The following is a 114,167-nucleotide window of genomic DNA, read 5'->3' as shown; positions in this document are numbered from 1 at the left end:
GCGGCGGCCGCGCGCGACCCGGACAGGTGGATGCCGCGGGCGTCGTCGCGCCCGTCGACGAAGGCGGAGTCGAGCAGCGCGAGGTCGGCGCCGGCGAGCAGCCGGTCCAGGCCCGGGCAGTCGTCGGTGTCGCCGCTGAACGCGAGCACCGCACCGTCGGCCTCGACCCGGTAGCCGTAGGCCTCGACCGGGTGCTCGACGGCCGTCGGGGTGACCCGGAACGGGCCGACCTCGAACGCCTCACCGTCGCGCACCGGCGCGACCGCGAACTCGCCGTCCATCCCGCCCGGCTCGAGCCCGTGGTACATCATCGCCAGGCGCTCGCCGGTGGCCGCGGGCCCGTGGACCGGCAGCCGGGCGGGCAGGGGACCCTCGGGGCGGTAGCGCCGGACGACGTAGAGGCCGAGCAGGTCGGCGCAGTGGTCCGGGTGGAGGTGGCTGACGAGGACGGCGTCGAGCGACGTCGGGTCGGCGTGGCGCTGGAGCGGCCCGAGCGCGCCGCTGCCGAGGTCGAGCAGGATGCGCCACGTGCGCCCCTCGTGCTCGGCCTCGACGAGGTAGCAGGAGGCCGCGGACTCGGGGCCGGGGAACGAGCCGGAGCACCCGATGACGGTGAGCCTCACGCGAACACCGCCCGGCGGACCAGGGGCGGCGACGGGAAGACCGGCTCGACGCTCGACCCGACGCCAAGGAAGCGCACCGCCAGCCGGCGGAACTCCTCGGGGTCACCCGTCGTCGTGAAGCCGTGGCTCGGCGGCGGCAGGTCGTCCGGGCGCAGGAGGCCGCGGTCGGCGAGAACGCGGTAGACGTCCTTGGCGGTCTCCTCGGCGGAGGACACGAGCGTCACGTCATCCCCCATGACGTAGGAGATGACGCCGGTCAGCAGCGGGTAGTGCGTGCAGCCAAGGACGACCGTGTCGACGCCCTCCTCGCGCAGCGGGTCGAGGTACTCGTGCGCGACACCGACGAGCTCGGGACCGCCGGTGACGCCGGCCTCGACGAACTCGACGAAGCGCGGGCACGGCGTGCTCGTGACCCGCAGGTGGGGCGCCGCGGCGAACGCGTCGAGGTAGGCGCCCGACTGGTGCGTGCCGAGGGTCGAGATGACGGCGACGCGGCCGCTGCGGGTGCCGGCGGCGGCGCGGCGCACCGCGGGCCGGATGACCTCGACGACCGGCACGTCGTACCGCTCGCGGGCGTCGTGGAGGACCGCGGCCGACGCGGTGTTGCACGCGATGACGAGGACCTTGACGCCGTGGTCGACGAGCCGGTCGAGGCACTGGAGGGCGTACTCGCGCGTCTCGGCGATGGGGCGCGGACCGTACGGCGCGCGGGCGGTGTCGCCGAAGTACGCCACCGACTCGTGGGGCAGCTGGTCGAGGATCGCCCGCATGACGGTCAGGCCGCCGTAGCCGGAGTCGAACACCCCGATCGGTGAGTCGGTCACCCGACCCAGCGTAGGTGGCGACGCCGACGCGGTCTCCCCCGGCGGGCGGTCGGGCGCGTCACACCGTCGAGGCCCGCGTCGCCTGGCAGACGCTGTGGAGCACCGGGCTCAGCGGCGCAGCAGCGCCTCGGCGAGGGTCTCCTGGAGCCACGTGAGGAAGTCGTAGAGCGCGAGCGCGTGCAGCAGCGGGTCGTCCTCGTCGAGCGAGGTCGCCATCTGCTCCATCACCTCGAGGTCCTCGTCGGTGCGCAGCCCGAGGCGCTCACCGAGGACGAGCCGGACGTCGGTCAGCGCGGTGAGGAACGCGCGGGCCTGCGGGGCGTCGAGCTCGACCCGGTCGGTGCCGCGCAGCAGCTCGGCGGAGGCCGCGAGCGCGCTCGCCTTGCGGTGGCGCAGGCCGCCCTCGGTGAGCCGGCGGAACTCGGCGGCGGCCTCGGGGTCCTCGCGGTTCGCCGCGGGCAGCAGGCGGTCGAGGGCGGGGTCGCGCGGGCCCTCGTCGACGGTGGAAGAGGCGGGCTCGGCGCCGAGGTCGAGGCCGGCGACGAGGTCGTCGAAGGCGGCGTCCCCGGTGTCCGGCGGCGCCGGCGGCTCGAGGAGGTCGTGCACCTGGTCCATGACGGTCGCGACGACGTCGCGCTCCCCCACGCCGAGGGTCGCCACGTAGCGCCGGTCCGCGCCGCGACCGGTGCGGCGGAACGCCTTCGCCATCAGCTGTCCTTCTGGAAGGTGGCCCACAGCCCGTAGCCGTGGAGGGCCTCGGTGTCGGCCTCCATCGCCTCGCGGGTGCCGTTGGCGACGACCGCGCGGCCCTCGGTGTGGACGAGCATCATCAGCTTCTCGGCCTTGGCCCGGCCGTACCCGAAGTGCTCCTGGAGCACGTAGGTGACGTACGACATGAGGTTGACCGGGTCGTTCCAGACGATGGTCACCCAGGGGACGTCGGCCGCGAGGTCCTCCGCCGGGCGGACGACCTCCTCGGTGACGGGTGACAGCGACACGGCCCCAAGGATAGGGACCGCCGCGCGGTCAGCCGCGACCGCGGTCCCAGGACCCCGCGTAGACCCCGTCGTCGACGGCGAGGCCGCCCTCGCCGAGGTCGAGCGGGCGGAAGGTGTCGACCATGACGGCGAGCTCGTCGAAGTACTCCGCGCCGATGGACGCCTCGGAGGCGCCGGGCTGCGGGCCGTGGGCGTGGCCGCCGGGGTGCACCGACACCGAGCCCTTGCCGATGCCCGATCCCTTGCGCGCCTCGTAGTCGCCGTCGACGTAGAACATGATCTCGTCGCTGTCGACGTTCGAGTGGTAGTACGGCACGGGGATGGCGAGCGGGTGGTAGTCGACCTTGCGCGGCACGAAGTTGCAGATGACGAAGTTCCAGCCCTCGAACACCTGGTGCACGGGCGGTGGCTGGTGGACGCGGCCGGTGATGGGCTCGTAGTCGCGGATGTTGAACGCGTACGGGTAGAGGCAGCCGTCCCAGCCGACGACGTCGAGCGGGTGGAAGGGCAGCTCGTGCACCGTGCCGACGATGCCGCCCGGGCCGGTGCCGCGGTGCTTGATGTAGACCTCGGCGGGGTCGGTGGCCTTCGCGCCCACGTCCTCGGCGAGCAGCGGGCCCTGCGGGCCGCGCAGGTCGCGCTCGCAGTACGGGGCGTGCTCGAGGAGCTGGCCGTAGCGGCTGAGGTAGCGCTTCGGCGGGGCGATGTGGCTGTTGGCCTCGATGCAGTACAGCCGCAGCGGGTTCTTCGTCGAGCGCTTGGGCAGCCACCGGTGCGTGGTCGCCCGCGGGATGACGAGGTAGTCACCCTCGGCGACGTCGAACGCCCCGAAGACCGTCTCGACGCGGCCCGACCCGCGCTCGACGTAGACGCACTCGTCACCGACGCCGTTGCGGTACCAGGGGCTGTCGGCCCCGGCGACGACGTACGAGATGCGCACGTCGCCGTTGCCGAGCACGAGGCGCCGTCCGGTGACCGCGTCGGTCTCCTTGACGTCCTTCGGGGCGAAGAGGTCGTGCAGGCGCAGGTGGCGCGGGGTCAGCGGGTGGTTGGGCGTCGTCGACTGGTCGGGCAGGTCCCAGACGCGGGCGCCCGACACCGTCGAGGGGATGTTGCGGTGGTAGAGCAGGCTCGAGTCCGAGCTGAAGCCCTCCTCCCCCATGAGCTCCTCGTAGTACAGCTCACCCTTCCGGCCGCGCCCGGCCGGGCGGCGGTGCTGCGTGTGCCGCTTCGGGGGGATGCTGCCCATCGCCTGGTAGTGCGCCACGGTTGTCGTCCACCTCACTGTGGTTCGGGTCGCTGTGGTTCGGGGCCGGTCCGGCCTGCTCCGCCCACCCTAGGGCCCGTCACCGGCCACCGGCACGTCTGCCCGGTCGGTGCGGGGCACAGTGGCCACATCTGCCCAGCGCTCAGCGGGAGGGCCCGGACACGTTGTGCAGTCCGTCGGCGGTCTCCTCCCGCCGTAGTCGAAGCACGACGCGGACGACGACCAGGTGGACGACGACGCCGCAGGCGGTGCCGACGGTGTTCGCCACGACGTCGGTGGGCGTGCAGTCGTGCCCTCCCTGCAGTGCTTGGGCGAGCTCGATGAGCACGGAGAGCGCAGCTCCCCCGGCGACCACCCACCACGCCGATCCCACGAGACGGTGGACGAAGACACCCAGCGGGACGAACAGCAGCACGTTGGCGAGCCCCTGGGTCGAGACCAGGTCACGCCCGATCGACGTCAGGGGCGTCGTGCTCCAGCACACGTCGAGGGAGCGGACTGGGGCCGGCGGCCCGACCGGGGCCTGCGTGAGGGCGACGACGACGCCGACCGCGGCGACCGTCCCGGTCCACGCGACGACGTCCCGCCCGGCACGGCGCGCGAGCAGACCCGCCGCCACCGAGGCGACCAGGGCGAGGAGCAGCAGGGCCTGGATCGCCTCCTGGCGAAGGACGATGCGCAGGAGGGTCACCCCAGGATGCTGGCGCGCTCCGGTCGGCGAGGGCCGCACCCGGTCCGGCGCGTCGGGCGGGGCGTCGGTGGCGGCCCTCATGATGGGGCGATGACCTGGCTCGTCCCGCTGCTCTCCTTCGCCGGCGCCCTCGTCGGCGCGGCCGGCGCGGCGTGGGTCGCGCTGCGCGGGCAGCGCCAGGACGCCCGCGGCGAGTGGCGCCAGCGGCTCGACCAGGCCATCGCGCTGGTCACGGCCGAGACCGAGGCCGAGCAGCAGATCGGCGACGAGCTGCTCGCCGACCTCATCGAGTCCGACCTCGGCAGCGACGAGGACCGCGAGCTCGCCCGCCGGATCGCGCGCATCCGGCTCGGCCAGCAGATCGACGAGGGAACCACCGGGTCCGAGGAGGTGGACCTCGCCCTCCCGGCGAGGGATGATGGGGGCACCGAGCAGGAGGAGGCGTGATGACCGCGACGACCGGCCCGAGCAACATGGCCCGGCTGCCGTCCTCGACGGTGCGGCTCGCCCGTGCGCTCGTCAAGGACGCCCGCCGCCGCGGCACCCGCGAGGACACGCGCGTCGAGGACGCCGCCCGCACCCCGCTGCCCGAGGACACCGGCCGCTGAGCGCCGCCACGGCACCGAGGGGGCGGTGACCACGGCTCGCGCCTTCCCCTTCGTGCTGCACGTCGACCTCGACCAGTTCATCGCCGCGGTCGAGGTCCTGCGCCGGCCCGAGCTCGCCGGGCGCGAGGTCGTCGTCGGCGGCCGCGGCGACCCCACCGAGCGGGCCGTCGTCTCCACGGCCTCGTACGAGGCGCGCGAGCGCGGAGTGCGCTCGGGGATGCCGCTGCGCGTCGCCGCCCGCAAGGCGCCGGACGCGGTCTTCCTGCCGGTCGACGGCCCGCACTACCTCGCCGCGTCGGAGGAGGTCTTCGCCGCGGTGCGCGACCTCGGGCTCGTCGTCGAGGTGCTCGGCTGGGACGAGGGCTTCGTCGGCGGTGACACCGACGACCCCGAGGCGCTGGCCCGCGACATCCAGGCAGCTGTGCTCGGGCGGACCTCGCTGCACTGCTCGGTCGGCATCGGCGACACCCGGGTCCGCGCGAAGATCGCGACCGACTTCGGCAAGCCGCAGGGGGTCTTCCGCCTGACCGCCGCGAACTGGGTCGAGGTGATGGGCCATCGTCCAACGGCCGACCTCTGGGGCGTCGGCGCGCGTGTCTCGGCCCGGCTGGCGACGCACGGCATCCGCACCGTGTCCGAGCTGGCCGCCGCGTCCCCCGAGGTGCTGGTCGGTGAGTTCGGGCCAAGGATGGGCGCCTGGTACGGCTCGCTCGGACGCGGCGAGGGCTCGGCCGAGGTCGACGACACCCCGTGGGTCGCCCGTGGCCACAGCCGCGAGACGACCTACCAGTCGAACCTCGTGACGGGCGACGAGGTGCGTGAGGCCGTGCGGGTGCTGACCGACCAGGTGCTGAAAGACGTCGGGCGGGAGGGCCGACCGGTCGTGCGCATCGGGCTGAAGATCCGCTACGCGCCGTTCTTCACGGTCAACCGCAGCCGCAAGCTGCCGACGACGACGTCCGAGCCGGGGCCGGTGCACGCGGCGGTGCAGGGGCTGCTGGCCGACCACCTCGAGGAGGATCGGGAGGTCCGGCTGCTGGGGGTCCGCGCGGAGATGACGATGCCCGAGGAGGGTGGCGACGTCGAGCGCACGCCGGTCCGCGGCCGCGTCTGACTCCCGCGCCCCCGCTCATCCCGCACGTGCGGGGTTATCGCTGTCCGAACAGCCCCGCGACCACGAAAAGCCCGCACGTGCGGGGTTGTCGCTGTCCGAGTGGCCCGACGACCACGAAAAGCCCGCACGTGCGGGGTTGTCGCTGTCCGATCCACGTCGCGTGGGCTCCGGAACGTCCGCGTCACCACGGTGACGGCGCGGAACTTCCTCGTGGTCGGGGATGCATCCGCGTCATCAGGGAGCATCCGGGTCATCGCCGTGATGACGCGGAACCTCCGGCCCGCCGGGCGGCGACTCAGGTCGGCGCGCGGACCGGGGAGGTCAGTTGCCGTGCGCCGGCTCGGTGCCGTCGTCGCCGGGGACCCAGGCGTTGGGGCCGGCCGGGCCCTCCTGGACCTCGCCCGACTCGCCGTCGGGCTGGGCGTTGACCGACTGGTCGTCGCTGATCGGCGTGCCGGCGTCCTCGCCGTCCATCTTCTGCACCTCGGACACCTGGCCGTCGCTCTGCTCGTCGTCTCGTCCCATGGGTCGACGCTAACCGCCACTGCCCCACCGGAGGCGCGGAGGCTCCCGATGTCCGCGATAGGTTGGACAGCATGTCGACGACGCCGGAGGTCCTGCGCGCCCTCGTCGACGACGCCGCGGTCTTCCCGCCCGGCAACAGCCCTCTGCCCGAGGCGGTCTCGGCCCACGCCACGCACCGAGCCGCGCCCTACGGCGGATGCGTCGGGCCGCTGCTCGTGCCGGCGTCGTCCGCCCCCGAGCTGCTCGACGCGCTCGACGCCGGCCGGTGGACCGGGCGCGGCCCCCTCGACCTCGGCGTCGTCGCCCGGCCCGGCACCGACCCGGCTGCGCTGCGCGAGGGTCTCGCCGTCCTCGGCGCCGACCCCCGCGTCGACGTGCGCGGCGCCGAGCTGGGCTGGACCGACCGATGGCGCCGCCTCGACCTGCCCGGCGACCTGCCGCTCGCGCTCGAGGTGCCGCGCGAGCCCGACGCCCGCGACGCGGCGCTGGCCGACGTCCGGGCAGCCGTCGCCGAGGGTGACGCGGTCGTCGCGAAGTTCCGCTCCGGCCCGACGCCGACGTGGCCCTGGCCGGACGAGCACGAGCTGGCAGGCTTCCTCGTCGCCGCCACCTCCGTGCGGGTGCCGTTCAAGCTGACCGGCGGCCTGCACCACGCCGTCCGCGGGACCTACGCGGTCGGCGGGACCGACGAGGAGAACCACGGCGTCCTCGACGTCCTCGTGGCCACCGCCGCGGCGCTCGAGGGCGCACCGGTCGCCGAGGTCGCCGCCCTGCTCGACGTGCGCGACGGCCACGCCCTCGCCGACCTGGTCCTCGCCTGGCCGGGCTCGACCACCCGTCGGGTCCGCGCCGCGTTCACCGCCTACGGCTGCTGCACCGTCACCGACCCCCTCGGCGAGCTCGCCACGCTCGGCCTCGCCGCGACCGACCACCCCACCCCCGGAGAGGACCCCGCGCCATGACCTGGCTCGACCTGCCCGCCGACCACCCCTTCGGCCTGCACAACCTGCCCTACGGCGTCTTCTCCACCGGCCCCGACGGCGAGCGCCGCGTCGGGGTCCGCGTCGGCGAGCAGGTGCTCGACCTCGTCGCCTGCGCCGAGCAGGCCGGGATGGAGTCCGCCGCCGTGTGGCGCGGCGGGTCCCTCGACGCCTTCCTCGCCGAGGGCCGGCCGGCGTGGACCGCGGCCCGTGAGTGGCTGACCGAGCAGCTGACCAACGACGAGTACCGCGACACCGTCGAGCCCCACCTCCTCCCCGTGTCCGACGTGACGATGCACCTGCCGTTCGCGGTCGCCGACTACGTCGACTTCTACGCCAGCGAGCACCACGCGACGAACGTCGGACGCATCTTCCGGCCGGACTCGGCTCCGCTGACGCCCAACTGGAAGCACCTGCCGATCGGGTACCACGGGCGCGCCGGCACCGTCGTCGTCTCCGGGACCGACGTCGTGCGGCCCACCGGGCAGCGCAAGGCCCCGGCCGACGACGCCCCGACCTTCGGCCCGAGCGTCCGCCTCGACATCGAGGCCGAGCTCGGCTTCGTCGTCGGCGGCTCGACCGCCCTCGGCGACCGCGTCGACCTCCCGGACGCCGACGAGCACCTGTTCGGGGTCGTGCTCCTCAACGACTGGTCGGCGCGGGACCTCCAGGCCTGGGAGTACGTGCCCCTCGGCCCGTTCCTCGGCAAGTCCTTCGCGACGAGCATCAGCCCGTGGGTCGTGACCACCGACGCCCTGCGCGCCGCGCGCGTGCCGCTGCCCGGGCAGGACCCGCAGCCGCTGCCCTACCTCGCGGGTGACGGCGCGTACGGTCTCGACGTCCACGTCGAGGTCGACTGGAACGGCACGGTCGTCTCGCGGCCCGAGTTCCGCGACATGTACTGGTCGCCGGCCCAGATGCTCGCGCACCTGAGCGTCAACGGCGCGAGCGTCCGTCCGGGCGACCTCTTCGGCTCCGGCACGATCTCGGGTCCGGCAAAGGAGACCCGCGGGTGCTTCCTCGAGCTGACCTGGAGCGGGCAGGAGCCGGTCACCCTCGACGACGGCAGTGAGCGCACCTTCCTCGAGGACGGCGACACGGTGACGCTGCGGGCCACCGCGCCCGGTCCCGACGGGACGGTCATCGGGTTCGGTGAGTGCACCGGGACGGTGCGGCCCGCCCGCTGACCCGCGGAGGTCAGCGCTTCCGGAGCACGACGACGGTGTCGGCGACCTTGTCGTGCAGGGCCTGGCGGCGCGGGTCGCGGATCAACCACCCCGGGTCGACGACCGACAGGACGATGCCCGCGACGTTGACGAGCGGGTTGAGCTGGAGCAGGTCGCTGACGACGCCCAGGGACTGACGGCGCAGGGCGACCCCCACGCCGATCCGCGCACGCCCTGCCGTGGGGCGGACGATGGTGCCGAGCAGCATCTTGCCCGGTGTCGCGGAGCGCCAGACGAGGAAGAGGGTCGAGTACACCAGGCCGACGCCGATCTGGATGAGCCCGATCGGCAGCGCGATCTCGGCGAACGCGTTGAGCGGCACGGAGAAGTCGGGGTTCTCGCCGTTGGCGGACGCCTGGAGCCAGTCGCGCACGGCGTCGAGGTAGGAGCCCATGAGCGGGAGGGACGCGAGACCCGCGAGGAGGCCGGTCAGCAGCGAGTCGACGACCCAGGCCAGCAGGCGGCGCCACCACTCGGCGACGACGTCGCCGTCGGGCATCCGCAGCGCGCGGTCGACCGGGGCCTGCTGCCAGTGGGGGTGCTGCGCCGGGGGCTGCCCCCACGGCTGCTGCGGGGCGCCGCCCCACGGGGTGCCCTGGGTCCGGGGGTCGGCGGGACCGGCCGGCGCGCCCGGCGCGGCGGTGGATGCCGGGTCAACGGGAGCGTTCACGGCGGGGGCGGCGGGCTGGGCGTGGCGCGGGGTGGTGTGGCTGCTCCACACGATGCCGTCGAAGTACCGCAGGCGGGTCGCGTCGTCGGGGTCCTCGTACCAGCCGGGGGCGCTCGGCGTCGTCATGCGCCCAAGGATCGCACGCGGCCCCGGACGCCCTCGTGCGCGGCCCTCCCGGGACGGGCTCGCAACGTCCGTGGACGCATCGCGCCGCCGCTCCCCTACCGGTCGTAGGGTCGCCGGATGAGCGACGACCACTCCGTCCTGCGCACCAAGCCCGTCGAGGACGTCCTGGCGCAGGCCGGTGGCCCGGAGGGCGAGGGCGGCGGCGACACCCAGGGCCCGGGCCGGCTGAACCGACGCCTCGGCCCGTTCAGCCTCATGGGCTTCGGCATCGGCATCGTCATCGGCACGGGGATCTTCACCCTGACCGGGATCGAGGCCAAGAACCACGCGGGCCCGGGCGTCGTCATCTCGTTCGTCATCGCCGGGGCCGTCAGCCTGCTCGCGGCCCTCTGCTACTCCGAGCTCGCCTCCGCCGTCCCCACGGCCGGCTCCGCCTACACGTACGCCTACGCGACGATCGGCGAGGTGTTCGCGTGGATCATCGGCTGGGACCTCATCCTCGAGTTCGCCCTCGGCGCAGCCGTGGTCGCGCGCGGATGGTCCGGCTACGCGCAGGAGCTGTTCGACCTGCCGACCTCGATCTTCGGCGAGGAGTCGGTCGCCAACCTCGGCGCCATCGCCATCGTCCTGCTCCTCGGCGTCGTCGCCGTCGTCGGCATCCGCGAGAGCGCCCGCGTGACCAACACGCTCGTCGTCGTCAAGGTCGCCGTCTGCGTCTTCGTCATCATCGCCGGCGCGTTCTACGTCAAGGCCGCAAACCTCACGCCGTTCATCCCGCCGGCTCAGCCGGTGAAGGAGGGCACCTCGGGGCTCAAGCAGCCGGTCAGCCAGGCGCTCTTCGGCATCGAGCCGACGGCCTTCGGCTTCGCCGGCGTCCTCACCGCAGCGGCCGTGGTCTTCTTCGCGTACACCGGGTTCGAGGCCGTCGCCAACCTCGGCGAGGAGACGAAGAAGCCGAGCCGCGACCTGCCGCTCGGCCTGCTCGGGACGCTCGGCATCTGCACGCTGCTCTACGTCGGCGTCTCCTTCGTCATCACCGGGATGGTCCCCTTCTCGCAGCTCAACGAGGGCGCGCCCATCGCCAGCGCGTTCGAGGCGGTGGGAGCCGGATGGGCGTCCGTCCTCGTCTCGATCGCCGCCGTGGCGGGCCTGACGTCGGTCATCCTCGTCGACATCGTCGCGATGGGCCGGATCGGCTTCTCGATGGGCCGCGACGGCCTCATCCCCCGCTCGGTCGCCGAGGTCCACCCGAAGTGGGGCACGCCGTGGAAGATCACGATGATGACGATCGTCCTCGTCGCGGTGCTCGCCGGGTTCGTGCCGCTCACCGCCCTCGCCGACCTCGTCTCGATCGGCACCCTGTTCGCGTTCGTCATCGTCTCGATCGCCGTGCCGGTGCTGCGCCGGACCAAGCCGGACCTCCCCAGGCCCTTCCGCACGCCGTTCTCGCCGGTCGTGCCGGCCCTGTCGGCCCTGGCCTGCGTCTACCTCATGACGAACCTGTCGGTCGAGACCTGGCTGCGCTTCGCGGTCTGGATGGTGCTCGGGTTCCTCGTGTACTTCCTCTACGGCCGCAAGCACGCCCGGCTCAACGCACGCGCCGACTCCGCGGCCTGATCGAGCGGGCGTCGCGCCGTTGACCGATGACGTGCCCCGGCGCACCATCGGGGGATGGCGCTCCGGCTCGGCACCCACCTGATGTCCCTGCACTCCGGGCTGCTGTGGGAGCCGGTCGACCGACGCGTGCGCGCGACCCTCGACGGCGTCCCCGTGCTCGACAGCGTCGACGCCGCGCTCGTCTGGGAGCCGCGCCGCGTCGTGCCGATGTACGCCGTCCCGCCCGAGGACCTCATGGCCACGCTCGACCCGCGGCCCCCGACCCCCGTGCCCGACCCGCTCCCCCCGGTGCTCGGCCCGGTGAACTTCGGCCGGCACACGACACCGGGGCGCTCCTTCGACCTCGTCGTGGGGCGGACGCGGCTCGCGGACAGCGCCTTCGCCCCCGATGACCCCGACCTCGGCGGGCGGGTCGTCGTCGAGTGGGCGCCCTTCGACTGGGTCGAGGAGGCCACCGCGGTCACCGGCCACCCGCACGACCCCTTCAAGCGCATCGACCTCCTCGCGGCCGACCGGCACGTCGTCGTCGCCGTCGACGGTGTCGTCCTCGCCGACACCCACCGCGCGACGGCCGTGCACGAGACCCACATCCCCGCGCGCTGGTACGTCCCGGCGGAGGACGTGCGGCTCGACCTGCTCGTGCCGAGCGCGTCGACGACGACCTGCGCGTACAAGGGGGACGCTTGTTACTGGTCGCTCCCGGCGCGCGAGGGGCGGCCCGAGGTCGAGGACGTCGCCTGGTCCTACCCCGACCCGCTGCCCGAGGTCGCGGCGCTGCGCGACCTCGTCTGCTTCTACGCCGAGCGCACCGACCTCGTCGTCGACGGCGTGCCCGTCCCGCGGCCCGTCACCCCCTGGTCCTCCCCCGCGGACCAGGAGCGCTCCTGACACGGCGACGCCGCCGGACCCCCTCGGAATCCGGCGGCGTCGAGCGTGCCCCAGTGGTCGCGCGTCAGAGGTTGCCGCGCTTGTCCTGCTCGCGCTCGATGGACTCGAAGAGCGCCTTGAAGTTGCCCTTGCCGAAGCCGAGCGAGCCGTGGCGCTCGATGATCTCGAAGAAGACGGTCGGCCGGTCGCCGAGCGGCTTGGTGAAGATCTGGAGGAGGTAGCCGTCCTCGTCGCGGTCGACGAGGATCTTGCGGGACTTCAGCTCCTCGATCGGCACGCGGACCTCACCGATGCGCTCGCGCATCTCGGGGTCGTCGTAGTAGGCGTCCGGGGTGTCGAGGAACTCGACGCCCTCCTTGCGCAGCTCGTCGACGGTGCGCAGGATGTCGTTCGTCGCGAGCGCGAGGTGCTGCGCACCGGGGCCGGCGTAGAACTCGAGGTACTCGTCGATCTGGCTCTTCTTCTTCGCGATCGCCGGCTCGTTGAGCGGGAACTTCACGCGGTGGTTGCCGTTGGCGACGACCTTGGACATGAGCGCCGAGTAGTCGGTGGCGATGTCGTCACCGATGAACTCGGCCATGTTCACGAAGCCCATGACCTTGTTGTAGAAGCCGACCCACTCGTCCATCTTGCCGAGCTCGACGTTGCCGACGATGTGGTCGAGGGCCTGGAAGAGGCGCTTCGGGGCGCCGTCGCGCTTGACGAAGGTGGAGGAGGCGGCGACGTAACCGGGCAGGTACGGGCCGGCGTAGGTCGTGCCGTCGACGACTCGCTGGACGAGGCTGTGCCGCGTCTCGCCGTAGGTCGCGATGGCCGCGACGCGCACGGTGCCGTGCTCGTCGGTGAGGTCCTCGGGCTCCTGGAGGACGGTCGCGCCGGCGCGACGGGCCTGCTCGACGCACTTGTCGACGTCCGGCACCTCGAGGGAGATGTCGACGACGCCGTCGCCGTGCTTCGCGTGGTGCTCGATGAGCGGGCTGTCGGGGGTGACCGCGCCCTTGACGACGAAGCGGATCGAGCCGGACTTGAGGACGAACGCCTTGTGGTCGCGGGTGCCGTTCTCGGGGCCGGTGTAGCCGACGAGCTCCATGCCCCACGCGCTCTGGTAGTAGTGCGCGGTCTGCGTCGCGTTGCCGACGACGAAGACGATGGCGTCCCAGCCGGTGACCGGGAACGGGTCGGTGCTCTCGTCGTAGTCGACCAGGCCCACGAGCTGCTTGAGCTGCTCGAGGTCGAGCTCGGCCGCGCGCTCCTGGTCGGTGCGGTCGAGGCGGCTGGCGGACGTCGTCGTCGTGTCAGTCATCCCGCCACTGTCGGGGCGCTGGTCGGGATGTGCAACCTCTCGCCGACACGGTGCACACGATGTGCATGCTGTTGCCTCGGCACCCCTTCCTGCTGGACGATGTGACCATGGCCAACAAGGACGGGGTGGACGCCCTCGACGCCCGGATCATCGCCCTCTTCACCGAGGACCCGCACGTCGGCGTGCTCGGCGCCTCCCGCCGGCTCGGGGTGGCGCGCGGCACGGTGCAGGCGCGCCTGGACCGGCTGCAGGAGCGCGGGGTGATCCGCAGCTTCGCCCCGCAGGTCGACCCCGACGCCCTCGGGTACCCGGTCACCGCGTTCTGTACGCTCGAGATCAGCCAGCGGCAGGGCCACGAGCCGGTCGTCGCGCACCTCGCGGCCATCCCCGAGGTGCTCGAGATCCACTCGATCACCGGCGTCGGCGACCTCGTGGTGCGGGTGGCGGCCCGCGACAACGCCGACCTCGGCCGGGTCATCGACGAGATCATCGACGACGTCCACGTGCTGCGGGCCAACACGGCCATCTGCCTCGTGACCCACCTCCCCCACCGCACCGGCCCGCTCGTCGCGACGGCGGCCACCCGCTCGACCGTCGAGTGAACAGGACACGCCGTGCCCGAGGGGTCGGGCACGGCGTGTTCTGTTCACTCGACGGGGTGGAGGCCCCGCCCGGGGTGCGGGGCGGAGCTCAGGCAGTGATGACCACCGGCGTGCCGTTCGCGACGAGGCGCCAGTCGGTGGAGGCGAAGCTCGGCGGGTCGATCTGCTGGTTGGCGGTCACCCAGTCGATGAGCAGCTGCCGGATCTCGACCTGCCGGTTGTCGACGACCGGGGCCGTCGTGACGCCGGGGAAGCCACCACCGCCGGACTGGCGGTAGTTGTTGATCGCGATGACGAACTCCTGCGCCGGGTCGATCGGGGCGCCGGCGTACTGGAGGTTCGTGATCCGCGAGCCCGGGTCCTTGGCGATGTCGATCTCGTAGGTCAGGGGTGCGTCGAGGCCGCCCATGATGTCGTAGTTGTAGTCGGGCGTGCCGTTCGGCGCGGTCGGCGTCTTCGCGTTCGTCACCTGCTCCGGGGTGAACGGGCCGGCCGAGGTGACCTGCTGGAAGTACGCCGCCGACTGCTCGAGGTAGGCCTTGACCTGCGCACCGGTCAGCGTGATGCCGAGCAGCGTGTTGTCGAAGATGTACAGCCCCGCGACGTCGCGCACGGTCACCTCGCCCGCCGGGATGGCGGCGTCCTTGTTGAACGGCGCGGCGATCGAGAGCACCGGAAGGTCGGCCTGCGGGGTGCCGACGAGGGCATCCTTGACGGCCTGCCCCTGGACGAGGTTGATGAAGTCCATCGCGGCGGTGTCCTCGTAGCGGGACGTCGCGGCCGACATCGCCTCGGTGCAGGTGCCGATGACGCCGTTGACGTACGCGAGGACCTTCTCGTGCGCGGGACGGACGAGGGCCGCGATCTTGGCGTCCTCGGGGACGGTGTTCGCGTTGAGCAGCGTCGCCGAGGACGAGCGCACCGACCAGCGGCCGCGCTCGAAGCAGAGGTCGAGGTCCATGACCGAGACGCGCATGCCCCAGTAGTACGGCTCGCTGAGGAGCACGTCCCGCCCGGTGACCTTGTTCTTCACGAGCTTCTGCGGGACCTCGAGGTGGGCGTGGCCGACGAGGACCGCGTCGATGCCGGGGACCTCCTCGGCCAGCTGGGTGCTCGCGTTCTCGGGGTAGGGCAGGGCGTCGCCGTAGCTCGAGCCGGGGACCGGGCCGGAGTGGCAGGACACGACGACGACGTCGGCGCCCATCCGCTTCAGGCGCGGGACCATCACCTTCGCCTGCTCGACGATGCCGGGGAACTTCACCTTGCCCTCGACGTTGGCCTTGTCCCAGATCGCGACGCCGGGCGTGACGAGGCCGAGGATGCCGACCGTGATGTCCTTGCCGCCCTTGACCTTGACCCGCTTGAGGACGTACGGCGGGAAGACCGGCCGGCCGGTGTTCCAGTCGACCGAGTTCGCCGACAGGAGCGGGAAGCGGCACTGCTTCTGGAAGGCCCTCAGCGTGTCGAGGCCGTAGTTGTACTCGTGGTTGCCGAGGGCGGCCGCGTCGTAGCCGACGGCGTTCATCGCGAGGGCCATCGGGTGCTTGGAGCCGCCGGTGATCGGGTCGATCTTCGCGTAGTAGTACGCGAGCGGCGTGCCCTGGATGGTGTCGCCCGCGTCGAGCGTCAGGCAGGTGCTCGCGCCGCGCTCGGCGCGCATCGCCTTGATGAGCGTCGCGGCCTTCGCGATGCCGATCTGGTTGCCGGCCTTGTCGGAGTAGGCCGCGTTGGCGAAGTAGTTCCAGTTGAAGACGTTGCCGTGCAGGTCGGTCGTGCCGAGCACGGTGAGGCGGAAGGTCTTGCCGCCGTGGTGGTGGTCGTGGTCGTGGCCGTGCCCGTGGTGGGGGTCGGCGGAGGCCGATGGGGCCGCCCAGAGGCCGGCGCCACCGACGACGGCCATGGTGAGCAGCTGACGGCGGGATGCAGAAGTGTTGTCGGTCACGGGGCGGCACGTTAGCCCGTCCGGGCGGCCGGTGCGCGACGAGGGCGTGGCCGTTCTCTCAGGATGCGCCGAGCATCCGGTGAACGCCCGGTGTCGTCCTCAGGTGGCGTTGCCGACCACTGCCGCCACGAAGGGCGTCGCCCCGACGCAGAGGCCGCCGAGCGCGATGAGCCAGGTACCACGCTCGCCTGCCGACGCGGCTCGTCGCCGGCCTCCCACCACGAGGAGGACGACCGCCAGGACGGCGAGCGCCACTCCGGCGAACCACCCGTGCTCCGGCACCGCGACGGCCCCCCACATGAGGAAACCGGCCTCGGCGACGGCACCGAGGACCAACCCCACCCGCAGCAGGGCGATGCGCAGCTCGAGGTCGGCCGCGGCCATCGTCAGCGGCGGCCGACGAACCAGTTGCGGATCTTCGCGATCCGCTCGGTGACCTGCTCGCTCGTCGCGGACGCGAGCTCCGGACCACCGCAGGCCCGGCGCAGCTCCATGTGGACGTTGGCGTGCGGGGCCCCGGTCTTGCTCGAGTACGCCGCGACGAGCTTGTTGAGCTCCTTGCGCTGCGCGGCGAGGGCGCGGTGCTGGGCCACCGGCGTCGGCCCCTGCGCGGGCTGCGGCCGGGCCGAGCTCCCCTTGGCCTGCTTGGCCTGGCGCTCGTGGAGGAGCATCGCCACCTGGTCCGGCTCGAGCAGCCCCGGGAGGCCGAGGTAGTCCTGCTCCTCCTCGGAGCCGACCTCGGCGTGCAGGCCGAACTGCTTGGCGTCGAAGAGCACGTGGTCGAAGTGCGCGTCGGACTCCAGCGCCTCGAAGCGGGACTCGTCGAGGCCGAGGGTCTTCTCGGTCCGGTTGGCGGCGGCGAGCATCCCCTCCTCCTCGGCCCACAGCGACGCCTCGTCCTCGTCGCTGCTCGGGCGGTTGAGGGCGTGGTCGCGCTCCTCCTCCATCGTCGCGGCGAGCTGGAGGATGATCGGCACCGACGGCAGGAACACCGACGCCGTCTCACCGCGACGACGGGCCCGGACGAAGCGACCGACGGCCTGGGCGAAGAACAGCGGGGTCGAGGTCGAGGTGGCGTAGACGCCGACGGCCAGGCGCGGGACGTCGACGCCCTCGGAGACCATCCGGACCGCGACCATCCAGCGCGCCTCGCTCTGGCTGAACTCCTCGATCCGTGAGCTCGCGCCCGCGTCGTCGGAGAGCACGACGGTGGTCTTCTCGCCGGTGATGTCCGTGAGGATGCGTGCGTACGCGCGAGCCGCGTTCTGGTTGGAGGCGATGACGAGGCCGCCGGCGTCCGGCACGTGCCGGCGCACCTCGGACAGGCGCTTGTCGGCGGCGCTGAGCACCGCCGGGATCCACTCGCCCTTGGGGTCGAGCGCGGTGCGCCACGCGTGCGCGGTGATGTCCTTGGTCAGGGGCTCCCCGAGCCGGGCCGCGACCTCGTCGCCGGCCTTGGTGCGCCAGCGCATCGCGCCGCCGTAGGCGAGGAAGAGGACCGGGCGCACGACACCGTCGCGGAGCGCGGCCGCGTAGCCGTAGGTGTAGTCCGACCCCGAGCGCAGGATGCCCGCGGCGTCCATCTCGTAGCGCACGAACGGGATCGGGTTGGTGTCGGAGCGGAACGGCGTCCCGGTCAGCGAGAGGCGCCGCGTGGCCGGCGTGAACGCCTCGCGGATGCCGTCGCCCCACGAGCGGGCGTCGCCGCCGTGGTGGATCTCGTCGAGGATGACGAGCGTCGGCTCGGCCTCCGTGCGCCGCTTGTGCAGCCCCGGGTTGGCCGCGACCTGCGCGTACGTCAGAGCCACGCCGTGGTACTCGCTCGACTGCACGCCGGCGCCGTTGGAGAACGACGGGTTGAGCTGGATGCCGACCCGGCCCGCGGCATCGGCCCACTGCGTCTTGAGGTGCTCGGTCGGGGCGACGACGGTGACCGCCCGGATGACGCCGCGGTCGAGCAGCTCGGTGGCGATCCGCAGCGCGTACGTCGTCTTGCCGGCGCCGGGCGTCGCGACCGCGAGGAAGTCCTTCTCCTGGCGGGCCAGGTAGGCGGCCAGGGCCTCCTCCTGCCACGCGCGGAGCTTCGACGCGGTACCCCACGCGGCCCGCTCGGGATAGGCGGGGGGCAGGTGTCCGGCAGCAGAGGTACTCATGGGCGACGGCCACGATAACCGGCCGCCGGACGACACACCGAAGGCCCCGGCGGATTGCGCCGGGGCCCTCGGTCTGTGCTAGCCGAGATGGCCGGTCAGACGTTGCGGTAGGCGAGCCACGCGTTCTGCATCCGGGTGGCCTGGCCGGTCGTGAAGGTGTTCATGCACGCGTCGTCCGAGTAGTCCATGAAGTTGGTGATCGGGTCGAGGCCGGCGGTGCCGCAGGTGTCGCGGCCGGTGGGGCAGCCATAGGCGGGCGAGGCCTCGGCCGGGGTGTCGGAGACCGAGTCACCGCTGCCCGAGCAGCCGCCCTGGAAGGTGTGGTAGAGGTTCATCCAGTGGCCGACCTCGTGCGTGCCGGTGTCGCCCTGGTTGTACGGCGCGGCCGTGCCGCCGGGCACCGACTGGTCGAGGATGACGACGCCGTCCATGACGTCCTGGCTCGCCTTCGGGAAGGTCGCCCAGCCGAGCAGGCCGCCGCCGAGGTTCGCGGTGTAGAGGTTGAGGTCGCCCATGTTGCCCTTGCGCAGGGCGGTCTTCATCTGGCGCTCCTGCGTGGTGCCGTCGGTCAGGCCCTGGTACCAGGAGGCGTTGGTCGTCGTGTCCGTGCCGGCCAGGCGGAAGGAGAACCCGGCCGAGGAGTAGGCGTTGTTGAGGACCGAGATCTGGTTGTTGATCTGGGTGCTCGTCAGCCTGCCGTTCGTGCCGTCGGTGATGACGTGGACGTAGACGTCGACGACGCCGCCGGCGAAGGCCGCGACGGGCTTCTTGTTCGAGGCGGCGGCGGAGCGCTGCGCCGACTGCGTGACGGCCTTGCCGTCGGTGCGGGTGTCGTAGCCCTTGGCCGCGAGCGCCTTGGCCATCGCGGCGTCGTTCGCCTTCGTCTGGGCCGGGGTCAGCTCGTGCGGGTCGGCCCGGTTCGGCCCCGCGGCGTGCCGACCGCCCACGACGTCGCTGTGCACGGTGCACTCGGCCGACTGGGCGGTGTCCGCCGCCATCGGGCGGGCCTGGGCCGAGGACAGGGGCACGAGGGAGCCGGCCACGCCGAGGGTGAGGGCGGCGAGGGCCGTGAGGGAACGAGTACGCATGGGCGTCCTTCCGGGAGTCAGCCCGGTCGGTCGACCGGGGCACCCGCAGGACGCTAGGGGCGCGTCCGGACCGACGGGGTCAGCCCGCGGTCAGGGTTGCGTAAGACCTCGGCCTCCCGCGATACGCGCCCGACGACTGCTGCGGGTCAGGCCCGCGTAAGAACTCGGTCAACTCCGGCGGGAGACCCTCAGCCCCGTCTCAGTCGCCGTCCTCCGGCGGTCGCAGGCCCTCGTAGATCTCTTTGCAGGTCGGGCAGACCGGGAAGCGGTCGGGGTTGCGCCCGGGGATCCAGACCTTGCCGCACAGGGCCGTCACCGGCTCCCCCGACAGCGCGCTCTCGAGGATCTTCTCCTTGCGGACGTAGTGCGCGAAGCGCTCGTGGTCGCCGGGCTCGGCGACCTCGGGGACGGTCTCGGTGCGCTCGAGGACGGCCGTCTGCGTCTGCGGGCCGTCGGGCTGCCCCTGCGGCGCGTTCGGGTCGCTGGGCGGCGGCATCGTCTCGCTCATGGGCAGCAGGGTACGCGCTCGTCCTGCGGGGCCTCCCGGACGCCGGCGGGCCCACGGCGTCAGTTGAGCGAGGGGTCCGGCGGGTAGAGCGCCATCCAGCGCAGCGGCTCGGGCTGGCGGCGCAGCACCCGCTGCCACAGGTCGGCCGGGTGGTCGGTGAAGGCGTCGGCGCTCTCGGTGTCGACGACGAACCACGACCCCGTCGCGATCTCCTCCTCGAGCTGGCCCGGGGACCACCCGGCGTAGCCCGCGAAGATGCGCAGGCCCGACAGCTCGGGGACGACGAGCGGGGGCGGGGTGTCGAGGTCGACGAGGGCGACGGCGCCGAACAGTCGGCGCACCCCGGTCGGCTCGGGCGAGTCGCCGGGGACGGCGACCAGCCCGAGCGCGGAGTCCAGCTGGACCGGCCCGCCCTGGAAGAGGGTGGCCGGCCGGCTGGCGTGCTCCTCCCAGCCGGGCAGGACCGAGTCGATGCCGGCGTCGACGGGGCGGTTGAGCACGACGCCCTGCGCCCCGTCGTCGCCGTGGTGCAGCACGAGGACGACGCTGCGGTGGAAGACGCCCTCCTCGATCTGCGGGGTGGCGACGAGGAGGCGCCCGGTGGTGGTGGCGCTCACGCGCCCATTCTGCCCCCGCGACCCTGCGGACGACCGCCGCTGCGGCCACCCTGCGGGCGACCGCCGCGCGGACCACCCCGGTGCGGGCCACCGCGGCGCGGGCCGCCCCGGCCCTGCGGCTTGGCCTCGAGCAGCGGGCGCCAGACCTCGTCGGGCACGGGGACGCCGCTCGGGGCGACGCCACCGAGCGCGGAGACGGTCGCGTCGCCCGGGGCCACCTTGGCGACCTGCGCCTCGGCGCCGGCCCCCTCGATGATCCGGGTGACCATCTTGCGCTGGTGCGGGAGGGCGAGCATGACGACGGCGCCCTCCTCCCCGGCGCGGGCCGTGCGGCCGGCGCGGTGCAGGTAGTCCTTGTGGTCGGTCGGCGGGTCGACCTGGACGACCATCCCGATGTCGTCGACGTGGATGCCGCGCGCGGCGACGTCGGTGGCGACGAGCACGGGGACGCGGCCGTCGCGGAAGGCGCCGAGGACGCGGTTGCGCACGCCCTGCGAGAGCCCGCCGTGCAGCGCCGCGGCGAGGACACCGCGCTCGCGCAGCTCACGGGCGATGCGCTCGGCCCCGAGCTGGGTGCGGGCGAAGACCACCGTGCGGCCGGCACGCGAGCACAGCTCGGCGGTGAGGGTCTTCTTGTCCTGCGGGTCGATGAGGAGCACGTGGTGGCTCATCGTCGTCACCGCGGCCTGCGCGTCGTCGGTCGAGTGGGTCACCGGGTCGACGAGGTACTTCTCGACGAGGGTGTCGACGCCGCGGTCGAGCGTGGCCGAGAAGAGCAGGCGCTGCCCGCCCTCGGGCACGGCGTCGAGGATCGCGGTGACCTCGGGGACGAAGCCCATGTCGGCCATGTGGTCGGCCTCGTCGAGGATGGCGACCTCGACCCCGCCGAGCTCGACGGCGCCGCGCTCCATCAGGTCGACGAGGCGGCCCGGCGTCGCGACGAGGAGGTGCACGCCGCGGTTGAGCGCCGAGATCTGGCCCTCGTAGGACAGGCCGCCGGCGACGAGCCGGTGCTTGAGGCCGATCACGTGGACGAACGGCTCGAGCGCATCGCTGACCTGCATCGCGAGCTCGCGGGTCGGCACGAGGACGAGCGCCCGCGGGCGGCGCGGCTCGGGGCGCACACCGTCGGCGAGGCGCGCGATGGTCGGCAGACCGAAGGCGAGGGTCTTGCCGGAGCCGGTGCGGCCCCGGCCGAGGACGTCGCGGCCCGCGAGCGCGTCGGGGATCGTCGCGGCCTGGATCGGGAACGGCTCGGTGATGCCGTCGCGGGCGAGGCGCTCGACGAGGCGCTCGGGCAGGCCGAGGGCGGCGAAGCCGTTGTCCTCGGTCACCTCACGCGGGCCACCGGCCGCGACCGAGCGGTACGCGGTCCAGGTGTCGGCCTCGGCGCGCTCGGCCTCGGCCTCCTCGAAGCTGCGCGGCGCCTCGTAGCCACGCTGCTCGACGTGGCGGCCCTCGTGGCGGTCGCGCCGCACGGGGTCGGCGACGCGCGGCGAGCGCTCGCGGAAGGGACGGTCGCCGCGCTCGCGGCGGGGGCGCTCGTCGTGGGGACGGTGGACGCGGCGCTCCTCGCCGTCGCCGGAGACCCAGCGGCGGGGACGGTCGTCGCGCTCGAAGCGCTGCGGGCGGTCCTCGCGCTGGGCGCGCGCCGGACGCTCGTCCCGCTGGAAGCGGTCGTCACGACGCGGACGGTCCTCGCGCTCGAACCGCTGCGGACGGTCCTCGCGCTGGAAGCGCGCCGGACGCTCGTCCCGCTGGAAGCGGTCGTCACGACGCGGACGGTCGTCCCGCGCGAAGCGCGCCGGACGGTCCTCGCGCTGGAAGCGGTCGTCCCGACGCGGACGGTCGTCCCGCTGGACGCGCTGCGGACGGTCCTCGCGCTGGAAGCGCGCCGGACGCTCGTCCCGCTGGAAGCGGTCGTCACGACGCGGACGGTCCTCGCGCTGGAGCCCCTCGCGACGCTCGCTGCGGGCGGGGCGGTCACCGCGGCGCGGGTCCTCGCGGTCCCAGCGCGGCGAGCGCTCGGCCCGGGGGCGCTTGGTGCGCTCGGTGGTCTCGGTGCTGCGGGCGGACTGGCCGCGGTGCGGCTTCTTGGGGCTCTTCTGGGCCTCCGCCTTCTGGGCAGCGGTCCAACGGGCCTTGGGCCCGGATGCCTTCTTGGGCATGGGTGATTCACCTTCGTGGTTCGTCGTTCGGTTGACAGACACGTCGTCAACCGGTGGCGAACCAGCACGGACAACGAGCCTCGGGGCCGTCTGTGGCCCTGGGTGGCCGGTTCGACCTCGCGGTGTCACCGGCGGACCGGGTGGGAGTGGTGTGGAGCGGCCCGCACTCTGCGGGCATCGGCGCGGCCAGGCGCCGGGCCACCTCGGTCAAGGGGTCCAGTCTACCAGCGCGCGGGGGTGCTCCCGGCCACGCGCCGACGGGCGAGGGTCACGCCGAGGAGCACCCCGATCGCGACACCGGTGAGGTCGGCGACCGCGTCGAGGGGGTCACCGCTGCGCGCCGGCAGGAGCGTGGCCTGCACGACCTCGCTGAGGACGGCGTGGGCCGCGAAGACCCCGGCGGCCCAGCGCACCCGGACGCCCGCCAGCACGGCGAGGGCCACCGGGACGAGGAAGACCGCGAGGTGGACCACCTTGTCGGCGTTCGGGAACGGGTCGACGCCCGGCGCCCGCGGGACGTAGAGGACGACGAGCTGGACGAGCGTCGCGGCCAGCGCGAGCGGCCCGGCCACGCGACCGGGGCGCGAGGACGCCGCCGTCACGCGTCGGGGTCGTCGTGGACGCCCTCGACGCCCTCGACGGCACGGCGCACGGCGTCCGCGACGGTGCTCGTGACGTCCGGGTGGAAGACGCTCGGGATGATGTACGTCGCGTTGAGCTCCTCCTCGGTCACGACGCCCGCGAGGGCGTCGGCCGCGGCGAGGAGCACCTCCATCGTCACGTGGCTGCTCGCCGCGTCGATGAGGCCGCGGAAGACACCGGGGAAGACGAGGACGTTGTTGATCTGGTTCGCGAAGTCCGATCGACCTGTCGCGACGACGGCGGCGTGCCGGGCGGCGATCTCGGGGTCGATCTCGGGCACCGGGTTGGCCATCGCGAAGACGACCGAGCCGGGGGCCATCGAGGCGACCGCCTCCTCCGAGAGGATGTTCGGGGCCGAGACGCCGAGGAAGACGTCGGCGTCGCGGACCGCGTCGGCGAGCGAGCCGCTGATGTTGTCGGGGTTGGTGTGCTCGGCGATCCACGCGTGGTTCGGGTGGTCGCCCGAGAGGACGTCGGCGCGGTCGCGGTGGACGACGCCGTCGACGTCGGCGACGACGACGTGGCGCGCCCCGGCGTGGAGCATGAGCTTGAGGATCGCGGTGCCGGCCGCGCCTGCGCCGCTCATCACGAGGCGCACGTCCTCGAGCCGCTTGCCGACGACGCGCAGGGCGTTGCGCAGCGCGGCGAGCGCGACGATCGCCGTGCCGTGCTGGTCGTCGTGGAAGACCGGGATGTCGAGCTCCTCGCGCAGGCGCGCCTCGACCTCGAAGCAGCGCGGCGCCGAGATGTCCTCGAGGTTGATGCCGGCGAACCCGGGGGCGATGGCTTTCACCGTGCGGATGATCTCGTCGACGTCGGTGGTGTCGAGGCAGATCGGGAAGGCGTCGATGTCGGCGAAGCGCTTGAACAGGGCCGCCTTGCCCTCCATGACCGGCAGCGCCGCCAGCGGGCCGATGTCGCCGAGCCCGAGCACCGCCGTGCCGTCGGTGACGACCGCCACGGTGTTGCGCTTGATCGTCAGGCGGCGGGCGTCGGCCGGGTTGTCGGCGATCGCCATGCAGACGCGGGCGACACCCGGCGTGTAGATGAGCGACAGGTCGTCACGGGTGCGGATCGGCACCTTGGACTCGACGGTCAGCTTGCCGCCGAGGTGCATGAGGAAGGTGCGGTCCGAGACCTTGCCGATCTCGACGCCCTCGACCGTGCGCATGACCGCGACGATCTCGTCGGCGTGGTCGACGTCGCGCGTGAGCATCGTCAGGTCGACCCGCATCCGCGCGTGCCCCGAGCCGGTGACGTCGAGGCCGGTGACGACCCCGCCCGCCTTCTCGATGAGGCTCGTCATCTCGCTGACCGCGGTGGGCCGGGCGGGCAGGACGAGGCGGACGGTGACGCTGTTGGCGATGGAGGGCGCGGCGGGCATGCGGTCGATCTAACCGCGTACCGGCAGGTATCCCGAATCGGGGTCCGTGGTGCGGTCGCCCCCGCGCCGCTACCGTGACCGGCATGTCGGACCACGTGGACGTGACCGGCACCGGCAGCGCCGGTGCACCGCCCGACGTCGTCGTCCTCGACGTGCGGGTGCACGTCGACGGCCCCGACGTCGCCTCCGCGCTCTCCGGCCTCGCCGACCGGCTCGCCGCAGCGGTCGCCGCCGCCGACGACCACGGGGTCCGCGACGCCGACCGGCGCACGACCGGGATGGGCGTCTCGCCGCGCTGGGACCGGGAAGGGCAGGGGGTCGTCGGGTACACGGCGCACCAGTCGCTGCGCCTGCGCGTGCGGGACCGGGACCGGGCCGGGGCCGTCATCTCGGCGCTCGCCGGGGCGGCCGGTGACGCCCTGGCCGTCGACGGGGTCTCGCTCGAGGTCGCCGACCCCGCTCCCCTGCTCGTGCGCGCGCGGGACGCCGCCTTCGCCGACGCGCAGGAGCGGGCCGACCAGTGGGCGCGCCTCGCCGGCCGGCCGCTCGGGCCGGTGCTGCGCGTCCGCGAGGCGCCGATGGGCGGCCCGGTGCCGATGCCCAAGGCGCGCTTCGCCGCGGCCGATGCGGGCGTCCCCCTCGAGGGTGGCGAGCCGGTCGTCGGGGTCGAGGTGCAGGTCCGCTTCGCGCTGGGCGAGCCGTGACCTGGGTCGACGCGCTCGGCTGGTTCGGGTCCGCGCTGCTCGTCTTCTCGCTGCTGCAGGCCCGCATCCTGCGGCTGCGTGTGCTCAACACGGTCGCCTGCGTCATCCTCGTCGTCTTCAACGCGGTGCTCGGGGTCTGGCCGATGGTCGCGATGAACGTCGTCCTTGCCGGCATCAACCTGTGGTTCATCGTCCGGATGCTCCGGGAGCGGGGTGACGAGCGGGCCTTCGCCGTCGTCCCGGTGCGCGGGGACGACGGCTACCTGCTGCACGTCCTGCACCTGTGGGCCGGCGACATCGCCCGCTTCTTCCCCGGGTTCACCGCCGGGACGGACCCGTCGCGCTCGACGTGGCTCGTGCAGCACGGCGACGAGACGGCCGGCGTCATCGTCGTCCGCGACGTCGGCGACGGCACGGCCGAGGTCGAGCTGGACTACGTGACCCCGCGGTTCCGCGACTTCGCGCCGGGCGAGTTCGTCTTCCGCCGGTCCGGCCTCTTCCGCGAGCTCGGGGTCCGTCGGGTGCTCACCGCGCCCGGGATGGTCGCGCCGTACTACGACCGGCTCGGTTTCACCCGCGAGGGCGAGCGCTACCGCCTCGACCTCGCCTGAGCCGCCCCGCACGTGGACGACCCGGGCCCTCGGGAAGGAGGGCCCGGGTCGTCTGCGGGGCAGGCGTGGGAGTGCGCCGTGGTGGAGGTGGCGGGAATCGAACCCGCGTCCACTGACGGGAGACCAGGGCTTCTCCGGGTGCAGTGCGCTGTGGATTTTCTCGGCCCCGGGGCTCGCACGCACACGTTCCCCGACAGGCCCAGCCGAGTGAGAGTCCCGCGTCGCCCCTCGGCGTGACGACGCAGCAAGATCTCTAGATGACGCTGGTTACTGAGCCGAGATCATGCTCAGGCCAACGGACTTCGGGCTCGCTCAGGCGGCGAGGGCGAAGTCGGTGCGCTTGGAATCGGCACCTATTGGTTTGCACGGAGCGTTTGACGAGATGACCGTGCCTCCTCGACCCGCTTCCCACTGGACATCCGACCAATGTCGAAACCGATCACCCCCCTGAGGGGAGCACTCCCACGCTGTTGAGTTGTCACGGCGGCACACGGCCACCGCACTGCCAGTATGCCGTGCAACACCGACACGCCCCAACCCGATTCCCCGCGAGCCGTGGGGCGGGCACGAGCGTCGGTCCCCGGGACGGGTCAGGTGGCGGGGACGGCCGGGTCGGCGCCCGGCGCGGCGGTCGGGCTCGGCACCGGGCCGGTGCCCTCACCGGTGCCCTGGGTCCCGTCACTGCTCGGGATCCCGTCGCTCCCCTGGGTCGGGTCGCTCGGCGTCGTGGAGGGCTCGGTGGCGGTCGGCTGCGGCGAGGACTCGCCGGTCGAGGTCGTCGGGCTCGGCGTGGGGGTCGGGGTGTCCGTGGGGGTCGGGCTGCTCGAGGGCACGGGCGTGCGCGAGGCGCCCGGCCGCAGCCAGAGGTCCTGCGGGCTGACGAACGGCGGGCCGGGCAGCGCGGTGGCGGTCGGGGACGGCGAGGCCGTCGGGTCCGCGAGGGTCGGCGAGGGCAGCGACGGCACCGTCCCCGGCCCCGAGCGGGGCCCCGGGCCGGTGGTGGTCGGCGTCGGCGTGGGCGACGGGGTCGTCGGGGTAGGCGTCGGGCTGACCGAGGGCGTGGGCTCGGGCCTCCCGTCGAGCGCGGACAGGCCGCCGGGCTGCAGCGCGACCATCCCGACGACGGCCGCGACACCCGCGCAGGCGGCAGCGACCACCTGCAGCACGCCGACGCGTGCGGAGGTGGGTGCACCCCTGCGGTACCCCTGCACGACAGACAGGCTAAGCGCAACCGGAACGCATTCGGGACATCCGAACGGTCGATGCGGTGTCGCGTCCGGGTGTGCCGCCCGCTCCCGTGGACGTCGGGACACCGGTGTGTCGCGCGTCACTAGGGTGGGCCGTGCCGCTCCCCGACGCCCGGAGGTCCGCCGTGTTCCAGAAGATCCTCGTCGCCAACCGCGGGGAGATCGCCGTCCGCGCGTTCCGCGCCGCCACCGAGCTCGGGGCCAAGACGGTCGCGGTCTTCCCGCACGAGGACCGCACCTCCGAGCACCGGCTCAAGGCGGACGAGTCCTACGAGATCGGCGAGGTCGGCCACCCCGTCCGCGCCTACCTCGACCACGCGAACATCGTCCGGGTCGCGGTCGACTGCGGCGCCGACGCGGTCTACCCCGGCTACGGCTTCCTGTCGGAGAACCCGGACCTCGCGGAGGCGTGCGAGGCCGCCGGCATCACCTTCATCGGCCCGCCGGCCTCCGCGCTGCACCTCGCGGGCAACAAGGCCCGGGCGATCGCCGCGGCCCGGGAGGCCGGCCTGCCAACGCTGCGCGGCGCCGAGCCGACGACCGACCTCGACGCGCTGGCCGCCGCGGCCGAGGAGATCGGCTTCCCGGTCTTCGTCAAGGCCGTCTCCGGCGGTGGCGGGCGCGGGATGCGCCGGGTCGACGAGCGGGCGCAGCTGCGGGACTCGCTCGAGGCCGCCCAGCGCGAGGCCGACGCGGCCTTCGGCGACCCGACGCTCTACCTCGAGGAGGCCGTGGTCCGGCCGCGGCACATCGAGGTCCAGGTGCTCGCCGACGCCACCGGCACCGTCCTGCACCTCTTCGAACGCGACTGCTCGGTGCAGCGCCGCCACCAGAAGGTCGTCGAGATCGCGCCCGCTCCGAACCTCGACCCCGAGGTCCGCGCGAGCATGTGCGCGGACGCCGTGCGCTTCGCCGAGACCATCGGCTACCGCAACGCCGGCACGGTCGAGTTCCTCCTCGGCGAGGACGGTCGCTACGTCTTCATCGAGATGAACCCGCGCATCCAGGTCGAGCACACCGTGACCGAGGAGGTCACCGACATCGACCTCGTCGTCTCGCAGATGCGGATCGCCGCCGGCGAGACCCTCGAGGACCTCGGGCTGCGCCAGGAGGACATCCGCACCCGCGGCGCCGCGCTCCAGTGCCGCATCACGACCGAGGACCCGGCCAACGGCTTCCGTCCGGACGCCGGCCAGATCACCGTCTACCGCTCGGCCGGCGGCGGTGGCGTGCGCCTCGACGGCGGCACCGTGTTCGTCGGCGCGCAGGTCAGCCCCCACTTCGACTCGATGCTCGTCAAGCTGACCTGCCGCGGCAGCGACTTCGGCGTGGCCGTCCGGCGGGCGCGACGGGCGTTGGCGGAGTTCCGGATCCGCGGCGTCTCGACGAACATCCCCTTCCTCGAGGCCGTCCTCGCCGACCCCGTCTTCCAGCGGGGCGAGGCGACGACCGGCTTCATCGACGAGCGCCCCCAGCTCCTCGAGGCGCGGATGGGCGGCGACCGCGGCACGAAGCTGCTGCAGTACCTCGCCGACGTCAGCGTCAACCAGCCGCACGGCCCCGCGACCACCCACCTCAAGCCGCGGACCAAGCTGCCGGCGCTCGACACCGACGCGCCGCTGCCGCCCGGCACCCGCGACCTCCTGCTGCGTGTCGGCCCGGCCGAGTTCGCCCGGCAGCTGCGCGAGCGCACCGACGTGCCGGTCACGGACACCACCTTCCGCGACGCCCACCAGTCGCTGCTGGCCACCCGGATGCGCACGCGCGACCTGCTGCACGTCGCCGGCCACGTCGCCCGCACCACCCCGCAGCTGCTCTCGATGGAGGCCTGGGGCGGGGCCACCTACGACGTCGCGCTGCGCTTCCTCCACGAGGACCCGTGGGAGCGCCTGGCCCTGCTGCGCGAGGCGATGCCGAACATCCCGCTCCAGATGCTGCTGCGCGGGCGCAACACGGTCGGCTACACCCCGTACCCGACGAAGGTCACCGACGCGTTCGTCCACGAGGCGGCCCGCACCGGCCTCGACGTCTTCCGGATCTTCGACTCGCTCAACGACGTCTCGCAGATGCGCCCGGCGGTCGAGGCGGTGCTCGACACGGGGACCGCGGTCGCCGAGGTCGCGCTCTGCTACACCGGCAACCTCATGGACCCGGGCGAGCGGCTCTACACGCTCGACTACTACCTGCGTCTCGCCGAGGAGATCGTCGGCACCGGCGCGCACGTCCTCGCCATCAAGGACATGGCCGGGCTGCTGCGGGCGCCGGCGGCCCGGCGCCTCGTGACGGCCCTGCGCGAGAACTTCGACCTGCCGGTCCACCTGCACACGCACGACACCGCGGGCGGGCAGGTCGGCACGCTGCTCGCGGCCATCGACGCCGGGGTCGACGCCGTCGACGCGGCGACGGCGACGATGTCCGGGACGACGAGCCAGCCGAGCCTCTCGGCCCTCGTCGCGGCCACGGACGGCACCGAGCGCGAGACCGGCCTCGACATCGACGCCGTCTTCGCGCTCGAGCCCTACTGGGAGGCCGTGCGCCGCCTCTACGCGCCGTTCGAGTCCGGGCTCGCCTCCCCCACCGGCCGCGTCTACTTCCACGAGATCCCCGGCGGCCAGCTGTCGAACCTGCGCCAGCAGGCCATCGCGCTCGGGCTCGGCGACCGCTTCGAGGACGTCGAGGACATGTACGCCGCCGCCGACCGCATCCTCGGGCACCTCGTCAAGGTGACGCCCAGCAGCAAGGTCGTCGGTGACCTCGCGCTCGCCCTCGTCGGTGCCGGCGCGGACCCGGCGGACTTCGAGGAGAACCCGACCCGCTACGACATCCCGGACTCGGTCATCGGCTTCCTCGGTGGCGAGCTCGGCGACCCGCCCGGTGGCTGGCCCGAGCCGTTCCGGACCAAGGCGCTCCAGGGCCGCACCCCGAAGCCGCGCGTCACCGAGCTGACGCCCGAGCAGGAGGAGGCGCTCGTCACCGACACCCGGCGCACCCTCAACCAGCTGCTCTTCCCGGGGCCGACGCGCGAGTTCGAGGAGACCCGCGAGCTGTACGGCGACCTGTCGGTCCTCGGCACGATCGAGTTCCTCCACGGCCTCGAGCACGGTCAGGAGTACGAGGCCGAGATCGAGGCGGGCAAGCGGCTGCTCCTCGGCATCAGCTCGATCGGCGACCCGGACCGGCAGGGGATGCGCACGGTCATGTGCACCCTCAACGGGCAGTTCCGTCCGGTCCAGGTGCGCGACCGCTCGGTCGAGGTGGCGACCAAGGCCGCCGAGAAGGCCGACCCCGGGACGCCCGGCCACGTCGCGGCACCCTTCGCCGGCGTCGTCACCCCGGTCGTCGCCGAGGGCGACACCGTCGAGGCCGGCGGCGTCGTCGCGACGATCGAGGCGATGAAGATGGAGGCGAGCATCACCTCGCCGACGGGCGGCACCGTCGAGCGGCTGGCCATCTCCGGGCACCAGCAGGTCGAGGGCGGCGACCTCGTCCTCGTCGTGTCACCCGGCTGAGCTGCGCTCCCCCGCACGGGCGGCCAGGACGTCGAGGTCTCGCAGGGCGTAGCGCAGGTGCTCCCACTCCTCCTCGAGGACGGTGTGGAGGCAGGACCGCACGGTCTCCGGGTACTGCGGCGCCCACGGGTTGGCGCGGGTCGCGTCGAGCTCGTCGGCGGTCGTCGCGGCGAGCAGCTCGCGCACGAGGGCCGTCCGCTCGGCCCGGACGGCGAGCACCTCGGACCACGGCGGCGTGCCCGGCGCGAAGACCGACGGGTCGTGGCCGTCGGCGGCGTACTCGGCGTTCGGCATCCCCAGCGGGTGCCACGGGCGCTCGACCCCGAGCACCGCCCCCCGCACCCACGTGTCGGTGGCCATGACGAGGTGCCGCACCGTCTCGGCGAAGGACCACTCCCCGTCGACGGAGGCGTCGAGCGACCCCTGCGGCATCGACTCGGCCCGGGCCACCGCACCGGCCCAGGCCTGCTCGACCGCGGCCCAGGCGGCACGCAGGCCGTCGGGGTCCTCGGCCCGGCGCAGGGCCCGCCCGGGCATCCGCCGGTCGAGCTCGGCGTCGACGAAGCCGGTGACGTCGACGCCGTTGACGAGCAGGGTGCTCTCGCCGTCGAGCAGCCAGGGCGCGTCGATCTCGGCGCCGGCGACGTCGACCGCCCGCAGGACGGCGCCCGAGAGGTCGCAGCGCACGAAGCGCGCCTCGCGCAGGTCCCGGTCGACGAAGCGCGCCGACGGCTCGGGCTGCTCGGTGGAGGTGTCGGGCGACTCGCTGGGGACCACCGCGGGAGCATCCCACGACCGCACGGCCGCCGTCGCCCCGAGGGCGCGGTGGTGGATGCCGTTGAGGGGCCGCGACCTGCGGCGTCGAATGTTCGTCGAAAGTTTGTCGCGTCGAAAGCCCCACAGGCGCTCGCGCGTGCATAGCGTGGGACCCATCAGCGCGGTGCGTTCCTGGCGGGGCGTGCTGCACCCCGTAGCGAAGGGAGCACCTCATGGGTCTCGGAGACAAGATCGAGAACATCAAGGACGACGTCGTCGGCAAGGCCAAGGAGGCCACCGGCAAGGCGACCGACAACGAGCGCCTCGAGGCCGAGGGCCGCGGGGACCAGACGAAGTCGGACGTCAAGCAGGCCGGCGAGAACGTCAAGGACGCCTTCAAGCACTGACACCGGACCACCGACCCCCGGGTCGGGGAACCACGACGGGCCGCTCCCTCACGGGGGCGGCCCGTCCGTCGTGCGGGGCCGACCCGGCCGGCCGGGCTACCAGCTGCCGCCGGACGATCCCCCGCCACCGCCACCGCTGAAGCCGCCTCCCCCGCTGAAGCCCGAGGAGCCGGACGAGCCCGGGGTGGAGACGAGGGTCCCCGCGGCGACGGTCGAGAACGAGTCCATGCTCGAGGCGACGTCGCGGAAGCCGCCGTCGCCCCACGAGCCGACGTACCAGAGCGGGCTGACGACCGTGTGCCCCGCGGCGGCCGCCGCGGCGGCGACCTCCTCGAACACCGCGGCCCACCGGTCGGCGAGCCCGAAGACGATGGCGTAGGGCAGGAACCGGCTGAAGAGGTCCTGCGCCTCCTCCCAGCGGATCTGGTTCGCCTCGGCCGTCGCGAGGTAGCGCTCGAACCCCTTCGAGCGGGCGAGCACGGCCGAGCCCTCCGCGGTCCGGGCCGCCATCCGCCGCCCGAGCGCGCGCGTCACGAGACCGCCGACGACGAGACCGCCCGCGAGCACCCAGACGGGGCTCACCGGCAGGCCGGAGTCGGCGAACAGGCCCGAGGCCGGGCCGGCGAGGAAGAAGCCCCCGAGCACACCGACACCGACGAGCACGCTGCCCAGGGCCATCCAGCCCGAGCGCTGCGCCTGCGGGCTGCGACGGAACCAGCCGCGCTCGACGACCTCCTCGTACATGAGCCGCTGGACGGCGTCGACGGTGGGCTTGAAGCGGTTCTTCAGCGACGAGAGCGCGACCTGGTCGCCGGCCGCGAAGAGCGACTCGTGGAGGAGCTGCTCGTACGGCGCGAGCGGTGGGCCCCCGGCGGGCGGCGTCGTGCGGGTGAGGACCCAGTCGTCGGAGCGGAAGGCGCCCCGCTCCTCACGGCCGATGCGCAGGTGGCCGCGCACGGCGAGGTCGATGATCGTCGCGGTGACGTCGACCAGGCCGGCCTCCTCGTCGAGCACGGTCCCGACGAGACCGGGCTGCACGCCCTCCGGCGGGGTGAACTGCACGGCGACCGTCGGGGCGGGACCGCCGACGACGACGGGCGCGGACTCGCCGGCACCCGGCGAGAGGCCCGGCGTCAGGCCCGCGTAGCGCTCGTCCCGCCCGCGGCGCCACACGAGCAGCCCCATGAGGGTGCCGGCGGCCAGCGGGACGAGCAGCCCGCCCCCGGTGGCGAGGAGCCCGAGGGTGCGGGCGGTGGCCGGGGTCACCGTGCTGCCCCCGCTGCTGCCGACGTCGCCCTCGCGCAGGTCGGGTGTGAGGTCCCCGAACGCCTCGCGCGGGAACGAGGCGACCAGGGAGGCCCCCTCCTCGGCGGCGAGGTCGGGCACGGTGTACTCGGCGCTCGCGCCGGGCGTCGCGGGGCACGGGTCGGTCGAGCCGTAGGGGCCGTGGAAGCACGCCGCGCGGGTGACGTCGGCGGGACCGGTGACCGTCGCGCGGACGTCGTGCTGCGGGAAGGAGCTCGCGGTGCTCACGACGTCGTAGTAGACCTCGGCGGTGCCGTCGCCGATGTCGTTGACGAGGTGGGCGAGGCGGTAGCGCACGACGTAGCGCGCGGTGCCGCTGACCGTCTCCGACGGGCTGCCGATCCGGATCCGGCGGTCGGCCCCGTCGTCCTCGACCGTGATGTCGGTCGGCGCCCCGGTGGGCGAGGTGACCTCGATGCCGGACAGCTCGTAGTAGCGGTACTGCGTCTCGCTGTCGCGGTAGCCCGCCCGGACCCGGACGAGCCGGTAGATGCCGTGCCGGTCCTCCCCCTCAGGGAAGCGCCAGGTGATGTCCTCGGTGACGACGACGCTGCCGTCCTCCTGCGCCTCGATGCTCGTGCGCAGCGAGTCGGCCTGCTCCTGCGCCGGCAGGGCGGCCGGTGCGGCGCCGCCCCAGGCGCCGACGCGCTCGGGTGCTCGCGCCCCTGGAGCAGCGGCCGCCGCGGGGGCGGAGGCGGTGAGCGCGGCGAGGCAGGCCAGCAGGAGCAGGAGCGCGGCCCACACCCCGCCGCGGCGGGGCATCGTCAGTCCTCGCCGCGCCGCCGGGCGGCGATGGCCCGTTCGGCCTCGCGGTTGTCCTGCCGCTCGCGCAGCGCCTGCCGCTTGTCGTACGCCCGCTTGCCCTTGACGACCGCGATCTCGACCTTCGCGCGGCCCTCCTTGAAGTACAGGCTGAGCGGGACGACGGAGTAGCCCGACTCGCGCGTCGCCTGCGCGATCTTGTCGAGCTCGCGGCGGTGCAGGAGGAGCTTGCGGCGCCGGCGCGGGGTGTGGTTGGTCCACGTCCCGTTGACGTACTCGGGGATGTGGACGCCCTCGAGCCAGAGCTCCTCGTCGCGGTCGAAACCGGCCCAGCCGTCGACGAGCGAGGCCCGACCCATCCGCAGGGCCTTGACCTCGGTGCCCATGAGGACCATGCCGGCCTCGTAGGTGTCCTCGACGAGGTAGTCGTGGCGCGCCTTGCGGTTGCTCGCCACGAGCTTCGTCCCGGGGGTCCGCCCCTTGTCCTTCGCCACGGTCAGGAGGCTACCCGCCCGGGTGGCACCGGCTCACGGCGATTCCCGCCGACGGGCCGGCCGGGTGCGTCAGGAGAGGGTGTTGAGCCACTTGCGGGGGTCGACGAACGCGCCGTCCTGGAGCGTCTCGAAGTGCAGGTGGCAGCCGTTGGAGGTGCCGGTCGTGCCGCTGTAGCCGATGAGCTGGCCGCGGCCGACCGAGCCGCCACCGACGACGATGCTCGTCAGGTGGTTGTAGGTCGTCGCGAGGCCGACACCGCGCTCGAGCCCGTGGTCGATGACGATGCGGTTGCCGTAGCCGCCGCCCCAGCCGGCCGAGATGACCGTGCCGGACGCCGCCGCGTAGACGGGCGTGCCGCAGTTGACCGCGTAGTCCCGGCCGGAGTGCAGCTTCCAGTAGTGGTAGATCGGGTGGAAACGCTGGCCGAACTCCGAGCTGATCCAGCCGCTCTTCACCGGGCGCGACAGCACGCCGCTGGAGGTGCTGGAGCCGCCCCCGCCGGTCGAGCCCCCGCCGCCGGTGGATCCACCACCGGAGCTCGAGCCGCCGCCGGACCCGCCCTTGCCCTTGTTCTGCTCGGCGCGCTTCTTCGCCTCGGCCGCGGCGCGGGCGCGGGCCTCGGCGGCGCGGCGGGCGAGGACCGCGCTCAGGCGGTCCTGCTCGGCCTTCATCGAGGCGAGCTGCTTCTTGTCGGCGGCCAGCTGGTCGGCGAAGCTCGCCGCCTGGCCCTTCTGCGCGGTGACGAGCGACTCGAGGTCGACCTGGGCCTGCTGGGCGCTCGCCCGGGCGGACTCGGCCTTCTTCAGCGCGGCCGCGGCCGCCTGCTGCTTGCGCGCGGAGTCGGCACGCAGCGCGCTCACGTGGTCCTCGAGCGCGGTGAGCCCCGCCTGCTCGGTGGTCAGGCGCTGCATCGTCGCGTTCTGGACGTCGAGGACGGTGTCGACCATCGCGAGCCGGTCGGCGAACTGCTGCGGCTGCGTGCTCGAGAGCGCGACGTCGAGCTGCCCGAAGCCCTGCTGCTGGTAGACCTGCGACGCGAACTGCGCGAGGCGCTTGCGTCCGGCCGCGACGGCCTTGGTCGAGGCCTCGAGGTCGTCGCGCGCCTTGGCCTCGTTGGCCTTGGCGACGTCGAGCTCCTGGGAGGCCCGGGCCTCGGCCGCGTCGGCCGCGTCGGCTGCCGAGCGAGCCTTCTCGAGGGCGCTGCGGGCCGCGGGGAGCTTGTCCTCGGTGGCGTGGAGGGCCTGGTAGGCCTTGCGCAGCGCGGCGCTGGAGTCCTCGACCTCGTTCTCGAGGGCGTCGACCTTGCGGTCGACCTGCCGCTTCTGGGTCCCCGGGTCCGGGGCGGCGGGCGCCGACGGGGCGACCGCCAGCACGAGCGCGCTCGAGCAGGTCATCGCCGCGGCGAGCCCGAGGAGCCGTCGTGAACGGGCGCCGCGTGGGCGGTCAGGTCGTCCCATGATCACCATTGGTAACACGAACCCCATCGATGTGCACAGTCAACAGGCCAGGCGGGGGCCGGGCGGACGCCGGGCGGACATCAGCAGTCTCTCAGCGCCCGACCCTCTCGCGCAGGCCGTCCGGGCAGGTCGCCGGCCTCAGACCCGCAGGTAGCGGCGCAGCGTGACGACGCTCGTCCCCACCGCGATGAGCACGACCCCGCCGAGCATCCACGGCGCGAGCAACCACACGTCGGAGACCCCGATGAACGCCTGCGAGAGGGCGATCTGGCTGGCCCCCTCGGTGAAGACGTACTGGGTCAGCCCGATGAGCAGGCCGACGGCGAGCAGGACCCCGACCGCCGAGACGATGACCATCTCGGAGATGAACGGGGCACGGATGGTCCAGTTCGAGGCCCCGACCAGCCGCATGATCCCGATCTCCCGGCGCCGGATGAAGGCCGCCTGCCGGATGGTCGTCGCCATGAGCAGCGCCGCGCACGCGGCCATGAGGGCCGCGAGGAAGACCGCGAAGACGGTGACCCAGTTGATGATCGTGAAGAACTTCGAGAGGACCTTCTCCTGGTCCTGCACGGTGGCGACGCCCGGGGCGTCCTCGAACTGCGTCGTCACGTTGCGGAACTTCGTCGGGTCGTCGAGCTGCACGCGCAGGCTCGGCGGGAGGTCACCCTCCTGGACGTTGCCGGCGATCGGGCTGTTGCGGAACTGCTCCTTGAAGCGCTGGAAGGCCTGCTGCTCGGACTCGTAGAAGACCTGCTTGACCTCGGGCAGCGCCTCGAGCTGGTCCTGCAGCGCCGTGCGCTGGGCGTCGGTCGCCGCCTTGCCCTCGCAGTTGGGCGCGAGCGCGTTGGCGTTGCAGAGGTAGATCGAGACCTGGATCCGGTCGTACCAGTAGCCCTTCATCGTGTCCGCCTGCCGCTGGGCGAGCAGCCCGAGGCCGAGGAGGAACATCGCGACCATCGTCACGAGCACGACCGAGACCGCCATCGACACGTTGCGACGCAGGCCGGAGCCCACCTCGGAGGCGAGGAAGCGCGCCTGCATCTCAGGCCTCCCCGTCCGTCGTCACCACGGGCAGCTCACCGGTCGGGTGGTAGTTGCCCTCCCGCTCGTCGCGCACGACGTGGCCGTCGGCGAGCTGGAGCACCCGCTTGCGCAGGGCGTTGACGATGTCGTGGTCGTGCGTCGCCATGACGATGGTCGTCCCCGTCCGGTTGATGCGGTCGAGCAGGCGGACGATGTCGAGGCTGATGGCCTGGTCGAGGTTGCCCGTCGGCTCGTCGCAGAGGAGGATCTGCGGCCGGTTGACGACCGCGCGGGCGATGGCGACGCGCTGCTGCTCACCGCCGGAGAGCTGGTGCGGGAAGCGCTTCTCCTTGCCGGCGAGCCCGACCATCTCGAGGGTCTCGGGCACGAGCTGGCGGATGGCGTGGCGCGGCTTGCCGATGACCTGCAGCGCGTAGGCGACGTTCTCGTGGACGGTCTTGTTCGGCAGCAGCCGGAAGTCCTGGAAGACCGCGCCCATCTCGCGGCGCAGGCGCGGCACCTGCCGGGTGGACAGCTTGCGCAGGTCGTGGCCGGCGACGAGGACGACACCCTCGGTCGCGGCCTCCTCGCGCAGCGCGAGGCGCAGCATCGTCGACTTGCCCGAGCCGGAGGGGCCGACGACGAAGACGAACTCGCCGCGGTCGATGTCGACGTCGACGGCGTCGAGGGCCGGACGGGTCGAGCGCGGGTAGACCTTCGTGACGTTCTCGAAGCGGATCATGCGGAGCAGAGGGCCTCACGGCTGGGGAACAGGGGACCGCGGGCACACCACGGCACTGTCGAGGATAGGTCGAGCGACGCCGCGCGGCGGTCAGCTCGGGACGTTCGGCGGGTCACCGACCGCGGGGCCGACGACGGGGAGCCCGCCGTCGTGCGGCGTGACCCCGAGGACGTCGCGGAAGGTCGTCGCGACGACGGTCGCCGCGCGCCGCGCGTCGGCCTCGGGCAGGTAGGGCCCGCTCGGGACGTCGTCGGGCCAGAAGCGCAGGTAGTCCTTGCCGTCGGTGGCGGTCGGGACGTGCCAGCCGGCGGCGAGGATGCGCTCCTCCTCCTCGCGGGTCCACGGGAACGTCCCGCCGCCCCGCTGCGGTCCGGCCCAGTGGCCGCGCAGGTGGTCCTCGGCGCGCACGAGGCGCACGGAGGGGGCCACGGGGCGGCGTCCGCCGCCGAGCAGCCAGCGCAGCCGGGAGCCGCTGCGCGCCATCCGCTCGTGCCCGGGCGGGGCCGTGACGGTGAGCGAGGCACCGTCGTCGAGGCGGCGCACGGCGGCGGCGAGGTCGTCGGTCCAGGCGCCCCAGGCGGGGTCGAGCGCGTCGGTCATCGGCGGGTGGGCGTCGGCGGGCCGGGCGTCAGCCCTGCGCGTCGGCCTTCTCCTGGGCCTTGCGCCAGCGGATGCCGGCCTCGATGAAGCCGTCGATGTCGCCGTCGAAGACACCCGAGGTGTTGCCGACCTCGTGCTCGGTGCGCAGGTCCTTGACCATCTGGTACGGGTGCAGGACGTAGGAGCGCATCTGCTCTCCCCAGCTGGCCTTGATGTCGCCGGCGAGCTCCTTGCGCTCGGCGGCCTCCTCGGCCTTCTTGATGAGCAGGAGGCGCGACTGCATGACCCGCAGCGCGGCGGCACGGTTCTGGATCTGCGACTTCTCGTTCTGCATCGAGACGACGGTGCCGGTGGGGATGTGCGTCATCCGGACCGCGGAGTCGGTCGTGTTGACCGACTGGCCGCCGGGGCCGCTGGAGCGGAAGACGTCGATCTTCAGCTCGTTCTCGGGGATGTCGATGCTGTCCGTGCCCTCGATGAGGGGCACGACCTCGACGGCGGCGAAGCTCGTCTGGCGGCGGCCCTGGTTGTCGAAGGGGCTGATCCGGACGAGGCGGTGGGTGCCCCCCTCGACCGAGAGGTTGCCGTAGGCGTAGGGCATGTCGACCTCGAAGGTGGCCGACTTCAGGCCGGCCTCCTCGGCGTAGGAGGTGTCCATGACCTTGGTCGGGTAGCCGTGGCGCTCGGCCCAGCGCAGGTACATGCGCATGAGCATCTCGGCGAAGTCGGCGGCGTCGACGCCCCCGGCGCCCGCACGGATGGTGACGACGGCGGCGCGCTCGTCGTACTCGCCGGAGAGCAGGGTGCGGACCTCGAGCTCGCCGACGGCCTTGCGGACCTTGACGAGCTCGCGCTCGGCCTCGGCGAGGGTGTCGGCGTCGTCCTCCTCCTGGCCCATCTCGACGAGGGCCTCGAGGTCGTCGATGCGCGCGTCCATGCCGACGACCCGGTCGTGCTCGGCCTTGGCGCGGGAGAGGCCGGAGGTCACCTGCTGGGCGCGCTCCTGGTCGTCCCAGAGGGACGGCTCGGCGGCCTGCTGCTCGTACTCGGCGATCTGCTGCTCGAGGGCGGTGAGGTCGGTGACCTCCCGGACCGACGCCATCGTGCTGCGCAGGTCCTTGATCTCCTGGGTGAAGTCGGTGGCCACGAGGGGTCAGCCTACGCGAGCGGGTCTCGTGGCCCCGACGTGCCGGGTCGGGGGCCGGACGCGCGACACGGCCCGCACCGGTGGGGTGCGGGCCGTGTCGGGTGGCGGTGGTGCGTCGGTCAGACGACGAGCCCCAGGAGGAGCACGACGACGAGACCGGTGACCGAGAGCAGCGTCTCCATCGCCGACCAGGACTTGAAGGTCTGGCCGACCGAGAGGCCGAAGTACTCCTTGACGAGCCAGAAGCCGGCGTCGTTGACGTGGCTGAAGAACACCGAGCCGGCGCCGATGGCGAGGACGAGCAGCGAGACCTGCGCCGCCGGGAGCCCGGTGGCCAGCGGGGCGAGGATGCCCGACGCGGTGACCGTGGCGACGGTGGCGGAGCCGGTCGCGAGGCGGATGAGGACCGCGACCACCCACGCGAGGAGCAGGACCGAGATGCCGCTGCTGCGGACCCAGTCGGCGACGAGCTCGCCGATGCCGGTGTCGACGAGGGTCTGCTTGAAGCCACCGCCGGCGGCGACGATGAGGATGATGCCGGCGATCGGGGGCAGCGAGCCCTCGAGGCTCGTGCTGATCTCCTTCATGCCCATGCCGGCGCCGCGGCCGAGGGTGGCCATCCCGACGAGGACGGCGATGAGGAGCGCGATGACCGGGGTGCCGATGAAGTCGAGGGCGGAGCGGACGGCGGTGCCCTCGCTGCTGAAGATGTCGGCGAGCGCCTTGCCCATCATGAGGACGACGGGGGTGAGGACGGCGAACATCGTCAGGGCGAAGGACGGCCGGCGCTCGCGGGAGCCGCGCTCGTCGTCGTCGCCTGTGCCGAACATGGCGGGCGGGGGCACGTCGACCCAGCGGCCGGCGAGCTTGGCGAACAGGGGCCCGGAGACGGCGATGGTCGGGATGGCGACGATGACGCCGAACATCAGGGTGAGGCCGAGGTTGGCCTTGAGGGCGTCGATGGCGACGAGCGGGCCGGGGTGCGGCGGCACGAGGCCGTGCATCGCGGAGAGGCCGGCGAGGGCGGGGATGCCGACGCGGACCACGGAGACCTGGGCGCGGCGGGCGACGAGGTAGATGACCGGCATGAGGAGCACGAGGCCGATCTCGAAGAACATCGGCAGGCCGATGATCGCGCCGACCGCGGCCATCGCCCACGGGAGGGTGCGCTCGGAGGAGCGGCCGATGAGGGTGTCGACGATCTCGTCGGCGCCGCCGGAGTCGGCGAGCAGCTTGCCGAACATCGCGCCGAGCGCGATGAGCGTGCCGACGCCGGCCGCGGTCGAGCCGAAGCCCTTCGTGAAGGAGTCGACGACGTCGCCCATCGCGACCCCGGCCACGGCGCCGACGGTCAGCGAGCCGAGGGTCAGGCCGAGGAAGGGGTGGAGCTTGAAGCGGGTGATGAGCACGACGATGACGGCGATGCCGAGCAGCGCGGCGGGGATGAGCCGGCTCGCGGGGATGCTCTGCGTCGCGCCGTCGGCGGCGGTGAGGGCCGGGAAGAGCAGCCCGTGGAGGTCGGTGGTCGTCATCGGAGGGAACCGTCCTTCGGGGCGAGGATCTGGAGGGACTGCTCGACGAGGTCGTCGACGGGGGCGCTGACGTCGAGCGCGGTGCCGAGCTCGTCGGCCTGGAGGGGCTCGAGCGTGGCGAACTGGCTGTCGACGAGGGCCGCCGGCATGAAGTGGCCGGGGCGGCCGGCCATCCGCGCGGCGATGACGTCGCGGTCGCCGTGGAGGTGGAGGAAGAAGGTCTGCGTCGCCTGCTCACGGAGCAGGTCGCGGTAGGACCGCTTGAGGGCCGAGCAGGAGACGACTCCCCCGGCCTCGGCGTGCGCGTCGAGCCACGCGGCGATGGTCCGCAGCCAGGGCTCGCGGTCGTCGTCGGTGAGGGGGACGCCGGCGGACATCTTCGCGACGTTCTCCGGGGGGTGGAAGTCGTCGGCGTCCGCGAAGGGCACCCGGAGCCGCTGGGCGAGCGCAGCACCCACGGTCGTCTTGCCGGATCCGGACACCCCCATCACGACGACGAGGGGGGACGGGCTGGTGGTGGTCATGCTGCGCGACTCCTGTGTCGGCGGGCCCTCGACGCCGAGGGCGGGTCGTCGCACAGCATGCGCCTTTAAGTCTGCTTTATCAACCCCTGAGCCTGAGAAAGTCTCATGAATCACGTCGGGCGGGCGCTTACATCGGCGTCTGGCACCCTTGGCCGCATGGCCACGCCTCCCCGGTCCGCGCCGGGCCGCCGCCCGCCCGCGCCGGGCCTGCACGCCGGGGTGCTCGACGCCCTCGGCGCCGACATCGTGTCGGGGGCGGCGCCGGAGGGATCGGTGCTGCGCATCGACCGGCTCGACGAGCGCTTCGGCGTCTCGCGCTCGGTCGTGCGCGAGGCGGTGCGGGTGCTGTCGGCGATGGGCCTGGTCGAGACCCGGCGGCGCGTCGGCGTGCTCGTGCAGCCGCGCTCGGCGTGGAACGTCTTCGACCCCACCGTCATCCGCTGGCGCCTGGACGGCCCCGGCCGCGAGGAGCAGCTGCTCTCGCTCGGCGAGCTGCGACGCGGGGTCGAGCCGGTGGCCGCGGGCCTGGCCGCCGCGCGCGCGACCGGCGAGCAGTGCGCCCGGATGGCCGCCGCCGTCATGGAGATGCAGGTGCAGGCCAAGGCCCAGGACCTCGTCGCCTACCTCGCGGCCGACCAGCAGTTCCACCGGGCGCTGCTCGAGGCCTCCGGCAACGAGATGCTCGCGGCGCTCTCCGGGGTCGTCGACGAGGTGCTCGCCGGCCGCACCCACCACGACCTCATGCCGGCCCGCCCCAACCCGGAGGCGATCCGGCTGCACTCCGAGGTGGCACAGGCCATCGGGGCGGGCGACGCGATGGCCGCGTCCGCGGCGATGGCGGCGATCATCGACGAGGCGAGCGCCGCCCTGCGCGCGACCACCGACGACTGACCCTCCCCCCTCCTCCCCGGTCCCTAGCCCCCTGCCCCCCCGGGCCCGTCCCGACTTCTTGCGAGTTCCGCCGCTCGACACGCCTGCCAGCGGCGTGTCGAGCGGCGGAACTCGCAATCAGTGGAGTGCGGGAGGGCCGGAAAGAACTCTTCCCAGAGATGTATCAGGGTGCGGAGGCGCGTCTCCTTCACCTCGACGGCGGGCAGCAGGGGCTCGCCGGTCGGCCGCTCGCAGGGTCCGGGGCACGGGGCACGGGCACGAAGGCGTTCGACGTGGTCCACCGCATCGGCGCGCAGGGGCGCCGGCGTCGTGGACGGGCGGGGTGGTCGGGAGCAGGGCCCGGCCGCCCCGCTGCGTCGCGCCCGGCGTCAGTCGAGCGGCAGCAGATGGTGGCGGTCGCCCGCCTCGAGGTGGCCGCGGACCGCGTCGCTGCTGCGGTCGGACAGGATGCTGCGCCGGCTGCGGCTGGACAGCAGGCTGCGGTCGCTGCGCTCGGAGAGGGCCGAGAACATCGACATGCTCGAGAACGCCGACGCGAGGCTCATCGAGGAGCCGAGGCTGAGCACCGAGGCGAAGCTCCCGATGCTCGCGATGCTCAGGACCGAGCCGACGCTGCCGACGGACAGGACGCTGCCGCGCGAGCCGATCGACAGGAAGCTGTCGGTGGAGCGGATGCACCATCGGCCGCGCAGCCGGGCGGGGAGGTCTGGCACGGTCACGACGCTACGCCCGTCGGTCCTCCGGCGACAGGGGCCTCGGTGTCACGGGACCAGCAGGTCGGAGCGGGCGCGCGAGGTGACCTGCACGGTGATGCTGACGCCCAGCTCGCGCAGCACACCACCGACGAGCGGCAGCTCCGCCTCACCGCTGAGGTCGACGACGGCGGTGCGTCCGTCGGGGGTGCCGGTGGCCGGCCCGAGACGCCAGTCGAGGACGCCCGTCGGACGTTCGACCGAGCCGAGGTAGGCCGCGGCCCGTTCGCGCACCGAGGCGGTCGCGAGCGGCACGGAGTCGCCCACGCCGTCCCGGTAGGCCCCCTCGTCGAGGGCCCCGGCAGCGGCGAGGGAGGCGCCGTCAGCGGCGTCGAGCATCCGCACCCGCGCCAGGTGCGCCGAGGTCACCGCGACCGTGCCGGCGATGAGGGTCATCGCGACGACGACGAGCCCGAGGAGGTACACCGTGATGGTCCCGCGCTCGTCATGGACGACGGCGGCCCGCGCCGTCACGGCAGCACCCGGAAGCGGTCGACGGTCGAGACCTGCGAGGCCGTCACCGGGATGCTGAGCGGCAGGACGTCCTCGAGGAAGGCCGGCACGAGCGGGAGCGGCACGAGGACCGTCGCCGTCGTCTCGACACGACCGTCGGGTCGCAGGCACGGAGAGCCGTCGCAGGCGATCGTCAGCGTCCCGGTGTCCTCGAACCGCTGGTCCAGGAAGGAGATCCCCGCTGCCGCCCGGGCCCGCCCGGTCGGGTCCTCCCCCGCGTCGGTCGTCACGTAGGCGCGACCGGCCTCGCGCGCGGCCTGGCTCACGGTGAAGGCCCCCGCCTGGACCCGCCCGAGGGCGAACACCAGGTAGACGAGTGGCAGGAGCAGGAGCACACCGAGCATGACGAACTCGACCACGGCGCTGCCGGACTCGCGACGCATCGCCCGCCCCTCGGGGCGTGGGCTCGCGGTCGCCACGCGACGCGGGCGGCTCACTGGTCCTCCCGGAAGGCACGGCCGACGACGTCGAGGCGGCCCTCCGGCCCGAGCAGGCCGAGCACCGGCAGCGGGGCCACCACCTCGACCTCCACGACGCGCACCCCCGAGACCGTGGACTCGCGTGCGCTCACCGACCGTGCGTACCGCGGGGAGAGCGAGGCACCGACGAGCGAGCGGGTGCGCAGGACGGCCTCTCCGGGGACGGCGTCGGCCCGCGCGCCGGCCCGGGCACCCTCCGACGCGCACGAGATCAGGACGTTGCGGACGTGGAGCACCAACCCGAGCTGGACCAGGGCGAGGAAGATCGTCGTGAGCAGCACGGACACCATCACGAAGTCGACGACGGCTGCTCCGCGCTCCGTCCGGCGGGACCCGCACACGGCGGCGACGGTCAGCCGGTCACCGAGGACAGCGCGCTGCGGAACAGGCTCACGAGCTGCTCCCGCGCGACCGCCCAGAGCACCGTGACGAGACCGGCGGTCATAAGGGTGATGAGCACCCAGCCGGGGACGTCACCGCGTTCAGCGCGGCGTTCGGCCCGGTTCAGCACCCGGAAGGCCACGCCGTGCAGGCGGGCGGCGAGGTGGGTCGTTCTCATGGTCGTCCTCTCTCATCGGTCAGATCGTGAAGCGGAAGAAGCTGTAGCCCGGGAACACGAGGAACAGCACGGTCACGGGCAGGATGAGGAACACGACGGGGACCATCATCGCGATCTCCTTCTTGCCCCCCGCCTCCATGAGCGCGCGGCGTCCCTCCTCCCGGACGTCCTGCGCCTGGGCCCGGAGCACCTCGGCGAGCGGCGTGCCGCGCTGGACCGCGACCACCACCCCGTCGACGAAACGCCGCAGGCTCGGCAGGCCGGTCCGGTCGGCCAGCCCCTGGAGCGCCGTCGGCAGGTTGGCTCCGGCGCGCGCGTCGGCCAGGCAGCGCCGGAGCTCGGCGGCCAGCTCTCCCTGCGAGAGGCGGCAGACCCGCTCGAGGGCGCCCACCGCTCCCTCGCCCGCCCCGACGGCGAGCGCGAGCAGCTCTGCGACGGTGGGGAACTCGGCGAGCATGCGGCGCTCACGACGGACGGCGCGCACGGTCAGCAGGTAGTCGGCGCCGGTCACCCCCAGACCGAAACCGATCCCGGTGAGCAGCACGACGGTGAGCGACGAGCCACCACGCGCCAGCACGAGCAGCGTGCCCGTGGTCGCGGTGACGACCGCGGCCCCGATGCCCCACAGCACCTGTTCGGCCCGGAAGCGGTCGACGTCGGCGGTCCCGCCCGCCCTCAGCTGGCGGCTGCGGACCGAGGCCGCACCTCCCAGCACTCGCTCGACACCCCGGCCCAGGTCGCGGAGGACGGGAGCGGCGACCGAGGCCAGCACCCCGCCAGTGACACGGTCGTCGAGAAGCCTCGACGGACGTGGGGTGTCGCGCAGGTAGGGCAGCACCCGGTCTGCGAGCCCACGGCGCCGGTTGCGCGGCAACCGGACCCAGACGAGCAGGAGCCCGATCCCGGCCAGGAGCCCGAGCAGCGCACCGGTGCGCGCGAGGTCGCTCATCGCAGGACCCGCTGGTCCTCGGGCAGCCGCCCGATGCGCATCATGACCCAGTAGGCCACCGCGGTCACCAGAGCACCGGCGGCGAGCACCCCCGCGCCGACGCTGGTCGCGTACGCCTGCACCGACTCGGGGCGCGTCGACATCATCGCGAGGACGGCCCAGGGGGCAGCCACCGCGAGCCGGGCCGCGTTGACCGTCCACGACTGCCGCGTCTCGAGCTCGGCCCGGGTCCGAGCGTCCTCGCGCAGGAAGGCGGAGAGCGTGCGCAGCAACCGACCGAGGTCGCTGCCGCCGACCTCGCGGGCGATGCGCAGGCTCTCGACGAGGCGGTCGCCGACGGGGTCGCTCAGCCGCTCCTTGAGTCGGTCGAGGCAGTCGGAGAAGCGCCCGGTCAGCCGGTAGTCCTCGGCGAAGCGCCGGAACGGCTCGCGCAGCTCCTCCGGACCGCGGTCACCGAGCTGGGCCAGGGCCTCGGGCAGGGCCATCCCGGCGCGGACGGCCGACACGATGTTGTCGACCGCCTCGGGCCAGAGGTCACGCAGGACCGCGCGGCGCCTGCGGGCGCGACGTCGGACCAGCACGAGAGGCAGCGCCCCGGCCATCGACGCGAAGCACACGGCGATCGGCAGCACCCCGACGACGAACCATCCGAGCGCCAAGACGAGGACGAACGCGACGACGCACGAGCCGAGGAGCGTCCGGACGCCGAGGCCACGGAACCCCGCCTGCACGACCTCGTCGCGCAGCACCTCGACCGGACCGGCGAGCCGGCCCCGGCGGCGTTCGCCGGGCTCGGGCACCCAGCAGCTCCACCAGACGAGGAAGGCACCGATGCCGAGGCCCAGCCCCGGGAGCAGCCCGTTCACGAGGGCCCTCGCGCCAGCAGCGCCGCGAGGTCGTGCCCCGCGCGCTCGAACCGGTCCTCGTGGGGCGGGAACCCGTCGGCCCGCACCAGCTCGCCCCCGCGACGCACGAAGAGCTCGGCGATCTCGACGACGTCCTCCTCCGCACGGCCCGGCACCGCCACGATCTCGCGGACGGTGCGGCGCCCGTCCCGCTCGAGCGCGGCGTGCACGACGAGGTCGATGGACGACGCGACGGTCGGGACGACGAAGCGCGCCGAGACGTTCTCACCGGCGAGCAACGGCAGCGTGCACATCTTGGTGACCGCCTCGCGCGCGCTGTTGGCGTGGATCGTGCACATGCCCGGGAGACCCGAGTTCAGCGCGATGAGCAGGTCGAGGCTCTCGGCCTGGCGCACCTCGCCGACGATGATCCGGGAGGGGCGCATGCGCAGCGCCTCCTTGACGAGCCGCCGCAGCGGGACCTCCCCCGTGCCCTCGAGCGACGGCTGGCGGCACTGCATCGCCGCGACGTCCCGGTGCGGGATGCGCAGCTCGAAGACCTCCTCGCAGGTGACGACGCGTTCGCGCGCGGGCACCGCGGACGCCAGGCAGTTGAGGAGGGTGGTCTTGCCCGCCTGCGTGCCGCCGGACACGAGGATGTTGAGACCGGCCGTGACAGCGGCCTCGAGGAAGCGGGCCGCCTGGACGGTGAGGCTCCCGAGCCGGACGAGGTCGTCCATCGAGTCGGCCTTGACGACGAACTTGCGGACGTTGACGTACCAGTGCTCGCGGGTGATGTCGGGGATGACCACGTGCAGCCGGCTGCCGTCCGGGAGGACGGCATCGACGAAGGGCGAGCTGAGGTCGACGCGCCGACCCGACGACTTGAGCATCCGCTCGACGAGGTCACGGACCTCGTCGGCGGTGAGCAGCGTCGTCGTCAGCTCCGCGACACCGTCGCGCGCGACGAAGACCCTCGAGGGCTCGTTGACCCAGATCTCCTCCACGTGTGGGTCGTCGAAGTACTGCTGGAGGGGGCCGAACCCGACGACGCTGTCCCACACCGCCTTCGACGCTGCGGCGAGGTCCGGGATGACGGCCATCCCGCCGTGCATGGACCGTTCGTCGTAGTCGCTGACGGCGTCCTGGACGAGTCGACGCACCGCCGGCTCGTCGCGGAGCGGGTCCAGGTTGGACCGACGGATCAGCTCGCGGACCTCCGTCTCCAGCGCACGCACGGCGTCCATGTCCGGCCCGACCCCTTTCCCGTGGACCGCCCCCGGTCCGTGCTCTGGGGTACACCCAACACCGCGCGGGCCCGGAGCGCGACCCCCGACCGCGCACCTGTGGAAAACCCCGCGGCCGGGTCGGACGTCGCGTCTAGCGTCCCGGCCATGGAGCTCACCGCCACCGTCCACCTCCCCCGACGCCACGAGGCGGTCGAGGTCGTGGTCGCGTGGAGCGGCGCCGCGACGGCGGGCGACCTCCAGCAGGCCCTGGCGGAGCACCTCGGCGTCGCCGTCCCCGGGCTTCTCCACGACGGCGAGCGGGTGCCCGTCTCCGGTCATGTCGGCGCGCCACCGCTCCTGCACGGTGTCTCGCTCGTCGTCGCCGACACCCCGGAGGGTGCGGACCCTGCTGCCGACCGTCGTCCTGCACGCGCGGCGTCGTCGGCGATGCTGCTGCTCACGACCGTGGGTGGGCCCGACGCCGGCCGCGCGGTGCCGTTGCGCCCTCCCGGCCTCAGCGTCGGGCGCTCCGAGCTCGCCGACCTGCGGCTCGCGGACCCCTCGCTGAGCCGCGTGCACTGCCGGGTCGACGCCGATCCCTCGGGTGTCCGTGTGCGGGACGACGGCTCGACCAACGGTGTGCGCGTGGACGGACGCCCCCTCGACGGTGACGCCGAGATCGACACCCGCTCGGAGGTCCGGGTGGGCACGACCACCCTGCGGCTGCGGCGGGCGCCGGCTCCCGGACCACCACGGCACCATCCCGGCGACGGGACGACCCGGATACCGGTGGCCACCTCGTCCGCCGCCGAGCGGCCTGCCCCGACCCTCACGGCGCCGCGCACGCCCGCCCCGCCGTCCCGGGCGCGGCTCCCCTGGGTGGCGGCGCTGGCTCCGGTGCCGATCGTGGTCGGGCTGGCGTTCTTCATCGGCCCGCAGGTCCTCGCGTTCGCGCTGCTCGGTCCGGTCGTCCTCCTGAGCACGGGGGTCGGCGACCGGGTGGGGGGACGGCGGCGGCACCGCCGCGCCCTCGCCGAGCACGCGCAGGCGCTGGCCCGGCACCACGAGACGGTCACGGCCGCGACGGACGCGGAGCGGACCCTGCTCCTCGCGCACCATCCCGACGCGCACGAGGTGCTGACGACCGCGGTGCACGGCGGTCCGCGCCTGTGGTCGGGAGCGGCGACACCCGTCCTACGCCTCGGGCTGGGTGCGGTGGACGCCGAGCTGACGGTGGTCGACCCCGAGGGCGTGGAGCACCACCCCCTCCTCGTCGACGCGCCTGTCCGCCTCGACCTCGGCCGCGTCGGCGCACTGCACGTCCAGGGCCCTGGCCAGGACGCCGCGGCGGTGCTCCGGCACCTCGTGGGGCAGGTCGTCGTGGCCCACGGCCCGGGGTCGGTCGCGCTCGAGCTCGTCCGCCCGGCGGACCCGGGATGGCGTGTGCTGCACCTGCTCCCCCACTGCGAAGGGTCCGGACGCCGGCTGCTCGTCGTCCCCGACACCACCGTGCCCGACGCGGCCGGCCGGATGACGGGTGTGCTCGCCGACGGAGGGCTCTGCCTCTCCGCCGGGCCGGGACCGGCCCCGACCGGCTCCGCCGCCGTGCTGCGGCACGACGGCGGGGGGAGGTACACCCTCACGGGCCCGGGGACCGCGGCCGCGCTGGTCGCGGACGGGACCTCGGAGGGGTGGCTCGACCGCCTCGTCCGCGCCCTGGCCCCCCTGCGCCCGGACGAGCCCGGCCGGGCCCCCCTGCCCGCGGTGGCGCGCAGCAGCGAGCTGCTCGGGCTGGGTACCGACCCGGACGCGGTGCTGCGTCGATGGGCGACCTCGACGGCACCGACCGCGACCGTGGGGGTCGACGCAGACGGTCCGTGGAGCCTCGACCTGCACCGGGACGGTCCCCACGTCCTCGTCGGCGGCACGACCGGCTCGGGGAAGTCCGAGCTCCTCCGCACCCTCGTGACCGGCCTCGCGCTGGACTCCTCCCCCGACGACGTCACCCTGCTGCTCGTCGACTTCAAGGGTGGGGCGGCGTTCGGTCCGTGCGTGGACCTGCCCCACGTGGTCGGTCTCGTCACCGACCTCGACAGCCACCTCGTCGACCGGATGCTCGACTCCCTCGCTGCCGAGCTGCGCCGCCGCGAGCAGCTGCTCGCGGACCTCGGGGCCGCCGACATCGACACCGCCCGGCGGCTCACCCGGTCGGACGAGGCAGCGCTCCCCCGCCTCGTCGTCGTCGTCGACGAGGTGCGGGCCCTCGTCGACGCGCACCCCGACGCGGTCGGCTCCCTCGTCCGCCTGGCCGCCCAAGGCCGCTCGCTCGGCATCCACCTCGTCCTCGCGACGCAGCGCCCCACGGGGACGCTGGGGGCCGAGATCCAGGCGAACGTCACCCTGAGGATCGCCTTCCGCGTCCGCGACCGGGCCGACTCGTGCCTGGTCGTCGAGTCGGACGACGCCGCGCTGGTCCCTCCCGACCGTCCCGGCCGTGGTGTGCGTCGGGGCGGCGACGGCGTCCTGCGCCCGTTCCAGGCGGCCCTCGTCGCACCCGCCGACACGCGCCCGCCCCAGGTCCGGGTCCGTGCCGCGGCCGGTGGCCGGGTCCCTCAGCCGGCCCCCCACCCGCCGTCGGCGGCTCCGCGGGGAGAGGATGCCGCGACGGGCCGTGACACCGAGGTCCGTGCGGTCGTCGACCTCGTCCGACGGGCCGCACGTGCCCTGGGCTCGACGCCGCCGCGCCGCCCGTGGGTGCCGCCGCTCCCCGCCGTGGCCCCGGCCGCCGAGCACCCGGCCGGCACGGTGGCCCTCGTCGACGAGCCCCACCGCCAGCGACGCAGCGCGTGGGCCTGGTCGTCGGCCACCCCGACGTGGCGCGTCGTCGGACCCTCGCGCAGCGGGCGGACAGCCACCCTGCGCGCGCTCGTCCTCGCGGCTGTCGCTGCTCACGACGAGCCGCTCGAGATCCACCTCATCGCGCCACCCGGTCTCGGCGAGCTGGCGGCGCTCCCGCAGGTGGGCTCGGTGGTCGACCCGACCGACCCGGTGGGCGTCGACGCACTGCTGTCCCGGCTGGAGCAGTCGTCGGGCTCCGTCCGCGGATCGACCACGCTGCTCGTCGTCGACGGGGTCGACCGGCTCGAGGACGACCCCGGCCCGGCCACCTCGGGGCGTGAGCGCGTGCTGCGCCTCGTGCGCGACACGGACGTGCACGCGCTCCTCGCGGGCGGACGGGACCTGCTGCGCCCCACGTGGGCCGCGCTCGGCGGCGAGACGCTCCTCCTGGGGCGGCCCGACGCCCTCGACGCCGCGCTGCTCGGGCTCCCGGCGACGCCGACGCCGTCGGACGCCCCTCCCGGCCGCGGGTGGCGGGCCCACGACCACCGTGAGGTGCAGGTGCTCCTCGTCGGACCCGACGACGTCGTCGCCGCGGCGGGCGGGTCCGCCGTCACGACTCCGCCGACACTGCCCTGGAGCTACCGGCCCCTGCCGACCCGCGTCCACCGCGCCGATGTCCCGGAGGACCCGGCCGCGCCACCGGACGACGGTCTCCTCGTCGGCCTCGCCGGCCCCCGGGCCGCTGCCTTCTCCTGGCGCCCGGCGGAGCACGGGCGGCTGCTCCTCGTGACCGGGCGCTCCCGCTCCGGACGGACCACCGCCCTACGGGTGCTGGCTCGCTCGAGCGTCGGACGAGGCCGACCGCTCGTGCTCGTCACGGGCCGACCGACGGTGAGCCCGATGCCGTCCATGGCGGTACCGGAGGGCCCTCCGCCCCCGTGGCCCGTGTTCGGCCCCGACGACGCCGAGCGGCTCGTCGACCTCCGGCGGGCCCATCCGGACCTGCTGGTCCTCGTCGACGACGTCCACCTGCTCGACGACACGGACATGGGTCGCGTCCTCGACGGGATCGCCTCGCTGGTCGAGCGAGACGGCGGCGCGCTCGCCGTCTCCTCCCCCTCGCGCGTGCTCGCGGGTCGACTGCGCGGGCTCGACGTCACCGTGGCCCGGCTGGGCTCGGCCGTGCTCCTCCAGCCGGCCCTCGACGACGCTGCCCTCGTCGGCATCCCCCGCGCGGCCGTCGCACGCGCCACCGGAGGTCCGCCGGGGCGCGGCCTGCTCGTCGTCGACGGCGAGGCCACCCCCCTGCAGGTGCTCGAGGAGCGTGTGGGCGACACCGGGGCGCCGACCATCGTGCTCTCCGACCGGGCTACGGGCGCGGCGTGACGTCCATGTCGTCTGCCGTGCTGCGGGAGGAACACGCTGGCGGCCGCATCCATCGACCTCCGAAGCTACTCTTCGCGGCTGGTCGGCTCATAACGCGTGACGTTATGCTCATCCCGTGATCAGGTCGTTTGGGGACGCACCCACCGAACGGCTCTGGGCACGACAACACACCAGGACGCTGGATCCCCGCATCGAACGTGTCGCACTTCGCAAGCTCGTCATGCTCGATGCGGCCGAGGCCCTGGACGACCTCACGGTTCCACCGGGCAACCGGTTGGAAGCGCTCAAGGGTGACCGTGCGGGTCAGCACAGCATCCGCATCAACCAGCAATGGCGCATCTGTTTCGTGTGGACCCCCGCCGGTCCCGAAGACGTCCAGATCGTCGACTACCACTAGCCCGAAGGAGGCACCCATGGCGACCATCGCGCCCATCCACCCGGGCGAGGTTCTCCTCGAGGAGTTCCTCGCACCCTTGGGAGTCACCCAGCACCGGCTGGCGGTCTCCATCGGCGTCCCCCCGCGGCGGATCAACGAGATCGTGCACGGCAAGCGCCGGATCACCGCGGACACCGCGCTCCGCCTGTCCCGCTACTTCGCCACCACCGACCGCTTCTGGCTCAACCTGCAGACCCGCTACGACCTCGAGATCGAGAAGGACCACCTCGGCGACGCGCTCGAGCTCATCCAGCCGCTCCGGAGCGCCTGACCCGCGCAGCACGCGTCAGCGCAGCAGGGCAGCGGCTTCCTGGCCGGTGGTGGCGGCGACCATCCTTCGAGTGGACCGCTGTCCGCTCGGGACGCCGTCAGGCGGGGTCGTCGAACTCCACGTCCGGCACGCGCGCCAGCAGCGCCGCGCCGAGGGTGGCCAGGGCGAGGCCGAGGACGCCCCAGCCGAGGCCGGTGCGCCCGGCCTGGAGGATGCTCGCACCGACCGGCAGGAGCAGCAGGTCCCAGACGACGGTCGGCGTGCGCGGCCAGCGGCGCTCGCCGAGCCAGCCCTTGGCGAGCAGCCCGAGGCCGACCGCGCCGAGGAGGATGAGCAGGGCCGACATCACGACCCGGCCGGCGTCGCTGCCCTCCCCGATGGCCAGCTCGTAGACGTAGAACGCGGCGAACGCGAGCAGCGCGAGCGACTGCACGCCGCAGAGCGCGGCGGCGACGCGTCGGGGCCCGGGCGTGGGCGCCGGGGCCGCGTCGAAAGGCGGTTGCGGAGGCACCGCAGCAGCCTAGGCGAGCGCTACGCTCGGGCCTCGCGTGGTCCTACCCCACCCCTCGGGAACACGTGGCCCCCGTCCACCCGTTGAGCCGTGGTGAGCACCGACACCCGGAACGACCGGGGGTATCCCCTAGCCGCGATTGGGTACGTCACGGTAGAGTAACGCCACGGACGTCTGTGCGAAACACGTCCGTCACCGGGCTGCAAGGGCGCATCCCACCGCATGACGAACCCTGCAGCCCACCCCTCACTGCCGGTGCTCGACCGACTTCTGTGACCCCGACCAAGGAGCTCCATCCATGGATTGGCGCGACCGCGCTGCCTGCCTCGACGAGGACCCCGAGCTGTTCTTCCCGATCGGGAACACCGGCCCGGCGATCGCTCAGATCGAGGAGGCCAAGGCTGTCTGCCGTCGCTGCGAGGTCCTCGACACCTGCCTCAAGTGGGCGATCGAGTCCGGCCAGGACGCCGGCGTCTGGGGCGGCATGTCCGAGGACGAGCGCCGCGCCCTCAAGCGCCGGAACGCCCGCGCCCGCCGCGCCGGCTGACGACAGCCCCCACCAGCACCACCGCCTGCGCCCGCCCGGCGCCGCGAGTCAGCGGCCGCCGAGCGGGCGCAGCTTTGCGACGAACTCCACCTTCGTCCCGTGCGGCTGCGTGTTCTCCCAGCGGATGCGCCCGCGCAGGTCCTGGACGAACGAGGTGACGATCTTCGTGCCGAGCCCGGCCATCCCCGGGCGGAAACCCGCGGGCAGGCCGGCGCCGTCGTCGGTGACCGACACGGTCAGCTCGTCGCCGCCGTCGGCCGGCCGACGGTCGACCTTGACGACGATCGACCCGTCGCGGTCCTCGAGCCCGTGCTCGATGGCGTTCTGGACGAGCTCGGAGATGACCATCGCCAGCGCGGTCGCGTCCTCGGCGCGCACCCGCCCGAACGAGCCCTCGAAGCGGCTGTCGACGTGGTGCTCGCGCACCGCGACCTCGACGACCGCGCGCAGGCCACGCAGGGCGATCTCGTCGAACGACACGGTCTCGTCGAAGCCCGACGACAGCGTCTCGTGCACCGTCGCGATGACCGCCACCCGGCGCACCGCCTCGTCGAGCGCCGCCCGCGCGTCCTCCTGGGGCACCCGGCGGGCCTGCAGGCGCAGCAGCGCGGCGACCGTCTGGAGGTTGTTCTTCACCCGGTGGTGGATCTCGCGGATCGTCGCGTCCTTGGTCAGCAGCTCCTGCTCGCGCCGGCGCAGCTCGGAGACGTCGCGCAGGAGGATCATCGCGCCGGTCCGCACCCCGTTCAACGTGAGGGGGATGGCGCGCATCGTCACCGTCGCGCTCGCCGTCTCGACCTCGGTGCGCCAGGACGCGCGGCCCATGACGACGACGGCCAGCGACTCGTCGACCGCCCGCTCCCCCGCCGCGACGAGGTCGGTGACGACCTTGGCGAGCGTCTCGCCCATCACGTCGCCGACGTGGCCCATCCGGTGCACGGCCGAGACCGCGTTGGGGCTGGCGTAGCGCACGACGCCGTCGGGGTCGAGGTGGATGACGCCGTCACCGACCCGCGGCGCGCCGCGGCGCAGCCCGGTCGGGGCCGACGGTGAGGGGAACTCGCCCGTGGCGACCATCCGCAGGATCGAGTCGGCGAGGTCGCGGTAGGTCAGCTCGAGGCGGCTCGGGGTGCGCCCGCCGGTGAGGTTGGTGTGCCGCGTGACGACCGCGATGACCCGCTCGCCGCACAGCACCGGCACGGCGTCCTCGCGGATCGACATGTCCTCGCGGACCGTCGGCACGGGGGCGGCGACGATCCGGCGCTGGCGGGCGGCGTTGTCGAGCATCGCCGCCCGCTGGCGGGTCGAGCCGCGCCCGACGATGTCGTCGTAGAACACCATCGGGCCGGTGTTCGGGCGGACGTGCGCGACGGCCCGCCAGCCGTCGAGGCCGCCGCGCACCCAGAGGACGAGGTCGGCGAACGACAGGTCGGCGACGAGCTGCCAGTCCCCCGCGAGGAGGTGCAGCCACTCGGACTCCATCGGCTCGAGGTCCGACGTCGTCCGCAGCATCTCGGCGAGCGTGCTCACGCCGCCGAGCCTAGGTCACGCGTGGTCAGCTCGACGCGCCCACCCGGATGACGGAGCGCAGCGTCCGCAGCGCGACCGACAGGGCCGCGATGTTCGGCTGCTCGAGCCGCACGATGCCCGCGAGCGCGGACGTCGCCCGGTCGACCGACTCGCCGTTGGCCTCGCGCCACGCCGCGTACTGCGCCGCCGGGTCGTGCGCGTCGACGTCGCCCGAGCCCGAGGTCTCGATGACCGAGCGGGTCAGCGACTCGAGCACGGCGTAGAGGTCGTCGCGCAGCGCGCCACGGGCCAGGGCGTCCCAGCGGTCCTCGCGCGGCAGGCGGGTGACCTTGCCGAGCATGCCGTCGATGCCGAACTTCTCGGACACGAGGTAGTACAGCGGGGCGACGTCGGTCGGCTCGCGGCCGGTGTCGGCGGCGATGTCGGTGATGTCGAGCAGCGAGAACTGGTCGAGCAGCGACGCCGCGTGCACCGCGAGGTCCTCCGGCACGCCGGCCTCCTGGAGCCGGGCGGCGTTCTCGTCCAACCGCGTCCGCTCGGTGCCGCGCAGGAGGTCGGGCACCGTCGGCGCGAGCTCCTGGACGACGCCGGCGAACCGCTCGACCTCGGCGCCGATGTCGAGCTGCGAGGGCCGCGCCGAGAGGAACCAGCGCACGGTGCGGTCGAGCAGCCGGCGGAACTCGAGGTAGAGCGCCGTCTGCGCCGAGGTCGGCACGACGTTGTCGAGCGCCTCGACGCGGCGCACGAAGTCGGCTAGGCCGAACACCTCGCGCGCGACGACGAAGGCCCGCGTCACCTGCTCCGGCGTCGCCCCGGCCTCCTCCTGCGCCCGGTAGGCGAAGGTGATGCCGCCGCGGTTGACCATCGAGTTGACCACCGAGTTGGTGATGATCTCGCGGCGCAGCGGGTGCTCGCCGAGCTGGCCCGAGAAGCGCTCGCGGATCGGCGGCGGGAAGTACTCCGCCAGCGTCGCCTCGAAGTACGGGTCGTCGGGGATGGAGCTCGCGAGGATGTCCTCCTTGAGCGCGAGCTTGGCGTAGGCGACGAGCACCGAGAACTCGGGGCTCTTGAGGCCGAGGCCGGCGTTCTGCCGCTTCTCGAGCTCGCTGTCGACAGGGAGGAACTCAAGCCCCCGGTCGAGCAGCCCGCGGTCCTCGAGCCAGTGCATGAAGCGCTCGTGGACGCTGACCATCCCGTGCTCCTGCGCGCGGGCGTTTCCGAGCAGGACGTTCTGCTCGTAGTTGTCGCGCAGGACGTGCTCGGCGACGTCGTCGGTCATCGACGCGAGCAGCTCGTTGCGCTGCGCGATGTCCATGCCGCCGTCGCGGACGACCTCACCGAGGAGGATCTTGATGTTCACCTCGTGGTCGGAGGTGTCGACGCCCGCGGAGTTGTCGATCGCGTCGGTGTTGACGCGCACCCCGTGGAACGCCGCCTCGATCCGACCCAGCTGCGAGAGACCGAGGTTGCCGCCCTCGCCGACGACCTTGACCCGCAGCTCGTCGCCGTTGACGCGGATCGCGTCGTTGGCGCGGTCGCCGATCTCGAGGTGGTCCTCGGTCGAGGCCTTGACGTAGGTGCCGATGCCGCCGTTCCACAGCAGGTCGACCGGCGCGAGGAGGATCGCGTGGATGAGCTCGGCGGGCGTCATCGACCGCACGCCGTCGGCGAGGCCGAGGGCCTCGCGCATCTGCGGCGAGACCGGCACCGACTTGAGCGTGCGCGGGAAGATGCCGCCGCCCTCGGAGACGAGCGTGTGGTCGTAGTCGTCCCACGACGAGCGCGGCAGGTCGAACAGCCGCCGGCGCTCGGCGAACGAGGTGGCCGCGTCCGGGTTGGGGTCGACGAACACGTGCCGGTGGTCGAACGCCGCGACGAGCCGGATGTGCTCCGAGAGGAGCATCCCGTTGCCGAAGACGTCGCCGCTCATGTCGCCGACGCCGACGACCGTGAAGTCCTCGGTCTGGGTGTCGTGGCCCATCTCGCGGAAGTGCCGCTTGACCGACTCCCAGGCGCCGCGGGCGGTGATGCCCATCGCCTTGTGGTCGTAGCCGGCCGAGCCGCCGGAGGCGAAGGCGTCGTCGAGCCAGAACCCGTACGACTGCGCGACGCCGTTGGCGATGTCGGAGAAGGTCGCGGTGCCCTTGTCGGCCGCGACGACGAGGTAGGTGTCGTCGCCGTCGTGGCGCACGACGCGCTCGGGCGGGACGGCGGCGCCGGCGACGCGGTTGTCGGTGACGTCGAGCAGGCCCGAGATGAAGAGGCGGTAGGCCGCCTTGCCCTCCTCGAGCCACGCCTCGCGGTCGACGGCGGGGTCGGGCAGCTGCTTGGCGTAGAAGCCGCCCTTGGAGCCGGTCGGCACGATGACGGCGTTCTTGACCATCTGCGCCTTGACCAGGCCGAGCACCTCGGTGCGGAAGTCCTCGCGCCGGTCCGACCAGCGCAGGCCACCGCGGGCGACGGGACCGAAGCGCAGGTGCACGCCCTCGACCCGCGGGCTGTAGACGAAGATCTCGAACTGCGGTCTGGGAGCGGGCAGGTCGGGCACGGCGCGCGGGTCGAGCTTGACCGACACGTACGCGTGGTGGTCGGCGCCGTCACGGCCGCGCTGGTAGAAGTTCGTGCGCAGCCCGGCGCGGATGACGCCGAGGAAGGCACGGACGATGCGGTCGTGGTCGAGGCTCGAGACGTCGTCGAGGGCTTCGGTGACGCGCCGGGCGACCTCCTCCTCGGCCTCGTCGCGCGCCATCGTGCCGACCTCGTCGGCAGTGAACGCGTCGGGGTCGAAGCGGGTCTCCCACAGCTCGACGAGGTCGCGCGCGATGCCGGGGTGGGCGACGAGCGCGTCCTCGAGGTAGTCCTGCGAGTACGTGGCCCGGGTCTGGCGCAGGTACTTCGCGACGGTGCGCAGCACGACGACCTGGCGCCAGGTCAGCTGCGCGCCGAGGACGAGCTTGTTGAAGCCGTCCGACTCGGCCCGGCCGTCCCAGACCGCGGCCACGGCCTCCTCGAAGAGGTCGCGCAGCCGGTCGTGCGAGCAGGAGTCCCACATCTCGTGGTCGGGGACGCGCAGGCCGAAGTCGTACACGTGGAGGGACGAGCCGTCGCCGCGCTCGACCTGGAAGGGCTGCTCGTCGACGACCTCGACGCCCATGTGCGTGAAGATCGGCAGGATGTCGGTGAGCGACAGCGGCTCGACGCGGAAGAGCTTGAAGCGGCGGATGTCGTCCGGCGCACCGAGCGGCCGGTAGAGCGCGACGCTCGTGCCCCGGTCGGCGCCGAGCCGGTCGAGGTGGCTGATGTCGGCGATGCCCTGGACGACCGAGAACGACTCCTCGTAGGCGTTGGGGAACGCCCGGCCGAAGCGGCTCATCAGCCGGTCGCCGTCCTCCTCGCCGTACTTCGTGACGAGCGCGTCGCCGAGGCGGTCGGCCCAGGTGCGGCTGGTCTCGACGAGGCGCTGCTCGAGGGCATCGCGCTCGGCGCGGTCGAGGGTGCGGATGCGCTGGCCCTTCGCGACCCGGACGACGAACTGCAGTCGGGCGAGGGCGGACTCGCTGACCCGCGCCGAGAACTCGACCTCGACGCCACCGAAGGTGTCCTTGAGGATGTCCGCCATCCGCAGGCGCACGGCGGTGTTGTAGCGGTCGCGCGGGATGAACACGAGGCACGAGGCGTAGCGGCCGAAGTCGTCCTCGCGGATGAAGAGCTTGGTGCGGCGTCGCTCCTGCAGCTGCGTGACCGCGAGCGCCGTCTCGTAGAGGTTCTCGACGCCGGCCTGGAAGAGCTCGTCGCGCGGGTAGTTCTCGAGGACCTCGAGCAGGTCCTTGCCGGTGTGGCTGTCGGCGGCGAGCCCGGAGCGGTCGATGACCGCCTGCACCTTCTCGGCGACGAGCGGGACGCGCATCACCGACTCGGTGTACGCGGTGGACGCGTAGAGGCCGAGGAAGCGGCGCTCCCCCACGACCTCGCCGCGCTCGTCGAGCGTCTTGACGCCGACGTAGTCGAGGTGGGCGACGCGGTGGACCGTCGACTTCGAGTTGGCCTTCGTGAGGACGAGCAGCTCGCGGGTGTGCGCGATGTGCGACGCCTCGGGGCTGAGGAGGTCCGGGTCGGCGCCGAGCGGCGGGTCCGCCCTCAGGAGACCGAGACCCGTGCCGGTGACCGGTGCGATGACCTCGCCGCCACCGCGCTCGTCGAGCGTGTACTCGCGGTAGCCGAGGAAGGTGAAGTGGTCGTCGGCCATCCAGCGCAGGAAGCGGACGGCGAGCGCGACCTCCTCGGGGTCGACCCCGGTGGCCTGGCCGCCCTCGAGCTCGGCCGCCAGCACGAGGCAGCGGCTGCGCATCTTCGGCCAGTCCTCGACCGACTGCCGCACGTCCTCGAGCACCTCACGGATGGTGCGCTCGATCTCGGCGCGCCGCTCCTCGTCGCTCTCGCGGTCGATCGAGAGCAGCATCCAGGACTCGGCGAGCTCGCCGACGGCCCCGCTGCGGAAGCCCTTCGTGATGTCGCGGTCGGCGACCGAGGTCAGCTCGCCGACGGCGTCGCGGACGACAACCAGCTGCGGGTGGACGATCAGGTGGATGTCGATGCCGGCCTGGACGAGGGCGCCGGTGACGGAGTCGACGAGGAAGGGCATGTCGTCGGTGACGACCTGCACGATCGTGCGCGGGTTGGACCAGCCGTCGGTGTCGCTGCTCGGGTTGTAGACGCGGACGTTGGCGGTGCCCGGGGGGCGGGTGCGGGCGAGGCGCAGGTGGCTGTGGGCGACCCCCGCGAAGACGTCCGGCGTGCGCGAGGTCAGCTCGTCGAGGGGCGTGTGGCGGAAGTACCGCTCGAGGAAGTCGCGCCCCCAGCCGTCGGGTGCCAGCTCCTCGTACGCTGCCGCGATCGGCGCGAGGATCTCCTCGCGGTGGGTGGCCGGGGCGGTCGACATGGTGCGGTGGCACTCCTTCGTCGCGGGTGGCACCGCACGCGCGGTGGCCACGTCCTCGTGGGTGCCACCGAGCCTATCCACCCGCGCTCGCCGGGGCCGCCCGGGGTTGCGGCGCGGGTGTCTCGTCGGCGGGACGGTTCTTGCGCGGTCGTCGACCCCGGCTCAGTGGGCGACGACGTCGAGCGTGGCCAGGCTCGGGTCGGCGGCGTAGGCGATGCGGCTGCCCGCCGCGCGGGCGGCGCGCAGGGCGTCGAGGGACGCGACGGTGACGCGCTCGCCGGGCGCCAGCACCGGGACGCCGGGCGGGTAGGGGGCCACGAGCTCGGCGCTCACCCGGCCGACGGCGGCCTCCAGCGGCACGGTCTCGCGCGGGGCGAAGAAGGCCTCGCGCGGCGTGCTGGCGGTCTCCGGGTCGACCGCCCAGACGCCGCTCGGGGCAAGGGGGCGGGCCGGGCCGCGCCGACGCGCGAGGGACTCGAGCAGCGCGTCGGCGAGCGCGGCGACGCCGGCGGGTGTGTCGGCGAGCGTGACCATCGCGCAGAGGGTGTCGCGGTCGGCCATCTCGAGCGGCAGGCCGCGGCGCAGGAGGTCGGCCTCGACGGCGTTGCCGTCGACACCGGCGCCGGGCAGGACGAGGGTCAGCCGCAGGGGGTCGGTGCCCGGGCCGTCGAGGACGACGAGCCCGTCGACCTCGCCCAGCCGCGCGCGGGCGGCGTCGACCGCCTCGAGGACCGGCCCGAGCAGCGCCGCGCCGTCACGCTCCAGCAGGGCCCGCGCCGCGTCGACCGACGCGAGGATGCCGCCGGCCGGGCTCGTCGTGGCCGTCGCCTCCACGCCGGCGTCGAGGCGGCGGGGGTCGATGCGGCCGGACCTGGCCAGGACGAGGGCACCCTGCGAGACCGCCGGCAGCGCCTTGTGCGCGCTCGTGACGACGACGTCGGCGCCGAGGGCGAGGGCGTGCGGCGGCAGGTCGGGGTGGAAGCCGAGGTGGGCTCCCCACGCCGCGTCGACGACGAGCGGCACGTCGTGGGCGTGAGCAACGTCGGCGAGGCCGGCGACGTCGCCGACGGTGCCGACGTAGGAGGGGTCGCCGACGAGCACGGCCACGGCGCGGGGGTGCTCACGCAGGGCGGCGTCGACCGCCGTCGGGGCCACCCCCACCGGCAGCCCGTGGGCCGGGTCGACCTCGGGACGCACCCAGACCGGCACGAGCCCGGCGAGGACGAGCCCGAGGAGCATCGAGCGGTGCAGCGTCCGCGAGACGACGACCTCGTCACCGGGGCGCCCGAGCGCGAGGGCCACGGCCTGGTTGCCGTGCGTCGAACCACCGACCGAGAAGCGGCAGAGGTCGACACCCCAGGCCCGCGCCGCCCGCCGCTCGGCGTCGTGGAGCACGCCGCGCGACAGCTTCATCGTGTCGAGGCCGGCGTAGAGCGGGACGTCCCCGGCCACGACGTCGCCGACGAGGTCGTGACGCTGCTTGTGCCCGGGGATGGTGAACGGCGTCGGTGCGTCCTCGTGGAAACGCAGCCAGGCATCGAGCAGGGGGGCGTCCGACCGCAGCCCGCGCGGGTCAGTCGGCACGACCGCTCCCCCATGCCTCGGCCGCGGCCACGAGGGCGCGGGTGAAGCGGCGGACCTGCCCGAGGTCGACCCACTCGTCGGCGGCGTGGAGGCCCCCACCGGCCGGTCCGCACACGAGGGCCGGCACGCCCGCCGCCTGCCAGAGCGTCGCCTCCATCCAGTAGGGCGCGTCGAGGGGCGGGGGCTGCTCGACGCCCTCGGCGGCGAGCGCGGCGTCGAGGGAGTCGGCCAGCGCTGCGGCCGGCCCGGCGTCGTCGAGCCGCCAGGCCTCGCGGGCGACGACGAGCCGCACGCGGGCGTCGACCGTGGGGTCGTCCGCGCGCAGCCCGTCGAGGAGCTCGTCGAGCTCGGAGAGCACGCAGTCGGCGGCCTCGCCCGCCACCGTGCGTCGCTCGACGACCGCGCGGGCCGAGCGGCCGAGGACGAAGGGCGACTCGCCGCCCGAGGCCACGGTGACCATGAGCGAGCCGCCGGACGCCACGACGTGGTGGCCGCGCTCCTCGACCGCGGCCAGGAGGCGCCCGAGGTGGGCCACGGCGTTGACGCCCTCCTCCGGCTGGGACGAGTGCGCGGCCCGGCCGGTCAGCGTGACCTCGGCGACCGCGTAGCCGCGCAGGGAGGCGGTGCGGGACAGCCACGTCGGCTCGGCGACGAGCGCGGCGTCCGGGGCGAGGCCGAGGCGCGGGAGGGCCTCGAGGACGGACTCGGTGCCGAGGCTGAGGTCCTCCTCGTCGGCGACGAGCGCGAGGACGATGTGCACCGGCGCGGTGCGGCGCACGAGCTCCTCGGCGGCGACGACGACGGCCGCGACGCCGCCCTTCATGTCGCAGGCCCCGCGGCCGTCGAGGCGGTCGCCGTCGACCACGGGGGTGAACGGCGCGTCCATCCCGTCGGTGCCGACCGTGTCGACGTGGCCGGTGAGGACGAGGCACGGCGTCCCGGGCTCCCCCGGGCCGACGGCGAGCAGGCTCGGCCGGTCGGGGTGGCCGGACGGCGTGACGCGGTGGGTGTCGAAGCCGGATGCCGCCAGCCGCCGGTCCAGGAGGTCGACGACCGCGGCCTCGCCCGCGGCGCCCGGCACGAGGCCCGGGTTGACCGAGTCGGTGGCGACGAGCTCGGCGGTCAGGGCCGCGGCGTCGGCGCCGAGGTCGGGAGTGCTCACGCGGCGACGCTACGCGGCGCGGGGAGCCTGTGGGCAACTGCGCGGCCGGTGTGACCGATGTGGCTACCGTGGCGCTGTGCCCCTCGGTCCCGACCCCTCGCTCGCCCGGACCGCGCTCGACCGGCTCGACGCGCTGCGCGGCCTGCTGCCCGCGGCCGAGGACGACCTGCTCGCGTGCCTCGTCGTCACCGGCGAGCCGCGCCCGCAGCGCGTCCTGGACGACTGGCTCGACCAGGCCGCCGACACCCTGCGCGCGCTCGGCGAGGCCGCCGACGAGGTGGCCGCCGCGCTGGCACCGCACGCTGCTCCGACCCGGGCCGAGGCGCCCGGCGCGACCGCACCCGTCATCCCCCTGCCCGCGTGGCGCGACGACGAGGCCCGGCGATGAGCGTCGTCCCCGGTGACCCGGCCTCGCTCTCGGCCTGCGCCGCTGCGGTCGCCGACGTCGCGCGACGGCTGGCGGCATCGGGCCGTACGCTCGGCCCGCCGGTCGAGGAGCTCGGCGACGGCTGGCCCGGGCGCGCATCGGTCGCCACGCGGCGTCGCGGGGCCGAGGTCGCCGCGGCGGCCGTCACCACGGCCGAGGAACTCGAGCGGATGGGGCGCGAGCTGCAGGACCGGGCGACCGACCTCGCCGACCTCGTGGCGCGGGGCCGAAGGGTCGAGGAGCGCGCGGCGGCCGCCGGGCTCGTCGTGCGGGACGGACGCGTCGTGCCCGCGTGGGGCGTGCGCGGAGAGGCCGACGCGGGCGCGGTCGCCGACGGCGACGCGGCGGCCGAGCGCATCGCGGCCGAGCTCACCCTCGTGCTGCACCAGCACCGACGACGGCGCGACCTGCTCCTCGCCGACCTGCGTGCCTCGACCGACCGCCTCGCCGCGCTCTCCCACACGCTGCGGCGCGGGTGAGAGGATCGCCGGACCCGAGGCGGGCCCGGTGCGGCCCGCCCTCCTGCGACCTGCGAGGACGGACCGAGTGCGACTGACGAGGCGAGAGCAGCTGGACGCGACCCCCGAGGAGGTCTACGCCCTGCTCACCGACCGCGGCTTCCAGGAGGCCAAGTGCGAGGCGACGACCGGCGGTGGCGCGTGGAGCGCCGACGTCACGCAGAGCGCCGTCGGGCACCGGGTCGCGACGACGCGTGAGCTGCCCGCCGACGGGCTGCCCGACGTCGCCCGCTCCTTCGTCGGCGCGACGCTCACCGTCATCGAGAGCTACGACTGGGGTGCCCCGGCCGCCGACGGCTCCCGCGAGGCCGTCGTCGACCTGCACGTCAAGGGCGCGCCGCTGACGCTCAAGGGCACGCTGCGCCTCGAGCCGGACGGCAGCGGCTCGGCCGAGGTCCTCGACACCGAGCTCAAGGCCAACGTCCCCTTCGTCGGCGGCAAGATCGAGAAGGCGGCGGCGGACCCCATCAACGCCGCGGTCGACGTCGAGGTCGGCCTGCTGCGCGAGCGCCTCGGCCGCTGACGTCGCGGGCTACACCGCAGTAAGCGTCGTGATCACGACACCTACTGCGGTGTAGCGCGCCACGAGGAGGGTGAGGGTGCGGGGCGGCGCGAGACCCCGGAACGTCCACGAGACCCCGGCTCGGAGCCGGGGTCTCGTGGACATCTCGGGGTGACCCCGAAAAGGTGGGGCCGGGGGGTCAGCCCATGTGCGGGTAGCGGTGGTCGGTCGGCGGGACGAACGTCTCCTTGATCGAGCGCGTCGAGGTCCAGCGCATGAGGTTGGCCGCCGACCCCGCCTTGTCGTTCGTGCCGGACGCGCGCCCGCCGCCGAACGGCTGCTGGCCGACGACGGCGCCGGTCGGCTTGTCGTTGACGTAGAAGTTGCCGGCGGCGAAGCGCAGGCGGTGCATCGCGTCGGCGACCGCCGCGCGGTCCTGGGCGATGACGGCGCCGGTCAGCGCGTAGGGCGCCGCGGACTCCATCTGGTCGAGGACCTTGTCGTACTGGCGGTCCGGATAGACGTGGACCGCGAGGATCGGGCCGAAGTACTCGGTCGTGAACATCTCGTCGGTCGGGTCGCTGCTCTCGACGATCGTCGGGCGGACGAACCAGCCCTGCGAGTCGTCGTAGGTGCCGCCGGCGACGACGTCGAGGTGGCTCGTCGCGTGCGCGCGGTCGATGGCCGCGACGTGCTTGGCGTACGCGCGCTCGTCGATGACCGCGCCCATGAAGTTCGACAGGTCGGTGACGTCGCCCATCGGGATGCCGTCGGTCAGCTGGACGAGGTCGTCGCGCATCTTCTTCCACAGCGAGCGCGGCACGTAGGCGCGCGACGCGGCCGAGCACTTCTGGCCCTGGAACTCGAAGGCACCCCGGATGAGGGCGGTGCGCAGGACGTCGACGTCCGCGCTCGGGTGCGCCAGGACGAAGTCCTTGCCGCCGGTCTCACCGACGATGCGCGGGTAGTGGCGGTATCCGGTGAGGTTCTCGCCGATGGTGCGCCACAGCGACTGGAACGTGGCGGTCGATCCGGTGAAGTGCAGGCCGGCGAAGTCGGGGTGCGACAGGACGACGTCCGAGACCACGACGCCGTCGCCGGTCACGAGGTTGATGACGCCCGGGGGCATCCCCGCCTCCTCGAGCAGCTCCATCGTCAGCTGCGCGGCGAGCTGCTGCGTGGGCGACGGCTTCCAGACGACGGTGTTGCCCATGAGCGCCGGGGCGGTCGGGAGGTTGCCGGCGATGGCGGTGAAGTTGAACGGGGTCACCGCGTAGACGAAGCCCTCGAGCGAGCGGTGGTCGCTGCGGTTCCACACGCCGGCGCTGTTGGCCGGCGGCTGCTCGGCCATGATCTGGCGGGCGAAGTGGACGTTGAAGCGCCAGAAGTCGATCAGCTCGCACGCGGCGTCGATCTCGGCCTGGTAGGCGGTCTTGCTCTGGCCGAGCATCGTCGCGGCGTTGAGCCGCGCGCGCCACGGGCCGGCGAGCAGGTCGGCGGCCTTGAGGAGGATGGCGGCGCGGTCGTCGAAGGAGAGGTCGCGCCAGCCCGGGGCCGCGGCACGGGCGGCGTCCACGGCGGCGACGGCGTCGGCCTTCGTGGCGCCCTTGGAGACACCGAGGACGTGACGACGGTTGTGCGGCTGGCGGACCTCGAACTTCTTCCCCCCGCCCATGACGCGCTTGCCGCCGATGGTGTGCGGCAGCTCGTGGCGCTCGGCGGCGAGCTCGACGAGGGCCTGCTCGACGGCCGCGCGCTCGGGGCTGCCCGGCGCGTAGTCGCGGACGGGCTCGTTGGTGGGGGCGGGGACCTGGGTCACAGCGTCCATGGGGTGGGGCACCTCGTTCGGGTCACGATGTCGGGACGCCCCACTCTCGCGCCCGGCCTCGGGGGGACGCAACTCGCCCCGGGCGGGCCGGGCGGAGCCTCAGTCCCGGGCGAGGAGGTCGAGGACGTCGCCGAGCTCGGTGACGTCGAACCACAGCAGGTCGGCCGTGCCGGTGTCGCCGGCCGACTCGTCGACGTGGAAGGAGACGATCCGCGAGCGCGGCACGACGGCGAGCAGCTCGACGCGCGAAGGCACGTCGCCGTCGGACGGGACGGACACGACGCCGGCGTCGAGGTCGGCCGACGCGACGACGCGGCGCTCGTCGCGGTCGCGCAGCGCCTCGGCCTCGTCGGCCGCGGCCTCCCAGGCGAGGTGCTCGAGCTCCTCCTCGTCGGTGACGAGGCCGGGCGTGCCGAGCGCGGGCGTCACGCCGTGCGCGGGGACCGGGGGCGTGCCGAGGTCGCGTCCGTCGGCGAGCGCCTCGAGGTCGGCCGCGGTGAGCGGCAGGTAGACGCGGGTCAGGGCCATCGGGTCCTCCTCGTGGGGTCGCTCACGCGCGCCGGCGGCCGCGCGGGCGGGGGGCGTCGAGCAGCTCCTGGAGCGAGTCGACGATGCCGCGGCCGAGCACGTCGGCGTCCGGCATCGCGTCGCGGTCGGCGTACAGGCCGTAGTAGACGCCGCCGTCGTAGGAGGTCAGCCCGATGGAGAGCGCCTGCCCGGCGCCGAGCGGCGTCACGGGGTAGGTCGCGACCATCTGCGCGCCGTCGGCGTACAGGGGCGTCTGCGGGCCGGGGACGTTGGTGATGACGACGTTGTGCAGCCGGCGCGAGACCATCCCGCCGAGCCGCGCGCCGAGCGCGTGCAGCGTCGGCGGCGCGAAGCCGCCGACCCCGGCGAGCGCCTCGGCCGAGACCGCCCGGCGTCCCCCGCCCTCGGTCTGCTGGCGCATCGAGAAGGCGATCTGGTGCAGGCGCATCGAGGCCTTGGGCTCGCCGACGGGCAGGTCGACGAAGCAGGCGGTGACCTCGGCGCCGACGTGGGCCGGGGCGTCGTCGGCCGGGCGCACCGAGACCGGCACGAGCGCGCGGACGGTGGTGCCGGGGTAGACGGGCTCGCCACGGGTCAGCAGCCAGGACCGGAACGCACCGGCGACGGTGGCGAGGACGACGTCGTTGACCGTCACCTCGTCGGCGAAGGAGCCCTGGCCCAGGCGGGTGCGCACCGTGCGGTAGTCGTCGAGGTCGGTGCCGACCATGACGTAGCGGCGGGCGCGGCCGACGGAGGCGTTGAGCGGCGAGTCGGGCGCCGGGCGGGCGGAGACGCGGGCGAGGGTCGAGACGACCTCGCCGGCCACCGAGGCGACCTTGCCGGCGGTGCGGGCGACGTCGACGGCCCCGCTGCGGAGGGTGTCGACGAGCTGGCTGGGGGTGCGCACGACCTCGGCGAGGGCGCCGACGAGCAGCTCGGCCGATGTCGGCTCGGGGCGCGGCCGCCACGTCGCGAGGACACCGTCACCACCACCCGGGCGGCCGTCGACGATGACGCCGCCGATGTCGACGCCGTTGACGCCGTCGACGAGGCTGTGGTGGCTCTTGGTGATGATCGCGAAGCGGCCGTCGGCGAGCCCCTCGACGAGGTAGACCTCCCAGAGCGGGCGCGAGCGGTCCAGGGGGCGCGGCAGGATGCGGGCGACGAGCTCCTCGAGCTGCTCGTCGGAGCCGGGACGCGGCAGGGCGCTGCGGCGCACGTGGTAGCTGAGGTCGAACGAGCGGTCGTCGACCCACACCGGGTTGCCGAGGCCGGCGGGCACGGTCTTGATGCGCTGGCGGTAGCGCGGGACGTGGGCGATGCGCTCGCTGATGAGGTCGACGAGCGTCGCGTAGTCGAAGCCCTCGGCCGGCACGTCGAAGACCATGACCGAGCCGACGTGCATCGGGGTGGTCGCGTCCTCCAGGCGCAGGAAGGACGCGTCGAGCGCGCTGAGTCGGTCGGCCACGGCCCTATGGTGTCAGACCGCCGCCCGGCGCCGTCGGCCGTGACGGGCGGTGGTCGACGTGTCGGCGCAGCGGGGGTCGAGCGCGGCGGCGAGCGCCGTGAGGGCGAGCGTCAGCGCGCCACGGGGCCGGACCTCGGTGAGCGTGCGGCCGGTCAGCACCGACTCGTCGCAGTCGTCGGGCGCCCAGGGCAGCATCCGCACCTCCTCGAGGCCGGCGAAGCGCCCCAGCACGTCACGAATGGTGCGCTCGGGCCGCGGCCCGGCGGCCGAGGCCCGCAACTTGTTGACGACGACGAGGGGCGGGGGCGCGGCGACGAGCGCCACCTCCTGGACGGCGCGGACCAGCCGCTGGAGCCCGACGGGGTCCGCGGCGCCGACGACGACGAGGGCGTCGGCGGCCTCGAGGGCGGCCAGCGTCGCGGCGTTGCGGCGCGGGGCGGCCGTGTCGTAGCTCAGCTCCTCGTCGTCCTCGATCGCGAAGCCGGCATCGACGACCACGTGGTCGACGATCCCGCGGGCCAGGCGCAGGAGGTCCTCGACCGCGGCCGTCCGCAGCTCCGGCCACCGGTCGGCGCGGGGCAGCCCGGTGAGCACCCGCAGCCCCGGGAGCGCTTCGGGCGCCAGGCGGGCCAGCGCCGGGACGTCGAGGGTCCCCTGCTCGGAGGCGCGGGCGGCGGCCGCCACCCCGGGCGCCTCGTCGACGAGGCCCAGCACCTGCGCCACCGACGCCCCCCACGTGTCGAGGTCGACGAGGAGGGTGCGGACACCGTCGGCCGCGAGGGCCGCCGCCACCGTGACGGCGACGGTCGTGCGCCCCGGCGCGCCGGTCGGCCCCCAGACCACCGTCACGGGCGTCGGGCGTCCGGGCGCCTGAGGCACCGGGTCGTCCTGCGTCGGGTCCTCGTCGTCGGGCCGGCGCGAGGTCGTGGCGTCCGCGAGCGCCGACAGCGCCGCGTCGACCGCGTCGGGGCCGTCGTCGGGGTGCAGCAGCGTGGCGACCCCCAGCTGCCGCAGGCGGCGCTCCCCCTCCTCGTCGTCGGCGGCGACCAGCCCCGCGACCCGCACCCCGTGGCCGGCGAGGTGCCGCAGCGCGTCCCGGTCGAGCCCGCGCAGGTCGGGCGAGACCACGGCGACGCGCGCGACCCCGGCGGCCCCCGCCGACAGGAGCTCGGCGAGGTCGGCGCAGCGCCGGACGAGCGTCAGCCCGCGGGCGGCCCCGAGGACCTCGACGAAGTGGGCCTCGTGGCGATGCGTGAGCGCGGTGAGGAGGGTCGTCACGGGACGCCACCCGGCACCGGGACGAGCGTGATGCGGGCACCGTCGTCGACGGCGGACACGAGGTCGCGGACGTCGGCACTCGGCACCATCACCTGCACCGGCCGGGTCTGCTCGGCACCGGCGAGCACGCCGTCGTCCTCGGCGACCGCGGCGACCGACACGCGCTGGAGGACGCGCTCGGGCCCGGCGTAGCGTGTGACACCCACCCCGCCCGAACCGTCCTCGGGCCGGTTGACGTAGACGTCGACGAGCGACCCGCGCCGCAGGGCGGCCGCCGAGGTGCCGTCGACCCGCAGGGCCACCTGCTGCACGCCGACGGCGGACGCGTCGCCGACGGCGCTGCGGGGCAGCAGCTCGCCCGTCCGCAGCTCGCGCAGCGCGTAGGCGTCGGCCGCGAGGGGCCGGTCGGCGGCGACGTAGCCGGCCGCGCTGTCGCCGAGCTGGACCTGCACCACCGTGAGGTCGGAGGCGACGAGCCGCTGCCCGGGCGTGATGGCACGGGCCGCCGCCCACACGGGGACCCGGTCGTCCGCGCGCGCCACGACGAGCGAGCCGGCCACCGTCGAGAGGAGGACGAGCAGGACACCGACCAGCAACCGGGAGTCGCGCCACGACGGGGCCCGCAGGCGCGAGGCGGTGGGTGCGGGCAGATCGGTCATGCCGGGATCCTGCCCGAGCGGCGCGCGGCGCGCAGGTCCGTCGCGCCGACCTGTGGACGACGGGTCGCCGGAGGCGGCGCTGTGGAGGACGCTGCCGGAGCCGGGCCGGCCGGTGGCAGACTGGCCGCGTGCCGAAGCGTTTCATCCCGTTGACCGAGGTGTCGGAGATCCTCGACGTCTCCGCGGCCCAGGCCTACGCCCTCGTGCGCAGCGGTGACCTGCCGGCCATCAAGGTGGGCGGGCGCGGCCAGTGGCGGGTCGAGACGAGCGAGCTCGAGGCCTACATCGAGCGGATGTACGCGCAGACGCGTGACTTCGTCGCGACGCGCGGCGAGGCGGGCGAGGGAGCCCCCACCGAGGGCTGAGCGGCTCATCGGCGCGACTCGACGACGCGCAGCGCGGCGAACGGGACGACGCTCACGGCGCGGACGTTCTCGCGGCGGCGGGGCTCCCCGTCGGGGTGCTCGGCGAGCACGAGGTGGTCGGAGCCGACGACGTCGACCGTGCCGACCAGCGAGGTCCCGCCGGCCAGCGCGACTGCGACGGTCGCACGGTCGCGCGCGAGGACCCGGAGGGCGTGACCGAGCCCGAAGCGGCGGGCGGTGCGGCCCGGGTCCGCGTGCGGTGGCAGGCCGGTGAGGGTGACCACCGCGTGCAGCGGCAGGAGTCGCTCCCGCCCGCCGTCGCCGAGCAGCAACCATCCGTCACCGACGTCGCTCAGCGTGCCGGTGAGGCTCCGTCCGCCCTCGACGAGGAGCGACACCTCCGTCCCCACGCCGGCGAGGAGCCGGGCGGTGAGGTCGACGAGCGCCCGCTCACGCCGGGTCCGCTCGGCGACCTCGCTGTCGAGCTCGCGGCGCTCCTCGGCGGCCAGCTGGCCCTCGAGGTCCGCGAACAGCCCCTCCCACCTCATGGTCCCCCTCCGGGCCGGGCGACCTCCCGCAGAGGTCCACCCGGCGCTGGTCCGTCACCCGTGACATCCACAGGCTAGCGAGCCCCTCTTGCCGACGTCCGCAGCACGGTCTAGCGTCCATCGCATGCAGGGAGCACCAAACGACGTCAAACGACACCCAACTGGCATGATCGCCGCCGGTGCGGTCGCGACGGCCGCCACGCTGGGCGCCGCCGCCCTCGGCCGGCTCGCCCTCGGCACGGCCCGGGCCGGCCTCGCGGGGGTCCCGGTGGCGGTCGACGACGCCCTCGTGGCGACGGCCGCCGCGCTCGCCGCGCTCGGGCTCGCGTGGCTCGTCCTCACCCTCGTGCTCGCGGCGCTCGCCTCGGCGCCGGGTGCGCTCGGGCGCGGGGCGGCGCGACTCTCGGCAGAGGTGACGCCCCGGGCTGCCCGGCAGCTGGCTGCGCTCCTCCTCGGTGCCGGGGTCGCGACCGGTGCGGGGGCGGCGACCGCGAGCGCCGCCTCCGCCGACCCGCGGCTCCCCGACCCCGGGTGGAGCGCGACGGCGATCGTCGGGTCCCTGGTCGATGCGCCGGCGCACCCGGCAGGCGAAGGCCCCGCCCCCGACCCCGGCTGGACCCCGGACGCACCGCGCGTCAGGCCGCAGCCCGACGTCGGAGTCGTCAGCGGGCGCTTCTCCGTGACCGACCCCGACGTGGTCGTCGTGCACCGCGGCGACTCGCTGTGGACGCTCGCGGCCCGTCACCTCGGGCCGGGTGCGAGCGACGCCGAGGTCGCCCGGGCCTGGCCCCGGTGGTACGCCGCCAACCGGGCGGTCATCGGCGCCGACCCCGACCTCCTGCTCCCCGGCCAGGTCCTGCGCGCCCCCACCGTGGACGCGTCGTGAGCCGGGCGACGCCGCCGAGCCTGCTCCCGGCGCGTCCCCTCCCGCCCGCCCTGCCGCTGGGCGAGGCGCTGCGCCGGGCCCGGGCCGCGCGGCCCACCCCTGCGCGGGTGCCGGGGTACGTCCAGGACGCGCTCGCCGTCGACCTCTCCTGCGCCACCGACGAGCAGGTCTTCGGCCCGCAGCGCACCGCGCGGGCCGCCCTGCCCGACCCGGCCGCCTGGGGTGCCTACATCGTCCAGGCGCTCCTCGAGGTGATGGGTGGGCAGCGGCCCGCGCCCCAGGTCCTGCGCTGGACGACGCCGGAGGTGTACGCGGTGCTGGCCCGCCGGGGGGCCAGGGTCGCCCGGCGCGCGGCCGACGGGCGCCGCTCCCCCGCCCTGCGCACGCACGTGCGGCGGGTGCGGGTCTGCGAGCCCGCCGACGGGGTCGCCGAGGTCGCTGTCGTCGTCCAGCACGGTCCGCGGGTCCGGGCGGTCGCGGTGCGCCTCGTCGGCCAGGACGGCAAGTGGCGGGTCGCCGCCCTCCAGGTGGGCTGACGAGCCACGGGCCGCACCGGTCGGGGGTCGTCCCTGACCGGCCGCGAGCCGCACCGGTCGGGGGTCGTCCGGACGACGGCCGCGCCCACCCGGTGGGCGTCCTCGGCCGAGGCCTCGTCGCCGGCACGTGGTGCGGCTCGAGGCGTAGGAACGGGGGTGATCACCCCCGGTGTCGCGCCACCGGGTGCGCCATCATCCGCGCCACCGCCCGCCGGCGTCGAGACCCCGGTTCGTCCACGAGACCCCGGCTCCGAGCCGGGGTCTCGTGGACATTTCGGGGTGACCCCGAAATGTGGAGGCCTGAGGGGCGCGTGGGACGGACGGTGCCGGTCCACCGCAGGCCCGCCGTCAGGCACCCGGTCGTCGTGCGCGGGGTCGCTCAGCGGCGACCGTGGCACATCTTGAACTTCTTGCCCGAGCCGCAGGGGCACGGGTCGTTCTTGCGGGTCGTCGCGAGCTGCTCCTCGGTGAGGGTGGCACCCGTCCCGGCGCGGTCGTCGCGCACCTCGACCTCGCCGGTCTCGGTCGGCGCCGAGTAGTGCAGGGCACCGGTGCGGGGACGGCCGACGCCGACCCCGGAGACCTCGACGTGCGGGGCGTCCTCGACCGACCGCTCGCGCTCCTCGGCCGCCTCGGCCGGAGCCTCGTCGGTCGCGGCGCCGCCGCCCCCGGCCATCGCGCCGAGCATCTGCGAGACGTGGACCGGCTGGACGGCCGGCGCCTGCTGCGCCTCGTCGACCTGGACGTCGACGTGAAAGAGCAGCCCGACGGACTCCTCCTTGACGGCCTCGTTCATCGCCTGCCAGAGCTGGAAGCCCTCACGCTGGTACTCGACGAGGGGGTCGCGCTGGGCCATGGCCCGCAGGCCGATGCCCTCCTGGAGGTAGTCCATCTCGTAGAGGTGCTCGCGCCACTTGCGGTCCAGCACCGAGAGCATGACTCGCCGCTCGACCTCACGCATGACCTCGGACCCGAGCGCCGCCTCGCGCTCGTCGTAGGCACGGTGCGCGTCCGAGAGCAGCTCCTCCTTGAGGATCTCCGTCGTCAGCCCGGAGCGACCGCCCGCGGCCTCCTCGAGCTGCTCGGGCGTGACCGAGATCGGGTACAGCGCACGCAGCGCGGTCCACAGACGCTCGAGGTTCCAGTCCTCGGCGAAGCCCTCGGCGGTCTCGGCGTCGATGTAGCCCTCGACGACGTCGTTGACGAAGAAGCGCAGCTGCTCGTGCAGGTCCTCGCCCTCGAGGACGCGGCGGCGCTCCTCGTAGATGACGGTGCGCTGGCGGTTGAGGACGTCGTCGTACTTGAGGACGTTCTTGCGGATCTCGAAGTTCTGCGCCTCGACCTGCGCCTGCGCCGACTGGATCGAGCGCGAGACGAGCTTGGACTCGATCGGCTGGTCGTCGTCGAGCTTGGCGGTCGTCATCACCCGGTCGACGAGACCGGCGTTGAACAGCCGCATGAGGTGGTCCTCGAGCGAGAGGTAGAACCGCGACTCGCCCGGGTCGCCCTGGCGGCCGGAGCGGCCGCGCAGCTGGTTGTCGATGCGGCGCGACTCGTGCCGCTCGGTGCCGAGGACGTAGAGGCCGCCGAGCTCGGTGACCTCCTCGTGCTCGGTCTCGACCTGCGCCTCGGCCTGCTCGAGCGCCGCGTCCCAGGCGGCCTCGTACTCCTCGGGCGTCTCGTGCGGGTCGAGACCGCGGTCCTTGAGCGCGGCGACGGCGCGGAACTCGGGGTTGCCGCCGAGCATGATGTCGGTGCCTCGACCGGCCATGTTCGTCGCGACCGTCACGGCGCCCTTGCGGCCCGCGTCCGCGACGATCGAGGCCTCGCGCTCGTGGTGCTTGGCGTTGAGCACCTCGTGGCGGATGCCCCGGCGGCGCAGCTGCTCGGAGAGGTACTCCGACTTCTCGACGGACACGGTGCCGACGAGGACCGGCTGGCCGGCCTCGTGCTTCTCGGCGATGTCGTCGACGACGGCCTTGTACTTGGCCTCCTCGGTCCGGTAGACGAGGTCGGCCTGGTCCTGGCGGACCATCGGGCGGTTGGTCGGGATCGGGACGACGCCGAGCTTGTAGATCGAGTTGAGCTCGGCGGCCTCGGTCATCGCCGTACCGGTCATGCCCGAGAGCTTGTCGTACATGCGGAAGTAGTTCTGGAGGGTGATCGTCGCGAGGGTCTGGTTCTCGTTCTTGATCTCCACCCCCTCCTTGGCCTCGATGGCCTGGTGCATGCCCTCGTTGTAGCGACGGCCGGCGAGCATGCGCCCGGTGTGCTCGTCGACGATGAGGACCTCGCCGTTCATCACGACGTAGTCCTTGTCGCGCTGGAAGAGCTCCTTGGCCTTGATCGCGTTGTTGAGGTAGCCGATGAGCGGGGTGTTGGCCGACTCGTAGAGGTTGTCGATGCCGAGGTGGTCCTCGACCTTGTCGATGCCGCGCTCGAGGACGCCGACGGTCTTCTTCTTCTCGTCGACCTCGTAGTCGCCGCGTCCGGACTCCAGCTCGCCGCGCTCGAGGCGCTGGGCGATGCGGGCGAACTCGGTGTACCACTTGGTCGGCGCGTCGGCCGGGCCGGAGATGATGAGCGGCGTGCGCGCCTCGTCGATGAGGATCGAGTCCACCTCGTCGACGATGCAGAAGTTGTGACCCCGCTGGACGAGCTCCTCGGTCGACCACGCCATGTTGTCGCGCAGGTAGTCGAACCCGAACTCGTTGTTCGTGCCGTAGGTGATGTCCTTCGCGTACTCGACGCGCCGCTGCTCGGGCGTCATCGACGAGAGGATGCAGCCGGTCTCGAGGCCGAGGAAGCGGTGGACGCGGCCCATCAGCTCGGACTGGTACTCGGCGAGGTAGTCGTTGACCGTGATGACGTGGACGCCCTTGCCGCTCAGGGCGTTGAGGTAGCTGGGCAGCGTCGCGACGAGGGTCTTGCCCTCACCGGTGCGCATCTCGGCGACGTTGCCCATGTGCAGCGCGGCGCCACCCATGATCTGCACGTCGAAGTGCCGCTTGCCGATGGTGCGCTTGCCCGCCTCGCGGACCGCGGCGAACGCCTCGGGCAGGATGTCGTCGAGCGTCTCGCCGTCGGCGAGGCGCTGGCGGAAGGTGTCGGTCTCGCCGCGCAGCTCGGCGTCGGTGAGCTTGGCGAAGTCCTCCTCGATCGCGTTGACCTGCGCGGCGATGCTGTCGAGCTTCTTGAGGATGCGTCCCTCACCGGCACGCAGCAGCTTCTCGACGATCTTCACGAGTGGGACTCCCTGGTAGACGGACGGCGGCGGTCGGACGAGGCGGTGCCCGAGCGCCGGACCCGCCTAGGGTAGTCGAGGCCCCCGCGGCCGTCCCGCGGCGGCGCACCCGAGGGTCCAACGGGCGGTCGGCGCGCCCCGGTTCCCGGTCGGCGGGTCGCGGTGGTTGGGTGGGGGCCATGACCGAGGCCGTCTTCCCCGACTGCGTGCCGGTGCTCACCGACGGGCACGTGCGCCTGCGCGCGCACCGACCCGAGGACGTGCCGCGGCTCGTCGAGCAGTGCCGCGACCCGCAGGCCGTCCGCTGGACGACCGTCCCCCGCCCCTACGTCGAGGCCGACGCCGACCGCTTCCTCGCGCTCGTCGAGGCGGGCTGGAACGACGAGGGGGGCGACCGGCTCTGGGCTCTCGAGGACGCCACCGACCCCGGCCGCGGCTACCTCGGCACCGTCGACCTCCGTCCCCGGCTCGGCGGCGCCGTCGCCGAGCTCGGCTACCTCCTGCACCCCGACGCGCGCGGCCAGGGCTACATGGCCGCCGCAGTGCGCCTGGCCGTCGCCTGGTTCCTCGAGCGCGGCGGCCACCGCGTGCACTGGAAGGCCGAGCGCGGCAACTTCGCGTCGTGGCGCGTGGCGTGGGCGTGCGGGTTCACCCACCACGGCACCCTCCCCGGCTCGCTCGAGGCGGTGGGCGGCGGGGCGCCGCTCGACGCGTGGCAGGGCAGCATCGGCCCGGACGACGTCCTCGAGGCCCGCACCCCGTGGCCCGAGCCGCCCGTCCTGCGCACGGACGAGGCGGGCGGGCTCGTCCTGCGCCCGTGGCTCGACGAGGACGTCGACGCGCTCGAGCCCCGCGACCAGCCGGCCCACCACATGCCGGCGCGCGGCATCCTCGAGCCGGACACCTTCCCGGAGTGGCTGCTGACCCGTCGGGAGAAGATGGCGCTCGGGACGACCCTCAGCTGGTGCGTCGCCGACGCGGCGACCGGCCGGGCGCTCGGCGAGGCCCTCGTCTTCGTCCACGAGGGCACCCTCGACGACGACACCGCCGAGCTCGGCTACCAGGTCCTGCCGAGCGCCCGACGACGCGGCGTGGCGACGGCCGCGGCCCGGCTCGTCGCGCAGCACGCGCTCGCGCCGCGCGCCGACGGCGGGATGGGGCTGCGCCGGCTCGTCGCGCAGACGGCCGAGGACAACACCGGCAGCAACGCCGTGCTCGACGCGGCCGGCTTCGAGATCTGGGGCCGCGAGACCGAGGCCGACGTGCTGCCGGGCGGGCGGACGGTGGAGTCGCTGCACTGGGAGCGCCTGCGCCCCTGGACGCCCTGACGGCGCCGCGAGCGTCGCCGACGAGACCTCCGATCTCGAGCCGCCCTGCCGCGCAGGGCGGCTCAGCGAGGGTCGACCGCAACCCCGGCCAGGCCCAGCCAGCCGGCCAGGAGCAGGAGCTCGGCGTCGAGCTCGGTGCGGTCGAGCTCGTCACCGCGCCCGGGCTCCCAGGTGGTCCGCCGCACCCGGAGCAGGCCGGCGGCCCGGTCGCTCTTGAGGTCGACCCGCGCCACGAGCTCGTCCCCGAGGAGGAACGGCAGGACGTAGTAGCCGTGCACCCGCAGCTCCTCGGGCACGTAGATCTCGAGGCGGTAGTCGAACCCGAAGAGGGCGGCGACCCGGTCGCGCTGCCAGACCAGGGAGTCGAACGGCGAGAGCAGGGCCCGGGCGTGGACCCGTCGCGGCCGCCGCGCGTCCCGGTGCAGGTAGACCGGTCGCCTCCACCCCTCGACGACCCCGGGCAGGAGGACCCCGTCGGCGACGAGGGCGGCGATGGCCGGCCGCGCCTGCTCCGGGCGCAGCCGGAAGTAGTCACGCAGGCACTGCTCGCTGCCGACGCCGTGCGCCCGCGCGGCGATCTCGACGAGCCGCCGGAAGGCCTCCTCGTCGGTGGGTCGCGCGGCAGGGTCGAGCGCGGCCTCGCGCAGGGCCGGGGGCAGCACCCGCGCGGGGTGTGCGTAGCGCCGCTCGAACTGTGGCGTGCGCCCCGCGCTGCTCAGCCGCCCGGCCCAGAACAGGTGCTCGAGGGCGTTCTTGACGAGCGACCAGTTCCAGCCCCAGTGCTCCCGCTCGCGCGGCAGGTCGTGCGCCAGCGCCGCCTCCACCTCGCGGCTGGTCATCGGCCCGTGCGCGCTCACCTCGGCGAGCACGGTCTCGACGAGGCCCGGGTGGTCACGGGCGACCCGCTGCATCCCGCCCCACGACTCGTCGCGGGCCCGGCGCATCCGGAAGTCCAGGAGCGGCCAGGTCGAGGGCGGCACGAGGGACGCCTCGTGGGCCCAGTACTCGACCAGCCGCCGCGGCGCCCGGTCGCGGGCGCGGTCGAGCAGGCCGGTGTCGTACGGGCCGAGGCGCGAGAAGAAGGGCAGGTACTGGCTGCGGACGACGACGTTGACGCTGTCGATCTGCACGACGCCGACGGTGTCGACGACGCGCTGGAGGTCGCGCACCCCGGGCGCGAGGGGACGGGGCCGGGCGAAGCCCTGGGCCGCGAGCGCGATGCGGCGCGCGGCGGGGCGGGTGAGCCGGACCGGAGCCGGCTCAGGCATCCGGGGGGACGAGCCGCTGCTGGTGCGCGTAGACGGCCGCCTCGACCCGCGAGTGCAGGTGCAGCTTCTCGAGGATGCTGCGGACGTGGTTCTTCACGGTGTTCTCGGCGATGCCCAGCGCCTCGGCGACCTCGCGGTTGACCATGCCCCGGGCCACGTGGCGCAGCACCTCGACCTCGCGGTCGGTGAGGGTCGTCGGCTCGGGGCCCTCCGGCGGCGCGTCGGCCTGGCTGAGCCGGCTGAACTCCTGGAGCAGCGTCGCGGCCATCCCCGGCGGGATGATCGCCTGCCCGTCGTGGACCCGGCGGATGGCGTCGGCGACCTCCTCGCCGGGCAGGTCCTTGAGGAGGTAGCCGCTGGCGCCGGCCTTGATCGCCTCGAAGAGGTCCTCCTCGTCGTCGCTCATCGTCAGCATGAGGATGCGGATGCGCGGGTCGGCGGCATGGAGGCGAGCGGTCGCCTCGATGCCGCCGACCACGGGCATCCGCACGTCCATGAGGACGACGTCGGGGTGCAGGCGGGCGCAGAGCTCGACGACCTCGCTGCCGTTGCTCGCCTGGCCGACCACGGTGGCCGCCCCGTCGAGCTCGACGACGATCGCCATGCCCTGCCGGTAGAGCGCGTGGTCGTCGGCGATGACGACGCGGACGGGGCCGGAGGGCAGGCCGGAGACCTCGTCGGTCCCGTGCGCCTCTGGCACCCCACTCACCTCGTCCGTCACATCGTCATCGTGTCAGGTCCGCGGGCCGCCGTGCGGCCCCCACGCGCGGGAAGCCGCTACGACGCGGCCTCCTGGACCTCGCCGTCCGCCTCGAGGTCGAGGTGGAGGACGCCGTAGGACCAGCCGCGGCGCCGGTAGACGACGCTCGCGCGGTCGGTCTCGACGTCGTGGAAGAGGTAGAAGTCGTGGCCGACCGCCTCCATCTGGGCGAGCGCGTCGGTCAGGGTCATCGGCGTCGAGCGGTGCACCTTCTCGCGCACCTCGATCGGCGAGTCGCCGAACGGGTCGTCGGGCTGCTCCTCGCCCTCGGCCGGCGGGGCGTCCGGGGCCTGGATGCGGGAGGTCGCCATCGCGACGGACTCGGGCGTGCGACGGCCGCGGTGCACCCGCTTGCGGTCGCTCTGCCGCCTGAGGCGTTCCATGAGCCTGTCGACCACCACGTCGAGGGCCGCGTACTTGTCGTCGGCGCACGCCTCCGCGCGCACCACCGGGCCCTTCGCGTAGCAGGTGACCTCCACCCGGTCGCAGGCCTTGGCCTGGGAGCGGTTGGCCTCATGACTGACCATGACCTCGACCCGCCGGGTGCGTGGGGCGAGCTGGGTGATCTTGGCCAGCTTCTCCTCGATGTGGTCCCGGAATCGGTCGGAGACGGTCAGGTGCCGTCCGGTGACGACGATGTCCACGTGGTCCTCCTCGTGCTCGATGGTGTGGGGGCCGAACACTCAGCGACAGGGGCACCACCTCCGGAACACGGGGTCCATGCACAGACGCTAGCCGTCCCCGAGGGGCCTCACAACCACGACGGGAGAACCCGTCCCGTCGTGCTCGTCACGCGGACACCCTCGCCCCGGACCTCGTCGACGGCGTCGCCCCGACGACCGCCGCCCCGACGTGGACCGCGCCCGCCACCCGCAGCGCCCGGGCCGCCTCGGCGAGCGTGGCCCCGGTCGTCACGACGTCGTCGACGAGCAGGCAGACCGCCTGCTCGACGAGCCGCAGGTCAGCGGGCCGCACGGCCATCGACCCCGCGAGGTTCGCCGCCCGGGCCGCCCGGCCGAGGGCGGTCTGGTCGGCGACCGGTCGGGTGTGCCGCAGCACCGGTCGGCACGTGAGCGACGGGTCCCCGAGACGACGGGTGGCGGCGGCCCCGAGCGCCGCCACGGCGTCCTCGCCGCGCAGGCGCCCGGCACGGCGCGAGGTCGGGACCGGCACGACGAGCACCGGGCCGCGGCGCCACGCGTCCCGCAGGTCGGGGTCGGAGGCCAGGGCCCGGTGCATCGCCACCGCGAGGAGCCGCGCCAGCCCCGGTCGCAGGTCACCGCGCCCCGTGTCCTTGTGCGCCGTCACCACGGCCCGGACCGGGCCGGCGCAGACGGTGGCGGCCCACACCGGCGGATCGACCCCCGGGACCGGGCCGTCGTCCACGGGCGGGACGCGCGCCGCCCGGCGGCAGGCGGGGCACCAGCGCTCCCCCTGGACCGCGCAGCCACCGCAGCGCACCGGCAGGACGAGGCCGACCGCGTCGCGGACACCGTCGCGCACCGCCCCCGGCAGGTCCGTCCACGCCACCGCCGCGCCCGTCGCGTCATTGCGTCCGTTCACGCCACCACCCCCGCTCGCTCTGCGCCCACCCTGCCGCAGCGAGGGCGCAGCCGTCCGGCCGTCGTGCCCGAGCCCGGTCGGTCCTGTGGACGACGACGGACGGCGTGCCCCGTTGTGGACGGCGCCGGAGGTCAGCCGGCCGGGGCTGCGAGGTCGGAGGCCTGCCCGCTGTCGACCCAGCGCAGGCCGGAGCGTGACAGCAGCCGGTTCTCGCGGGTGACGAGGTAGAGGTCGCGCTCGACGCCGACCGTCGCGACGGCGCGGGCCCCGGCGGCCTCGGGCAGCGGCGAGACCGACGCGTCGACGGACACGAGGACCGGACGGACCGCCGCCCCGCCCACGGACGCCACCGTGGCGACCTGCTGCGCGTCGACCCACGTCAGCCCGCTCGCCCGGGTGACCCAGGTGCCGAGCCGCAGCGGGGCGGACAGCCGCTCGGGGCGCTGGCCCCCGCCGCGCACGACCCCGGCGAGGTCGAGCCGGACGTCGCGGCCGTCCGGCCGGGTGGACAGGACGACGACACGGTCGCCGTCCGCGGCGACCCGGGCCTCGACGACCCGCCGGCCCGCGAGCCACGACGCCTCGACGGGCTGGGCGCGGGCGGCCACGAGGTCCGCCGGGGACACGCGCGTGTCGACCGTGAACAGCCGGGCGTCCCCCGAGCCGACGGCGCCGGCCCAGAGGAAGCCGCGACGGTCGTACGCGGGGGCACCGACGTCGGCCCCGAAGGGCGGCACCTCGTAGCGGTTGGTCCCTCGCCAGCGCGAGAGGCCGTCGCCCGACGGGTCGACGGCGGCGGTCTCGGCGCCGTCGGCCGAGAGGGCCAGCCGGGTGAAGTCGGCCGGGACGTCCGGGTAGGCGCTCGGGCCGGCGGAGGCCCCCTTCTGACGGACGCTCCCGGTGGGGTCGAAGACGGCCACCGTCGCCCCGCGGCGCACGACGGGCGCGGCGCTGGCGGTGTCGGACTCCGGCGGGAAGCCGATGCGCTCGAGGGAGGAGACCGGTCCCTCGACGCCGTCGAGGTCGACCGGGACCCCGTCGATCTGCAGGGTCACCGCGGTGACGGTCGGGTCCTGCGTCAGGGTCGTGAGGAACTGGGCCCAGATGTTCTCGCGGGTGGTCTCCCCCGGCGCGAGGCGGCTGGCGATGAGGTTGACCGACACCACGCCCGAGGCGTCGACCGACACGGCGTCGCCGAGCAGCCGGGCCCCGGCCGGCACGGCGGTCGTCGCCGCCCCGAGGAGGTGGTCGGGGACGGGGGCGAGCTGGGCGTTGGCCAGCCGGGTGAGCAGGCGGTCCAGCGGGAACCACCGGACGTCGGGGACCGTGGCGCGGTGGCTCGCCGAGACGTAGTGCACGGCGAAGGGCTGGACCAGGCGGGGGACGTCGTCGGCGGCGATCCACCGCCCGAAGCCCTCGGGCATCCCGTCGATGCGCCACTGCCCACCGACCGAGGTGAGCGAGAACCGGGCCGAGGCCGAGCTGCCCGGCCGGGCCGCGGTGTAGCGCCCGTCGGCGTCGACCGTCCCGGCCACGGGGGCGGTGACCTGGACGGTGGCCGGGTCGAGCAGGCGGGTCGTCGGGGACTCGTTCCCCGAGAGCAGGACGATCGTCTCGTCCGGCTGCCACCGCTCGGCCATCCGGGAGGTGAGGAACTTGCGCGCGTTGTCGTACTTGCCGTCGCTCGAGGCCCCGGCGCGCAGGAAGCCGCTGACGATGCCCTGCTGCGTCTCCCGGGCGTCCGGGCCGGGGTAGACGAGGCCGATCTGGGGGGCGATGGGCGCCGAGACGTCGAGCCCCGGCTGCACCGGGCCCCCGCCGCTCAGGCCGCTGCACCCGGTGAGGAGGAGCGCACCGAGCAGGGCCGCGAGGAGGCGCGACGGCCTCACGGCTGCTCGTCCCGGGGGCTGAGCGGCAGCGGGGAGGAGTGCAGGCTGGTGCCGGCCTGGGCGGGCAGCGTGAGGCGGAAGCGCGACCCCTCCCCCGGCTCGCCCCACGCCTGGAGCCAGCCGTTGTGCAGCCGTGCGTCCTCGAGCGAGATCGAGAGCCCGAGACCGGTGCCGCCCGTCGTGCGGGCGCGCGCGGGGTCGGCCCGCCAGAAGCGCGTGAAGACGTTGGCGGCGTCGCCCGGCCGCAGGCCCACGCCGTGGTCCTCGACGACGACGGCGACGGCGTGGTCGTCGACCCCGATGCGGACCTCGACCGGCCGGCCCTCGCCGTGCTCGACCGCGTTGACGACGAGGTTGCGCAGGATGCGCTCGACCCGGCGCTCGTCGACCTCGGCCTCGGCCGGGCCGTCGGGGGCGACGACGGTGACGACGCTGCCGCGGCGCTCGGCCAGCGGCCGGGCCGCCTCGACGACCTTGGCGACGGTGCCGCGCAGGTCGACCGGCTCGAGGTCGAGCACCGCGCCGCCGGCGTCGAACCGGCTGATCTCGAGCAGGTCGGCGAGCAGCGCCTCGAACCGGTCGAGCTCGCCGGCGAGCAGCTCGGCGGAGCGCGCGACCGGGGCCTCGAACTCGTCGCGCGAGCCGTGGAGGACGTCGACGGCCATCCGGATCGTCGTCAGCGGCGTGCGCAGCTCGTGCGAGACGTCGGAGACGAACCGCTGCTGGACCGCGGAGAGCCCCTCGAGCTGGCGGATCTGGCTCTGGAGGCTGTCGGCCATGTTGTTGAACGAGGTGGCGAGCAGCGCGAGGTCGTCCTCGCCGCGCGCGGGCATCCGCTCGTTGAGCCGGCCGGCGGACAGCCGCTGGGCGACCTGCCCGGCCCGCCGCACGGGGGTGACCACCTGGCGGGTGACGACCCAGGCGACGGCGCCGACGAGGAGGGTGAGGATGACGCCGGCGACGAGGAACGCGTTGCCGATGAGGTCCATCGTCGCGACCTCCTGCTCCATCGGGAAGATGAAGTAGAGGTCGTAGAGGCCGGCGTTCTGGATCGTCACGACGCTGCCGACGACGACGGCCGGCACGTCACGGCCACCGAGCCGCAGCGTGCTCACCTGGGTGTGCTGCCGGCCGGGGTCGGCGGCGACGGCGGCACGCAGCTGCTGGCTCACGGCGTCGATGCCGACCGCGCGGTTGCTGCGCGCCTCGACGAGCACGACGTCGCTGTCGTTGTTCGTGGACCGGTTCATCACGACGTAGCGGCTGGGGTCCGGCCCGGGGGCGCTGAGGATGCGCGTCATGATGTCGGTCGCCGAGCGGTTGAGCTCGTCGACGGACGCCGACGTCGACGCGTTCCACTGCACCTGCGCTCGCGAGGTCAGCGACAGGGCCTCGTACTGCGAGTTGGTGATCCGGCTGCGCTCGAGCCCGGTCGCGATCTGCTCGTGGAGGACCGACCCCAGCACGCTGACGACGGCGAGGCCGAGCAGCATCGTCGTCGCGACGACCCGCAGGCGCAGTGACTGCCGCCAGCGTCGGCGCAGCCCGCGCAGGCGTCGTCCGGCGCCCGACGAGAGCCTCCGCAGCAGGACGAGCGCGGGTCGCTCGCGCGGGAGTGCGGGTGCCGCGGACGGGCCGACGACGACCCCACGGAGCGGCTCGCGGGCCGACGCGTCCCGACCCACGCCGACGTCGGCGGCCCCGGGCACCGTCAGGCCCGGCCGGCCTTGTAGCCGACGCCGCGGACCGTCACGACGATCTCGGGGTGCTCGGGGTCGTGCTCGATCTTGCTGCGCAGACGCTGCACGTGGACGTTGACGAGCCGGGTGTCGCCGGCGTGGCGGTAGCCCCACACCTGCTCGAGGAGCACCTCACGGGTGAAGACCTGCCACGGCTTGCGCGCGAGCGCGACGAGCAGGTCGAACTCGAGCGGGGTGAGCCCGAGCGGCCGGCCGTCGCGCACGACGGTGTGGCCGGCGACGTCGATGACGAGGTCGCCGATCGTCAGGCGCTCGGGGGCCGGCTCGTCGCCCCGGCGCAGCCGGGCCTTGATGCGGGCGATCAGCTCCTGCGGCTTGAACGGCTTGACGACGTAGTCGTCGGCCCCCGACTCCAGGCCGAGCACGACGTCGACCGTGTCGGTCTTCGCGGTGAGCATGACGATCGGGACGCCGGACTCGCCGCGGATCTGCCGGCAGACCTCGAGACCGTCGGTGCCGGGGAGCATGACGTCGAGCAGGACGAGGTCGGGCCGGTACTGCCTGAACACCTCGAGGGCACCGCCGCCCTCGGCGACGTGCTCCACCTCGAGCCCCTCGGCGCGCAGGACGATGCCGAGCATCTCCGCGAGCGCCAGGTCGTCGTCGACGACGAGCACACGACCCTTCACCTGACGTCCCCGTCCTTCCCCGAGCGTTGACTCCGTCTCCATGATCACACAGGGCCCTGCGAGAACTCCGAATGACAGGAGGGATCGGCGTCGCGCCCGTACCCTGTGAACCGTGGTCCGCCTGTTCCGGCTGGCGCGCATCGACGCGTCCGCCACCATCCGCCTCGCGTTCGCGGTGCTCAGCATCTTCCTCGCCGTGCTGGCGGGGAAGATCGTCGAGCTCGCGCCGTGGCTCCTCGCGGTCCTCGCGCTCGACCTCGTCGTCACCGCGCTCGACCGCCTGCCCATCTCCCGGCAGGGCCTCCTCGACACCGTCGTCCTCACCCTCCTGTGCCTCTCGGCCGGTGCCGCGGGAGCGGGCTACGACGCTGCCGCGCAGTCGGGTTCGCTGCTCCTCCTCGTCCCGGCGTACCACGCGGGCACGCGCTTCGGACGGGTCGGCTACCTCGGCACCTGCGTCGTCGGCAGCGCGGTCTACCTGCTGACCTCGGTGGGCCACAACGACGACAAGGGCTTCCGCATCGGCCTCGTCGCCTGGGTCGCCGCGGCCCTCGTGCTCGGCGCGCTCGGCGCGTGGAACCAGCGCCTCGCCGTCGAGAACGACTCCGAGAGCGCGGACCCCGCGGCGCGCGAGGCCATCCAGCTCATCCAGCGCCTGCACGACCTCTCCGAGGAGATGGCGACCGGGCTCGACGCTCCGGCCGGCGCCACGCTCGCCCTCGACCTGCTCTCGGCCGAGGTCCCCTCCTCCCGCAGCGCCGTCCTCGTCGCCTCCGACTCCGAGCACCTCGTCCCGGTCGCGCTGCGCGGCTCGACCCGCGCGCCCTGGTACCTCGCGGACGCCCTCTCCGACCTCCTCGCCCAGAACCCGGCGAGCTGGCGCCCGACCCAGATCCCCTTCGCCGACGAGCTCGGCCAGCGCAGCGCGCTCGTCGTGCCGTTCGCGTACGGGGTCGGCCCCACCACCGTCGTCGTCGTCGAGCGTGGGGTCGACCACCCCTTCACGCACGAGGAGCGGCGCGCCGTCTCCGAGGTGACGCGCCGGCTCGCGCCGACCGTCCAGGCGGGCCTGCTCTTCGGCAACCTGCGGCAGTACGCGAGCCTCGAGGAGCGCAACCGGATCGCCCGCGACATCCACGACGGCATCGCGCAGGAGCTCGCGGCCCTCGGCTACGCGGTCGACGCCCTGCGGATGCAGGCCGGCCCGCCCGGCCAGGGGATGCGCGACCAGCTCGACGGCCTGCGCGAGCAGCTGAGCGACGCGATGGCCGACCTGCGCACCCACATCACCGACCTGCGCGTGGCCGAGCGGCCGGGCAGCGGCCTCGGCGCGGTGCTCGGCGCGGCGGTCCAGAGCTTCGGCAGCATGACCGGCGTCCGCACGACGGTCACGGTGAGCGAGGGGCGCCGGCGCCTCGACCCGCGCGTCGAGATGTTCGTCCACCGCCTCGTCATGGACGTCCTCGCCGACGCGCAGGCCTCCGGGGCCCGCAACGCGTGGGTCAGCCTGAGCACCTCGGTCGTCGGTCCGGCCGTCGTCGAGGTCTCCCACGACGGCGACCCGCGGCGGGCGCGACGCTCCTACCGCAACACCACGCTCGACGAGCTGACCGGGACACTCGTCGTGCGCAACGAGCCGAACGGCCGCACCACCGTTAACCTGACCGTCGAGGAGCCGTCGCCTGCGGGGACGCTCCATCCTGCGAGCTGAACCAACCGAGGGAGAGACCGTGACGATCAGCGTGGTGCTCGTCGACGACCACGCGGTGGTCCGCGAGGCCGTGGCGGGGATGCTCAACGCCCAGGACGAGGTGAGCGTCGTCGGACAGGCGGGCTCGCTCGCCGAGGGACGTGCGCTCTTCGACCGTCTGCTCCGCACCCCACCGCCCGGCCGCGTCGTCGCCGTCATCGACGTGACGATGCCCGACGGCAGCGGGCTCTCGCTCGTGCGCGCCGTCCGCGAGCGCTCGAAGGACATCGGGCTCGTCGTCCTCACGATGCTCAACGACGACTCGACGCTCCTCGAGGCGCTCGACGCGGGGGCCTCGGCGCTCGTGCGCAAGAGCGCCCCGGCCGACCAGGTCCTCTCGGCGGTGCGCCGGGCCGCGGACTTCCCGCTCGAGTTCTCGGCCAGCGGTCTCGCGGAGGCGATGCGACGCCAGCACGAGACGCCGCAGACGACGCTCACCGGCCGCGAGACCGAGGTGCTCAAGCTGCTCGTCGAGGGCGCGTCCGTGGCGCAGGTCGGGCGTCAGCTCTTCATGAGCCCCTCGACCGTCAAGACGCACATCGGCAAGATCTACGAGAAGCTCGGCGCCCACAACCGGGCGAGCGCGGTCATCGCGGCCGTGCGTCTCGGGCTCGTCGCCGACGTCGACCGTACCTGACGTCCGCGGCGGGAGGACGGCTCCCGCCCCGCCGGCTGCCGCGTCGTCACGGTGACGGCGCGGAACCTCCGCCCGGGCGGGGATGCATCCCCGTCAGCAGAGAACATCCGGGTCGTCACCGTGACGACCCGGATGCTCCGTGATGTCCCAGCGCCCCGCAGACGTCACCCACCACGGAAAGCCCGCACGTGCCGGGATCTCGCGCCCCGCACACGTCACCATCCACGAAAAGCCCGCACGTGCCGGGATCTCGCGCCCCGCACACGTCACCCACCACGAAAAGCCCGCACGTGCCGGGATCTGCGCCACGCACACGTCACCATCCACGAGAAGCCCGCACGTGCCGGGTCGTCGCGCCCCGCACACGTCACCATCCACGAAAAGCCCGCACGTGCCGGGATCTCGCGCCCCGCGCACGTCACCATCCACGAAAAGCCCGCACGTGAGGGCTCGTGCCGGCCGAGGAGCTCCGACCCCCGGCGTCGTCACGGTGACGGCGCGGAACCTCCGCCCGGGCGGGGATGCATCCCCGCCAGCACCGAGCATCCGCGTCGTCACCGTGACGGCGCGGATGCTCGGTGCTGGGGCGCGGGCGCACGCGGCCGGCCCGCCCGGGGTCAGAGGGCGCTGAAGGAGTCGATGATCGTGATGACGCCCGGCCCGATGATGACGATGAACAGCGCCGGGAAGATGCACAGCAGCAGCGGGAAGAGGATCTTCACCGTGACCTTCTGGGCCTGCTCCTCCGCGCGCTGACGGCGCACGACGCGCATCTCCTTCGTCTGCTCGCGCAGGACGGCGGCGATGGGCAGGCCGAGCCGGTCGGCCTGGACGAGCGTGCTGACGAAGTTCTTCATCTCGGGCGCCGTCGTGCGCTCGCCGAGCGACGAGAACGCCTCGCCGCGCGACTTGCCGATCTGCATCTCCGAGAGGACGCGGGCGAACTCGCCGGCGATCGGGCCGTGCACGGTCCGGGCCACCTGGAGGATGGCGGCGTCGAAGCCCTGGCCGGCCTCGACGCAGACGGTGAGCATGTCGAGCGAGTCGGCGAGCCCCTTGCGCAGGTCCTGCTGGCGCTTGAGCCCGGCGTTGTAGACGAGCAGGTCGGGCACGAAGAACGCGACCGCACCGGCGGCGAGGGCCGCGAGCAGCGACGTCAGCGACAGACCCATGAGGGCCAGGACGAGCACGACACCGAGGATGAGGCCGAGCCCCTTGGCGCCCATGACCCGCTCGACGGTCCACATCGACGGGTTGCCGGCGCGCTCGAGGTTGCGGGCGATGCGCCCGCCGGTGCCGGCCGGCGAGAGCCGGTCGGCGATGCCGCGCAGCCGGTCGAGGGCCGGGGCGAGCAGCCGTTCCTGCATCCCGAGCTCGTTGGTCGCGACCTCGCGGACCGTCGGCTTGTGCTGGAGCAGCTCGAGCGAGCGGGCGACGCCCGTCGTCGAGCCGGCGCCCATCCCCACCGCGAGGACGAGCAGGACGATGGCCACGGCGACGAGGCCGGCGGCGGTGAGCAGGACGATCACGTCACACCTCGATCTTCACGAGCTTGCGCATCCAGACGATGCCGAGCCCCATCGCCACGATCCCCGCGCCGAGCATCAGCCACCCGAGGGGCCGGGTCCAGAGCAGGCTGACGTAGGCGTGGTTGGCGACCGTGCTGTAGAGGAACAGGCCGATGGGCAGGGCGATGAGGGCGTAGGCCGAGAGGCGACCCTCGGCCGAGAGCGCCTTGACCTGGCGACGGAGCATCTCGCGCTCACGGAGGGTCGCGGCCGTCGTGCGGAGGGTCTCGGCGAGGTTGCCGCCGACCTCGCGCTGGATGCGGATGGCCATCGTCGTCCAGCGCATGTTCGGGCTGTCCATCCGCACGGCCATCTTGTCGAGCGCGTCGCTGACGTCGGAGCCGATGCGGGCCTCGGCGAGGGCCCGGCTGAACTCCTTGGCCGCGGGCTCGCCGGCGTCCTGCGCGACCGAGTCCAGCGCCTGGAGGAGGCTGAAGCCCGAGGCGAGCGAGGTCGCGACGAGCATCATGACGTCGGGCAGCAGCCCCTCGAACTTGCGCGCCCGCCGCTTGGCGAGGGTGCGCAGGAGGATCGGCGGCACGACGAGGCCCACGAGGGCGCCGAGCACACCGCCGAGCAGCGGGATCGAGCCGACGAGGAGGATGCCGCCGGCGATGCCGATGACGACGGCCACGAGGCGCAGCACGAGCCACTCCCCCGCACGCCACGGCAGGTCGGCGCGCACGAGCAGCTCCATCGTGCGGGTCGTCGAGTCGCGGCCCTCCATGAACGACTCGCCCATCGAGACGATGGACTCGCTGATGGCGGCGGCCGTGGGCGCCTGACGGGCCTGGGCCCGGGCCCGGCCGATGCCGTACCCCTCGATGGCCTCGATCCGCTCGGAGCGGCGGCTGCGGAAGACCGGCGCGGCGAACGCGACGGCGAGGCCGAAGACCCCGAGGAAGACGACGGCCACGGCGGGCACGAGGAAGGCCGGGGCGACCGCGGTGATCGTCGCGAGGGCCGCCGGGTCGGTCTGCACGACGGGGGCGACGACCGGGCCGTCGTCCTCCGGCGCCTCGACCGGCGCGACGTCGCCGAGGTCGAGCCGCGAGCTGTTGATGAAGCCGCGCCCGGAGGCGGTGCCGTCGATGGTCAGCAGCTGGTCCCCGCCGACGTCGGCCGGCTTGGTGATGGTGAGGACGACCTGCGAGTCGAGGGCGACCGCGGCCGCGTCGAAGGCGGAGGCGACGGCCGCACGGTCGGCGGCGTCGGCCACCGAACCGCCTCCGGCAGCGGCGAACTCGCGCAGCACCTGCACGTTCGCCTCGCCGGAGTTGAACGACACGACCTCGGCACGGACCTTGGCCCGCTCGAGGGCGCGCAGCGCCTTGCGCTGCTCGGAGGCCTCGGCGGCGTCACCGCCGTCGAGCCCGGCCACGGTGTCGCCGCCGTCGCTGAGCAGGAGGATGCTGCGCTCGCCGTCGGTCCCGAGGCCGCGGACGGCGTCCTGGACGGCCCGGTAGAGCGAGGTCTCCCCGCCCGAGCGCAGCGCGCCGACCGCGCGGCGCACCGCTCCGCGGTCGGTGGTCGGTGCGACGTCGATGCCGGAGGTGGACGCGAACGAGACCACACCGACCTTGACGTCGGAGGGCACGGCGGACAGGAAGCGGTCGACGCCGTCGCGGACGACCGCCATCCCGGCCGCGCCCATCGAGCCGCTCGTGTCGATGACGAGCATCGTCGAGCGGGCCTGCTTGGTCGGGGCGGACACGGCGACCGGGACGACGCGCGAGCCGAACGTGGCCGTGACGCTCTTCCAGTCGACGTCGACCTTGCTCCCCGGCCGCAGGACGAGGGTCGCGGTGACCTTGTCGCCCTTGACCCGGATGTCGCTGAGGGTGGACGGGATGCCGTCGGCCGCGTGCGCCCGCGGCGCGGCGAGCACCGGGACGAGGAGCGCGAGCAGCACGACGAGCGCCACGACCGCCACCGGCAGGACGGCCGTCCGGTGGCGAGGGGGCAGCAGGTGGGGGCTCACGTCAGCCGTGCCCCGTTGATGAAGAGCTGCGGTGACACCTCGATGCCGAGGTCGTGCAGCTCGGTGAGGAACTTCGGGCGCAGGCCCGTGGAGACGAGGGTCCCCCGGAAGCGGCCGTTCTCGTCCCGGCCCGCGGCCCAGTCGAAGGTGAAGATGTCCTGGAGCGTGACGACGTCGCCCTCCATCCCGACGACCTCGGTGATGGCGACGATGCGGCGCGAGCCGTCCTTGAGGCGGGACTGCTGGACGATGAGCTGCACCGCGCCGGCCACCTGCTCGCGGATGGCCCGGACCGGCAGGTCGACGCCGGCCATGAGCACCATCGTCTCGAGGCGGGCGAGGGAGTCGCGCGGGGTGTTGGCGTGGACGGTCGTGATCGAGCCGTCGTGGCCGGTGTTCATCGCCTGGAGCATGTCGAGCGCGGCGCCGTCGCGGACCTCGCCGACGACGATGCGGTCGGGGCGCATGCGGAGCGAGTTCTTCACGAGGTCGCGGATGGCGATCGCGCCCTTGCCCTCGATGTTCGCCGGGCGGGACTCCAGGCGCAGGACGTGGTCCTGGTGCAGCTGGAGCTCGGCGGCGTCCTCGATCGTCACGATCCGCTCGTCCTCGGGGATGAACGAGGAGATGACGTTGAGCGTCGTCGTCTTGCCGGAGCCGGTGCCGCCGGAGATGACGATGTTGCGCCGGCCCATGACGCAGGCCTTGAGGAAGTCGCGCACGCTCGGGGTGATCGTGCCGAACGCGATGAGGTCGGCGTCGGTGTACGGGTCCTGCGAGAACTTGCGGATCGTCAGCATCGCGCCGTCGAGGGCGATGGGCGAGATGACCGCGTTGACGCGCGAGCCGTCGGGCAGGCGCGCGTCGCAGAGGGGGCTCGCCTCGTCGACGCGGCGGCCGACGCGGCCGACGATCTTGTCGATGACCCGGCGCAGGTGCGCCTCGTTCGAGAAGTGGGTCTCGACCGAGTACAGCTTGCCGCTGCGCTCGACGTAGATGCTGTCCGGGCCGTTGACCATGATCTCGGAGATCTCGGGGTCGCGCAGCAGCGGCTCGAGCGGGCCGTGCCCGAGGATCTCGTCGGACACCTCCTGCGCGATGCGGGTGCGGTCCGCGTGCGAGAGCGGGGTCTGCTCGGCGTCGATCGTCTGCTGGAGCGTGGTGCGGACCTGCTGGGCCAGCTCGGCCTCGGGCAGGTGGGGGTCGTACAGGCGCGGGCCGAGGCTCTCGATGAGGGCCTGGTGGACCCGGCCCTTGACCTCGCCGAAGGGGTCGAGCACCCGGCGGCGGGGCACCGTCCCCGGGCGGGGGCCGGCACCGCCGGCGGTCGTCGGCTGCTGGGCCTGGGAGACCGCGGCCTGGGCGCGGCGGACGCTGTCGAGACGGTCGGCGAGGCTCATCGACGGCTCCTGAAGAGACCTCGGCGTGCGTGGGCGTCGACGGGCTCGACGTCCTCGCCCGCGGAGCGGGGGCGGATGTGGTGGTCGACGAGGTCGCGGATGGCGACGCTGACGGGCAGCTTGGGCTCGTCGAGGACGATCGGGACACCCCGGTTGACCGACGCGGGGACGGTCAGCGAGCTCGGGATGTTGACGGCGATCGCGGTCTTGATGGCGGACTCGACGTCCTCGGGGCGCAGGCCCACCTTGGCGTCGGCGCGGTTGAGGACGATGACGCGGGAGTCCTTCGGGCTGCCGATCATGTCGAGGGTGTCGATGGCGACGCGGAGGTTCTTGACCGCCGGGATGTCGAGCGTCGCGATGAGGACGAGGATGTCGGAGAGGTCGACCGAGGCGAGCACGTGCTCGGTGAAGCTCGGCGGGGTGTCGACGACGACGAAGTCGTAGGTGCGGCGGGCGACCTTGATCAGCTCGGCGACCGTCGAGACCGGGATGCGGTCGGCGTCGCCCGGGTCGTTCGGCGCGCAGATGACGTCGAGGCCGCTCGACTCGTGCGTCGTCACCAGGCTGCGCACGCCCTCGTCGTCGATCGTGCCGGCCATGGCGACGGCGTCGAACACCGAGCGGTCCGGCACGAGCTGGAGGCTGATCGCGACGTCGCCGAAGGAGAGGTCGAGGTCGATGAGGAGCGTCTTGTGCCCGAGCCGGGCCAGCTGGCAGGCCGTGTTCGTCGAGACGGTCGTCTTGCCGACCCCTCCCTTGGCCGAGAAGACCGTGATGATCTTGCCGTCCTTGGAGCTGCCGCCGCCGGCGTGCCCGACGAGCCGGGAGGTGAGCTCACGGCTGCGGCGCAGGGCGTCGGCGAGGCCGGTGTGGTCGTCGGCGCCGACCACCTCGCGGATGCCGGAGCGCAGCGCCTGCGAGAGGGTCGTCACGTCGATGCGCGAGCGCAGGAGGATGACGCCGACCTCGGGGCGGTCGAGGCGGGCGCCCTCGGCGAGGGTGCAGGCGTCGTCGAGCGGGACGTCGGCCCCGATGACGACCTGGTCGACCAGCGGGTCGTCGTGCAGCGTGCGGGCCACGACGATCGAGGAGTCGAGGGCCGTCGTGTCCGGTCCGAGGGCGAAGCGGTAGCGCTCCACCGCGGTGGGGTCGGTGTCCCAGAGGATGTTCACCGGGCCACGACCTTCGTGATGTTGAGGTCGTCCGCCTCGAGGGTCGGGCTGATCTTCAGCTCCGATCCGCGCAGGGCGGCGTAGAGGGTGCTGCCGTTGATCGCGTGGACGAGGCGCACGGCGTCCTCCGGGGTCACCTGCAGCGTCACGAGGAAGCTCGCGCTCTGGGCGGCGGCCTCGCCGTCGGTCGTCTGCGCGGGGGTGAGCGAGGCGTCGCCCATCGCGATGACCTTGACGTTGTCGAGGAGGACCGAGGTCTTCTGGATGCCGGTCGTGGCCGCGGCGGCGTCGCCGCCGCTCGAGGCGCCCTTCTCCGCGTAGGTCATGAAGACCGTCAGGTAGGAGCCGGGGGTGACGAAGTTGCCGACCCGCGCCGGGTCCTGGAGCTGCACCGACACGGCGAGCTTGCCCGGGTCGATCTGCAGCTTCTTCTCGCCGACCGGGGTGTCGCCGAACGCGGCCCCGAGCACGTACTGCCCGGGCTGCACGTCGGTGAGGGCGACGAGGTCGCTGTTGTTCTCGTCGACCTTCTCGAGCGCGCCGAGCGGCTTGGCCCGGGCGGCGACGTCGGTCTGGACCAGCTGTCCGAGGCGGACCGCGTCCTTGAGCGAGGTGCCGGCCGGGATCACCGTGTTGGACACGTAGACCTTGGTCGGGCTGGCGGCGGCCACGGCGCGGGCGTCCGCCCCACGGGCGTACACGAGGACGAGGACGGCACCGACGAGCGCGATCACGGCGGCCGTGAGGATGGCGAGGATACGACGACCCATGGGGATGGTGTCCTTACAGAGGTGAGTTCAGGAGCGTGTGCCGACCCGCCGCGGTGGGCGGGTGTCGTGCGGTCGGTCCGGTGTCGCCGTCAGAAGCTCGTGGCGGCGGTCTGGAAGATGGAGCTGAGGTTGCGTCCGAGGACGGTCACCGCCGCGACGATGACGATGGCCACGAAGCCGATCATCAGGGCGTACTCCACGGCGGTGGCGCCTCGCTCGCCTCGGGCGACGGGCGTCCGGGCGAGGAGGGTGGCCGATCGGGCGAGGGTCCGGCGGAGGAGCGTGGTCATCACGTCACCTGCTTTCGTCCGATGTGGGTCGGGGCGCCGGCCGCGTCGGTGCTCCGACGGCGACCGACGCCCCGACGTGTCGTCCTGGTTCGCTCAGACGCTGTTGGCGACCGAGTTGAACATCGACTTGAGGTTCGTGCCGAGCAGCGCGACGGCGACGATGATGACGACCGCGATGAGGGCGACCATGAGGCCGTACTCCACGGCGGTCGCACCCTTCTCGGAGCGGAGGTCGTTGAACTTCATCTGGAGCTTGACGAGGGCCTTGGTCATGACGGGTGTTGCCTTTCGGTACGAAGGGGTGCTGTCGAGCAGTCACCACGCTGTCAGGTCCGGCCCCGGAGCGGCATGGACCGATGGGCCCGAACACCGCCCCCCGTACGGTGCAGCCGGGTCAACCGTTCGGCCGATCGCTCACCGGGACCGCGCGCCGGCCGTGACATGCTCGTCCACGACCACCCACCGCCACGAGGCCAGCGAGATGTCCACGACTCCCGAGCAGGATCGCGAAACCCGAAGTGCCAGAACGCCTCTGGTGATCGCTTGGGGTGTCTGTGCGGTGCTCGCGGGTCTCCTCCTGCGGCTGCGCACGGCTCCGGACGTCGACCTGTGGCTGCACCTGCGCATCGGGCGGTCGCTGCGCGACGGCGAGTGGTTCGGCACGCTCCCCGACCCCCTCTCGGCCCTCGCGGACCGTCCGTACGTGCCGACCCAGTGGCTCGCGCAGGTCGGGATGAGCGTCGTCGACGACGTCGCCGGCGTCACCGGGCTCCACGCCGTCCGGGCGCTCCTGCTCGTCGCCCTCGCGGCGCTGCTCGCCGCGACCGCGCGCCGGTGGGCCGGCCCGCTCGCCGCGGTGGTGGTCGCGACCGCGGCGCTCGTCGCGACGTCGGCGGCGTGGGGAGAGCGGCCGCAGCTGCTCGGCCTCGTCCTCGCCGCGTGGTCGCTGCACCTGTGGGCCGGGACGCTCGTCGACGGGCGCCCACGGTGGTCGCTGCTCGCCGTCGCCTGGCTGTGGTCCGCGGTGCACGGGTCGTGGCCGCTCGGCGTCGGGTTCGGGGTGCTCGTGCTGCTCGCGCTCGCGCTCGCGCTCGCGCCCCGCCCCGCCCCGGTCCAATGGGGCCGGCTCGTGGTCCTGCTGGCCGGCACCGCCCTCGTCCCCGTGCTGGGGCCCCTCGGCCCCCGGGCGCTCGTCGAGCCGTTCGCGGTCGGGATGGCGGCCCGCTCCACGGTCAACGAGTGGAAGCCGCCGGCCCCGGGCAACCCGCTCCTCCTGCTCGTCCTGCTGCTGGCCCTCGTCGTGCTCGTGCGCCTGGTGCGCGCGCGGCGGCTCGACCTCCCGTCGCTCCTCCTCGCCGGCGCCGGCGTCGTCCTCGCGGCCTCCTCGGTCCGCACCATCGCGGTCGGCGCGCTCCTCGTGGCACCCGCCCTGGCCCGCACCCTCCGCGCCGGGGCCGCTCCGGCACGGCGGGAGCGGCTGCCCGGGCTCGTCGTGGCGGGGGTCTTCCTGCTCGTCCCCGGCGTGGTGCTCGGGGGGCCGGAGGCCGGGCCGCTGCCGCGGACCGTCGGCGCGGCGGTCGAGCGGCTGCCGGCCGGGACGCCGACGGTCGTCGACGCCTACGCCTCCGGCTGGGTGCTGTGGGCCCACCCGCAGGTCCGGGTGCTGCGCGACCTGCGCGCCGAGGTCTACTCCCCCGCGACCGCCGCCGCCTACGAGACGTTCTCGGCGACCGGCCCCGGCTGGGAGGCCTACGCCGACGAGCACGGCGTCGACGCCGTCCTCACCCGGGTCGGGGAGCCCCTCGACCGGGGGCTGTCCGGTGCCGCCGGCTGGTCACGGGCCGCGGGCGAGGGCGAGTGGGTGCTCTGGCGGCGCGGGTGACTCAGCCGTCGCGCTCGAGGACGGCGTAGCCACCGACCTCGCGCACGACCCGCCAGCCCGCGGCGACCACGGGCGCCGTCGCGTCCTGCTCGACGACGACGACCCCGATGTCGGCTCCGGCGGGCACGGTGCCGTCGTGGAGGAAGTCGAGGAGGTCGCTCTGCACGTCGCGCGGGAACGCGTCGATCGGGTTGGCGGCCCAGACCCGGACGCCCTCGCGGGCCAGCGTCTCGGCGAACGGCTCGACGGCCAGCACCGGACGCCCGGCGGCGGCCTCGCGCACGGCGCCGACGGCCGACTGCCCGGGGGCGCCCACCGACGTGCCACGGCCGGCGAGCACGACCCCCGAGACGCCGGCGGCCGCGGCGAGGGCCACCACGGGCACGAGGGACGGACGGCCTGCGGACGACCCCCGCCCGGTGGCCACGCACGGACGCATCGCGGCGGCGGCGAGGAAGAGCAGCAGCCACACGCCGTTGCGGGCCGCCGACGCCGTGCCGACCGCCAGCCCCGCCGTGGCGACCCACTCCCACACCGACATCCGTGCCCGGGCCGCGAGTGCGAGGAGGAGCGCGGCGGCCACGAGCATCGCCACGTCGAGCGGGTGCCCGAGGTTCGGGCGGGCCCAGAGGTCCGTCCCGCGGGCTGCGGCCTCGTTCGCCAGGGCCTGGACGTAGTAGGCGGGCGTCCCGAGCCCGGCGGAGGTGAGCAGGAGGGCCAGCGCGGAGCCCGCACCGACCCCGACGCGGCGCCTCCACGGCCCGCCGCCCGGTGACAGGACGAGGAACACCCCGAGGACCGCGAGCCCCACGAGCACCGCGCCGTGGAGGTTGCCCCAGAGCACGAACAGCGGCACGAGCCACCAGAGGCCGCGGTCCGGGTGCTCGTGCTGCCGGCGCATCAGCGCGACCGCGAGCGCGAACGGCACGAGCGAGAGCGACGGCAGGCGGGTCACCGCGAAGGCGGCCGCCGCACCGACCACGACGAGGGTCGCGACGAGCGCGCCCCGCACCTCGGACCCGCCGGCGCGCCGGCCGTCGGCGAGGACGACGAGCAGCGTGACGGCGACGAGCACCAGCTGGAGCCCGGCGAGGGCCGGCGTGCCCAGACCGGCGACGACCGACAGCAGCAGCTCCGCGAGGACGATCGGGTTGTGCCACCCCTCCTGCGGCGCGGACGCGAAGGGGATCCCGTCGGGCACGGAGCCGGTCGCCCGCACCGTGTCGCCGAGCGCGACGACCCACAGCAGGTCGGACCCGAGCAGGACGAAGAACGAGAGGGCCACGACCCACGCGGCGACGGCGAGCGAGGCGACCGGGACACCACGACGGGGCCGGACCGCCGGGGTGGGATCGGCCTGCGACATGACGGGATTCCTCGAGCTGCCGGGGTCGGAGCGGGGGCTCGACCATAATCGACGCTCATGGCCACCGGGAGCACGACACGACCCCGACGCGCCCGTGAGGCCTCCTGGATGGTCGCCACGGTGCTCGTCGCCCTCGGCGTCGGCGCGTGGTCGCTCCGCCTCTGGCAGTGGGACCCGTCGGACCCGATCGCCCTCGGGTGGGACCACACCCAGATCCTGTCGTCGCTGCGCGACATCCACGACCACGGCTGGTACTGGCACAACCCCGACCTCGGCTTCCCCTTCGGCCAGGACGCCTCGTTCTTCCCCGAGCTCAACGTCCTGCACGTCCTCGCCGTCAAGGCGATCGACCTCGTCGTGCCGGGGGTCTACACGGCCGGGGGCGTGTACTTCGTCCTGTCCTTCCCCCTCACCGGCGCCACCGGGTACCTCCTGGCCCGCAGCCAGGGGCTCGGGCGGCCGGCCGGCTTCGTCCTCGGGGTGCTCCTCGCGAACGCCCCGGGGCACGCCGAGCGGTTCGGCCACCTCTACCTCGCGCAGTACTGGGTGGTGCCGGTCGCGCTGTGGCTCGTGCTCGAGGTGGCCCGTGGCCGGGCCCTGCTGTCCCCCCGGAGCGGACCGGTCCCGTGGTGGCGCGGCGGCCGGACGCTCGTCACCGTCGCGGCCGTCGTCGTCGTGGGCGGCAGCGGCGTCTACTACGTGGCCTTCACGCTCGTCCTGCTGGCGGTCGCGGCGCTCGCGCGGCGGGTGGCCGGGGTGCCGGCCGACCTCCTGCGCGGCCTCGCGGTGATGGTCGGCATCGGCCTGGTCATCGCCGTGCCGCTGGCCGTGGCGCGCCTCGGGATGCGCGGCGTCCTCGTCACCGGCCGGGTGCCGGCCGGTCGCAACCCGGCCGAGTCGGAGCTGTTCGCCGGCAAGCTCATGGACCTGCTGCTCCCGTGGCCCGACCACCGGGTCGAGGCCTTCCGGTACCTCACCCTCGCCTACCGGTCGGCGACGCGGGCGACCGTGGAGACCTCGGCGCTCGGCGTGGTCGGCGTCGCGGGGATGACCGGCCTGGCCGTCATCGGGCTGCTCGCCCTCCTCTCCGGCCGGCGCGCCGACGCCGAGCACCTGCGCTGGTCCGGGCTGATGCTCGTGTCGTTCCTCCTCTTCACGGTCGGCGGCCTCGGCTCGTTCGTCGCCGTCTTCGCCACCCCGCAGGTGCGGACCTGGTCGCGGGTCTCGCTCTACATCCTCACCCTCGCCCTGCTCGCGGTCGGGGCCTGGCTCACGCGCCTGGAACGACGCCGCGGGATGCTCACCGCCGGCCTCGTCGCGGGCGCGCTCGTCGTCGTCGGCAGCCTCGACCAGACCAACCCCGCGGTCGCGCCCGACCACCGCGCCATCGCCCGCGAGATGGCCGGGCTGCGCGCCTACACCTCGTCGCTGCAGGACCGGGTCGGAGCCGGGTGCGGCGTCTTCCAGGTCCCGGTGCTGCCCTACCCCGAGACGCTCGGGCCGGGCACGATGCAGGGGTACGACCAGCTCAAGCCGTACCTCGCCTCGGACGACCTGCGCTTCAGCGCGGCGGCGATGCGCGGCACGGAGGCCGCGACGTGGCAGTCGGCGGTCGACCCCTCCGACCTCGCGGCGCTGGCGGCCGACCTGCGCTCGGCCGGCTTCTGCGCGCTCGAGGTCGACACGGAGGGCTTCTCCGACGCCCAGGACCCGTCGGACCGCCTCACCGCGGCGTGGGGCGAGCCGGTGGCCCGGACCGCCGACGGCACCTTCGTCGCCTGGGACCTGCGCCGGGTCGGCGCGGCCGGTGAGGGCGACCTCGCGCGGCGCGCCCTTGTCCTCGCCCCGGTGCTCGCGTCGGTGGGCGGCTTCGAGCCCGAGACCGTGGACGGCACCTACGGTCAGTACGTCGGCCCGTACGCCGGTGTGTCGCTGGCGAACCCGGGCGAGCCCACGCGGGTCACCGTCTCGATGGACGTCCGGGGCGTCGGCGCCGAGCGGCGGGAGGTCGTGGTCACCGACGGGGACCGGGAGGTCGCCCGCGCCGTCGTGTCCGACGCCTCCGCCACCCGGGTCTCCTTCGCCGTCGAGGCCGCGCGCGGGGCGACCGACCTCTCCGTCACCGTCTCGGGAGCCACCGACAAGGACATCGAGACCGAGCGCGTCACGACGGCGTTCGTCAGCGACCTCACGGTGACGGCGGAGGGCGGACGCCGCGCGGTCGCCCTCACGGACCGGACGAGGACCGGCTGGGTCCTGCCCTGACCGCTGCCCCGCGCGGGGCCGGGTGGCTCAGGAGGCGGTGCGCCGGAAGGTCACGCGCAGGTGGCCGACGAAGCTGAGCAGGACGACCCCGACGAGGACGAGCAGCTGCGCCACGAAGGGTCGCAGCCCGGCCACCTCGACGAGGGCGGGGACCCCCACGAGGCTCAGCGCGGCACCCGTCCACCACACGCCGAGGAACGCGACGAGCTGCCGCCCGAGCGGGCCCTCGGTGCGGAAGACCTGACCACGGTAGGCGGGGAACGCGAAGGTCATCGCCGCCAGCTGGGCGGCCCCGAGCGCCACGAGGTAGTGCGCCCCGGTGGCCAGGGTCGCGGCGAGGACCGACAGGTACACGACTTGGGTGACGCCGCCGACGACGCCGTAACGCACGACGACGGGCAGGTCGGCCCACCGACGGCGCACCCGTCGCGCGGGCGCCGCGGTCTGGGACGCCGGGGCGAGGGTCGTCTCAGCCACGCGCCGGCCCGATGACGGTGACGGCGGGCACGCAGGCGTAGCGACGACGGACCTCCGCCTCGGGGCGGTCGCTGAGGACGGTGGGGTCCGCCGCCGCGCGCAGCAGGTCGCACTCCTGCGCCACCGTGAGCCCGCCCTGGGGGGTGTCGCGACGGCCGGCCTCCGGGCGGTCACCGTCGAGCAGGATGCGCGTCGCGACGTCCGTCACGAGCGGCCCCCCGGACCAGACGACCTGGGCGCGCTCGGCGCCGGGCACGTCGAGGAGGCGCAGCACGGTGGCCCCGTCGACCGTCGACCACGCGCCCCCGAAGGCGGCCACGGGCGTCACGACGGCGCCGAGCGCGACGACGGCGGCCGTCACCGCGAGGACGCCCCGCCCGACGAGCGTGGGCAGGCGTTGCGCCCGGGCCCGGACGACCGCGAGGAAGGCGACGACGGTGACCATCGACACACCGAGGATCGTGCTGTGCCACAGCAGCTTTGCCGGGTAGTAACGGGTGACGGGGATGCCGAGCCGCACGGCCAGACCGAGCGCGGTGAGCGCCGGCAGGACGGAGAGGGCGAGGACGACGAGGAGGGCGCGGTCGTGACGTCGCACGACCGCGAGCACCGCGGTCGCGGCGAGGCCGAGGACGAGCAGCCACAGCGGGACGGGTGCCTCGACGTCGGCGACGACCGCGTGCCCGACCCCGACGGCGCCGACGACCGCGGTCATGGCGGGGAGCGAGGCGGCGGCCACGACGACGCCGAGCCCGGCCGCCCCGGCGAGTCGACGAGCGCGTCGTCCCGGCGCCGCGGCGCGGACCCGGGCGACGGTGGCGACGAGCGCGAGCGCACCCGAGACCGGCAGCAGGAGCTGCCAGGTGTGGGCCATGACGAGCAGACCGGCCCACGCGGTGAGCGACGCGGTGACCGACACGGGCCGCACGAGGACCTCGCGGAGAGGGACGGCGACGACGAGGGCGGCCACCAGCGAGCCCTCGAAGCCGAGCGCCTGGTAGTTGCCGAGGAAGGCCGGCCACAGGGTCGCCGCGCCGGCGGTCGCGGCCGCCCCGGCCGCCGTCCACGGGGCCAGGCCGGCCCGGGTGGCCAGCGCCGAGGTGAGCGAGGCCGTCGCCAGGGCGACGGCGGCGAAGAGCAGCCAGACCATCCCCGCCATCAGGTCGACCAGGCCGACGAGGTCGGCGCGCCCCGGGGGCGGACCGGTCAGGCTCCGGACGAGCGCGACCGTCGTGTGCCAGGCCCGTGGGTAGCCCCGGACCGAGTAGTCCAGGGCGCCGTGGGCCCGCTCGTCGGCGACGAGGACGAGGTGGCGGACGTGGTCGCCGTTGACGAACCACTCGACCCGCAGGGCGTGCGGCAGCGTCAGCGACCACAGGAGGACGGCCACGAGCACGAGGGCCGGCGCCGCGACGAGCAGCGTCCGCGCCGGGGCCCCCCGGTCGCGGGCCAGAGGCCGCTCCGGCCGACGCCGCAGGTGCAGGCCCAGGGCCCCGAGCGGGACGAGCACGAGGGCCGCCGCCGCGATGCTGCCGGCGCGCGTGGCCAGGGGCCGGAGCCCGAGGACCTGCGCCCCCGTCGCGACGACGACGACGCCGGCGAGGACGAGGACGAGCACGACGAGAGCGTCGGCGAGCGGGCCGGCGGCGTCGCGCGGGCGCGGCCGCGGCGACCCGGCGGTCGGCGCGGTCACCCGGACCGTCGCGGTGCTCATCGCGGCGAGCATGGCACGCGGCGGCGCCGGCGGGCGCGGCTCCGGAGCCGCATCCGCCGGCCGGGTCGGGTCGCGCCTCCACCGTTCGGCCAGTCGTCGCGGACATCCGGCCCGGGCCCGGGCCCGCGTCCTGTACGACGTGCGCAGGCCCGCACTAGCGTCGAGGAGCGCCCCGGCCCGCGGGGCCCCGAGCAGCGGTGGAGGTGCTGTGACCGGCATGCTGCGCACCCTCGTGGTCATCCCCGCGCTCGACGAGGAGCACACCGTCGCGGCCGTCGTCGCCGGCGTGCGTCGCGACCTCCCGGGCGCTGACGTGCTCGTCGTCGACGACCACTCCTCCGACGCCACGGGCGCCCGCGCCGCTGCCGCCGGGGCCGTCGTGGCGCGGCTCCCGTTCCGGCTCGGGGTCGGCGGCGCGGTCCGCACCGGCTTCACCCACGCCGTCCGCGAGGGCTACGACGTCGTCGTCCAGGTCGACGGCGACGGCCAGCACGACACCCGGCACCTACCCGAGCTCGTCGCCGCCCTGGAGGCGGGAGCCGACGTGGTCGTCGGCGCGCGCTTCGCCGGAGCCGACCCCTACGGCGTCTCGCGGACCCGCCGGGCCGTCATGGCGATCCTCGCGCGGCTCGTGTCCGCGATCGTCGGGTCGCACCTGACCGACGTCACCTCCGGCTACCGCGCTGCCGGCCCGCGCGCGGTCCGCGTCTTCGCCGAGCACTACCCGGCCGAGTACCTCGGCGACACCCTCGAGACCCTCGTCATCGCGCGGCGCTGCCGCCTCGTCGTGCGCCAGGTCCCGGTGCGGATGACGGCACGCGAGCACGGCCGCCCCAGCCAGGGCGTCGTCGGGTCCGTCGTCTACCTCTCGCGCGCCGTGGCCGCCATCGGGCTCGGGATGGTGCGCCGCTGGTCCGTGCCGGTCCCGGTGGAGGGCGCCCCGTGAGGCCCGACGGCTACTGGCTCGGCCTCGTCGGGGGCGTCATCGTCCTCCTCCTCAGCCTCGAGCTCGTCCGCCGGCGCCAGGTGCGGGGGCGGCTCGCCCTCGCCTGGGTGGTCCTCGGCGCGGCCGCGGTCGTCCTCGCCCTCTTCCCCGACCTGCTCGGTGACCTCTCGGCGGCGGTCAACGTCCAGGTGCCGCTCAACCTCGTGCTCTTCTCCGGCGTCCTCTTCCTCCTCGTCGTCTCGATGCAGCTGGCCAGCGAGGTCGGTCGCCTCGAGTCGCGCACCCGCCGGCTCGCCGAGGAGGTCGCCCTGCTGCGCGCCCACCTGCCCGCCGCGGGTGGGTCGCCCGCCGTGGACCCGTCGGCCCCGGCCGCCGCGGACACCGCCGGCGCCGCCCGACCGACGACCCCCCGGGCGTCGTGAGGACCTCCGTCGTCGTCGTCGGCCACGGGCCCGAGGCGGGCCTCGAGGCGTGCCTCGCGTCGGTGACCGCGCAGCTGGAACCCGGCGACGAGGCCGTGCTCGTCGACAACGGGCTGACCCGCAGCGTCGACGTGCCCGGCGTGCGCCGGCTCGACGCCGGGGGCAACACCGGCTTCGCGGGCGGCGCGGTGACCGGGGTGGCAGCGACGAGCGGCGACGTCCTCGTGTTCGTCAACAGCGACGCCACGATCCTGCCGGGGGCGCTCGACGCCCTGCGGTCCGCGCTCGGCGATGACTCGGTCGGGATGGCTTGCGGCAGAGTCGTTCTCGAAGACCGCCCCGACACCGTCAACGCCGCGGGGAACCCGGTGCACGTCACCGGCCTCTGCTGGGCCGGGGGCCTCGGCGAGCCCACCACGCGGCACGCCACCCAGCGCGACGTCGCCGCCGTCACGGGCGCCTTCTTCGCGATGCGCCGGGCGACGTGGGACCGCCTCGGGGGCCTCGACGCCGACTTCTTCATGTACTACGAGGACACCGACCTCAGCCTGCGCTGCCACCTCGCGGGGCTGCGCGTCGTCGTCGTCCCGGAGGCCGGCGCGACCCACGCCTACGCCTTCAACCACAACCCGCGCACGATGCACCTCCTCCAGCGCAACCGCCTGACGAGCGTCCTCACGACCTACCCCGCTCCGCTCCTGCGGTGGGCGCTCCCGCTCCTGCTCGCGAGCGAGGTCGCCCTCGTGGCCGTCGCCGCCCGCGACCGGTGGCTGCGCGAGCACCTCGGCGCGCTCGCCTGGCTCGCGCGCCACCCCCGCCACCTGGTCCGCCGCCGGCGGCGGGTGCAGTCGCTCGTCACCCACCCGGACGCGCTCCACGACGTCCTGACGACGACCCTCTCCGCGGTACAGGTGCGCCCCGCCCCGGGGCAGGCGCTCCTCGACCGGCTCGTGGCCGGCTACTGGCGGCGCGCGGTCGTGGGCTCGCGGGCCGCATCGCCCCGGGCGGCACGCCCGCTCGCCGAGAGCGTCCGATGACGTCGTTCGCCGGCCGTCCGGGCGCCGTCGTCCTCGCGGCGTACCGCCCCGACCCCGACCTGTTCACGGTGCAGCTGCGCTCGATCCGCGACCAGACGCTCGGCTCCTTCCGCTGCCTGCTCGGCGCGGACGGCGGCCGGGACGAGGTCCGGCGGCTCGTCGTGGCCGCCGTCGGTGACGACCCGCGCTTCGAGGTCGTGGGGTGGGACGACAACGTCGGGCTCTACCTCAACGTCGAACGTCTGCTGGGCTCGCTCCCCGCCGACGCCGCGTGGGTCGCCCTCGCCGACCAGGACGACCGCTGGTACCCCGAGAAGCTCGAGCGACTCGTCCCCCACCTCGACGAGGTGGCGCTGGTCTCGGGACAGGCGCGCGTCGTCACCGCGACCGGCCGGGTGCTCGCCGCCCGGACCGACCGGCGCGTCGTCGCCCCGGGCAGCCTGCTCCTCGCCAACCAGGTCTCCGGGTCCTTCTCGGTGCTGCGCCGCGAGGTCCTCGACACCGCGCTCCCCTTCCCCCGTCTCGCGGTGGCGACCCAGATGCACGACCACTGGCTCGGCCTGTGCGCCGCCGTCGGCGCCGGGTACACCGTCGTCGACGAGCCGCTGCAGGACTACGTGCAGCACGGTGGCAACCTCGTCGGTGAGGTCGAGCGCCGTCACCCCCGGACGCCGTGGGGGGCGCTCCGCCTCCTGAGCCGCCTCGCCGCCGACCACGCTGGCACGACGGGTGCCGCCCGCATGGTGCGCGCCGCGGCCGCGAACGGCCTGGGGTGGCGCCGCCTCGTCGCGGCCGAGCTGGTGACCCGTCGCCCCGGTCGGCGCTCCGACGAGCTGCCGGCCGCGATCGGGACCGCGCCCCGGCGCAGCGCCCTCGCGCTGCTGCGGGCCGTCGGCTCGGGCGCCCTGCCGCGACCGACCGCCCTCACCCTCCTCGCCGGTCTGCCCGGCGACCTCGTCGGGCGGGGCGCCATCCCGCTGTCGACAGTCGGGCCGACCCCGTCGCAGCAGCAGGCCGTGACGCCGTGCACCTTCGTCGTCGTGCTCTACCGGACCGCACCGGGCGACTCGCTGACGCTGCGCACCCTGACCGAGGCCCTCGGACCCGCGCATCCCCACCAGGTCGTCGTCGTCGACAACGGGCCCGTCCCGGACCCGGAGGGTGCTCGAGCCGTCCCGGGCGTCGACGTCGTCCACGCGTTCCCCGACAACCCGGGACTGGCGGCGGCCTACCGCCTCGCCGGCGAGCACGCACGCGGGCTGGGGCACGAGTGGGTCGTCCCGCTGGACCAGGACACCCGGGTCACGCGCGCGTACCTCGACGCGCTCGAGGGGACCCTGTCCTCCCCGGGGCTCCCCGCCTCGGTCGCCGTCGTGGCGCCGGTGCTCGTCAGCGGCCGACGGTCGCTCTCGCCGCACGGCCCGGTCCGGCTCGAGGCCCGGGCCTGGCGGACCGCCTCCCTCCTCCCGGCCGCCGCGGGTTGGCACCACTACAACAGCGCCGCGGCCGTCCGGCTCTCCTCGCTCGACACGGTGGGGGGATTCCCCGCGGACTTCCCGGTCGACGGCCTGGACCACGCCGTCGGGGCGCGGCTGCGACGCGCCGGCTTCGCCCTCCAGGTCCTCCCGGTGGAGCTCGAGCACCATCCCTCCTGGCGCGAGCCCCGCTCCGTGGCGCCGGCCCGCTTCGCCGCGATCCTGCGCACCCAGGAGCGGCTCGCGCTCGACGGACCGCGGTCGGAGGGCGCCTGGCTGCTCGTGCGCCGGCTGCTGCGGGTGGGGCTGCTGCTGGTGGGCCTGCGCCGCACGCCGTCGTGGTCGGCCGAGCTCGCCGGGCTCGCCCGCGCCGGCCGGGTCGCGTGCGGGGTCCGATGACCACGCTCGTGCGCGACCCCCGGCTGACCGAGTCCGACCGGCGGCTCCTGCGCAGCGCGGCCCCGACGCTCCTCGCCGGGGCCGTCACGCTGCTCGTCCCCGTCATCGCCCGGCGCTTCCTCGACGACCGGGACTATGCGCTCTGGGCGCTCATGACCACCGTCACCGTGTCGACGCTCCTCCTGGACCTCGGCGCCTCCGTGTACGTCCAGTCCTCCGGCTACGGCCGCTGGCCGCGACGGGACGTGTACGCACGGGCGGTCGCCATGTCCACGGCGGGCAGCGTGGTGGCCACGGTCCTCGCCCTCGGGACCTCGCTCCTCGTCCGGTCCTCCGCCCCGCTCTCCGACCTCACGACGGGGAGCATCGTCGCGCTCGTGCTCGCCACCGGGGCTGCGTCCGCCGTCCGTGGCGCGTTCACCGTCCTCGCGGCCCGGCTCCAGGTGGCCGAGGCCTTCCGTTTGCGCACCGTCGCCACGATGGTCCAGGTGGGCACGCAGGTCGCGCTGGTCGTCGCGGGCCTGGCGCTGGGTGCCGGGGTGTGGACGCTGCCGTGCGCCCTCGCCGTCTCCTCGGCCCTCGCCCTCGGGGGCGGCCACGCCGTGCTCCGTCGCCGGGTGGTCGTCCACCCACCCGCGGCGCCCGCGGCGTCGCCGGTGCGCTTCGCCGTGGGTCGCACGGCGGCCGCGCTCGTGGCGGTCGTGGCGAGCCAGGCGGACCGCTGGGTGCTCGTGACGGTGGCCGACCCCGCCTTCGTCGCCGACTACGACCTCGCGCTGAGGTTCGCCGCCCTGCCGCTCGGTCTCGTCGTCGTCCTCGCGGCGGGGCTGGTCCCCGAGAGCGCCTCGCTCCCGGACGGACCGAGCCGCCGGGCCCACGTCCGGCGGGCGACGCGGCTGTGCCTGCGGGCCGTCGTCCCGCTCTCCCTCGCCGTCCTCGTGGGCGTGCTGGTCGTGGGCCTGCTGGGGCTGGTGCCGCTCTCCGCCCGCACGGTGCTGCTCCTCGGGCTGGGCCTCGTGTGGTGCGGGGTCAGCGCGCTCACCGCACCGACGACGCAGACGCTCGTGGGCGTCGGACGACCGCAGGCGGAGCTCTGGTACGCCGTGCCCTCCGTGCTGCTGGCGGGAGCCGGGTGGCTCGTCGCGGTCGCCGCGCAGTCACCCCTCGGCGTCCCCCTCGCGACGGGCACCGCGACCGTCGTGTGCTCGGCTGCCTTCACGGTGTACGGGCTCCGGTTCGCCCGGTACGAGCCGGGCTCCCGGCCCACGACCCACCCCCGATGACCTCCGTCGCCCTCCGGCCGGCCCGGCCCGCCGTCGCCGTCGCCACCCGGCTCGACGCGGTGGTCGCCGTCGCGGTGTTCCTCGTCGCGCGGGCCGTCTCGGCGGTCTTCCTCGTGGTCAGCGCACCCGACCAGATCGCCCTCACCGACTCACCCACGTACCACGTCGAGGGCACCTCCCCCGCGGCGCCGGGGTACTGGCAGGTCATCACCAACTGGGACGGCCAGTGGTACGAGACCATCGCCCGCCACGGGTACCCGGACGACCCGTCGGTCCTCGGCCCACCCGCCGAGCGCAACCCCTACGCCTTCTCGCCCCTCTACCCGTTCCTCTGCCGCGCGGTCATGGCCGTCACCGGGGCTGGGTTCGGCGTCGCCGGGGGCCTCGTGAGCCTCGTGGCCGGAGCCGTCGGCTGCGCGCTGCTGGCGCGCTGGCTCGTGGTCACCCGGGGCCGGATGACGGCCCACCTCGCCGTCGCCGGGCTCGTGTGCTTCCCCACGGCGGTCCTCTTCCAGGCGACCTACACGGAGTCGCTCGCCCTCGCCGTCCTCGTCCCGACCCTGCGCGCGATCCACGAGGAACGCTGGCGCCCCGCGGCCGGGCTGCTCGTCGTGCTCGCCGTCACCCGCCCGATCCTCGCGCCGCTCGCGCTGCTCCTCGGCCTCGCGCTGCTGCTCGCGCTGCGACACCGTGACGACCCGGCCGCCCGGGTCCGGGTGCGGCCGCTGGCCCTCCTCACGGTCCTCGCGGGGGTCTGCACGCTGGCCTGGCCGGTCGTCGTGGCCGTCATGACGGGCGTGCCGACGGCCTACTTCGACACCATGCGCGCCTGGGTGCGTGCGGGTGGGCTCGGCGGCGGATGGGTGGGCGGCCTGGCCCAGCTCGTCGGACCCGTGCTCGTCGCCCTCCTCGTCGCGACCGCGCTGGCGTTCGCCGTCGTCCGGCTGCGCCGCCCGGACCGGTTCCGGTCACCGGACGGCCTCGGCACCTGGGGGACGAGCTACCTCGGCTACGTCCTGATGACGACCACGGTCAACCCCAGCCTGGCCCGCTACGCCCTCCTGACGCTCGTCCCGGTCGAGCCCCTGCGTCGGGCGCTCACGGGGCCGCTCGACCGGGCCGTCCGCAGCCAGAGCCGCGTCCTGGCCGGCGCCGGCCTGCTGCTCGGCGTCGAGCTCGCCGTGCAGCTGTGGTGGGTGCGGACGCTGTTCGTGGTGACCAGCCCCGTGGCGCTGCCCCCGTGACCGGCACCCCGCCCTCCGGCGTCGGCCGCCCGACGGCGCGCCGCGAGTGGTCGACGCCCCCGTGGACCCGCGTCGCGCCCGTGGCGCTGCTCCTCGTCGTCGTGACCGTGCGCACCCTCCGGCCGATCGAGGACCCCGACACCTGGTGGCACCTGCGCGCCGGGCAGGAGCTCGCGCAGCGGTTCGAGCTCGTCGGGCCCGACCCCTGGAGCCCCTTCACCACCCACGCGTGGATCCGTCACCAGTGGCTCGGCGAGCTCCTGCTCGCGGGCGTCCACGCGGTCGGCGGCGTCGGCGCCGTGGCGTGGCTGGTCACCGTGTTCGCCCTCGTCACCGTCCTCGCCTGCTACGCGGTCGCGCGCCGGCAGGCGTCCGTGCTCGTCTCCACCGCGGTCGCCCTCGCCGCCTTCGTCGGGGCCTCGATGACGGTGACGGCCCGCCCGCAGTCGCTCTCCCTCTCGCTCGCCGTCGTCGCCGCGCACGGCTGGACCGCCACCGCCCGGGACGGCCGCGTGCGCTGGTGGCTCGTGCCGCTCACCTGGGTCTGGGCTTGCTGCCACGGCTTCTGGTTCGTCTCCCCCGTCCTCGGCGGAGTCGTCGTCGTCGGGCTGCTCCTCGAGCGGGCGCCGCGCACCCTCCTCGCGAGGACGGGAGCGGCGACCGTGGCGTGCCTCGCCGTGGCCGCGCTGACGCCGGTGGGCCCGCGCCTGCTCGCCGCCCCCTTCGAGGTCGGCCGCATCACCGCGCTCATCGAGGAGTGGCAGCCCCCCACGCGCGACCTGCCGGCCTTCGTCGTCACCGTCGGGATGGCGCTCCTGCTCGTCGCCCTGCGCTCACGCGGGCCGCTGCCCTCGTGGCCGGAGATCGGCGTGCTCGGGCTCGCCTCCTACCTCGTCGTCAGCCACGGGCGGACGGTGTCGCTCGCGGCGGTGCTGCTCGTGCCCCTCCTCGCTCCGGCGCTCGAGCGCCTCGTCCCCTTCGCGCGGGAGCGTGTCGCCCGCCCGGAGGTGCTGGCCCTCGCGGTGGCCGCGGTCCTCGCGGCGGGCGCCTCGGCGATCTCGGTCACCGGAGCCGTGACCCGCCCCGCGGGCTTCCCGACGGCCCTCGCGGCCCCCCTCACCGCGCTGCCCCGCGGCAGCGTCGTGTGCAACGACTACGACGCGGGCGGATGGCTCTGGTGGGCGCACCCGGCGCTCGTCCCGGTGGTCGACGGCCGGACCGAGCTGTACGACGCCCGCGACGTCGAGGACTACGCCCGGTTCGCGGCGGGCGGCCCGGGCACGACGGCCCTCGCGGAGCGCCGCGGGTGCGCGGTGGCCCTCGTCCGCACGGCGTCTCCCGCGGAGCAGACCCTCGTGGCCTCCGGGTGGGGGGCGTCGGCGCGGGCCGACGGATGGGTCCTCCTGCGCCGTCCGGCGGCGTCCGCCGTCCCCTGACGGGCCGTGCAGACGCCGAGGGCCGCCCGGACGGTGTCCGGACGGCCCTCGTGGGTGTCGGTCGGGGACGACCGACGACCTCAGTAGCGGTAGTGCTCCGGCTTGTACGGGCCGGCGACGTCGACGCCGAGGTACTCGGCCTGCTCCTTGGTCAGCTCGGTGAGCTCGACCCCGAGCGCCTCGAGGTGCAGCTCGGCGACCTTCTCGTCGAGGTGCTTCGGGAGGGTCTTGACCTCCGGCTTGCCGTCCTCGTCGAAGTACTCGTCGGTCTTGCCGAACAGCTCGATCTGGGCGATCGTCTGGTTCGAGAACGAGTTCGACATGACGAAGCTCGGGTGGCCCGTCGCGTTGCCGAGGTTCATGAGGCGCCCCTCGGACAGGACGATGATCGAGTCGCCGTCGTCGAACGTCCACTCGTGGACCTGCGGCTTGATCTCCTGCTTCTGCACGCCCGGGACCTTCGCGAGACCGGCCATGTCGATCTCGTTGTCGAAGTGGCCGATGTTGGCGAGGATCGCCTTGTTCTTCATCTGCTGCATGTGCTCGGCGGTGACGACGTTGAAGCAGCCGGTCGAGGTGACGACGATGTCGGCCTGGTCGACGACGTTCTCGAGCTTGGCGACCTGGTAGCCGTCCATCGCGGCCTGGAGCGCGCAGATCGGGTCGATCTCGGTGACGATGACGCGCGCGCCCTGACCCCGGAGGGACTCGGCGCAGCCCTTGCCCACGTCGCCGTAGCCGGCGACGACGGCGACCTTGCCGCCGATGAGGACGTCGGTGGCGCGGTTGAGGCCGTCGATGAGCGAGTGGCGGCAGCCGTACTTGTTGTCGAACTTGCTCTTGGTGACCGAGTCGTTGACGTTGATCGCCGGGAAGAGCAGCTCGCCGGCCTCGGCCAGCTGGTAGAGGCGGTGGACACCGGTCGTGGTCTCCTCGGTGACGCCCTTGATCTCGGCGGCGACCGTCGTCCACTTCTGCGGGTCCTGGCCCATCGTGCGGCGCACGAGCGCCTTGAAGACGCCGAACTCCTCGGTGTCCTCCTCGGTCGTGGGGGGCACCTGGCCGGCGGTCTCCCACTCCTTGCCCTTGTGGACGAGCATCGTGGCGTCGCCACCGTCGTCGAGGATCATGTTGGCGCCCTGGCCGCCCGGCCAGGTGAGGATCTGCTCGGTGCAGTCCCAGTACTCCTCGAGGGTCTCGCCCTTCCAGGCGAAGACCGGGACGCCCTGGGGGTCCTCGGGGGTGCCGTGCGGGCCGACGACGATGGCCGCGGCGGCCTCGTCCTGCGTCGAGTAGATGTTGCAGGAGGCCCAGCGGACCTCGGCACCGAGCGCGGTGAGCGTCTCGATGAGCACCGCGGTCTGCACGGTCATGTGCAGCGAGCCGGCGATGCGGGCGCCCTTGAGCGGCTGGCTGTCGCCGAACTCCGCGCGCAGGGACATCAGGCCGGGCATCTCGTGCTCGGCGAGGCGGATCTGGTGGCGACCGGACTCGGCGAGCGAGAGGTCGCGGACCTTGTGGTCAACGGGCATGCGTGAGCTCCTCAGGAGGTCGTTGCGATTCGGTTGACCGGCATCGCCCATCTGGGCCGCGCGTTGCGAGGGTCATCACCCGGGCCGGTGCAGCGCCTCTCAGGATACCGCAGCGGGCGTGCGCCCTCCCAGCCGTCGCCCCGGGCTTCGACGCAGCCCCCCGGCCCCCGCCCCCACGACGTCGCCCGGTCCCCGCCGCAGCCGGGGCACGGCGGCCAGGAGCAGGAGCACCCCCGAGGACCACAGCGGCATCGCGAACACCATCGCGACCGGGACGAGCCACCGCCGGCCGCTGCGCGCCGCCCAGGCCACGAGGAGGACGGCGAGGACCAGGCGCAGCGGCAGCGGCAGGTAGCGCACGCGGGTGGTCCCGCTGCTGTCGGCGAGGAAGGCGACCCACCGCTCCCAGAGGGACGGGTCGAGCACCGCGGAGGCCGCGACGAGCGCGAGGGTCGCGCCGAGGGCCAGGGCGCAGCGGCGCCACTCGCCGCGCACGGCGAACCACACCGGTCCCAGCCCCGGCGTCACCTTCGTGAGCAGCGGGAAGGCCCAGGCGGCGGGGCGCTGCATCCCGACGACGGCCGCCACCGCGAGCAGCGGCTCGATGTTGCCGATGGCCACCGCGGCGGGCACCGTGTAGCCGAGCGCCAGCCAGCGCCACGCGCCGTCCAGGGGGCGCAGCAGCCACCAGAGGGCCGCGCCGAGGACGAGCGACCACACGGCGAGGAACACCGGCCACGGCAGCAGCGTCAGCGGGCGCAGGACCTGCGCGAACAGCGGGGAGTAGCTGTAGGCGTCGGGGCTGCCCGGGCCGGGGCCGTAGAGGTCCTGCTGCCAGGCGTGCCAGTAGGCGTGCGCCGAGTCGGTGCCGAGCGCGCCCCACCAGGGGGCCAGGACGAGCCAGGCCGCGGGGAGCAGGCCGACCCACAGCGCGTCGCGGGTCGCGCGCACCGCCGTGGGCCGGTCGATCGTCATGCCCACGTGTCTACCGGCCTCGCCCCCGTCGGGGGGCGTGTTCCGGGTGCGGTCGACCCGTTCGGCCCAGCCGGCGGTCAGCCGCGCGAGGCGTCCTCGACGGCGCTCTCCCGCGGGTCGGCCGAGACCTCGCCGGGGCCGTCGACGCTCGGGCTGCCGGGGGCGGTGTCGACGTCCGGCTCGAGGTAGATGACCAGGCGCACCTCGGGGACGCTGTCGCGGGCCGCTTGCTCGGCCTCGTTGATGGCGGCGATGACCTCGGCGGCGCTGTCGGTCTCGCCGACGGCGAGCTTCGCGGCGACGAGGACCTGGTCCGGGCCGAGGTGCAGGGTGCGGCTGTTGATGACCCGGTCGACCGCCTCGGGCGACTCCAGGGCGGCGAGGATGCGCTCGCGGGCCCGGGGCGAGGCGGCCTCGCCGACGAGGAGCGAGCCCATCTCGACCGCGAGCACGGCGGCGAAGACGACGAGCAGCACGCCGATCGCCCCCGACCCGATGCCGTCCCAGACCGGGTTGGCCGTCACGAGCGTCAGCCCGACGCCGGCCATCGCGAACCCGAGGCCGATGAGCGCGCCGAAGTCCTCGAGGAGCACGACGGGCAGCTCGGGCGACTTCGTCGTGCGGATGAACCGGACCCAGCCGCGGCCCCGGCGGACCTTGTTCGACTCGCGGATCGCGGTGCGGAAGCTCAGGCCCTCCATGACCATCGCCGCCACCAGCACGGCCAGCGGGACCCACCACCACCGGGACTCGAACGGGTCGTAGTCCTCCTCGCCGAGCGACTCGCGGATCTTCTCGTAGGCCTCGTAGAGGGCGAAGAGCCCACCGAGGACGAAGAGCATGATCGCGACGAGGAACGAGTAGACGTAGCGCTGCTGCCCGAAGCCGAAGGGGTGCTCCTGGTCCGGCGCCCGCCCGGCGCGCTTGCTCCCGACGAGCAGCAGCACCTGGTTGCCGGTGTCGGCGACCGAGTGGATGGACTCCGCGAGCATCGACGAGAAGCCGGTCAGGAGGAAGGCGACGAACTTCGTGACGGCCACCCCGAGGTTGGCGAGCAGCGCCGCGACGACCGCCGCCGAGCTCTCGCCCGACGACCCCCCGGATGACCCGCCGCTCTTCGTCTCGCTCATGGGGCGATCCTAGGGAGGCCCGGGCCCGTACCGTCGTCGCATGCCCAGCGCACGTGGAACCCTCGACTGGATGCCCGCCGCCGAGCACCCGGAGCTGCTCGCCCCACCGGTCGCCGCGGCGGTCGGCGAGGTCGACGGCGCGCTCGTCGCGGCCATCGACGCCGACCTCGCGGACACCGCCGCGTTCTGCGACGCCTACGACGTCGCGCTCGGGGCG

The 114,167-nt window shown here is 74.2% G+C and carries 105 protein-coding genes and 1 other RNA gene (2 of these 106 only partly in view); 36 read left to right on the top strand and 70 right to left on the bottom strand.

All coding sequences use genetic code 11. The annotated features are described in order from the left end of the window. The 6 genes from J3473_RS19735 to J3473_RS08595 form a co-directional block, all read right to left on the bottom strand. Window positions 1-623, bottom strand: partial view of an MBL fold metallo-hydrolase gene (locus J3473_RS19735; RefSeq protein ID WP_207022749.1) — the 5' end (the start) only. It extends 649 nt beyond the left edge of the window; only the first 623 of its 1,272 coding nucleotides appear in the window; it begins with the start codon at window positions 621-623; its stop codon lies off the left edge, out of view. Next, window positions 620-1,447 (bottom strand): glutamate racemase, encoded by an 828-nt coding sequence (gene murI, locus J3473_RS08615; protein ID WP_030527519.1) that lies wholly within the window; start codon window positions 1,445-1,447, stop codon window positions 620-622. The genes J3473_RS19735 and murI overlap by 4 nt, the downstream gene beginning before the upstream one ends. A gap of 108 nt (window positions 1,448-1,555) precedes the next feature. Beyond that, window positions 1,556-2,155, bottom strand: coding sequence for a DUF2017 domain-containing protein (locus tag J3473_RS08610; protein ID WP_207022748.1), 600 nt, complete (start codon window positions 2,153-2,155; stop codon window positions 1,556-1,558). Then, complete coding sequence (clpS, locus tag J3473_RS08605; protein WP_030527521.1) at window positions 2,155-2,445, bottom strand: ATP-dependent Clp protease adapter ClpS; 291 nt, start codon at window positions 2,443-2,445, stop codon at window positions 2,155-2,157. Before clpS ends, J3473_RS08610 begins: the two co-directional genes overlap by 1 nt. A 28-nt stretch (window positions 2,446-2,473) precedes the next feature. Then, window positions 2,474-3,712 (bottom strand): homogentisate 1,2-dioxygenase, encoded by a 1,239-nt coding sequence (locus tag J3473_RS08600; protein ID WP_207022747.1) that lies wholly within the window; start codon window positions 3,710-3,712, stop codon window positions 2,474-2,476. Window positions 3,713-3,854: 142 nt separating this feature from the next. Then, window positions 3,855-4,403, bottom strand: coding sequence for a VanZ family protein (locus J3473_RS08595; RefSeq protein ID WP_207022746.1), 549 nt, complete (start codon window positions 4,401-4,403; stop codon window positions 3,855-3,857). Between the two features lie 90 nt (window positions 4,404-4,493). Here J3473_RS08595 and J3473_RS08590 point away from each other — a divergent pair, with 90 nt between their 5' ends. From J3473_RS08590 to J3473_RS08580, 3 genes are read left to right on the top strand one after another with little or no spacing between them, the layout of a single operon-like run. Continuing rightward, entirely contained in the window at window positions 4,494-4,850 is a 357-nt protein-coding gene (locus tag J3473_RS08590; RefSeq protein ID WP_207022745.1) for a hypothetical protein, read from the top strand. After that, the gene (locus J3473_RS08585; RefSeq protein WP_157577414.1) at window positions 4,850-5,011 is read left to right on the top strand and encodes a hypothetical protein; all 162 of its coding nucleotides are present in this window, start codon (window positions 4,850-4,852) and stop codon (window positions 5,009-5,011) included. Before J3473_RS08590 ends, J3473_RS08585 begins: the two co-directional genes overlap by 1 nt. Window positions 5,012-5,036: 25 nt before the next feature. Next, a complete protein-coding gene (locus J3473_RS08580) occupies window positions 5,037-6,125 on the top strand; it encodes a DNA polymerase IV (RefSeq protein WP_207022744.1) in 1,089 nt (362 codons plus the stop codon). A gap of 321 nt (window positions 6,126-6,446) precedes the next feature. On the opposite strand, the gene J3473_RS08575 is transcribed toward J3473_RS08580, so the two are convergent. Beyond that, window positions 6,447-6,650, bottom strand: a complete 204-nt coding sequence (locus J3473_RS08575; RefSeq protein ID WP_030527525.1) for a hypothetical protein — start codon at window positions 6,648-6,650, stop codon at window positions 6,447-6,449. A gap of 71 nt (window positions 6,651-6,721) precedes the next feature. On the opposite strand from J3473_RS08575, the gene J3473_RS08570 reads away from it, so the two are divergent. Further along, window positions 6,722-7,612, top strand: a complete 891-nt coding sequence (locus tag J3473_RS08570; protein ID WP_207022743.1) for a hypothetical protein — start codon at window positions 6,722-6,724, stop codon at window positions 7,610-7,612. Continuing rightward, entirely contained in the window at window positions 7,609-8,817 is a 1,209-nt protein-coding gene (gene fahA, locus J3473_RS08565; protein ID WP_207022742.1) for a fumarylacetoacetase, read from the top strand. Before J3473_RS08570 ends, fahA begins: the two co-directional genes overlap by 4 nt. Window positions 8,818-8,827: 10 nt before the next feature. Here the strand turns inward: fahA and J3473_RS08560 are convergent, their stop codons facing one another. After that, the gene (locus J3473_RS08560; RefSeq protein WP_030527528.1) at window positions 8,828-9,652 is read right to left on the bottom strand and encodes an RDD family protein; all 825 of its coding nucleotides are present in this window, start codon (window positions 9,650-9,652) and stop codon (window positions 8,828-8,830) included. Window positions 9,653-9,769: 117 nt separating this feature from the next. Between J3473_RS08560 and J3473_RS08555 the strand changes: the two genes are divergently transcribed. Continuing rightward, window positions 9,770-11,269: an amino acid permease gene (locus tag J3473_RS08555; RefSeq protein WP_207022741.1), complete on the top strand. Its 1,500-nt coding sequence runs from the start codon at window positions 9,770-9,772 to the stop codon at window positions 11,267-11,269. A gap of 54 nt (window positions 11,270-11,323) precedes the next feature. Beyond that, window positions 11,324-12,157 (top strand): DUF427 domain-containing protein, encoded by an 834-nt coding sequence (locus J3473_RS08550; protein WP_207022740.1) that lies wholly within the window; start codon window positions 11,324-11,326, stop codon window positions 12,155-12,157. Between the two features lie 64 nt (window positions 12,158-12,221). On the opposite strand, the gene hppD is transcribed toward J3473_RS08550, so the two are convergent. Further along, on the bottom strand, window positions 12,222-13,460 hold the full coding sequence (hppD, locus tag J3473_RS08545) for a 4-hydroxyphenylpyruvate dioxygenase (protein ID WP_242525780.1): 1,239 nt from the start codon (window positions 13,458-13,460) through the stop codon (window positions 12,222-12,224). Between the two features lie 107 nt (window positions 13,461-13,567). Between hppD and J3473_RS08540 the strand changes: the two genes are divergently transcribed. Beyond that, entirely contained in the window at window positions 13,568-14,062 is a 495-nt protein-coding gene (locus J3473_RS08540) for an Lrp/AsnC family transcriptional regulator (protein ID WP_030527532.1), read from the top strand. A gap of 88 nt (window positions 14,063-14,150) precedes the next feature. Here J3473_RS08540 and J3473_RS08535 read toward each other — a convergent pair whose 3' ends face one another. From J3473_RS08535 to J3473_RS08495, 9 genes are all read right to left on the bottom strand, one after another. Continuing rightward, a complete protein-coding gene (locus J3473_RS08535; RefSeq protein WP_306790181.1) occupies window positions 14,151-16,004 on the bottom strand; it encodes a bifunctional UDP-sugar hydrolase/5'-nucleotidase in 1,854 nt (617 codons plus the stop codon). A 99-nt stretch (window positions 16,005-16,103) separates the two neighbouring features. Further along, the gene (locus tag J3473_RS08530; RefSeq protein WP_207022739.1) at window positions 16,104-16,388 is read right to left on the bottom strand and encodes a hypothetical protein; all 285 of its coding nucleotides are present in this window, start codon (window positions 16,386-16,388) and stop codon (window positions 16,104-16,106) included. Between the two features lie 2 nt (window positions 16,389-16,390). Then, the gene (locus J3473_RS08525; protein WP_207022738.1) at window positions 16,391-18,157 is read right to left on the bottom strand and encodes a DEAD/DEAH box helicase; all 1,767 of its coding nucleotides are present in this window, start codon (window positions 18,155-18,157) and stop codon (window positions 16,391-16,393) included. A 95-nt stretch (window positions 18,158-18,252) separates the two neighbouring features. Then, a complete protein-coding gene (locus tag J3473_RS08520) occupies window positions 18,253-19,245 on the bottom strand; it encodes a zinc metalloprotease (RefSeq protein WP_242525779.1) in 993 nt (330 codons plus the stop codon). A 199-nt stretch (window positions 19,246-19,444) separates the two neighbouring features. Further along, window positions 19,445-19,753 (bottom strand): DUF3039 domain-containing protein, encoded by a 309-nt coding sequence (locus J3473_RS08515; protein ID WP_030527536.1) that lies wholly within the window; start codon window positions 19,751-19,753, stop codon window positions 19,445-19,447. Window positions 19,754-19,812: 59 nt separating this feature from the next. Continuing rightward, entirely contained in the window at window positions 19,813-20,370 is a 558-nt protein-coding gene (locus J3473_RS08510) for a YqgE/AlgH family protein (protein WP_207022737.1), read from the bottom strand. Continuing rightward, a complete protein-coding gene (locus J3473_RS08505; protein ID WP_207022736.1) occupies window positions 20,367-22,538 on the bottom strand; it encodes a DEAD/DEAH box helicase in 2,172 nt (723 codons plus the stop codon). The genes J3473_RS08510 and J3473_RS08505 overlap by 4 nt, the downstream gene beginning before the upstream one ends. Window positions 22,539-22,759: 221 nt before the next feature. Beyond that, window positions 22,760-23,140, bottom strand: a complete 381-nt coding sequence (locus J3473_RS08500; RefSeq protein ID WP_242525778.1) for a VanZ family protein — start codon at window positions 23,138-23,140, stop codon at window positions 22,760-22,762. After that, complete coding sequence (locus J3473_RS08495) at window positions 23,137-24,564, bottom strand: NAD-dependent malic enzyme (RefSeq protein WP_207022735.1); 1,428 nt, start codon at window positions 24,562-24,564, stop codon at window positions 23,137-23,139. The genes J3473_RS08500 and J3473_RS08495 overlap by 4 nt, the downstream gene beginning before the upstream one ends. Before the next feature lie 83 nt (window positions 24,565-24,647). Between J3473_RS08495 and J3473_RS08490 the strand changes: the two genes are divergently transcribed. Beyond that, on the top strand, window positions 24,648-25,268 hold the full coding sequence (locus J3473_RS08490) for an SIMPL domain-containing protein (RefSeq protein ID WP_207022734.1): 621 nt from the start codon (window positions 24,648-24,650) through the stop codon (window positions 25,266-25,268). Continuing rightward, on the top strand, window positions 25,265-25,879 hold the full coding sequence (locus J3473_RS08485) for a YgjV family protein (protein WP_030527542.1): 615 nt from the start codon (window positions 25,265-25,267) through the stop codon (window positions 25,877-25,879). Before J3473_RS08490 ends, J3473_RS08485 begins: the two co-directional genes overlap by 4 nt. A 79-nt stretch (window positions 25,880-25,958) precedes the next feature. Here J3473_RS08485 and ssrA read toward each other — a convergent pair. Beyond that, window positions 25,959-26,326, bottom strand: a transfer-messenger RNA (tmRNA) gene (gene ssrA, locus J3473_RS08480). A 143-nt stretch (window positions 26,327-26,469) separates the two neighbouring features. Further along, window positions 26,470-27,090, bottom strand: a complete 621-nt coding sequence (locus J3473_RS08475; RefSeq protein ID WP_207022733.1) for a hypothetical protein — start codon at window positions 27,088-27,090, stop codon at window positions 26,470-26,472. Between the two features lie 161 nt (window positions 27,091-27,251). On the opposite strand from J3473_RS08475, the gene J3473_RS08470 reads away from it, so the two are divergent. Then, the gene (locus tag J3473_RS08470; RefSeq protein ID WP_207023004.1) at window positions 27,252-30,635 is read left to right on the top strand and encodes a pyruvate carboxylase; all 3,384 of its coding nucleotides are present in this window, start codon (window positions 27,252-27,254) and stop codon (window positions 30,633-30,635) included. On the opposite strand, the gene J3473_RS08465 is transcribed toward J3473_RS08470, so the two are convergent. Next, on the bottom strand, window positions 30,624-31,412 hold the full coding sequence (locus tag J3473_RS08465) for a DinB family protein (RefSeq protein ID WP_242525777.1): 789 nt from the start codon (window positions 31,410-31,412) through the stop codon (window positions 30,624-30,626). The genes J3473_RS08470 and J3473_RS08465 overlap by 12 nt on opposite strands. A gap of 212 nt (window positions 31,413-31,624) precedes the next feature. On the opposite strand from J3473_RS08465, the gene J3473_RS08460 reads away from it, so the two are divergent. Further along, entirely contained in the window at window positions 31,625-31,798 is a 174-nt protein-coding gene (locus J3473_RS08460) for a CsbD family protein (protein ID WP_084696651.1), read from the top strand. Window positions 31,799-31,894: 96 nt separating this feature from the next. On the opposite strand, the gene J3473_RS08455 is transcribed toward J3473_RS08460, so the two are convergent. The 9 genes from J3473_RS08455 to J3473_RS08415 form a co-directional block, all read right to left on the bottom strand. Next, window positions 31,895-33,865: a DUF2207 domain-containing protein gene (locus J3473_RS08455; RefSeq protein ID WP_207022731.1), complete on the bottom strand. Its 1,971-nt coding sequence runs from the start codon at window positions 33,863-33,865 to the stop codon at window positions 31,895-31,897. A gap of 2 nt (window positions 33,866-33,867) precedes the next feature. Then, window positions 33,868-34,359, bottom strand: coding sequence for an SsrA-binding protein SmpB (gene smpB / locus J3473_RS08450; protein WP_207022730.1), 492 nt, complete (start codon window positions 34,357-34,359; stop codon window positions 33,868-33,870). A gap of 69 nt (window positions 34,360-34,428) precedes the next feature. After that, window positions 34,429-35,817 (bottom strand): M23 family metallopeptidase, encoded by a 1,389-nt coding sequence (locus J3473_RS08445; protein ID WP_207022729.1) that lies wholly within the window; start codon window positions 35,815-35,817, stop codon window positions 34,429-34,431. Window positions 35,818-35,955: 138 nt separating this feature from the next. After that, on the bottom strand, window positions 35,956-36,861 hold the full coding sequence (gene ftsX, locus J3473_RS08440; protein ID WP_030527549.1) for a permease-like cell division protein FtsX: 906 nt from the start codon (window positions 36,859-36,861) through the stop codon (window positions 35,956-35,958). Window position 36,862: 1 nt separating this feature from the next. Then, window positions 36,863-37,585 carry a cell division ATP-binding protein FtsE gene (gene ftsE, locus J3473_RS08435; protein ID WP_030527550.1) on the bottom strand — a complete coding sequence of 241 codons (723 nt, stop codon included), beginning with the start codon at window positions 37,583-37,585 and terminating at the stop codon, window positions 36,863-36,865. A gap of 90 nt (window positions 37,586-37,675) precedes the next feature. Then, entirely contained in the window at window positions 37,676-38,185 is a 510-nt protein-coding gene (locus J3473_RS08430; RefSeq protein ID WP_207022728.1) for a hypothetical protein, read from the bottom strand. A gap of 28 nt (window positions 38,186-38,213) precedes the next feature. Next, a complete protein-coding gene (gene prfB / locus J3473_RS08425; RefSeq protein ID WP_207022727.1) occupies window positions 38,214-39,332 on the bottom strand; it encodes a peptide chain release factor 2 in 1,119 nt (372 codons plus the stop codon). Between the two features lie 119 nt (window positions 39,333-39,451). After that, the gene (locus tag J3473_RS08420) at window positions 39,452-40,864 is read right to left on the bottom strand and encodes a GntP family permease (RefSeq protein WP_207022726.1); all 1,413 of its coding nucleotides are present in this window, start codon (window positions 40,862-40,864) and stop codon (window positions 39,452-39,454) included. Beyond that, window positions 40,861-41,388 (bottom strand): gluconokinase, encoded by a 528-nt coding sequence (locus tag J3473_RS08415; protein WP_207022725.1) that lies wholly within the window; start codon window positions 41,386-41,388, stop codon window positions 40,861-40,863. The genes J3473_RS08420 and J3473_RS08415 overlap by 4 nt, the downstream gene beginning before the upstream one ends. A gap of 156 nt (window positions 41,389-41,544) precedes the next feature. Here J3473_RS08415 and J3473_RS08410 point away from each other — a divergent pair, with 156 nt between their 5' ends. Continuing rightward, window positions 41,545-42,279 carry a FadR/GntR family transcriptional regulator gene (locus tag J3473_RS08410; protein WP_207022724.1) on the top strand — a complete coding sequence of 245 codons (735 nt, stop codon included), beginning with the start codon at window positions 41,545-41,547 and terminating at the stop codon, window positions 42,277-42,279. 368 nt (window positions 42,280-42,647) lie between these two features. On the opposite strand, the gene J3473_RS08405 is transcribed toward J3473_RS08410, so the two are convergent. From J3473_RS08405 to J3473_RS08370, 8 genes are read right to left on the bottom strand one after another with little or no spacing between them, the layout of a single operon-like run. Beyond that, window positions 42,648-42,992, bottom strand: coding sequence for a hypothetical protein (locus J3473_RS08405; protein WP_207022723.1), 345 nt, complete (start codon window positions 42,990-42,992; stop codon window positions 42,648-42,650). 48 nt (window positions 42,993-43,040) lie between these two features. Next, window positions 43,041-43,505 carry a pilus assembly protein TadG-related protein gene (locus J3473_RS08400; RefSeq protein ID WP_207022722.1) on the bottom strand — a complete coding sequence of 155 codons (465 nt, stop codon included), beginning with the start codon at window positions 43,503-43,505 and terminating at the stop codon, window positions 43,041-43,043. Then, window positions 43,502-43,927 carry a TadE/TadG family type IV pilus assembly protein gene (locus J3473_RS08395; protein WP_207022721.1) on the bottom strand — a complete coding sequence of 142 codons (426 nt, stop codon included), beginning with the start codon at window positions 43,925-43,927 and terminating at the stop codon, window positions 43,502-43,504. The genes J3473_RS08400 and J3473_RS08395 overlap by 4 nt, the downstream gene beginning before the upstream one ends. A 50-nt stretch (window positions 43,928-43,977) precedes the next feature. Further along, on the bottom strand, window positions 43,978-44,364 hold the full coding sequence (locus tag J3473_RS08390; protein ID WP_030527559.1) for a TadE family protein: 387 nt from the start codon (window positions 44,362-44,364) through the stop codon (window positions 43,978-43,980). 11 nt (window positions 44,365-44,375) lie between these two features. Continuing rightward, window positions 44,376-44,582, bottom strand: a complete 207-nt coding sequence (locus J3473_RS08385) for a hypothetical protein (protein ID WP_051750339.1) — start codon at window positions 44,580-44,582, stop codon at window positions 44,376-44,378. Window positions 44,583-44,601: 19 nt separating this feature from the next. Then, window positions 44,602-45,531: a type II secretion system F family protein gene (locus J3473_RS08380; RefSeq protein ID WP_207022720.1), complete on the bottom strand. Its 930-nt coding sequence runs from the start codon at window positions 45,529-45,531 to the stop codon at window positions 44,602-44,604. Further along, entirely contained in the window at window positions 45,528-46,397 is an 870-nt protein-coding gene (locus J3473_RS08375; RefSeq protein ID WP_207022719.1) for a type II secretion system F family protein, read from the bottom strand. The genes J3473_RS08380 and J3473_RS08375 overlap by 4 nt, the downstream gene beginning before the upstream one ends. After that, entirely contained in the window at window positions 46,394-47,623 is a 1,230-nt protein-coding gene (locus J3473_RS08370; protein ID WP_207022718.1) for a CpaF family protein, read from the bottom strand. Before J3473_RS08370 ends, J3473_RS08375 begins: the two co-directional genes overlap by 4 nt. 147 nt (window positions 47,624-47,770) lie before the next feature. Between J3473_RS08370 and J3473_RS08365 the strand changes: the two genes are divergently transcribed. The 3 genes from J3473_RS08365 (at window position 47,771) to J3473_RS08355 (ending at window position 52,539) form a co-directional block, all read left to right on the top strand. Further along, window positions 47,771-51,832 carry an FtsK/SpoIIIE domain-containing protein gene (locus J3473_RS08365; RefSeq protein WP_207022717.1) on the top strand — a complete coding sequence of 1,354 codons (4,062 nt, stop codon included), beginning with the start codon at window positions 47,771-47,773 and terminating at the stop codon, window positions 51,830-51,832. A gap of 115 nt (window positions 51,833-51,947) precedes the next feature. Continuing rightward, window positions 51,948-52,229 carry a type II toxin-antitoxin system RelE/ParE family toxin gene (locus J3473_RS08360; RefSeq protein WP_207022716.1) on the top strand — a complete coding sequence of 94 codons (282 nt, stop codon included), beginning with the start codon at window positions 51,948-51,950 and terminating at the stop codon, window positions 52,227-52,229. A 16-nt stretch (window positions 52,230-52,245) separates the two neighbouring features. Then, window positions 52,246-52,539: a HigA family addiction module antitoxin gene (locus tag J3473_RS08355; RefSeq protein WP_207022715.1), complete on the top strand. Its 294-nt coding sequence runs from the start codon at window positions 52,246-52,248 to the stop codon at window positions 52,537-52,539. Between the two features lie 97 nt (window positions 52,540-52,636). On the opposite strand, the gene J3473_RS08350 is transcribed toward J3473_RS08355, so the two are convergent. Then, entirely contained in the window at window positions 52,637-53,050 is a 414-nt protein-coding gene (locus J3473_RS08350; protein WP_207022714.1) for a hypothetical protein, read from the bottom strand. Between the two features lie 298 nt (window positions 53,051-53,348). Between J3473_RS08350 and J3473_RS08345 the strand changes: the two genes are divergently transcribed. Continuing rightward, the gene (locus J3473_RS08345) at window positions 53,349-53,597 is read left to right on the top strand and encodes a WhiB family transcriptional regulator (protein ID WP_030527568.1); all 249 of its coding nucleotides are present in this window, start codon (window positions 53,349-53,351) and stop codon (window positions 53,595-53,597) included. Between the two features lie 48 nt (window positions 53,598-53,645). Here J3473_RS08345 and J3473_RS08340 read toward each other — a convergent pair whose 3' ends face one another. The 4 genes from J3473_RS08340 to J3473_RS08325 form a co-directional block, all read right to left on the bottom strand. After that, a complete protein-coding gene (locus tag J3473_RS08340; protein ID WP_207022713.1) occupies window positions 53,646-55,127 on the bottom strand; it encodes a sensor histidine kinase in 1,482 nt (493 codons plus the stop codon). A gap of 25 nt (window positions 55,128-55,152) precedes the next feature. Then, window positions 55,153-60,066, bottom strand: a complete 4,914-nt coding sequence (locus J3473_RS08335) for an NAD-glutamate dehydrogenase (RefSeq protein WP_207022712.1) — start codon at window positions 60,064-60,066, stop codon at window positions 55,153-55,155. A gap of 162 nt (window positions 60,067-60,228) precedes the next feature. Beyond that, window positions 60,229-61,650 carry an aminotransferase class I/II-fold pyridoxal phosphate-dependent enzyme gene (locus J3473_RS19730; protein WP_207022711.1) on the bottom strand — a complete coding sequence of 474 codons (1,422 nt, stop codon included), beginning with the start codon at window positions 61,648-61,650 and terminating at the stop codon, window positions 60,229-60,231. Further along, window positions 61,640-62,812, bottom strand: coding sequence for a M20/M25/M40 family metallo-hydrolase (locus tag J3473_RS08325; RefSeq protein WP_207022710.1), 1,173 nt, complete (start codon window positions 62,810-62,812; stop codon window positions 61,640-61,642). Before J3473_RS08325 ends, J3473_RS19730 begins: the two co-directional genes overlap by 11 nt. 76 nt (window positions 62,813-62,888) lie before the next feature. On the opposite strand from J3473_RS08325, the gene J3473_RS08320 reads away from it, so the two are divergent. The 3 genes from J3473_RS08320 (at window position 62,889) to J3473_RS08310 (ending at window position 64,280) form a co-directional block, all read left to right on the top strand. After that, window positions 62,889-63,200 carry a hypothetical protein gene (locus tag J3473_RS08320; RefSeq protein ID WP_030527573.1) on the top strand — a complete coding sequence of 104 codons (312 nt, stop codon included), beginning with the start codon at window positions 62,889-62,891 and terminating at the stop codon, window positions 63,198-63,200. Next, window positions 63,197-63,718: a hypothetical protein gene (locus J3473_RS08315; protein ID WP_207022709.1), complete on the top strand. Its 522-nt coding sequence runs from the start codon at window positions 63,197-63,199 to the stop codon at window positions 63,716-63,718. Before J3473_RS08320 ends, J3473_RS08315 begins: the two co-directional genes overlap by 4 nt. A 67-nt stretch (window positions 63,719-63,785) precedes the next feature. Next, on the top strand, window positions 63,786-64,280 hold the full coding sequence (locus J3473_RS08310) for a DUF2505 domain-containing protein (protein ID WP_207022708.1): 495 nt from the start codon (window positions 63,786-63,788) through the stop codon (window positions 64,278-64,280). Between the two features lie 178 nt (window positions 64,281-64,458). On the opposite strand, the gene pruA is transcribed toward J3473_RS08310, so the two are convergent. From pruA to J3473_RS08285, 5 genes are all read right to left on the bottom strand, one after another. Next, on the bottom strand, window positions 64,459-66,087 hold the full coding sequence (gene pruA, locus J3473_RS08305) for an L-glutamate gamma-semialdehyde dehydrogenase (RefSeq protein ID WP_207022707.1): 1,629 nt from the start codon (window positions 66,085-66,087) through the stop codon (window positions 64,459-64,461). Between the two features lie 99 nt (window positions 66,088-66,186). Then, complete coding sequence (locus J3473_RS08300) at window positions 66,187-66,615, bottom strand: hypothetical protein (RefSeq protein ID WP_207022706.1); 429 nt, start codon at window positions 66,613-66,615, stop codon at window positions 66,187-66,189. Between the two features lie 22 nt (window positions 66,616-66,637). Beyond that, window positions 66,638-68,083, bottom strand: coding sequence for a wax ester/triacylglycerol synthase family O-acyltransferase (locus tag J3473_RS08295; RefSeq protein ID WP_207022705.1), 1,446 nt, complete (start codon window positions 68,081-68,083; stop codon window positions 66,638-66,640). A 12-nt stretch (window positions 68,084-68,095) separates the two neighbouring features. Then, window positions 68,096-69,361 (bottom strand): hypothetical protein, encoded by a 1,266-nt coding sequence (locus J3473_RS08290; RefSeq protein ID WP_207022704.1) that lies wholly within the window; start codon window positions 69,359-69,361, stop codon window positions 68,096-68,098. After that, window positions 69,358-70,020, bottom strand: coding sequence for an SAF domain-containing protein (locus J3473_RS08285; RefSeq protein WP_207022703.1), 663 nt, complete (start codon window positions 70,018-70,020; stop codon window positions 69,358-69,360). Before J3473_RS08285 ends, J3473_RS08290 begins: the two co-directional genes overlap by 4 nt. Before the next feature lie 128 nt (window positions 70,021-70,148). Between J3473_RS08285 and J3473_RS08280 the strand changes: the two genes are divergently transcribed. After that, window positions 70,149-70,385, top strand: coding sequence for a helix-turn-helix domain-containing protein (locus tag J3473_RS08280; RefSeq protein WP_030527581.1), 237 nt, complete (start codon window positions 70,149-70,151; stop codon window positions 70,383-70,385). 5 nt (window positions 70,386-70,390) lie between these two features. On the opposite strand, the gene J3473_RS08275 is transcribed toward J3473_RS08280, so the two are convergent. Next, window positions 70,391-70,933, bottom strand: coding sequence for a hypothetical protein (locus tag J3473_RS08275; protein ID WP_207022702.1), 543 nt, complete (start codon window positions 70,931-70,933; stop codon window positions 70,391-70,393). A 166-nt stretch (window positions 70,934-71,099) separates the two neighbouring features. Between J3473_RS08275 and J3473_RS08270 the strand changes: the two genes are divergently transcribed. Both J3473_RS08270 and J3473_RS08265 read left to right on the top strand, forming a co-directional pair. Beyond that, the gene (locus J3473_RS08270) at window positions 71,100-71,819 is read left to right on the top strand and encodes a LysM peptidoglycan-binding domain-containing protein (protein ID WP_207022701.1); all 720 of its coding nucleotides are present in this window, start codon (window positions 71,100-71,102) and stop codon (window positions 71,817-71,819) included. Further along, window positions 71,816-72,355 (top strand): Rv3235 family protein, encoded by a 540-nt coding sequence (locus J3473_RS08265; protein ID WP_207022700.1) that lies wholly within the window; start codon window positions 71,816-71,818, stop codon window positions 72,353-72,355. Before J3473_RS08270 ends, J3473_RS08265 begins: the two co-directional genes overlap by 4 nt. A 379-nt stretch (window positions 72,356-72,734) precedes the next feature. On the opposite strand, the gene secA is transcribed toward J3473_RS08265, so the two are convergent. Continuing rightward, window positions 72,735-75,599, bottom strand: a complete 2,865-nt coding sequence (gene secA, locus J3473_RS08260; RefSeq protein ID WP_030527585.1) for a preprotein translocase subunit SecA — start codon at window positions 75,597-75,599, stop codon at window positions 72,735-72,737. A 179-nt stretch (window positions 75,600-75,778) separates the two neighbouring features. Between secA and J3473_RS08255 the strand changes: the two genes are divergently transcribed. Then, window positions 75,779-76,927 carry a GNAT family N-acetyltransferase gene (locus tag J3473_RS08255; RefSeq protein WP_207022699.1) on the top strand — a complete coding sequence of 383 codons (1,149 nt, stop codon included), beginning with the start codon at window positions 75,779-75,781 and terminating at the stop codon, window positions 76,925-76,927. A 62-nt stretch (window positions 76,928-76,989) separates the two neighbouring features. Here the strand turns inward: J3473_RS08255 and J3473_RS08250 are convergent, their stop codons facing one another. From J3473_RS08250 to mtrA, 7 genes are all read right to left on the bottom strand, one after another. Then, window positions 76,990-78,195, bottom strand: coding sequence for a winged helix-turn-helix domain-containing protein (locus J3473_RS08250; RefSeq protein ID WP_207022698.1), 1,206 nt, complete (start codon window positions 78,193-78,195; stop codon window positions 76,990-76,992). After that, window positions 78,188-78,895: a response regulator transcription factor gene (locus J3473_RS08245; protein WP_242525776.1), complete on the bottom strand. Its 708-nt coding sequence runs from the start codon at window positions 78,893-78,895 to the stop codon at window positions 78,188-78,190. Before J3473_RS08245 ends, J3473_RS08250 begins: the two co-directional genes overlap by 8 nt. A 77-nt stretch (window positions 78,896-78,972) precedes the next feature. Next, window positions 78,973-79,599 (bottom strand): ribosome-associated translation inhibitor RaiA, encoded by a 627-nt coding sequence (gene raiA, locus J3473_RS08240; protein WP_207022697.1) that lies wholly within the window; start codon window positions 79,597-79,599, stop codon window positions 78,973-78,975. A gap of 145 nt (window positions 79,600-79,744) precedes the next feature. Beyond that, a complete protein-coding gene (locus J3473_RS08235) occupies window positions 79,745-80,518 on the bottom strand; it encodes a ComF family protein (RefSeq protein ID WP_207022696.1) in 774 nt (257 codons plus the stop codon). Window positions 80,519-80,649: 131 nt separating this feature from the next. Next, a complete protein-coding gene (locus J3473_RS08230) occupies window positions 80,650-82,407 on the bottom strand; it encodes a GerMN domain-containing protein (RefSeq protein ID WP_207022695.1) in 1,758 nt (585 codons plus the stop codon). Continuing rightward, window positions 82,404-84,116, bottom strand: a complete 1,713-nt coding sequence (gene mtrB, locus J3473_RS08225) for an MtrAB system histidine kinase MtrB (RefSeq protein ID WP_242525775.1) — start codon at window positions 84,114-84,116, stop codon at window positions 82,404-82,406. The genes J3473_RS08230 and mtrB overlap by 4 nt, the downstream gene beginning before the upstream one ends. 2 nt (window positions 84,117-84,118) lie before the next feature. Then, complete coding sequence (gene mtrA, locus J3473_RS08220) at window positions 84,119-84,796, bottom strand: MtrAB system response regulator MtrA (protein WP_030527593.1); 678 nt, start codon at window positions 84,794-84,796, stop codon at window positions 84,119-84,121. A 112-nt stretch (window positions 84,797-84,908) separates the two neighbouring features. Here mtrA and J3473_RS08215 point away from each other — a divergent pair, with 112 nt between their 5' ends. After that, window positions 84,909-86,507, top strand: a complete 1,599-nt coding sequence (locus J3473_RS08215) for a sensor histidine kinase (RefSeq protein ID WP_030527594.1) — start codon at window positions 84,909-84,911, stop codon at window positions 86,505-86,507. Window positions 86,508-86,526: 19 nt separating this feature from the next. Continuing rightward, window positions 86,527-87,183 (top strand): response regulator transcription factor, encoded by a 657-nt coding sequence (locus tag J3473_RS08210; RefSeq protein WP_207022693.1) that lies wholly within the window; start codon window positions 86,527-86,529, stop codon window positions 87,181-87,183. 617 nt (window positions 87,184-87,800) lie between these two features. Here the strand turns inward: J3473_RS08210 and J3473_RS08205 are convergent. From J3473_RS08205 to J3473_RS08175, 7 genes are all read right to left on the bottom strand, one after another. After that, a complete protein-coding gene (locus J3473_RS08205; protein WP_242525774.1) occupies window positions 87,801-88,712 on the bottom strand; it encodes a type II secretion system F family protein in 912 nt (303 codons plus the stop codon). 1 nt (window position 88,713) lies between these two features. After that, entirely contained in the window at window positions 88,714-90,732 is a 2,019-nt protein-coding gene (locus J3473_RS08200) for a type II secretion system F family protein (protein ID WP_242525773.1), read from the bottom strand. Further along, window positions 90,729-92,132 (bottom strand): CpaF family protein, encoded by a 1,404-nt coding sequence (locus J3473_RS08195; protein WP_030527598.1) that lies wholly within the window; start codon window positions 92,130-92,132, stop codon window positions 90,729-90,731. Before J3473_RS08195 ends, J3473_RS08200 begins: the two co-directional genes overlap by 4 nt. Further along, window positions 92,129-93,307 carry an AAA family ATPase gene (locus J3473_RS08190; protein ID WP_207022692.1) on the bottom strand — a complete coding sequence of 393 codons (1,179 nt, stop codon included), beginning with the start codon at window positions 93,305-93,307 and terminating at the stop codon, window positions 92,129-92,131. Before J3473_RS08190 ends, J3473_RS08195 begins: the two co-directional genes overlap by 4 nt. Beyond that, entirely contained in the window at window positions 93,304-94,077 is a 774-nt protein-coding gene (locus J3473_RS08185) for a Flp pilus assembly protein CpaB (protein ID WP_030527600.1), read from the bottom strand. The genes J3473_RS08190 and J3473_RS08185 overlap by 4 nt, the downstream gene beginning before the upstream one ends. Window positions 94,078-94,166: 89 nt before the next feature. Then, the gene (locus J3473_RS08180) at window positions 94,167-94,367 is read right to left on the bottom strand and encodes a Flp family type IVb pilin (RefSeq protein ID WP_207022691.1); all 201 of its coding nucleotides are present in this window, start codon (window positions 94,365-94,367) and stop codon (window positions 94,167-94,169) included. 93 nt (window positions 94,368-94,460) lie between these two features. Continuing rightward, window positions 94,461-94,640 carry a Flp family type IVb pilin gene (locus tag J3473_RS08175; RefSeq protein ID WP_030527602.1) on the bottom strand — a complete coding sequence of 60 codons (180 nt, stop codon included), beginning with the start codon at window positions 94,638-94,640 and terminating at the stop codon, window positions 94,461-94,463. A 262-nt stretch (window positions 94,641-94,902) separates the two neighbouring features. Here J3473_RS08175 and J3473_RS08170 point away from each other — a divergent pair, with 262 nt between their 5' ends. Continuing rightward, window positions 94,903-96,249, top strand: a complete 1,347-nt coding sequence (locus J3473_RS08170) for a hypothetical protein (RefSeq protein WP_207022690.1) — start codon at window positions 94,903-94,905, stop codon at window positions 96,247-96,249. Window position 96,250: 1 nt separating this feature from the next. On the opposite strand, the gene J3473_RS08165 is transcribed toward J3473_RS08170, so the two are convergent. Then, window positions 96,251-97,615, bottom strand: a complete 1,365-nt coding sequence (locus J3473_RS08165; RefSeq protein WP_207022689.1) for a hypothetical protein — start codon at window positions 97,613-97,615, stop codon at window positions 96,251-96,253. 57 nt (window positions 97,616-97,672) lie between these two features. Between J3473_RS08165 and J3473_RS08160 the strand changes: the two genes are divergently transcribed. Next, window positions 97,673-99,880: a hypothetical protein gene (locus tag J3473_RS08160; protein WP_207022688.1), complete on the top strand. Its 2,208-nt coding sequence runs from the start codon at window positions 97,673-97,675 to the stop codon at window positions 99,878-99,880. Window positions 99,881-99,907: 27 nt separating this feature from the next. On the opposite strand, the gene J3473_RS08155 is transcribed toward J3473_RS08160, so the two are convergent. Together J3473_RS08155 and J3473_RS08150 are read right to left on the bottom strand one after the other, a co-directional pair. Beyond that, on the bottom strand, window positions 99,908-100,357 hold the full coding sequence (locus J3473_RS08155) for a GtrA family protein (RefSeq protein WP_207022687.1): 450 nt from the start codon (window positions 100,355-100,357) through the stop codon (window positions 99,908-99,910). Next, window positions 100,350-102,071: a hypothetical protein gene (locus tag J3473_RS08150; RefSeq protein WP_207022686.1), complete on the bottom strand. Its 1,722-nt coding sequence runs from the start codon at window positions 102,069-102,071 to the stop codon at window positions 100,350-100,352. The genes J3473_RS08155 and J3473_RS08150 overlap by 8 nt, the downstream gene beginning before the upstream one ends. 217 nt (window positions 102,072-102,288) lie before the next feature. On the opposite strand from J3473_RS08150, the gene J3473_RS08145 reads away from it, so the two are divergent. From J3473_RS08145 to J3473_RS08115, 7 genes are read left to right on the top strand one after another with little or no spacing between them, the layout of a single operon-like run. Further along, a complete protein-coding gene (locus J3473_RS08145; RefSeq protein ID WP_207022685.1) occupies window positions 102,289-103,017 on the top strand; it encodes a glycosyltransferase family 2 protein in 729 nt (242 codons plus the stop codon). Beyond that, window positions 103,014-103,439 (top strand): DUF2304 domain-containing protein, encoded by a 426-nt coding sequence (locus J3473_RS08140; protein ID WP_207022684.1) that lies wholly within the window; start codon window positions 103,014-103,016, stop codon window positions 103,437-103,439. Before J3473_RS08145 ends, J3473_RS08140 begins: the two co-directional genes overlap by 4 nt. Further along, entirely contained in the window at window positions 103,436-104,476 is a 1,041-nt protein-coding gene (locus tag J3473_RS08135) for a glycosyltransferase family 2 protein (RefSeq protein ID WP_207022683.1), read from the top strand. The genes J3473_RS08140 and J3473_RS08135 overlap by 4 nt, the downstream gene beginning before the upstream one ends. Then, window positions 104,473-106,350 carry a glycosyltransferase gene (locus J3473_RS19725; RefSeq protein ID WP_207022682.1) on the top strand — a complete coding sequence of 626 codons (1,878 nt, stop codon included), beginning with the start codon at window positions 104,473-104,475 and terminating at the stop codon, window positions 106,348-106,350. The genes J3473_RS08135 and J3473_RS19725 overlap by 4 nt, the downstream gene beginning before the upstream one ends. Next, window positions 106,347-107,633, top strand: coding sequence for a lipopolysaccharide biosynthesis protein (locus tag J3473_RS08125; protein WP_207022681.1), 1,287 nt, complete (start codon window positions 106,347-106,349; stop codon window positions 107,631-107,633). The genes J3473_RS19725 and J3473_RS08125 overlap by 4 nt, the downstream gene beginning before the upstream one ends. After that, window positions 107,630-108,877 (top strand): hypothetical protein, encoded by a 1,248-nt coding sequence (locus tag J3473_RS08120; protein ID WP_207022680.1) that lies wholly within the window; start codon window positions 107,630-107,632, stop codon window positions 108,875-108,877. Before J3473_RS08125 ends, J3473_RS08120 begins: the two co-directional genes overlap by 4 nt. Beyond that, window positions 108,874-110,313: a hypothetical protein gene (locus J3473_RS08115; RefSeq protein ID WP_207022679.1), complete on the top strand. Its 1,440-nt coding sequence runs from the start codon at window positions 108,874-108,876 to the stop codon at window positions 110,311-110,313. Before J3473_RS08120 ends, J3473_RS08115 begins: the two co-directional genes overlap by 4 nt. A gap of 80 nt (window positions 110,314-110,393) precedes the next feature. Here J3473_RS08115 and ahcY read toward each other — a convergent pair whose 3' ends face one another. From ahcY to J3473_RS08100, 3 genes are all read right to left on the bottom strand, one after another. After that, a complete protein-coding gene (ahcY, locus tag J3473_RS08110; RefSeq protein WP_030527614.1) occupies window positions 110,394-111,845 on the bottom strand; it encodes an adenosylhomocysteinase in 1,452 nt (483 codons plus the stop codon). 99 nt (window positions 111,846-111,944) lie between these two features. Next, entirely contained in the window at window positions 111,945-112,820 is an 876-nt protein-coding gene (locus tag J3473_RS08105) for a glycosyltransferase 87 family protein (RefSeq protein ID WP_207022678.1), read from the bottom strand. 77 nt (window positions 112,821-112,897) lie between these two features. Then, window positions 112,898-113,950 carry a cation diffusion facilitator family transporter gene (locus tag J3473_RS08100; protein WP_207022677.1) on the bottom strand — a complete coding sequence of 351 codons (1,053 nt, stop codon included), beginning with the start codon at window positions 113,948-113,950 and terminating at the stop codon, window positions 112,898-112,900. Window positions 113,951-113,990: 40 nt separating this feature from the next. Here J3473_RS08100 and J3473_RS08095 point away from each other — a divergent pair, with 40 nt between their 5' ends. After that, window positions 113,991-114,167: the 5' portion of a YbaK/EbsC family protein gene (locus tag J3473_RS08095; RefSeq protein ID WP_207022676.1), read on the top strand. 360 nt of this gene lie beyond the right edge of the window; 177 of the gene's 537 nt are visible here — the first part of the coding sequence; it begins with the start codon at window positions 113,991-113,993; its stop codon lies beyond the right edge, outside the window.

Source organism: Phycicoccus sp. DTK01 (assembly GCF_017312765.1).
In the GTDB taxonomy this organism is placed as follows: Bacteria; Actinomycetota; Actinomycetes; order Actinomycetales; family Dermatophilaceae; genus Phycicoccus; species Phycicoccus jejuensis.
Note: the sequence above shows the minus strand (reverse complement) of the source record. Positions and strands in the feature narration are given on the sequence as shown.

What these genes read in the sequence shown, in the direction of transcription:
- J3473_RS08125 (WP_207022681.1), top strand. Translation starts at nt 106,347, where the DNA reads ATGACCACGCTCGTGCGCGACCCCCGGCTGACCGAGTCCGACCGGCGG.
- hppD (WP_242525780.1), bottom strand. Translation starts at nt 13,460, where the DNA reads ATGACTGACACGACGACGACGTCCGCCAGCCGCCTCGACCGCACCGAC.
- J3473_RS08355 (WP_207022715.1), top strand. Translation starts at nt 52,246, where the DNA reads ATGGCGACCATCGCGCCCATCCACCCGGGCGAGGTTCTCCTCGAGGAG.
- J3473_RS08175 (WP_030527602.1), bottom strand. Translation starts at nt 94,640, where the DNA reads ATGACCAAGGCCCTCGTCAAGCTCCAGATGAAGTTCAACGACCTCCGC.
- J3473_RS08150 (WP_207022686.1), bottom strand. Translation starts at nt 102,071, where the DNA reads ATGAGCACCGCGACGGTCCGGGTGACCGCGCCGACCGCCGGGTCGCCG.
- J3473_RS08415 (WP_207022725.1), bottom strand. Translation starts at nt 41,388, where the DNA reads ATGACCACCACCAGCCCGTCCCCCCTCGTCGTCGTGATGGGGGTGTCC.
- J3473_RS08315 (WP_207022709.1), top strand. Translation starts at nt 63,197, where the DNA reads ATGAGCGTCGTCCCCGGTGACCCGGCCTCGCTCTCGGCCTGCGCCGCT.
- J3473_RS08575 (WP_030527525.1), bottom strand. Translation starts at nt 6,650, where the DNA reads ATGGGACGAGACGACGAGCAGAGCGACGGCCAGGTGTCCGAGGTGCAG.
- J3473_RS08160 (WP_207022688.1), top strand. Translation starts at nt 97,673, where the DNA reads ATGGCCACCGGGAGCACGACACGACCCCGACGCGCCCGTGAGGCCTCC.
- ftsE (WP_030527550.1), bottom strand. Translation starts at nt 37,585, where the DNA reads ATGATCCGCTTCGAGAACGTCACGAAGGTCTACCCGCGCTCGACCCGT.
- J3473_RS08300 (WP_207022706.1), bottom strand. Translation starts at nt 66,615, where the DNA reads ATGGCCCTGACCCGCGTCTACCTGCCGCTCACCGCGGCCGACCTCGAG.
- J3473_RS08570 (WP_207022743.1), top strand. Translation starts at nt 6,722, where the DNA reads ATGTCGACGACGCCGGAGGTCCTGCGCGCCCTCGTCGACGACGCCGCG.
- J3473_RS08410 (WP_207022724.1), top strand. Translation starts at nt 41,545, where the DNA reads ATGGCCACGCCTCCCCGGTCCGCGCCGGGCCGCCGCCCGCCCGCGCCG.
- J3473_RS08380 (WP_207022720.1), bottom strand. Translation starts at nt 45,531, where the DNA reads ATGAGCGACCTCGCGCGCACCGGTGCGCTGCTCGGGCTCCTGGCCGGG.
- J3473_RS08520 (WP_242525779.1), bottom strand. Translation starts at nt 19,245, where the DNA reads ATGCGTACTCGTTCCCTCACGGCCCTCGCCGCCCTCACCCTCGGCGTG.
- J3473_RS08365 (WP_207022717.1), top strand. Translation starts at nt 47,771, where the DNA reads ATGGAGCTCACCGCCACCGTCCACCTCCCCCGACGCCACGAGGCGGTC.
- J3473_RS08530 (WP_207022739.1), bottom strand. Translation starts at nt 16,388, where the DNA reads ATGGCCGCGGCCGACCTCGAGCTGCGCATCGCCCTGCTGCGGGTGGGG.
- J3473_RS19725 (WP_207022682.1), top strand. Translation starts at nt 104,473, where the DNA reads ATGACGTCGTTCGCCGGCCGTCCGGGCGCCGTCGTCCTCGCGGCGTAC.
- J3473_RS08460 (WP_084696651.1), top strand. Translation starts at nt 31,625, where the DNA reads ATGGGTCTCGGAGACAAGATCGAGAACATCAAGGACGACGTCGTCGGC.
- J3473_RS08515 (WP_030527536.1), bottom strand. Translation starts at nt 19,753, where the DNA reads ATGAGCGAGACGATGCCGCCGCCCAGCGACCCGAACGCGCCGCAGGGG.
- J3473_RS08550 (WP_207022740.1), top strand. Translation starts at nt 11,324, where the DNA reads ATGGCGCTCCGGCTCGGCACCCACCTGATGTCCCTGCACTCCGGGCTG.
- fahA (WP_207022742.1), top strand. Translation starts at nt 7,609, where the DNA reads ATGACCTGGCTCGACCTGCCCGCCGACCACCCCTTCGGCCTGCACAAC.
- J3473_RS08335 (WP_207022712.1), bottom strand. Translation starts at nt 60,066, where the DNA reads ATGTCGACCGCCCCGGCCACCCACCGCGAGGAGATCCTCGCGCCGATC.
- J3473_RS08585 (WP_157577414.1), top strand. Translation starts at nt 4,850, where the DNA reads ATGACCGCGACGACCGGCCCGAGCAACATGGCCCGGCTGCCGTCCTCG.
- J3473_RS08445 (WP_207022729.1), bottom strand. Translation starts at nt 35,817, where the DNA reads ATGGGACGACCTGACCGCCCACGCGGCGCCCGTTCACGACGGCTCCTC.
- J3473_RS08250 (WP_207022698.1), bottom strand. Translation starts at nt 78,195, where the DNA reads ATGCCTGAGCCGGCTCCGGTCCGGCTCACCCGCCCCGCCGCGCGCCGC.
- J3473_RS08525 (WP_207022738.1), bottom strand. Translation starts at nt 18,157, where the DNA reads ATGAGTACCTCTGCTGCCGGACACCTGCCCCCCGCCTATCCCGAGCGG.
- J3473_RS08490 (WP_207022734.1), top strand. Translation starts at nt 24,648, where the DNA reads ATGTCGGACCACGTGGACGTGACCGGCACCGGCAGCGCCGGTGCACCG.
- J3473_RS08495 (WP_207022735.1), bottom strand. Translation starts at nt 24,564, where the DNA reads ATGCCCGCCGCGCCCTCCATCGCCAACAGCGTCACCGTCCGCCTCGTC.
- J3473_RS08555 (WP_207022741.1), top strand. Translation starts at nt 9,770, where the DNA reads ATGAGCGACGACCACTCCGTCCTGCGCACCAAGCCCGTCGAGGACGTC.
- J3473_RS08120 (WP_207022680.1), top strand. Translation starts at nt 107,630, where the DNA reads ATGACCTCCGTCGCCCTCCGGCCGGCCCGGCCCGCCGTCGCCGTCGCC.
- J3473_RS08145 (WP_207022685.1), top strand. Translation starts at nt 102,289, where the DNA reads ATGCTGCGCACCCTCGTGGTCATCCCCGCGCTCGACGAGGAGCACACC.
- J3473_RS08385 (WP_051750339.1), bottom strand. Translation starts at nt 44,582, where the DNA reads ATGAGAACGACCCACCTCGCCGCCCGCCTGCACGGCGTGGCCTTCCGG.
- J3473_RS08100 (WP_207022677.1), bottom strand. Translation starts at nt 113,950, where the DNA reads ATGAGCGAGACGAAGAGCGGCGGGTCATCCGGGGGGTCGTCGGGCGAG.
- J3473_RS08455 (WP_207022731.1), bottom strand. Translation starts at nt 33,865, where the DNA reads ATGCCCCGCCGCGGCGGGGTGTGGGCCGCGCTCCTGCTCCTGCTGGCC.
- J3473_RS08165 (WP_207022689.1), bottom strand. Translation starts at nt 97,615, where the DNA reads ATGTCGCAGGCCGATCCCACCCCGGCGGTCCGGCCCCGTCGTGGTGTC.
- J3473_RS08275 (WP_207022702.1), bottom strand. Translation starts at nt 70,933, where the DNA reads ATGAGGTGGGAGGGGCTGTTCGCGGACCTCGAGGGCCAGCTGGCCGCC.
- ahcY (WP_030527614.1), bottom strand. Translation starts at nt 111,845, where the DNA reads ATGCCCGTTGACCACAAGGTCCGCGACCTCTCGCTCGCCGAGTCCGGT.
- J3473_RS08430 (WP_207022728.1), bottom strand. Translation starts at nt 38,185, where the DNA reads ATGACCGACGCGCTCGACCCCGCCTGGGGCGCCTGGACCGACGACCTC.
- J3473_RS08560 (WP_030527528.1), bottom strand. Translation starts at nt 9,652, where the DNA reads ATGACGACGCCGAGCGCCCCCGGCTGGTACGAGGACCCCGACGACGCG.
- J3473_RS08610 (WP_207022748.1), bottom strand. Translation starts at nt 2,155, where the DNA reads ATGGCGAAGGCGTTCCGCCGCACCGGTCGCGGCGCGGACCGGCGCTAC.
- J3473_RS08185 (WP_030527600.1), bottom strand. Translation starts at nt 94,077, where the DNA reads ATGGGTCGTCGTATCCTCGCCATCCTCACGGCCGCCGTGATCGCGCTC.
- J3473_RS08285 (WP_207022703.1), bottom strand. Translation starts at nt 70,020, where the DNA reads ATGACCGATCTGCCCGCACCCACCGCCTCGCGCCTGCGGGCCCCGTCG.
- J3473_RS08395 (WP_207022721.1), bottom strand. Translation starts at nt 43,927, where the DNA reads ATGCGTCGCGAGTCCGGCAGCGCCGTGGTCGAGTTCGTCATGCTCGGT.
- J3473_RS08195 (WP_030527598.1), bottom strand. Translation starts at nt 92,132, where the DNA reads ATGAGCCTCGCCGACCGTCTCGACAGCGTCCGCCGCGCCCAGGCCGCG.
- J3473_RS08370 (WP_207022718.1), bottom strand. Translation starts at nt 47,623, where the DNA reads ATGGACGCCGTGCGTGCGCTGGAGACGGAGGTCCGCGAGCTGATCCGT.
- pruA (WP_207022707.1), bottom strand. Translation starts at nt 66,087, where the DNA reads ATGGACGCTGTGACCCAGGTCCCCGCCCCCACCAACGAGCCCGTCCGC.
- J3473_RS08590 (WP_207022745.1), top strand. Translation starts at nt 4,494, where the DNA reads ATGACCTGGCTCGTCCCGCTGCTCTCCTTCGCCGGCGCCCTCGTCGGC.
- J3473_RS08540 (WP_030527532.1), top strand. Translation starts at nt 13,568, where the DNA reads ATGGCCAACAAGGACGGGGTGGACGCCCTCGACGCCCGGATCATCGCC.
- J3473_RS08105 (WP_207022678.1), bottom strand. Translation starts at nt 112,820, where the DNA reads ATGACGATCGACCGGCCCACGGCGGTGCGCGCGACCCGCGACGCGCTG.
- J3473_RS08420 (WP_207022726.1), bottom strand. Translation starts at nt 40,864, where the DNA reads ATGACGACCACCGACCTCCACGGGCTGCTCTTCCCGGCCCTCACCGCC.
- J3473_RS08270 (WP_207022701.1), top strand. Translation starts at nt 71,100, where the DNA reads ATGATCGCCGCCGGTGCGGTCGCGACGGCCGCCACGCTGGGCGCCGCC.
- J3473_RS08255 (WP_207022699.1), top strand. Translation starts at nt 75,779, where the DNA reads ATGACCGAGGCCGTCTTCCCCGACTGCGTGCCGGTGCTCACCGACGGG.
- J3473_RS08505 (WP_207022736.1), bottom strand. Translation starts at nt 22,538, where the DNA reads ATGCCCAAGAAGGCATCCGGGCCCAAGGCCCGTTGGACCGCTGCCCAG.
- ftsX (WP_030527549.1), bottom strand. Translation starts at nt 36,861, where the DNA reads ATGCAGGCGCGCTTCCTCGCCTCCGAGGTGGGCTCCGGCCTGCGTCGC.
- J3473_RS08345 (WP_030527568.1), top strand. Translation starts at nt 53,349, where the DNA reads ATGGATTGGCGCGACCGCGCTGCCTGCCTCGACGAGGACCCCGAGCTG.
- J3473_RS08180 (WP_207022691.1), bottom strand. Translation starts at nt 94,367, where the DNA reads ATGACCACGCTCCTCCGCCGGACCCTCGCCCGATCGGCCACCCTCCTC.